The 94,191-nt window shown below is 71.5% G+C and carries 82 protein-coding genes; 33 read left to right on the forward strand and 49 right to left on the reverse strand.

What is annotated here, in order from left to right; genetic code table 11:
- From AB0B66_RS24835 to eccD, 6 genes are all read right to left on the reverse strand, one after another.
- A partial coding sequence (locus tag AB0B66_RS24835) for a hypothetical protein (protein WP_360534297.1) occupies positions 1–729 on the reverse strand: 729 nt, incomplete at its 3' end.
- 9 nt (positions 730–738) lie between these two features.
- Complete coding sequence (locus AB0B66_RS24840; protein ID WP_360534299.1) at positions 739–1,056, reverse strand: hypothetical protein; 318 nt, start codon at positions 1,054–1,056, stop codon at positions 739–741.
- A gap of 28 nt (positions 1,057–1,084) precedes the next feature.
- Positions 1,085–1,363, reverse strand: coding sequence for a WXG100 family type VII secretion target (locus tag AB0B66_RS24845; RefSeq protein ID WP_360534301.1), 279 nt, complete (start codon positions 1,361–1,363; stop codon positions 1,085–1,087).
- Between the two features lie 45 nt (positions 1,364–1,408).
- Positions 1,409–1,690, reverse strand: coding sequence for a WXG100 family type VII secretion target (locus AB0B66_RS24850; RefSeq protein ID WP_360534303.1), 282 nt, complete (start codon positions 1,688–1,690; stop codon positions 1,409–1,411).
- A gap of 126 nt (positions 1,691–1,816) precedes the next feature.
- Positions 1,817–3,223, reverse strand: a complete 1,407-nt coding sequence (gene eccB, locus AB0B66_RS24855; RefSeq protein ID WP_360534305.1) for a type VII secretion protein EccB — start codon at positions 3,221–3,223, stop codon at positions 1,817–1,819.
- A 2-nt stretch (positions 3,224–3,225) separates the two neighbouring features.
- On the reverse strand, positions 3,226–4,620 hold the full coding sequence (gene eccD, locus AB0B66_RS24860; RefSeq protein WP_360534307.1) for a type VII secretion integral membrane protein EccD: 1,395 nt from the start codon (positions 4,618–4,620) through the stop codon (positions 3,226–3,228).
- 144 nt (positions 4,621–4,764) lie between these two features.
- On the opposite strand from eccD, the gene eccCa reads away from it, so the two are divergent.
- Positions 4,765–8,817, forward strand: a complete 4,053-nt coding sequence (gene eccCa, locus AB0B66_RS24865) for a type VII secretion protein EccCa (protein WP_360534309.1) — start codon at positions 4,765–4,767, stop codon at positions 8,815–8,817.
- A 26-nt stretch (positions 8,818–8,843) separates the two neighbouring features.
- Here the strand turns inward: eccCa and AB0B66_RS24870 are convergent, their stop codons facing one another.
- Positions 8,844–9,998, reverse strand: a complete 1,155-nt coding sequence (locus AB0B66_RS24870) for a S8 family serine peptidase (protein ID WP_360534311.1) — start codon at positions 9,996–9,998, stop codon at positions 8,844–8,846.
- Positions 9,999–10,150: 152 nt separating this feature from the next.
- Between AB0B66_RS24870 and AB0B66_RS24875 the strand changes: the two genes are divergently transcribed.
- Positions 10,151–13,357, forward strand: coding sequence for a right-handed parallel beta-helix repeat-containing protein (locus tag AB0B66_RS24875; protein ID WP_360534313.1), 3,207 nt, complete (start codon positions 10,151–10,153; stop codon positions 13,355–13,357).
- Positions 13,358–13,956: 599 nt separating this feature from the next.
- Here AB0B66_RS24875 and AB0B66_RS24880 read toward each other — a convergent pair.
- Genes AB0B66_RS24880 through AB0B66_RS24900 form a run of 5 tightly spaced genes read right to left on the reverse strand, consistent with a single transcriptional unit; the run spans position 13,957 to position 16,346 of the window.
- Entirely contained in the window at positions 13,957–14,238 is a 282-nt protein-coding gene (locus tag AB0B66_RS24880) for a tetratricopeptide repeat protein (RefSeq protein WP_360534508.1), read from the reverse strand.
- Complete coding sequence (locus AB0B66_RS24885; RefSeq protein WP_360534510.1) at positions 14,181–14,438, reverse strand: tetratricopeptide repeat protein; 258 nt, start codon at positions 14,436–14,438, stop codon at positions 14,181–14,183. The genes AB0B66_RS24880 and AB0B66_RS24885 overlap by 58 nt, the downstream gene beginning before the upstream one ends.
- 31 nt (positions 14,439–14,469) lie before the next feature.
- Positions 14,470–15,297: a hypothetical protein gene (locus tag AB0B66_RS24890; RefSeq protein WP_360534520.1), complete on the reverse strand. Its 828-nt coding sequence runs from the start codon at positions 15,295–15,297 to the stop codon at positions 14,470–14,472.
- A gap of 42 nt (positions 15,298–15,339) precedes the next feature.
- Positions 15,340–15,957 (reverse strand): hypothetical protein, encoded by a 618-nt coding sequence (locus AB0B66_RS24895; RefSeq protein WP_360534315.1) that lies wholly within the window; start codon positions 15,955–15,957, stop codon positions 15,340–15,342.
- 14 nt (positions 15,958–15,971) lie between these two features.
- Positions 15,972–16,346, reverse strand: coding sequence for a hypothetical protein (locus AB0B66_RS24900; RefSeq protein ID WP_360534317.1), 375 nt, complete (start codon positions 16,344–16,346; stop codon positions 15,972–15,974).
- Between the two features lie 85 nt (positions 16,347–16,431).
- On the opposite strand from AB0B66_RS24900, the gene AB0B66_RS24905 reads away from it, so the two are divergent.
- From AB0B66_RS24905 to AB0B66_RS24920, 4 genes are all read left to right on the forward strand, one after another.
- Positions 16,432–18,843: a tetratricopeptide repeat protein gene (locus AB0B66_RS24905; protein WP_360534319.1), complete on the forward strand. Its 2,412-nt coding sequence runs from the start codon at positions 16,432–16,434 to the stop codon at positions 18,841–18,843.
- Positions 18,844–19,057: 214 nt separating this feature from the next.
- On the forward strand, positions 19,058–20,002 hold the full coding sequence (locus tag AB0B66_RS24910) for a hypothetical protein (RefSeq protein WP_360534321.1): 945 nt from the start codon (positions 19,058–19,060) through the stop codon (positions 20,000–20,002).
- A 2-nt stretch (positions 20,003–20,004) separates the two neighbouring features.
- Complete coding sequence (locus tag AB0B66_RS24915) at positions 20,005–21,696, forward strand: insulinase family protein (protein ID WP_360534323.1); 1,692 nt, start codon at positions 20,005–20,007, stop codon at positions 21,694–21,696.
- A gap of 120 nt (positions 21,697–21,816) precedes the next feature.
- Complete coding sequence (locus AB0B66_RS24920) at positions 21,817–22,332, forward strand: hypothetical protein (protein WP_360534325.1); 516 nt, start codon at positions 21,817–21,819, stop codon at positions 22,330–22,332.
- Positions 22,333–22,341: 9 nt separating this feature from the next.
- Here the strand turns inward: AB0B66_RS24920 and AB0B66_RS24925 are convergent, their stop codons facing one another.
- Positions 22,342–23,901, reverse strand: a complete 1,560-nt coding sequence (locus tag AB0B66_RS24925) for a hypothetical protein (protein WP_360534327.1) — start codon at positions 23,899–23,901, stop codon at positions 22,342–22,344.
- 300 nt (positions 23,902–24,201) lie between these two features.
- On the opposite strand from AB0B66_RS24925, the gene AB0B66_RS24930 reads away from it, so the two are divergent.
- Positions 24,202–24,510 carry a TraR/DksA C4-type zinc finger protein gene (locus AB0B66_RS24930; RefSeq protein WP_360534329.1) on the forward strand — a complete coding sequence of 103 codons (309 nt, stop codon included), beginning with the start codon at positions 24,202–24,204 and terminating at the stop codon, positions 24,508–24,510.
- Between the two features lie 91 nt (positions 24,511–24,601).
- Here AB0B66_RS24930 and AB0B66_RS24935 read toward each other — a convergent pair whose 3' ends face one another.
- Both AB0B66_RS24935 and AB0B66_RS24940 read right to left on the reverse strand, forming a co-directional pair.
- On the reverse strand, positions 24,602–25,480 hold the full coding sequence (locus AB0B66_RS24935) for an SDR family NAD(P)-dependent oxidoreductase (RefSeq protein ID WP_360534331.1): 879 nt from the start codon (positions 25,478–25,480) through the stop codon (positions 24,602–24,604).
- Positions 25,481–25,520: 40 nt separating this feature from the next.
- Entirely contained in the window at positions 25,521–25,889 is a 369-nt protein-coding gene (locus AB0B66_RS24940) for a nuclear transport factor 2 family protein (protein ID WP_360534333.1), read from the reverse strand.
- A gap of 78 nt (positions 25,890–25,967) precedes the next feature.
- On the opposite strand from AB0B66_RS24940, the gene AB0B66_RS24945 reads away from it, so the two are divergent.
- The gene (locus tag AB0B66_RS24945) at positions 25,968–26,834 is read left to right on the forward strand and encodes a MerR family transcriptional regulator (RefSeq protein WP_360534335.1); all 867 of its coding nucleotides are present in this window, start codon (positions 25,968–25,970) and stop codon (positions 26,832–26,834) included.
- Here AB0B66_RS24945 and AB0B66_RS24950 read toward each other — a convergent pair.
- The 6 genes from AB0B66_RS24950 to AB0B66_RS24975 form a co-directional block, all read right to left on the reverse strand.
- Positions 26,817–26,975: a hypothetical protein gene (locus AB0B66_RS24950; RefSeq protein WP_360534337.1), complete on the reverse strand. Its 159-nt coding sequence runs from the start codon at positions 26,973–26,975 to the stop codon at positions 26,817–26,819. The genes AB0B66_RS24945 and AB0B66_RS24950 overlap by 18 nt on opposite strands.
- Entirely contained in the window at positions 26,960–28,126 is a 1,167-nt protein-coding gene (locus tag AB0B66_RS24955) for a hypothetical protein (protein ID WP_360534339.1), read from the reverse strand. Before AB0B66_RS24955 ends, AB0B66_RS24950 begins: the two co-directional genes overlap by 16 nt.
- Positions 28,127–28,254: 128 nt before the next feature.
- Positions 28,255–29,286 (reverse strand): phosphogluconate dehydrogenase (NAD(+)-dependent, decarboxylating), encoded by a 1,032-nt coding sequence (gene gnd, locus AB0B66_RS24960; protein WP_360534341.1) that lies wholly within the window; start codon positions 29,284–29,286, stop codon positions 28,255–28,257.
- A 33-nt stretch (positions 29,287–29,319) separates the two neighbouring features.
- Entirely contained in the window at positions 29,320–30,948 is a 1,629-nt protein-coding gene (gene pgi / locus AB0B66_RS24965) for a glucose-6-phosphate isomerase (RefSeq protein WP_360534343.1), read from the reverse strand.
- A 223-nt stretch (positions 30,949–31,171) separates the two neighbouring features.
- On the reverse strand, positions 31,172–32,107 hold the full coding sequence (locus AB0B66_RS24970) for an NAD(P)-dependent oxidoreductase (RefSeq protein ID WP_360534512.1): 936 nt from the start codon (positions 32,105–32,107) through the stop codon (positions 31,172–31,174).
- 103 nt (positions 32,108–32,210) lie between these two features.
- The gene (locus tag AB0B66_RS24975; RefSeq protein ID WP_360534345.1) at positions 32,211–32,771 is read right to left on the reverse strand and encodes a hypothetical protein; all 561 of its coding nucleotides are present in this window, start codon (positions 32,769–32,771) and stop codon (positions 32,211–32,213) included.
- 179 nt (positions 32,772–32,950) lie between these two features.
- Here AB0B66_RS24975 and AB0B66_RS24980 point away from each other — a divergent pair, with 179 nt between their 5' ends.
- Positions 32,951–33,556, forward strand: coding sequence for a TetR/AcrR family transcriptional regulator (locus tag AB0B66_RS24980; RefSeq protein WP_360534347.1), 606 nt, complete (start codon positions 32,951–32,953; stop codon positions 33,554–33,556).
- 47 nt (positions 33,557–33,603) lie between these two features.
- Here AB0B66_RS24980 and AB0B66_RS24985 read toward each other — a convergent pair whose 3' ends face one another.
- On the reverse strand, positions 33,604–34,215 hold the full coding sequence (locus AB0B66_RS24985) for a GDSL-type esterase/lipase family protein (protein WP_360534349.1): 612 nt from the start codon (positions 34,213–34,215) through the stop codon (positions 33,604–33,606).
- A complete protein-coding gene (locus AB0B66_RS24990; protein ID WP_360534351.1) occupies positions 34,212–36,419 on the reverse strand; it encodes an alpha-galactosidase in 2,208 nt (735 codons plus the stop codon). Before AB0B66_RS24990 ends, AB0B66_RS24985 begins: the two co-directional genes overlap by 4 nt.
- Before the next feature lie 227 nt (positions 36,420–36,646).
- Between AB0B66_RS24990 and AB0B66_RS24995 the strand changes: the two genes are divergently transcribed.
- The 7 genes from AB0B66_RS24995 (at position 36,647) to AB0B66_RS25025 (ending at position 45,293) form a co-directional block, all read left to right on the forward strand.
- The gene (locus AB0B66_RS24995; protein WP_360534353.1) at positions 36,647–37,537 is read left to right on the forward strand and encodes a sugar ABC transporter permease; all 891 of its coding nucleotides are present in this window, start codon (positions 36,647–36,649) and stop codon (positions 37,535–37,537) included.
- Positions 37,534–38,436, forward strand: coding sequence for a carbohydrate ABC transporter permease (locus AB0B66_RS25000; protein WP_360534355.1), 903 nt, complete (start codon positions 37,534–37,536; stop codon positions 38,434–38,436). The genes AB0B66_RS24995 and AB0B66_RS25000 overlap by 4 nt, the downstream gene beginning before the upstream one ends.
- The gene (locus AB0B66_RS25005; protein WP_360534357.1) at positions 38,436–40,826 is read left to right on the forward strand and encodes a glycoside hydrolase N-terminal domain-containing protein; all 2,391 of its coding nucleotides are present in this window, start codon (positions 38,436–38,438) and stop codon (positions 40,824–40,826) included. Before AB0B66_RS25000 ends, AB0B66_RS25005 begins: the two co-directional genes overlap by 1 nt.
- 88 nt (positions 40,827–40,914) lie before the next feature.
- A complete protein-coding gene (locus tag AB0B66_RS25010; RefSeq protein WP_360534359.1) occupies positions 40,915–42,252 on the forward strand; it encodes a sugar ABC transporter substrate-binding protein in 1,338 nt (445 codons plus the stop codon).
- Positions 42,253–42,359: 107 nt separating this feature from the next.
- Positions 42,360–43,532 carry an ROK family transcriptional regulator gene (locus AB0B66_RS25015; RefSeq protein ID WP_360534361.1) on the forward strand — a complete coding sequence of 391 codons (1,173 nt, stop codon included), beginning with the start codon at positions 42,360–42,362 and terminating at the stop codon, positions 43,530–43,532.
- Between the two features lie 40 nt (positions 43,533–43,572).
- Positions 43,573–44,181, forward strand: coding sequence for a GDSL-type esterase/lipase family protein (locus AB0B66_RS25020; protein WP_360534363.1), 609 nt, complete (start codon positions 43,573–43,575; stop codon positions 44,179–44,181).
- 23 nt (positions 44,182–44,204) lie between these two features.
- The gene (locus tag AB0B66_RS25025) at positions 44,205–45,293 is read left to right on the forward strand and encodes a mandelate racemase/muconate lactonizing enzyme family protein (protein WP_360534365.1); all 1,089 of its coding nucleotides are present in this window, start codon (positions 44,205–44,207) and stop codon (positions 45,291–45,293) included.
- A gap of 83 nt (positions 45,294–45,376) precedes the next feature.
- Here the strand turns inward: AB0B66_RS25025 and AB0B66_RS25030 are convergent, their stop codons facing one another.
- Together AB0B66_RS25030 and AB0B66_RS25035 are read right to left on the reverse strand one after the other, a co-directional pair.
- On the reverse strand, positions 45,377–46,333 hold the full coding sequence (locus tag AB0B66_RS25030) for a cyclase family protein (RefSeq protein WP_360534367.1): 957 nt from the start codon (positions 46,331–46,333) through the stop codon (positions 45,377–45,379).
- 273 nt (positions 46,334–46,606) lie between these two features.
- Positions 46,607–47,707 carry a glycoside hydrolase family 11 protein gene (locus AB0B66_RS25035; protein ID WP_360534369.1) on the reverse strand — a complete coding sequence of 367 codons (1,101 nt, stop codon included), beginning with the start codon at positions 47,705–47,707 and terminating at the stop codon, positions 46,607–46,609.
- A 581-nt stretch (positions 47,708–48,288) separates the two neighbouring features.
- On the opposite strand from AB0B66_RS25035, the gene AB0B66_RS25040 reads away from it, so the two are divergent.
- The 4 genes from AB0B66_RS25040 (at position 48,289) to AB0B66_RS25055 (ending at position 51,315) form a co-directional block, all read left to right on the forward strand.
- Positions 48,289–48,555, forward strand: coding sequence for a hypothetical protein (locus tag AB0B66_RS25040; RefSeq protein WP_360534371.1), 267 nt, complete (start codon positions 48,289–48,291; stop codon positions 48,553–48,555).
- The gene (locus AB0B66_RS25045) at positions 48,552–49,247 is read left to right on the forward strand and encodes an ABC transporter ATP-binding protein (protein WP_360534373.1); all 696 of its coding nucleotides are present in this window, start codon (positions 48,552–48,554) and stop codon (positions 49,245–49,247) included. Before AB0B66_RS25040 ends, AB0B66_RS25045 begins: the two co-directional genes overlap by 4 nt.
- A complete protein-coding gene (locus tag AB0B66_RS25050; RefSeq protein WP_360534375.1) occupies positions 49,244–50,425 on the forward strand; it encodes an ABC transporter permease in 1,182 nt (393 codons plus the stop codon). Before AB0B66_RS25045 ends, AB0B66_RS25050 begins: the two co-directional genes overlap by 4 nt.
- Before the next feature lie 131 nt (positions 50,426–50,556).
- A complete protein-coding gene (locus AB0B66_RS25055) occupies positions 50,557–51,315 on the forward strand; it encodes a GNAT family N-acetyltransferase (RefSeq protein WP_360534377.1) in 759 nt (252 codons plus the stop codon).
- 173 nt (positions 51,316–51,488) lie between these two features.
- On the opposite strand, the gene AB0B66_RS25060 is transcribed toward AB0B66_RS25055, so the two are convergent.
- Together AB0B66_RS25060 and AB0B66_RS25065 are read right to left on the reverse strand one after the other, a co-directional pair.
- On the reverse strand, positions 51,489–52,580 hold the full coding sequence (locus AB0B66_RS25060) for an LPXTG cell wall anchor domain-containing protein (RefSeq protein ID WP_360534379.1): 1,092 nt from the start codon (positions 52,578–52,580) through the stop codon (positions 51,489–51,491).
- A gap of 218 nt (positions 52,581–52,798) precedes the next feature.
- Positions 52,799–53,293 carry a peptidoglycan-binding domain-containing protein gene (locus tag AB0B66_RS25065; protein ID WP_360534381.1) on the reverse strand — a complete coding sequence of 165 codons (495 nt, stop codon included), beginning with the start codon at positions 53,291–53,293 and terminating at the stop codon, positions 52,799–52,801.
- A gap of 296 nt (positions 53,294–53,589) precedes the next feature.
- Between AB0B66_RS25065 and AB0B66_RS25070 the strand changes: the two genes are divergently transcribed.
- The gene (locus AB0B66_RS25070) at positions 53,590–54,558 is read left to right on the forward strand and encodes a helix-turn-helix domain-containing protein (protein WP_360534383.1); all 969 of its coding nucleotides are present in this window, start codon (positions 53,590–53,592) and stop codon (positions 54,556–54,558) included.
- A 15-nt stretch (positions 54,559–54,573) separates the two neighbouring features.
- Here the strand turns inward: AB0B66_RS25070 and AB0B66_RS25075 are convergent, their stop codons facing one another.
- The gene (locus tag AB0B66_RS25075) at positions 54,574–55,233 is read right to left on the reverse strand and encodes a DNA alkylation repair protein (RefSeq protein WP_360534385.1); all 660 of its coding nucleotides are present in this window, start codon (positions 55,231–55,233) and stop codon (positions 54,574–54,576) included.
- Between the two features lie 121 nt (positions 55,234–55,354).
- Positions 55,355–55,969, reverse strand: a complete 615-nt coding sequence (locus tag AB0B66_RS25080; protein ID WP_360534387.1) for a hypothetical protein — start codon at positions 55,967–55,969, stop codon at positions 55,355–55,357.
- A 189-nt stretch (positions 55,970–56,158) separates the two neighbouring features.
- On the opposite strand from AB0B66_RS25080, the gene AB0B66_RS25085 reads away from it, so the two are divergent.
- A complete protein-coding gene (locus tag AB0B66_RS25085) occupies positions 56,159–56,569 on the forward strand; it encodes a hypothetical protein (RefSeq protein WP_360534389.1) in 411 nt (136 codons plus the stop codon).
- 121 nt (positions 56,570–56,690) lie between these two features.
- Here AB0B66_RS25085 and AB0B66_RS25090 read toward each other — a convergent pair whose 3' ends face one another.
- From AB0B66_RS25090 to AB0B66_RS25100, 3 genes are all read right to left on the reverse strand, one after another.
- Positions 56,691–57,719, reverse strand: coding sequence for an enediyne biosynthesis protein (locus tag AB0B66_RS25090; protein ID WP_360534391.1), 1,029 nt, complete (start codon positions 57,717–57,719; stop codon positions 56,691–56,693).
- Entirely contained in the window at positions 57,716–59,674 is a 1,959-nt protein-coding gene (locus AB0B66_RS25095; protein ID WP_360534393.1) for a CRTAC1 family protein, read from the reverse strand. The genes AB0B66_RS25090 and AB0B66_RS25095 overlap by 4 nt, the downstream gene beginning before the upstream one ends.
- Before the next feature lie 282 nt (positions 59,675–59,956).
- A complete protein-coding gene (locus tag AB0B66_RS25100; protein ID WP_360534395.1) occupies positions 59,957–60,619 on the reverse strand; it encodes a MerR family transcriptional regulator in 663 nt (220 codons plus the stop codon).
- A gap of 753 nt (positions 60,620–61,372) precedes the next feature.
- Here AB0B66_RS25100 and AB0B66_RS25105 point away from each other — a divergent pair.
- A complete protein-coding gene (locus AB0B66_RS25105) occupies positions 61,373–62,143 on the forward strand; it encodes an AraC family transcriptional regulator (protein ID WP_360534397.1) in 771 nt (256 codons plus the stop codon).
- A gap of 132 nt (positions 62,144–62,275) precedes the next feature.
- Here AB0B66_RS25105 and AB0B66_RS25110 read toward each other — a convergent pair whose 3' ends face one another.
- From AB0B66_RS25110 to AB0B66_RS25150, 9 genes are all read right to left on the reverse strand, one after another.
- The gene (locus tag AB0B66_RS25110; protein ID WP_360534399.1) at positions 62,276–63,637 is read right to left on the reverse strand and encodes a cytochrome P450; all 1,362 of its coding nucleotides are present in this window, start codon (positions 63,635–63,637) and stop codon (positions 62,276–62,278) included.
- Complete coding sequence (locus AB0B66_RS25115; RefSeq protein WP_360534514.1) at positions 63,634–64,155, reverse strand: flavin reductase family protein; 522 nt, start codon at positions 64,153–64,155, stop codon at positions 63,634–63,636. The genes AB0B66_RS25110 and AB0B66_RS25115 overlap by 4 nt, the downstream gene beginning before the upstream one ends.
- A 27-nt stretch (positions 64,156–64,182) precedes the next feature.
- Positions 64,183–64,623 carry an acyl-CoA thioesterase gene (locus AB0B66_RS25120; RefSeq protein WP_360534401.1) on the reverse strand — a complete coding sequence of 147 codons (441 nt, stop codon included), beginning with the start codon at positions 64,621–64,623 and terminating at the stop codon, positions 64,183–64,185.
- Entirely contained in the window at positions 64,623–70,400 is a 5,778-nt protein-coding gene (locus AB0B66_RS25125) for a type I polyketide synthase (RefSeq protein WP_360534403.1), read from the reverse strand. Before AB0B66_RS25125 ends, AB0B66_RS25120 begins: the two co-directional genes overlap by 1 nt.
- 43 nt (positions 70,401–70,443) lie before the next feature.
- Positions 70,444–71,415 carry a DUF1702 family protein gene (locus AB0B66_RS25130; protein ID WP_360534405.1) on the reverse strand — a complete coding sequence of 324 codons (972 nt, stop codon included), beginning with the start codon at positions 71,413–71,415 and terminating at the stop codon, positions 70,444–70,446.
- A 147-nt stretch (positions 71,416–71,562) separates the two neighbouring features.
- On the reverse strand, positions 71,563–72,558 hold the full coding sequence (locus AB0B66_RS25135; protein ID WP_360534407.1) for a DUF1702 family protein: 996 nt from the start codon (positions 72,556–72,558) through the stop codon (positions 71,563–71,565).
- 137 nt (positions 72,559–72,695) lie between these two features.
- Positions 72,696–73,280, reverse strand: a complete 585-nt coding sequence (locus tag AB0B66_RS25140; protein WP_360534409.1) for a copper resistance CopC family protein — start codon at positions 73,278–73,280, stop codon at positions 72,696–72,698.
- Complete coding sequence (locus AB0B66_RS25145; RefSeq protein WP_360534411.1) at positions 73,277–73,849, reverse strand: hypothetical protein; 573 nt, start codon at positions 73,847–73,849, stop codon at positions 73,277–73,279. Before AB0B66_RS25145 ends, AB0B66_RS25140 begins: the two co-directional genes overlap by 4 nt.
- A gap of 110 nt (positions 73,850–73,959) precedes the next feature.
- Positions 73,960–75,021, reverse strand: a complete 1,062-nt coding sequence (locus tag AB0B66_RS25150; protein ID WP_360534413.1) for a carboxymuconolactone decarboxylase family protein — start codon at positions 75,019–75,021, stop codon at positions 73,960–73,962.
- A 396-nt stretch (positions 75,022–75,417) separates the two neighbouring features.
- Between AB0B66_RS25150 and AB0B66_RS25155 the strand changes: the two genes are divergently transcribed.
- The 5 genes from AB0B66_RS25155 (at position 75,418) to AB0B66_RS25175 (ending at position 81,034) form a co-directional block, all read left to right on the forward strand.
- Positions 75,418–75,948, forward strand: coding sequence for a DUF5987 family protein (locus AB0B66_RS25155; protein ID WP_360534516.1), 531 nt, complete (start codon positions 75,418–75,420; stop codon positions 75,946–75,948).
- A complete protein-coding gene (locus AB0B66_RS25160; protein ID WP_360534415.1) occupies positions 75,945–77,579 on the forward strand; it encodes a GMC family oxidoreductase in 1,635 nt (544 codons plus the stop codon). Before AB0B66_RS25155 ends, AB0B66_RS25160 begins: the two co-directional genes overlap by 4 nt.
- A gap of 70 nt (positions 77,580–77,649) precedes the next feature.
- On the forward strand, positions 77,650–78,702 hold the full coding sequence (locus AB0B66_RS25165; RefSeq protein ID WP_360534417.1) for a carboxymuconolactone decarboxylase family protein: 1,053 nt from the start codon (positions 77,650–77,652) through the stop codon (positions 78,700–78,702).
- A complete protein-coding gene (locus tag AB0B66_RS25170; protein WP_360534419.1) occupies positions 78,699–80,156 on the forward strand; it encodes an MFS transporter in 1,458 nt (485 codons plus the stop codon). Before AB0B66_RS25165 ends, AB0B66_RS25170 begins: the two co-directional genes overlap by 4 nt.
- An 80-nt stretch (positions 80,157–80,236) precedes the next feature.
- Positions 80,237–81,034, forward strand: coding sequence for a TIGR03084 family metal-binding protein (locus AB0B66_RS25175; protein ID WP_360534518.1), 798 nt, complete (start codon positions 80,237–80,239; stop codon positions 81,032–81,034).
- Between the two features lie 58 nt (positions 81,035–81,092).
- Here the strand turns inward: AB0B66_RS25175 and AB0B66_RS25180 are convergent, their stop codons facing one another.
- A complete protein-coding gene (locus AB0B66_RS25180) occupies positions 81,093–81,515 on the reverse strand; it encodes an SgcJ/EcaC family oxidoreductase (protein WP_360534421.1) in 423 nt (140 codons plus the stop codon).
- Positions 81,516–81,715: 200 nt separating this feature from the next.
- On the opposite strand from AB0B66_RS25180, the gene AB0B66_RS25185 reads away from it, so the two are divergent.
- Positions 81,716–82,021, forward strand: a complete 306-nt coding sequence (locus tag AB0B66_RS25185) for a hypothetical protein (RefSeq protein ID WP_360534423.1) — start codon at positions 81,716–81,718, stop codon at positions 82,019–82,021.
- A gap of 5 nt (positions 82,022–82,026) precedes the next feature.
- Here the strand turns inward: AB0B66_RS25185 and AB0B66_RS25190 are convergent, their stop codons facing one another.
- On the reverse strand, positions 82,027–82,182 hold the full coding sequence (locus AB0B66_RS25190) for a hypothetical protein (RefSeq protein ID WP_360534425.1): 156 nt from the start codon (positions 82,180–82,182) through the stop codon (positions 82,027–82,029).
- A 229-nt stretch (positions 82,183–82,411) separates the two neighbouring features.
- Positions 82,412–83,572 carry an epoxide hydrolase family protein gene (locus AB0B66_RS25195; RefSeq protein ID WP_360534427.1) on the reverse strand — a complete coding sequence of 387 codons (1,161 nt, stop codon included), beginning with the start codon at positions 83,570–83,572 and terminating at the stop codon, positions 82,412–82,414.
- Between the two features lie 256 nt (positions 83,573–83,828).
- Here AB0B66_RS25195 and AB0B66_RS25200 point away from each other — a divergent pair, with 256 nt between their 5' ends.
- Positions 83,829–85,145: an FAD-binding protein gene (locus AB0B66_RS25200; protein ID WP_360534429.1), complete on the forward strand. Its 1,317-nt coding sequence runs from the start codon at positions 83,829–83,831 to the stop codon at positions 85,143–85,145.
- A gap of 6 nt (positions 85,146–85,151) precedes the next feature.
- Here AB0B66_RS25200 and AB0B66_RS25205 read toward each other — a convergent pair whose 3' ends face one another.
- Together AB0B66_RS25205 and AB0B66_RS25210 are read right to left on the reverse strand one after the other, a co-directional pair.
- Positions 85,152–86,372 carry a DUF6596 domain-containing protein gene (locus AB0B66_RS25205; RefSeq protein ID WP_360534431.1) on the reverse strand — a complete coding sequence of 407 codons (1,221 nt, stop codon included), beginning with the start codon at positions 86,370–86,372 and terminating at the stop codon, positions 85,152–85,154.
- Positions 86,372–86,752, reverse strand: a complete 381-nt coding sequence (locus tag AB0B66_RS25210; protein ID WP_360534433.1) for a YciI family protein — start codon at positions 86,750–86,752, stop codon at positions 86,372–86,374. The genes AB0B66_RS25205 and AB0B66_RS25210 overlap by 1 nt, the downstream gene beginning before the upstream one ends.
- Positions 86,753–87,034: 282 nt before the next feature.
- Here AB0B66_RS25210 and AB0B66_RS25215 point away from each other — a divergent pair, with 282 nt between their 5' ends.
- Both AB0B66_RS25215 and AB0B66_RS25220 read left to right on the forward strand, forming a co-directional pair.
- The gene (locus AB0B66_RS25215; RefSeq protein ID WP_360534435.1) at positions 87,035–87,499 is read left to right on the forward strand and encodes a DUF899 family protein; all 465 of its coding nucleotides are present in this window, start codon (positions 87,035–87,037) and stop codon (positions 87,497–87,499) included.
- An 83-nt stretch (positions 87,500–87,582) separates the two neighbouring features.
- Positions 87,583–88,827 (forward strand): glycosyltransferase, encoded by a 1,245-nt coding sequence (locus AB0B66_RS25220; RefSeq protein WP_360534437.1) that lies wholly within the window; start codon positions 87,583–87,585, stop codon positions 88,825–88,827.
- Between the two features lie 48 nt (positions 88,828–88,875).
- Here the strand turns inward: AB0B66_RS25220 and AB0B66_RS25225 are convergent, their stop codons facing one another.
- Genes AB0B66_RS25225 through AB0B66_RS25235 form a run of 3 tightly spaced genes read right to left on the reverse strand, consistent with a single transcriptional unit; the run spans position 88,876 to position 93,418 of the window.
- Positions 88,876–90,660, reverse strand: a complete 1,785-nt coding sequence (locus tag AB0B66_RS25225) for an ABC transporter ATP-binding protein (protein ID WP_360534439.1) — start codon at positions 90,658–90,660, stop codon at positions 88,876–88,878.
- Positions 90,657–92,507 carry an ABC transporter ATP-binding protein gene (locus tag AB0B66_RS25230; protein WP_360534441.1) on the reverse strand — a complete coding sequence of 617 codons (1,851 nt, stop codon included), beginning with the start codon at positions 92,505–92,507 and terminating at the stop codon, positions 90,657–90,659. Before AB0B66_RS25230 ends, AB0B66_RS25225 begins: the two co-directional genes overlap by 4 nt.
- The gene (locus tag AB0B66_RS25235) at positions 92,504–93,418 is read right to left on the reverse strand and encodes a glycosyltransferase (protein ID WP_360534443.1); all 915 of its coding nucleotides are present in this window, start codon (positions 93,416–93,418) and stop codon (positions 92,504–92,506) included. Before AB0B66_RS25235 ends, AB0B66_RS25230 begins: the two co-directional genes overlap by 4 nt.
- A 275-nt stretch (positions 93,419–93,693) precedes the next feature.
- Here AB0B66_RS25235 and AB0B66_RS25240 point away from each other — a divergent pair, with 275 nt between their 5' ends.
- Complete coding sequence (locus AB0B66_RS25240; RefSeq protein WP_360534445.1) at positions 93,694–94,080, forward strand: YciI family protein; 387 nt, start codon at positions 93,694–93,696, stop codon at positions 94,078–94,080.
- The last annotated feature ends 111 nt before the right edge of the window (positions 94,081–94,191 follow it).

Here is a 94,191-nt window from a genome sequence, read left to right on the forward strand (position 1 = left end):
CGGCCCGCCCCCACCGGGTGGCGGTGGCGGATCGTCGGTCGGCGGGATCGGCGCGGGCAGTGCCGTGATCGGCTTGAGCTGCCCCAGGCCGACCTCGACGTCGTGGTACACGTTGGCGAGGGTGTCCAGCAGCTCGCGGGCCTTGCGGCTGATGTCCTGGTCGATGTCGGGATAGGACGACGAGGTGTAGATCGTCTCGCCTTCGCTGGTGACGAACCAGGGCCGGTGCGGCTCCGGTATCGACCAGCGCCCGGTGTAGCTGGGCGGGGTGACGATCCAGACGGCCGTCTGCCGCCAGTGCTCGTACAGCTCGGTGTAGCGGTCGTGGGTGCGCTGGGCGCCCTCGTGGTTGAGCGCGATCATGTCGTTGATCGCCTTGTCCAGGCCGATGCCGGCCCGGTTCATCTCCTGGATCCAGTTCTCGCCGCCGTTGATCAGCCGCTGGTTCTGGGTGATCATGCGGCGGATGCTGCCCAGCACCGCGTCGAAGGCCCGCGACGCGTCGCCGGTCCAGGCGTCGTCGGTGATGAGCTTCTTGCGCTGCTGCATGACGGCGATGTACACGGAATTCAGGGCGAGCCCGGCGTTGACGACCTTCTGCCCCATGTCGAAGAGGTGCTGCGGATTGGTCGCGCCCTTGTCGTTGACGTGGGTGTAGCCGTCCCGGCTGACGTCACCGACCAGCAAGGCCTGGACCTTGCGCCAATCCCAGTCGCTCCACTCCGGCATGGCGTGCGCCTAACTCACGATCGAATTGATGTCGTCGAGGACGAACGGGTCGTTGCTCTCGTCGGAGTCCTTCAGCAGCGTGGCCGCGCTGACCAGCACACCGTCGCAGTCCACGAAGACGTTGCTCAGCGTGGCGAGCACCGTCTCCCAGTCCTTGGCGCCGGCCTCGATCACGGTCTTGAGGCTCTTGCCCGGTTCGAAGTCGCCGATGGACAGCACGACCGGGTAGAAGTCGCGCTGGGGGCCGTCCAAGGTCGCCGGCAGGCCACGGAACACCTGCGCGGCGCCGTTCATGGCGGCCGGGTCGACCTTCAGCTCCTTGCCCATGGCCTGCTCCCTCCTTCGCCGAACCGTGTCAGATCTTGGAGGCCCGGTTGTCGGCGTCCTGGTAGTTCTCGACCTTCTGCAGCAGGCGCTTGATGCTGGCCTCCATGTCGGTGTGCATGACGGTCGCCTGGCTCTTCCAGGTCGCCGCGACGCTGACGTAGGTGCCCTCGCTCAGTGCGCTCCAGTTGGCGAAGTTGTTGCGCGCGGTGGACTCCATGCGGTCCACGATGCCGTTGAGGCGGGTGTTCTCGGCGCGCAGCCGGTCGGCCGCGTGCAGCACGGCCTCGTAGGTGATTCCGAACGCCATGACTGTCTCCTTCGGATGTGGCGGGTGTCGGGTGGGACGGCGACGTCAGCTGTTCTGGGCCTCGACGTCCTCCATGATCACGATCATCTGCTGGAACCAGTTGGTCAGCTGCGTCATGGGCTGGGCGACCATGCGCTGGTAGTCGGCCAGCCAGTTGTCGATCTCGGCGTTGTACGCGGTACGGGCCTGGCCGTACCAGCTGTTGCCGATGCCCCGCACGCCGCCGTCGACGGCGCTGCGCACCTGCTCGGCTTCCCGCTCCAGGTCGCGGAACTGCTGCAGCGCGGCCCGCAGTTCCGCTACGGGGATGTCAAGGGTGTTGGCCATGTCCATTCACCTTCCAGGTTCGACAGCGACCGATCGCGCTGACCGTAACGGCGCGGTAACCGCTCTCCCAGGCCCAAACAGGAGGGTGGGTCCCCGGGCCCACTACCTGGCCCGACGTGTCGGGTGTCAGCCGGACGCGGCCGCCACCGGATCGAGCACCGGACCTGACGGCACGAGCGCCAGCAGGGTCGCGGGCAGGTCCACGGCCGTGACGCCTCCGTAGCCGAGCGCCGCGACCGCCGCGTCGGTCATCGGGTAGCGCACGCCGACGTCGGTGATCAGCCAGCGGGCGCTGCCGGGACGGCCGGGCGCGGTCTCCGGGCGCACCAGCACCCCCGCCCCGGCGGCCACTGCGACCAGGGTCGCCGAGCGCTGGTCCACCGCGCCCGGCGGCGGGGTGGCCGCGCGCAGGTGTCCGACCCGTGCGGTGACCAGCGCCAGGCTCGCGTCGGCGCCGAACGTGGCCCGCGCGCACAGCACCTGCTCGCCCAGGTCATTGGGGTCCAGCAGCTGCGGCGGCCGGGCCGGCAGGCCGCCGTCGCCGATCGGCCGGCCGGAGACCGGGGCCGACACCACGCCGGCGGAACTGACCGCCACCGCGCGCGGGCTGCCGTCGTACGCGGCCCGGCTGCGCGGGTCGGCGAGGATCAGCTCGGCCATCGTCGGGGTCAGCGAGGCCAGTCCGTCGGCGAGCACCAGCCGGAAGCCCGCGCTGTCGTCGTCGGCTCCGGACACCCGCAGCACCTGCCCGACCCGGGTGGGCCTGCCGTCGACGGCCGGTCCGGGCGCTCCGACGTCGGCGATGGGCGGCGGGGCCAGGTCGGGCCCGGCCGGCAGGCCGTTGAGCCAGGTGTCGGCGACCGGCACGGGCCGCACGCCGTCGAGGGCCAGGGCGACCGCGGCGGCCGGGTCGGCGACCCGCATGCGGCGGTTCCCCCAGATGAGGTAGCGGGTGCCGGCGGGGGTGGCGACCAGCGCCGCCCGGTCGACCGGGGTGGCGGCGAGGTCGGCGGCGCCGATGGCGAGCAGCACGGCCGGCCGGGACTGGCCGGTGACCTCGGGCGTGCTGGTGGCGCAGACCAGCCACGGGTCGCGGCTGAGCCGGGCGACCGCGGGCAGTGAGTCGGGTGCGCCGGTGATGCCCACGGGCAGCCCGTGCGGCACGCCGTCGAGCGACTTGACCGACACCGAGCGCACGGTGGAGTCGGGGCCGGTCAGCAGCAGCGCGGAGGCGCGGTTGCGGACCGGGCGCAGGACGCCGGCGGTGCTGTCGTAGACGTAGGCGGTGCCGGTCTCCTTCTCGACGATGATGGTGCCCGGTTCGCGCCAGGAGGTGTTGCCGCCGGGGAAGAAGAAGCCGTACGCCCCGCAGCCCGCGACGATGATCGCGCCGATGATCAGCCCGGCGAACGCGGCGACGCTGAACCGGCGGGTCGGGGTCTCCAGCGCGTCGGGCTCGCCGGTCAGCAGCGCCGAGCGCAGCCGCCCGACGACGAAGTTGTGGGCCTGGAGCTGGTCGCGTTTGGTCTGCACGGTCAGCCGGCCAGGCCGCGGACGTAGCCGTACACGCCGAGCACCGCCAGCAGCAGCGGGATCAGCGCGACCGCGAGGGTGGTCTCGAACAGCTCCGCGGCGCGGCCCCAGTAGGGTCGCGGCCGGCGGCTGTCGGGGGTGCGCACGACGGCCAGCAGGCCGAGTCCGGTCACGAGTGCGGCGGCGGGCAGGCCGATCAGCTGGAACGCCGGCCCGGTCAGCCGCAGGGCCAGCAGCAGCAGGCCCCATCCGGCGGCGGCGGTCAGCGCCCAGCGGGCCCAGGCCCCGGTGAGCAGCCGGGTGCGCAGCAGGAGCAGCACGCACACCGCCGCGGCCAGCGTCGGCGGGGCCCAGCCGGCCCGGTCGGCGAGCAGCCACAGCCCGCCGGCGGCGACCAGCGCGATCGCGAGATGCCCGGCGGTCAGGTAGCGGTCGACGACGATCGTGCGTTCCTGCAGCGCGGCGTCGGGCACGGGTTCCACGTCGCGGGTGATGTCCTCGGGGGTGGTGGGCAGGTCGGGCAGCCGCAGCCCGCCCAGCCGGAACGCCAGCGACGGCAGTTGCGGGCTGATCAGCAGCGCGAACACGGTGATCACGGCCGCGGCGGCGAGCGGTGTCAGCAGGCCGCCGGCGGCCAGCAGCGCTCCGGCGGTCACGGCGGCGCTGGTGGCCACGACGACGAAGGCCATGGGCCGCAGGTCGCCGACGGCCACGGCGACGGCGACGCTGACCGCGGCGGCCATGGCCACTGCGGCGGCCAGGCGTGCGGCGAGGTCGGGTGGCGCCTGCCCCGCGGCGGCTCCGCTCATCAGTACAGGCGTGAGCTGGCCTGCGGCCGCGGCGTAGAGGACCGCGCCGCCGCCCAGGACCAGACCGGCGATCCGGTCGGCCAGGGCACGGGCGGCAAGGGTCGCGGCCAGCAGCAGTACGGCGGACATGCCGGCGGCGGTCAGCGCGTGGGCCGAGCCGGCCTGCGGCGACAGCGGCGCGGCCAGGCCCGCGGCGAGGGCGACGGCCGCCGCCGCGCGCAGGGTGTGCCGGGCGCGGGTGGGGTTCCACCGGCCGGGACGCTGCCGGACGCCTGCGGCGACGCCTTCGATGAGGTCGTCATGGGCGAAGGTCGGCATGGGATTGTCACGGACGTTGAGGTAGACGACGTCTCCGTCGCGCAGGCCCAGGGCGGCCGCGGTCTGCTCCTCGTCGAGCGGCTTGCCGCCGAGTTTCTGCAGTACGGCGCCGCGGCCGGCGACTTCGCGGGCGGTCTCCTCGCCGAGCAGGTCGACGATGGCCGGAGTCACGTCCGCCAGGGTCAGCATGGCGGGGACGGCGAGGTCGATGCTGCCGTGGGGCCCGATGATCGTGAGCCGGCAACGCTCTGCGGAGGTGCTGACGTTCACAGTGACCCTCTCCCTGCCACGGCGTGGCGACCACAGCAGGCTAGCGGCGGTGACCGGGCCGAACATGGGCCCGCGGGCCCAAGCCGCCTGCCCCCGCGGCACGCAGAATGAACGGGTTCCGCCGCCCGCTCACTGGGAGAACCCATGACCACGGTGATCTTCCGCCGGCCCGTGCGACAGCCAGGGCCTCCGCTCCCCCGCGGCGAGATGATCCTGCAGGAGCCCCCGACCCTGCCCGAGCTGAGCGGTGTCGACATGTCGTCGATGCTGACGTATCTGCCGATGGCGTTGGGCACCGGCGCGATGGCGCTGATCTTCATCCAGCCGGGCTCGTCGTCGCTGACCTATGTGGCCGGCGGCATGATGGGCGTGTCCGGCCTGGGCATGCTGGTCAGCCAGCTGGGCCGCGGCGGCGGTGAGCGCAAGCAGCGGCTGCGCGGCGAGCGCCGCGACTACCTGCGCTACCTGGGCCAGATGCGCCGCCAGGTGCGGCAGCTGTCGGAGAAACAGGCGGCGGCGCTGTTCTGGAACCATCCGGATCCGGAGGTGCTGTGGTCGCTGGCGGGCAACCGGCGGATGTGGGAACGCCGTCCGTCCGGCGGCGACTTCGCCGAGATCCGGATCGGGCTGGGCAGCCAGCGGCTGACCGTGACCCTGACCCCGCCGCAGACCAAGCCGGTGGAGGACCTGGAGCCGCTGTCGGCGCGGGCGCTGCGCCGGTTCCTGCAGGCGCACTGGACCGTGCCCGGCACCCCGATCGCGGTGCAGCTGCGCGGATTCGCCCGGGTGCTGGTGCAGTCCACCGACGAGCCCGCCACGGCGAACGAGGACCGGGGCGCGGACCGGCCGGCGGGCGGCGAGCACGGTCTGGACCTGGTACGGGCGATGCTGGGGCAGCTGGTGACCTTCCACAGCCCCGACGACCTGCGCATCGTGGTCTGCGCGCCGGCCGAACGCCACGCGCGCTGGGACTGGGTGAAGTGGCTGCCGCACGCTCAGCATCCGGGGCACAGCGACGGCGCGGGCGCGGCCCGGCAGGTCGCGGAGACGTTCGCCGACCTGGAGCGGCTGCTCGGGCCGACGTTCAACGACCGGCCCCGGTTCGACGACCCGGCACTGCCGAGCCGGGAGGAGCCGTACACGGTGATCGTCGTCGACGGGGTGCCGATCCCTCCGACGTCACGGTTCGCGATGAGCAGCGTGCGCAACTGCACGATGGTGGACCTGTCGGACTCGCTGCGCTGGGCGGTCGACCCGGTCACGCTGCGGCTGCTGGTGCGGCCCGACGTGGTCGAGATGATCGGCGCGGACCCGCAGGGCCGCGACAGCGCGACCGCGCTGAGCACCCCGGACCGGCTGGGTCTGGACCACGCGCGGGTGCTGGGCCGGCGGCTGTCGCCGTACCGGCTGGGCTCGTCGGCGGAGACGGCCGACTCGCTGACCCTCGACCTGGACCTGACCGTGCTGCTGGGGCTCGGCGACGCCGAGACGTTCGACCCGGCCGCTGCGCGCACGGGGCGTTCGCGGTGGGACCACATGCGGGTGCCGATCGGGGTGTCGGCCAACGGCACCCCGGTGGAGCTGGACCTCAAGGAGGCCGCGCAGGGCGGCATGGGCCCGCACGGAATGATCATCGGTGCGACCGGTTCGGGCAAGAGCGAGCTGCTGCGCACGCTGGTCCTGGCGCTGGCGGTGACGCACAGCTCCGACGTGCTCAACGTGATCCTGGTGGACTTCAAGGGCGGCGCGACGTTCCTGGGGCTGGAGACCCTGCCGCACACCTCGGCGCTGATCACCAACCTGGCCGACGAGCTGCCGCTGGTCGACCGGATGCAGGAGGCGCTGCAGGGCGAGCTGGTCCGGCGTCAGGAGCTGCTGCGCCAGGCCGGGCACAGCTCGCTGCGCGACTACGAGAAGGCCCGGGTCGGCGGGGCCCCGCTCGCGCCGCTGCCGACGCTGCTGGTGGTGGTCGACGAGTTCAGCGAGCTGCTGGCGACCAAGCGCGAGTTCCTGGACACCTTCGTCATGATCGGGCGGCTGGGCCGCAGCCTCGGCGTGCACCTGCTGCTGGCCTCGCAGCGCCTCGACGAGGGCCGCATCCACCAACTGGAGTCGCACCTGTCGTACCGCATCGGTCTGCGGACGTTCTCAGCCGGGGAGAGCCGCAGCGTGATCGGGGTGCCGGACGCGTACACGCTGCCGACCGCGCCGGGCAACGGCTACCTGCGCATCGACACCAACACCCTGGTCCGGTTCCGGGCCGCGTACGTCTCGGCCCCGCTCAAACGCGCCGAGCGCCGCCAGCGCCAGGAACGGGCCCGGCTCGACCTGACCAGGTATGTCGTCGGGCACGTGCCGGTGCCCGACCACGCGGCCGCCCCGCCGGTGGCCGACGACGCCGTCGGTGACGACGCGCAGGCGGCCGGGCCGCGCCTGCTCGACGTGATCGCGGGCCGGCTGCTCGGACAGGGACCGCAGGCGCACCAGGTGTGGCTGCCGCCGCTGGAGGAGCCGCCGACGCTGGACCAGCTGCTGCCGCCGGTGCGGATCACCGCGGAGCGGGGCCTGGGTGTCGTGCCCACCCCTGGGCTCGACGAGGCGCAGCGCGGCGCGCTCGGGCGGCTGCGGGTGCCGGTCGGGGTCGTCGACCGCCCCTCGGAGCAGCGCCGGGACCTGCTCATCGCCGACCTCAACGGAGCGGGCGGCCACGTCGGGGTCGGCGGCGCTCCGCAGAGCGGCAAGAGCACCCTGGTCCGTACGCTGGTCACCGCGCTGGCACTCACGCACACCCCCGCCGAGGTGCAGTTCTACTGCCTCGACTTCGGCGGCGGCAGCCTGGCCGGGCTGGCGGGGCTGCCGCATGTGGGCGGGGTCGTCGGCCGGCTAGACCGTGAGAAGGTGAGCCGCACCGTCGCCGAGGTCACCGATCTGCTGCTGCGCCGCGAGCAGCGCTTCTCCGCGCTGGGCCTGGACAGCATCACCGAGTACCGGCAACGCCGCGAGCAGGGCACGCTGCCCGACGGGGCCGACGACGGCTACGGCGACGTGTTCCTGATCGTGGACGGCTGGTCCACCCTGCACCAGGACTTCGAGACCCTGGAAGCGTCGTTCTCCGATCTGGCCACACGGGGCCTCAACTACGGCATCCACCTGATCGTCACGGCCTCGCGCTGGTCGGAGATCCGCCCGTGGCTTCGCGACCTGCTCGGCAGCCGGTTCGAGCTGCACCTGGGCGACCCGGTCGACTCCGAGATCGGGATGCGCCAGGCGGCCAACGTGCCAGCCATCCCGGGCCGCGGCCTCACCCGCGACGCGCTGCACTTCCTGGCCGCGCTGCCGCGCATCGACGGGGTGTCGCGGACCGGGGACCTCAACGAGACCGCCCGCGAACTCGCCGAGCACAGCACCCGGGCGTGGACGGGTCCGCGGGCCCCGAAGGTCCGGCTGCTGCCGACGCTGCTCCCGGCCGCGGAACTGCCGGCGACCGACGCGCCGCGGCGGGTGGCGCTGGGCCTGGACGAGGCCCAGCTCGACACGGTGTGGCACGACTTCGACCAGCAGCCCCACCTGATGATCTTCGGGGAGTCCGAGTCCGGCAAGACGAACCTGCTGCGGCTGATCGCCCGCAGTATCGTGCGCAACAACTCCGCCGACCAGGCCCGCATCCTGCTGGCCGACACCCGCCGCCACCTGTACGACGCGGTGCCGCCCGACATCCAGGTCGGCTACGCGGTCTCCACCGCGGCCCTGACCGACCTGGTCAAGCAGGCCGCGGAGGCGGTCACGCCGCGACTGCCGGGACCCGACATCACCCCGGACCGGCTGGCTCGGCGCGACTGGTGGGCCGGGCCGCACCTGTTCGTCATCATCGACGACTACGACCTGCTCGCCGGCGGCTACACCAGCCCGCTGGAGCCGCTGCTGGACGCGCTGCCGCAGGGCTCCGAGGTGGGCCTGCACCTGGTGCTGGCCCGTACGACCTCGGGGGCGTCGCGGGCGATGATGTCCGACCCGGCGCTGCGGCGGCTGTGGGACCTCGGCACCAGCGCCCTGCTGTTCTCCTACGACAAGTCCGAGGGCGTCTTCCTCGGCGAGGCCAAGCCGATGCGGCTGCCGCCGGGCCGGGCGCAGCTGGTCAGCCGGCGGCTCGCGCCGACGCTGATCCACACCGCGCACCAGCCCGCCGGCTCGGACTGACCATGGCAGACGCCGGCGGGGTCACCTCAGCGCGCGCGGGCACGCCGACGGCGGATCCGCGGCGCGGCGAGCGTCACCGACACCATCACCAGGGTCAGCCCACCCGCCGCGGCGGCGACCACGGTCGCGACGCGGAACGCGCGGTCGTCGACGGGCTGCGGGCGCGCGACGACCGCGGGCGGCACCGGCACAGCGGCGGCGGCCGCGCCGCGCTCGGCGGGCAGTACCGCGGTGACGGCGGCGTACAGGTCGAGCGCCCCGTGGCCGAGTTGCGGGTCGGGCACCTCCCGCGGCACCCGGTCGCTGGTGGCCAGCAGCCGCTGCTTTACCTGCGCGGCGGTCAGCCGCGGGTGGTGCGCCCGCACGAGTGCGGCGGCTCCGGCGACGTACGCGGCCGCGTACCCGTTACCGTCGGCGACCACGTGACCGGAGCCGCGCGGGCCCAGACTGAGCACCGCCGCACCCGGCGCCATCAGGTCGACCGGTGCCGCGGTGCCCGACACCAGGCCGCCTTCACGGTCGAAGCCGCCAACCGACAAGACCCGCCCGGCCACCCACGGGTCCACGGGCACTTCCTGCTGCGTCGAACCCCACGACGCGACGACCACCAGGGCGTCTTTCGCCTCGGCCTCCTCCAGCGCGGGGCGCAGCTGCGCCCCGGCCCGCACCACCGGCGTGCCGACGACGATCACCCGCGCACCACGCTGGGCGGCCACCCGGATCGCCGCGGCCAGCGCCGCCTCCGACGGCGGGTGCTCGTTGTCGGCGGTGACCCGCAGCGGCAGCACCCGCGCCTGCGGGGCGAGGCCGGTGAAGCCCACCCCCGGCTGCTCCCCCGCGGCCACGATGCCCGCGACGAAGGTGCCGTGGCCCAGGCAGTCGGTGTCGGCGCGGCCGCCGGTGAGCGTGTCCAGCCCCGGTTCGACCCGTCCGCGCAGCTGGCGAACCTGCCCGTCCACACCGGAGTCCAAGACCGCGACGGTGACACCCTCGCCGCGGGTCAGCGGCCAGATCCGCTGCGGGCGCAACCACTGCTGGGCCCAGGGCAGATCCGGTACGACGGTCCGGGCGGCCGGGGCGCAGTCCGGCGCGGCCACCGCCGGTCCCGCCGGAGTCAGCAGGCCCGCGAAGGCCAGCACCGCCACCGGGCCCAGCCGGCCCCACCTTGTCACGTGTCCCATCCGCACTCCCCACCGCACCCGCTGCTCCGGAAGCCGACGGCAAGCGGCGGCTGGCGGCACTGTACGAACCGCGGGCCGTGCGGGCATGGGCCCGCAGACCCGGCCCGGGCCCGACTCGGGTGCCCGCCCTCCCCCCACGGAAAGGTCCTCCGGTGAACCATCGCGTCCTCACCGTCTCCGCCACCGCCCCGGACTCCTACCGCACCATCGGCGCGGCGCTTCAGGCGGTCCGCGCCGGCTGGATCATCAGCGTCCTGCCCGGCACCTACAGCGAGTCGCTGACCCTGCACGTGCCTTGCACCATCACCAGCGAGGAAGGACCCGGCACGGTCGTCATCGCCGCACCCGCGGGCAGCGCCGTCGTCATGGAGGCCGAGGAGGCGACCCTGAGCGGGCTGACCCTGGCCTGCTCCGACCTCGACCTGTCCGCGATCGACATCCCGGCCGGGCGGCTGCTGCTGGAGGAGTGCGAGATCCGGGCGCAGGCCGGCGCGGCGATCTACGCCAGGGCGTCAGGCGACCTCACGGTGTCGCGCTGCCACATCCGCAACACCGCCGGCGCCGGGATCATCGCCGTCGACCACGCCACGGTCGCTGTCCAGGAGAGCACCCTGAGCCAGGTACGCACCTCGGCGGTCGTGGTGCGGGCGTCGGCGGCGCTGGTGATGCGCGACAGCATCGTGGCCGACGTGGGCGGCAACGCCATCTGCGGCACCGAGCAGTCCCGCCTCACGGTCGAACGCTGCACCGTGTCCCGCGCCGCGGGTCCGGCGATCGCCGTCGAAGGCGAATGCGAGGCCGTCCTGCGCGCCAGCACGGTCACCGACACTCAAGAGGCAGGCCTGCTGGTGACCGGCCAGGCCCGGCCGCTGGTCGAGGACTGCCACTTCACCGCCACCGGCGGCGCGGGCATCGTCGTCGACGGCGGCGCAGACCCGCGGGTGACCGGCGCGACGGTCACCTCCGCCACGACCCACGGTCTGGTCGTCACCGGCGGCGCGACCGGCACCTACCTGGACCTGGCCATCGCCGACAGCGGCGCAGGGCTGGCCGTGGTCGGCGGCGCCGACCCGCTGCTGCAGCGGCTGTCGGTGACCGGCAGCCGCGGCCACGGCATCACCGTCTCCGGCGACGGGCGCGGACGCCTGGAGGACTGCACGGTGTCCGATTCGCTCGGCGCGGCCCTCTACACCGTCGACGGCGGCACACCCCTGCTGCGCGACAGCCGGCTGACCGGCTCCGGCGAGGCCGGCGTGCTCGTCGGTGAACGCGGCGCGGGCACGCTGCGCGAATGCCAGGTCGAGGAGTCCGCCGGGCACGGCGTGCAGATCACGGCCGGCGGCGAACTCGTGCTGGAGGAGTGCTCCATCACGGCCGCACGCGGCATGGGCCTGCTGGTCGACGACGACGGAGCCGTCTGGGCCACCCGCTGCGAGGTGTCTGCCAACACCGGCGACGGCATCCGGGTGGGCCGGGTCCGGACCTCGTCGGTCAAGGGCTGCACGCTGCACCACAACGGCGGCAGCGGCCTGCACCAGACCAGCGGCGACGTCGACCTGGCCGTGGCCGATCTGGACAGCCACGACAACCAGCAGCCCGACCTGCGGCGCGAGGCCGGCGACCCGGCCGACACCGCCGCCGGGCACGCCGACGACCGTCCGGTCCCGACGGGCGAGTCCCGCCGCGCCGCACCGCCGCCGGCACTGGAAGGCCTGCTGGCCGAACTCGACGGCCTGGTCGGGCTCGCCGGGGTAAAGCAGGAGGTGAACATGCTCGTCGACCTGCAACTGCTGGCCGGCCGGCGCACCGCGGTCGGGCTGCCACCGCCGCCGATGAGCCGCCACCTGGTCTTCGCCGGCCCGCCCGGCACCGGCAAGACCACCATCGCCCGGCTGTACGGGCAGATCCTGCAGGCGCTGGGCACCCTGCGCAAGGGGCACGTGGTCGAGGTGGCCCGCGCCGACCTCGTCGCCCAGATCATCGGCGGCACCGCCATCAAGACCACCGAGAAGTTCGAGTCGGCGCTCGGCGGCCTGCTGTTCATCGACGAGGCGTACGCGCTGACCGACGAGGGCGGCGGCACCGGGCCGTCGTTCGGGCAGGAGGCCATCGACACGCTGGTCAAACTGATGGAGGACCACCGCGAGGACATCGTGGTCGTCGCGGCGGGCTACTCCCCGCAGATGCGGGCGTTCCTGTCGTCCAACCCCGGCCTGGCCTCCCGGTTCACCAGGACCATCGAGTTCGAGAGCTACTCCGACGACGAGCTCGTCACCATCGTGGAGAACTTCTGCAAGCGCCACCGCTACACCCTCGACTACGGCACCGGGCAGGCGCTGAAGAACCTGTTCGCGCTGATCCCCCGCGACAGCGCCTTCGGCAACGGCCGTACCGCGCGCAAGGTGTTCGAGGACGCCATCGGGCGGCAGGCTCAGCGCCTGTCCCGGGCCGAGGTGGTCTCCGCCCCGGAGCTGACCCGGCTGCGCCCGGAGGACATCGGCCCGCCGCCGACCGGCGGCATCCGCCTGGGCGGCACCGCCGAACGGCCCGACCTGGCGCAGCTGCGCGCCAAACTCGCCGGGCTGGTCGGGCTGGAGGAGGTCAAACGCGAGGTCAACGACACCGTCAACCTGCTGGCGACCTCACGCAAGCGGGCCGAGGCGGGGCTGCCCGTGCCCGCCCTGGGCCGGCACCTGATCTTCTCGGGCGGGCCCGGCACCGGCAAGACCACCGTCGCCCGCCTGTACGGCCAGGTGCTGACCGCGCTGGGGTTGCTGGCCAGCGGGCAACTGGTCGAGGTCAGCCGGGCCGACCTGGTCGCCGAGTACGTCGGGCAGACCGCGCAGCGCACCAGGGAGGTGTTCGAGCGAGCCCGGGGCGGGGTGCTGTTCATCGACGAGGCGTACACCCTCGCTCCGACCGAGCGGGGCGGCGGTGCGGACTTCGGCCGGGAGGCCGTCGACATGCTGGTGAAGCTGATGGAGGATCACCGCGACGACGTGGTCGTGATCGCCGCCGGGTACGAGGCGGAGATGGCCGAGTTCCTGAAGGCCTATCCGGGGCTCGGGTCGCGGTTCGCGCACACCGTGCACTTCGCCGACTACACGCCGGCGCAGCTGGTCACCATCGTGGAGCAGCACGCGAGCGCGTTCGGGTACGAGCTGATGATGGAGACACGGGCGGCGTTGCTCAAGCACTTCACCGGGATGTTGCGGGGGCCGGGGTTCGGCAACGGGCGCATGGCCCGGCAGGTGCTCGACAAGATGATCGTGCGCCAGTCGGGGCGACTCAGCAAGATCGCCGAACCGGCCCGCGAGGACCTCGTCACGCTGTTGCCCCAGGACCTCGACCCACGGTGAGTTGGCGTCTGCCTCCCCGGACGCCGCCGCATGGGGAGGCAGACTGACCATGACCGGGCGAGCGGCGACTTCAAGCCGTTTGGCCGATGACGCACGTAGCATTATCATTTCGAACGCTCTGGCACCCATATAACCTGCGCGGGCCGACAAGCCGCATGGGCAGCGGTTGAGCGGACCAACGTCGCGGGTTTACCTGACTGCGGCAACGTAGATCGACTTTCGGATTCCTCCACCCATTTTCCGTAAAGGCCCGGCGCAGTACTGCCTCCGAAGCTTGCCCAGCCGCTCGCCAACACGCTTTCCAATGCTGCGAGCGGGGTGTCCGGGATTCGCCGCGCGACGCATCTCACCAGGTAGGCATGACGTGTCGAACCCTTGAACGACTACGAACGTTGCTGAATGAGCCCAGGACTGAGACCACGGCGATCGGCTAGGGGAGCGATCGGCGTATGCAACGCGGCAGCATGCCTCGACCGGCTGAAACAGTGAGCAGATTGACCTCGAAACCTCGCCGCGGTGTTTCAACCGTCAACCTCTCGCGTCCCCGCCGCCGTACCTGCAACGTTCAGGGGGTTGAGTCCCTGTGAAGCAGTTCGTCCTCAGATGCCGCCTGGGGCCTGCCCCCGCCAGTAGGCGATGTTGTTGCGGGTGGTCAGGGTGCTGGGGTGGTCGGGTCCGAGAACCCGCAGCCGGTCGGTCAGCAGCTGCTCGAACGCTTCGGCGGCCCCGGCCGGGTCACCTGCCGCCCCCTGCCAGTAGGCGATGTTGCTGCGGGTGACCAGGGTGTCGGGGTGGTCGGGTCCGAGAACCCGCAGCCGGTCGGTCAGCAGCTGCTCGTACGCGCCGGCCGCCCTGGCCGCGTCACCAGCCTGCCCCGCCAGCCGGCGAGGTTGTTGCGGGTGGCCAGGGTGTTGGGGTGGTCAGGTCCGAGAACCCGCAACTGGTCGTCCAGCAGCTGCTCATACGCGGCGACGGCCCCAGCCGCGTCACCAGCCTCCCCCCGCCAGTAGGCGAGGTTGCCGCGGGTGACCAGGGTGTCGGGGTCGTCGGGGCCGAGAACCCGCAGGAAGTCGACCAGCAACCCCTCGAACGCGGCGACGGCCCCAGCCGCGTCACCGGCCTGTCCCCGTCTGCGGGCGAGGTTGTTGCGGGCGGTCAGGGTGTCGTGGTGGTCGGGGCCGAGGCGCTGGTGTGCGGTGTGGTGCAGGCGCTGGTAGTAGTCGGCGGCTGCGGTGACCTGCCCGGTGTCGCCTAGGCGGGTGCCCGCCGTGAACAGTACGATGTGCCCGCCGTGCTCGGGTGTCCAGAGCGGGGTTGGTGTGGTGCAGGTGCTCGGTGTTGGCGCGCAGGGCCTGTCCGAGGTCGGGGTCGGTCTCGACGGGCGGCCACACGGCCTGGAGGGCGTCGGCGGCGGAGAGGGTGGCGTTGTCGCGGGCGCCGGTCGGGGTCTGGTCGCGGGTGGCGCGTTGGATGAGCGCGTGCACGCGCAGGCTGCGGGCCGGGTTGCCGGGGTCATGGGTGGCGAGGTTGAGCAGGTGCAGGTTACGCACCGCGTCGTAAACGTCGTCGGCCGTGACACGCGCACCGGCTGCGGCGGACAACCAGTCCAGCACCGGCGCGGCGGTCAGCACGGGGGCGGGGATGCCGTTCGGGTCGAGCAGACTCGCCAACCGCAACACAGGCCGCGCCAGACCAGCCGGACGCAGGGTATCGGCATGCTCTATCGACAAGGACCAGGTCGCGGCGACGGTCGCACGATGCTCGTCAGGCAGTGACTCAGGCTCGGGCAGAAAGTGTTCGAGGCTGCGGCGACGGTCGGCGAGACGAACGCGGTAGGTGCTGCATGTGATCTCCCGGTCGATCATGTATGCGGCTGCCTGGGCCAGAGCGAGAGGCAGGTACCCCAGATCGGCGGCCACGCCGCCGATGTCGTCGGCCACGCCGGAATGTGCCGTGAGTTTCGCGGTGAGGTATCCGCAGGCCTAGGCGGGGGTGAACAGGCCTACCTGGACCAGGACCCGGTTGCTGCGTAGCAGCGCGGAGTCGCTGCGGCGGGTGGCGACCACCACCGACCCGGTCTCGGTCGTTGGGGGCCACCACCCGGTCAGGTCCGCTGGGCGGGTCAGGTCGTCCAAGACCACGGCCCACCGCTTGCCGCTGTCGGCCAGCCAGCGCAGTAGCCACTGCGCGGCCTGCTCGCCATCCGTGCGCGGGTCGACGCCGACAGCCACGGCGGCCTGCGCGTAGGCCGCCACGATGGACTGCTGTGAGCCTGCGTCGGCCCAAAGCAGCAGGTCGACGCTTCCCTGCTGCCATTGGCCGATGGCCCAGTCCGCCGCCAGCTGGGTCTTGCCGACCCCGCCCATGCCCGACAGGACCTGTGTGAGCACCACCGTCCCGCCCCCACGCGCGGGTAGTAGAGCCTGCTGGTCGGGTCGGGGCTGCCAGCAGTCGGCCAGCGGCGGCACCCGCCCCACCGCGACTGGCCAGGCCGGTTCGGGCCGGTCACCGAAGAGGTTCACCTGCGTGCCTTCGCCGATGTGCAGGCCTCTGGCACGAGGTGCGGTGATGTCGTACCGCGGTGGGGTGTCGTCGGTCATGGGTCGGGCCGTGGTCAGTTGTAGGTGTTGGTCTGGGTGTTGTTGTCGCCGATCATCAAGCCCTTGGCGTCGGGCGCGTTGATGGAGTACTTCGTCCCGGCCGCGCGCAGCAGGTCCAGCAGCTTCTGGGCGGCCTGCTGTGTCGGATCGTCGACACCGGCTGCAGCCAGCTGCTCAGTGAGCGCGGTCTGGCGGTCTTCGGCGGTGCCGTCGACCTGCTCAACCAGGGCAATGCTCTGCTCGTCGTCGGTGCCGTTGCGGCGCAGCCGCTTTGCCACCAGGCCCTTGAGCGTGTCGTACGCGTCGGCGATCAGCTTCGTCGCCGTGCCAGCCAACCCGGCCTTCGCGCCCTCCTCCAGGGCTGTGACCACCAGCGTTACCGGATCCATGCCTACCCCCAGCGTTCGTCCATCCGTACCCGTGCCTTCACACTAGAACCCGGCCGATACAACAATGTCGATCAAGGGGGCATAGGTGGGAGCCGACCGACCCGACTTCTCCGTCGATGCCAGCGGTACGCAAGGCCAGCAGACCGGCGAGCACAACACCCAGCACAATCACTTCTACGGCGCATCCCCGCATGTGGCGCGGTCGGTGCGGGTGGGCGTGGTGCCGCCGCTGGCGGACTGTCTGCAAGACCGGCAGGCCGAGCAGGAGGCGCTGTCCGAAGGGTCGGGCACGACGACGGTGCTGGTGCAGACGCGGGTGCTGTCGGGGATGGGCGGAGTCGGCAAGACCCAGCTGGCCGCAGGGCACGCCGAACATCTGTGGGAACAGCGGCTGCTGGATGTGCTGGTGTGGGTGCCTGCCGCGTCGCGGGTATCGGTGGTCGACAGCTACACCGACGCTGCCCGCCAGCTCGGCGTGGACGGTGGCCTGGCTGGTGAGCAGGCCGCTGCCCGGCTGTTGGGCTGGCTGGCAGCAACCGATCGGCGGTGGCTGGTCGTCCTCGACGATCTGGCCGACCCCGACGACGTCAGGGATCTGTGGCCGCCGCGCAATCCGGCCGGGTCGGTGGTGGTCACGACCCGCAGCCGCGACGCCGCCCTGACCGGCAACGGCCGCCGCCTGGTCGACGTCGGCCTGTTCACCCCCCAGCAGTCCCACGACTACCTGACCACCCGCCTGGTCGCCCACCAGACGCTGGCTGACGACATCCCCGGGCTGGCCGCTGACCTCGGGCACCTGCCACTGGCCCTGGCGCAGGCGGCGGTGTACATGGCCAACCAGCAGCGCACCTGTAGCTGGTACCGGACCGCATACGCCGACCGCAGCCGACAGCTCACACAGCTGGCACCCCACAGGCTTCCCGACCAACACCGCGACACCGTCGCCGCGACCTGGTCCCTGTCCATCGAACAAGCCGACACCCTGCACCCAGCCGGATTGGCGCGGCACATCCTGCGACTGGCGTGCCTGCTTGACCCCAACGGCATCCCGGCACCGGTGCTGACCGCCCCACCCGTGCTGACCTGGCTCAGCAACTCAGCCGATATGCACGTCACCGCGGACGACGTGTACGACGCGGTGCGCAACCTGCACCTGCTCAACCTGGCCACCCACGACCCCGGCAACCCAGCCCGCAGCCTGCGCGTGCACGCCCTCATCCAACGCGCCGCCCATGACCAGACCGACCAGGCAGCACGCGACAGCGCCACCGTCGCCGCCGCCGACGCTCTCCAGGCCGTATGGCCCGAGATCGAGACCGACCCCGACCTCGGCCAGGCCCTGCGCACCAACACCGAGCACTTGCACCACACCAACCCCGACCCACTCTGGACACGCCAAAGCGGCGCACACTCCGTGCTGTTCGCCGCCGGCACACGCCTCGGCGAAACGGGCCAGGTCACCGCCGCCGCTGGCTACTACCAGCGCCTGCACCAGACCGCACACCAGCGCCTCGGCCCGGACCACCCCGACACCCTGGCCACCCGCAACAACCTCACCCGCTGGCGGGGGGAGGCCGGTGACCCGGCCGGGGCCGCCGCCGGGTTCGAGCAGCTGCTGGCCGACCGGCTGCGGGTCCTCGGCCCCGACCACCCCAACACCCTGACCACACGCCACTTCCTCGCCCGCTGGCGGGGGGAGGCCGGTGACCCGGCCGGGGCCGCCGCCGCGCTTGAGAAGCTGCTGGCCGACGAGCTGCGGGTCCTCGGCCCCGACCACCCAGAAACCCTGACAACCCGCGCCAACCTCGCTTACTGGCGGGGGGAGGCCGGTGACCCGGCCGGGGCCGCCGCCGGGTTCGAGCAGGTGCTGGCCGACCGGCTGCGGGTCCTCGGCCCCGACCACCCCGAAACCCTGGCCACCCGCAGCAACCTCGCCCGCTGGCGGGGGCATGCCGGTGACCCGGCCGGGGCCGCCGCCGGGTTCGAGCAGGTGCTGGCCGACCGGCTGCGGGTCCTCGGCCCCGACCACCCCAGCACCCTGACCACCCGCGCCAACCTTGCCTACTGGCGGGGGCGTGCCGGTGACCCGGCCGGGGCCGCCGCCGCGTTCGAGCAGGTGCTGGCCGACTTCCTGCGGGTCCTCGGCCCCGACCACCCCGACACCCTGACCACCCGCGCCAACCTCGCCCACTGGCGGGGGGAGGCCGGTGACCCGACCGGGGCCGCCGCCGGGTTCGAGCAGCTGCTGGCCGACCGGCTGCGGGTCCTCGGCCCCGACCACCCCAACACCCTGACCACACGCGCCAACCTCGCCCGCTGGCGGGGGGACGCCGGTGACCCGGCCGGGGCCGCCGCCGCGTACGAACAGCTGCTGGCCGACCGGCTGCGCGTCCTCGGCCCCGACCACCCCAACACCCTGACCACACGCCACAACCTCGCCTACTGGCGGAGGCAGGCTGTCGGCTCCTCCGCCTTGAAGAAGGGTCCGGGTGAGTAGGAATCGCTGTGCTACAGATTGGAGTCCCAGAAGGTCTCAAGACCGCGCGTGATGCGCATCTGGCTGCGAAGATGTAAGACAGGGATGCTCATATCAGCGGCGGGTGGCTCATTGCCGACTGACGTTGGTGGTGCCGAGATCACCCGTATGGCCGAGGGCAGGCAGGCGAAAACGGGGCAGCACACGGATCGCCGCGACCGTAGGATCCCGGTCCGTGATCAATCTCGGCGGGCTGCTCACCCGCGCCACCGACCCGGTCTTGCACGACCCGGGCCTCGCCCCGCTCCGCCAGGCGGTACGCGGCGGCGACTGGCCCGCCGTGGCCGCGTACTTCGCCGGGCTGCCGGCCCGCGCCGACCAAGGCCCCGCTGTCGCCTTCGTCGCCGCCCAGCGCGGCAGCGAGAACTTCCTCCAGCGCACCGTCGACACCGAACGCGACTCGTCACTGGCCCGCACCCTGCTGGGCGCCCGCCTGATCACCTTGGCCTGGCAGGCCCGCAGCAGCTACGGCGCCCAGCACGTCAGCCGCGCCCAGTGGCAGCTGTTCCATGAACGCCTGTGCGAGGCCGAGCGCGTGCTCGCCGATGCCACCGCCATCGACCGCGGCAACGCCGCGGCGTGGACGATGCGGTTGACCACCGCCCGCGGGCTGAACTTCGGGATCGACGAGGGCCGCCGCCGCTACGGGCTGGTCGCCGAGCACTGCGACGTGCCGTACCACGCGCAGGAACTGCTGCTGCAGCACCTGTGCCCGAAATGGGAAGGCACCCTGGAGGACCTGCACGCGTTCGCCCGCCAGTGTCTGGCCGACAACCCCGCCGGCTCGCTGTCCGGCGCGGCCGTGGCCATCGCGCACATCGAGCACGCCTTCCACACGGCGCAAGGCGGGCTGTACCCGTACCTGGCCCAGGATCGGGTGCGCCAGGAGTTGCGCGAGGCGGCACAGGCGTCCGTGCTTCACCCGGACTACCGCCCCGCCCCCGGCTGGGTCGCCGCACACACGGCGTTCGCGTTCGCGTTCTACCAGGGCGGCGGCCTGGCAGATGCCGCGCCGCACTTCGCGGCGCTGGGCCGGCGCACTACCGCATATCCATGGCAGATGTGGTCGGCCGACCCCGTGAAGGCGTTCCGGACCGCACGCCGTGCCGTGAAGGGCTGACGATGACCATCCACACCACGCAGGTCGGGCAGATCCCGGCGCTGTTCGCGCCACGCACCGGCCCCACCCGGGCCGGGCTGGTGTTCCGCGTCGGCCGCGCCGACGAGACCCTGGCCACCGCGGGCATCACTCACCTGGTCGAGCACCTGGCACTGCACCGGCAGGGCCTGGCCGACTATCACTTCAACGGCGGCACCGGCCTGACGGCCACCATGTTCTCCATGGAGGGCACGGCCGGCGACGTGGTCCGCTTCCTCAACGGCGTATGCGCGTCCCTGCGCGACCTGCCGCTGGACCGGCTCGACATCGAACGCAAGATCCTGGAGACCGAGGCGGCCGGCCGTGGCCAGAGCCTCAGCGAGCCCTTGCTGCTGTGGCGTCACGGCGCTCGCGGCGCGGGCCTGGCGGCGTACCCGGAATGGGGCGTGCCCGCGCTGACCCGCGACCAGCTCTCGGCGTGGGCCGCGACATGGTTCACGAGCGGCAACGCGGCCCTGTGGATCTCCGGCGACGGCATTCCCGACGGCCTGGAGCTGGACCTGCCCGACGGACCGCGGCAGCCGCTGCCCGACGAACCGAGCGCCCTGCCGGTGACCCCGGCGTACTTCACCGGCCCGACCCGGGTCGTGGCGATGGACGCACGGCTGCGCCGGTCGACCGCCGCGGGCCTGTACGCCCGAGCCCTGGACCGGGCGCTGTTCCGGGAACTGCGACAGGAGGGCGGCCTGTCGTACACGGCCGCGGCCACCTACGACACCGGAGGCGGTACGCAGGCCACCGTCACCGCCGTCGTCGACGGGCTGCCCGACCGGCAGCACGAGGTCATCGAAGGCTTCGTCCGGGTCGTCAAGGAACTCGCCGCACAACCGGTTGCCGACGCGGAGTTCGCCAGCCTGCGGACGATGACCGAAGAGGTGCTGCGGCACGCTGAGCTCGACGCCAAGCGCCTGCCGCAGAGCGCGATCGACCTGCTGACCGGCGCTCCGGTCGAGCCGGTCGAAGCCCTCGCCGAGCAGCTGGCGAAGGTCACCGCCGAGGACGTCCGGGACGAGGCCGCGGCAGCGCTGGACACCGCGCTGGTCATGGCCCCCGACGGGCACGCCTTGGAGCGGTACGGGTTCGAGCAGGCCCCGGGCCGGTCCCGGTTCGCGGTCACCGGCAAGCGCCACCGCTCCCACGACCTGCACCGCACCACCCTGATCATCGCCTCCGACGGGGTCAGCATCACCACCCCGCAGGGCCCGCTGACCGTGCTGCACGAGGCGACCAGTGCCGTGCTCGCCTGGCCCGACGGCGCCCGGCAGCTGATCGGCCACGACGCCATCAGCCTGCGCGTCGAACCGGCACTGTTCGCCGACTCCCGCCGCGCCCTGGCCGCGATCGACGCCGCCGTCGACCCGGCGCTCGTGGTGCACCTGCCCGCGCGCGACCCGGCGGACGTACCGAAACGCTCCTGGCTGCGCGGTGCCCGCACCCGGCTGCGCTGGGCGCGCCAACGCGTCCAGGCGGCGCTGCACCCCCTGGCGGCGCGCCGGGGCGGCTACACGTCGCTGCTGCTGACCGTGGTGTTCGTGACCGGCCTGGTGGCGGCGCTGGTCGCCGGTGTGGTGACCTCGAACGCCCGGGTCGGTTCGCTGGCCTTCTGGTGCGCGCTCGCCCTGGTGTGGCGTCGCCGCAACCTCGGCCACTGGTAGTACGAGCATCGCCGCGTCGGTCGCTGCCTCGACCGGCGCGGCCTGGGTTTCTCAGCGCGGTGGTGGAGTGCCGGGCATCGAGTCATCCGCTTTCACTGACAGACACGGACAGGTGACGACTTGGGACTGTTCAAACGGCGGCCGTTGCCGCCTGTGCTTCGACTCATGGCTGCCGCGGGACTGCCCACGGCGGGCGGCGAGATCAAGATGCCGGCCATCGCGATGGAGGTGGCGCGCCGAGACGGCAACCGGGCCGCCGCCTGCCTGCGGGTCGTGGAAGACCTGCTGGCAGAGCAGGGCGACGGCCCGCACACCGCGCTGAAGTTCCTGGAGGCGCTGCAGAATACGACCTCGCACGGCGTGCCGGAGCTGCTCACCGCTGAGGAACTGCTGCCTTTGCGCGGACCGCTGACCGTCGCGGGCTGGGCGCAGGTGGAGCGCTTCTGGAATGCCGTCATCGTCTGGTGCGAGCAGAACGATGTCGATCTTCACAAGAGCGCGCCGTTCCGCACCGTCGAGAATCAACGGCTGAGGTCGATCGTATGGCCGTCGGGCCGGACACTGGCTGACGGGCGAGTGGTCACCATCGCCCAGGTGGTGCTGTACGAGAAGGCGGTCGGCGCGACGATGATGTGACCCGCGGCCTCAGCCGCCGGCGGCCGGCCGGGCGTCCCGAAGAATGATCATGTGTGGTTCGGCGGTCGACCTGGCCGGCAGTCCCGGCGGCAGCACCGGCGCGAGCGCGTGGAAGACCCGGCAGGCGGCGGCCGTGTCGTACTCGTCGAAGTGCTCGGTCGCCAGCAGCCAGCATCCGCCGGTGTCCAGCCGCGCCACGTCGTGGAACGCCCCGGTGGCGGCCAGCTTCTCCACACCCCCGAGCGCGTCGGCCAGCTCGGGCGGCAGGACGGTCAGCCAGGCGTAGCCGCGCAGCATCGAGCGCGACGCGGCGATCGAGTCGGCCGGGTAGCGGTAGAGCAGCCGGTCGAGCATCGTCAGGTCATGCACCCCGGTCTCGGCGTGGAAAGGCCGCTGGCCGATCTCCGCATGGCTCACCGGGAGCCGGTCGCACAGCGTCCGGGCGACAGCCAGCAGACGCTGCCCGAAGACCCGGTCGTCCTGGCGGACGGCGTTGACGCTCGCGGTCAGCGCGAGCACGTCCCCTGACGTGCCGTGTGCGCGGTGTTCCAGAACCAGATACTGGCCGTCGTTGCCGGTCTGCGCCCAGCCGTGCTCGCTGACCGGCCCGAACCAGGCGATTCCCTCGGCGGGCGGCGTGGCCAGGTACGTCGCCCAGGACGCCTCGTCGAGTTGCCGCTCGCGCGGTTTGAAGACGTCGTCCGGTTCCATCTTCAAAACACCCGCTGGGGTGCCAGGTAGTCCGCGGTGAGGGTGGTGCCCGTCCGCGGGCGCGTGCAGGATCTCGGCGAGCAGGTCGGCGTCGAGCAGCGTCACCGCGATCTCGTACCAGGTGCGCAGGAGCGCGCCCGACGCTGCCGCCGCGACGTTGTCGAGGCTGAGCTGGAGGTGCACGTCGGAGTACGTGCTGGGGGTGCGTGGACGGTTCGGCGAGGGCAGGCTCACGGCCGAGCCGTCCGCGGAGAAATCGTAGATCTGCATGAACAGCAAATCCTCCTGCCGGGCATGGCGCAGGCGCGACTCGGCGTAACGCCAGGTGCCCTGCCGGTAGCACGGCTGGCAGTGAAAGACGTCGAAGACCTCGACACCGGGCTCGGTCGCGTGCGAGACGACTTCGACGATGTGGCCGGGGGCCGCCAGGCCGGCGCTCCACTCCGGCGCGAACGGCCGACCCGGTCGGGCGTCCACGCCTTGTGCCCGCAGGTGTTCGAGGATGTGGTCGCGATTGTCCACCGCTTGCGCGACCGACGCCGGATCGTCGGTGGTGAACTCCCAGATCCAGGTGACGCCGTCCACGGTGCAGCGCAGGTCGATGCCATGGGCGCCGAGGTTGACCTCGACGTCCAACCAGTAGCCGTGCTCAGCCACCAGTTGTGCCGCGCGCACTCGAAACGCCGACAGGCGCAGAATGTTGCCGACCGGGCAGCGGGCGTCGGCGCACAGGTCACAAGGTCGGGTGTCGCCGTCCATGTCCTTGACCGGCTGACCGAAACCGGACCACTCCGGGTCGTGCACGATCGACTCGTGGCGGCAGGAACCGTACAGCAACCGCTGGTGATCTGATCTCATGGTGACGCGGAGCCTACCGGGCGCTGACACAGCCCGCTCGCTGTGCGTGTTGTCGACGCTGTGGGCGCGGCCTATGGTTGCCGCATGATGCCGGCAGCGATCCAGGTGGGCGCGCGGCCGCGGCAGGACCGCGGTCGTGACACCTCGTGCTGCCCGCGCACCCGTGCCACGCTGCGGCGCTCCCCGCAGCCGACTCGTCCGGCTCCGCACTAGCCGTAGTCGACGCAGGCACGACTCATCGGGCGGAGCACACCAGCTCTCGGCCCGATTTTCTTTTATCCGCTCGACATGGAGGCATCCGTGAACACGCTCGACACCACCGACCACGACGACTGGCTCGCCGGCGTCCTCGACAGACTCCAGCGCACCTTCGAAACACAGTCCGCGCACCTGGCCGACCTCACAGCCACCATCCCCGACCCGTCCGACATCTCCGCGCACGCCTCGCTGCTGGCCGCGAGCCGCCAGAGTCTTGCCGACACCGTCGCGGCACTGCGCCGCATCGAGAACGGCTACTACGGCACCTGCGTCGTCTGCTCCACGCCCATCGCCCGCGACCGCCTGGAACTGCTGCCCCATGCCAGGACCTGCGTGTCCTGCCCGCGTTAGGCGCCCTAGCCGCAACGGGCGGGTGACGGATCGCTCCGTCAGCCCGCCCCGACCCGACTCGACCCGGCGATATGCCGCAGACCGAAGGCGATCACTCCTGAGGCGCGAGATCACCCCGCCCGACGTCATCCGGCTCAGCCGGGAAATCGGCCCCGCGGGAGAGCGGTTCGCTCGCGCGGAGGTCGTCCAGGGTCGCTTCCAGGGTGGCGATCACCGCGTCGAACCCGCTGCCGCCCAGGACCAGCCGGTGCGGAGGCGTGTCCTGGGCCATCGCGGCGATCACCGCGCGGGCCCCGCGCTCCGGGTCCCCCGGCTGCCGGCCGTCCTGCTCGATCATGGCGGCGCGGACCTCTTCCAGCATCGGCCGGTACGCCGCGACGGGCTCCGCGACGGGCTCGTCGGCGAACCCGGCGTAGGCCCGGGTGCGGAACGCCCCGGGTTCCACCGCCAGCACCGAGATGCCCAGCGGCGCGACCTCGGCTCGCAGCACCTCGGTGACGGCCTCGATCGCGTATTTGGTGGCGCTGTAGTACCCGAACCCGACGATCCCGCGCAGTCCGGCGACCGAGGACATGTTCACGATCCAGCCGCTGCCCCGGGCCCGCATCCCGGGCAGGACGGCCCGGACCACCGACAGCACCGCGAAGAAGTTCAGCTCGAACATGCGGCGCACGTCCGCGTCGGCCATACCCTCGATCGACCCGTACCAGCCCCGGCCCGCGTTGTTGACCAGCACGTCGATGCCACCGAAACGCTCCTCGGCCGCCCGCACCGCCTGCTGGACCTGCTCCGGGTCGGTGACGTCCAGCGGCAGCACGAGCACCCGGTCTCCGTGCGTCCGCGCCCAGTCGGCGAGCTCTTCGGGCCGCCGTGCGGTCAGCACGACGCGGTCGCCGTATTCGAGCGCGGCGTCCGCGTATGCCATGCCGAACCCGCCCGGTGTCCCGCCGGTGATGAACCACGTTCTCATCGCTTTATCCGATCCACGATTCTTATCCTAAAAGTGAGTTTCATACCTCGATCGCCAGTTCGGCGATCGCCGATCCGCGCAGCGTGAAGCGGTAGTGCAGGTCGACCACCGCGCCCGGGAAGTCGCCCTCCAGGTGCTGCAGCACGTCGTAGTGCTCGTCGTCGACTCGGGCGGCCCCGGTCAGCTCGGTGGTGTAGGTGTACTCGACAGCCGCGCTGCTCAGCCAAGCCCGAATCTCGTCCCGGCCCCGGTGGACACGGCCGTCGTCGGCGACCACCGCGTCGGCGGTGTACGACCCGATCTCGGTTTCGACGTCGCGGGCCTGGTGCGCGGCCAGGTAGGCGGTGATCGTCGCAGGCAGCTCGGCCGGCGCGATCGTGGTTGCTCGACTCCAGTCAACGGTGCTCATGAGCCCACTGTGCGGTCTCCCGCCGGGAGAGAGTCCAACATTCGACCCTCCCCCGGCGGGAGAGCTCAGACTGGCAGCATGCGCACGGGACTGACGATCGGCGAGTTCGCCACGCTCACCCACCTGAGCGTGCGTACGCTGCGCCGCTACCACGAGGCGGGGCTGCTGGAACCGGCCAGCGTCGACCCGTTCACCGGCTACCGCTACTACACCGCCGACCAGATCCCGCCCGCGCAGGTCATCCACCGGCTCCGGGAGCTGGACGTCCCGCTGGCCGAGGTCAAGTCGATCCTGGCCACCGACGATCCGCAGCGCCGCGCCGACCTGGTCGCGGGCCATCTGCGCCGGTTGGAGGCGGAGCTGGACCGGACCCGGGCCGCCGTGGTGTCACTGCGGCAGCTGCTGCGCCCCGACCCTGCCGAGCTGCAGGTCGAGCTGCGCTCGGCGCCCGCCCGCACGGTCGCCGCGATCACCGGGGAGGTCGCGCTGGCCGACACGATCGCGTGGTACGCCGACGCGATGGCCGAACTGGACGCCGCTTACCCGGCACCCGAGCGCACCGGGCCGCCCGGCGGCCGCTACGCCAACGAGCTGTTCACCGGCGGCGCCGGGACGATGACCGTGTTCCGGCCCGTGGCCCGGCCGCGCGGGGCGGGCCGGATCGAGCCGCTCACGCTGCCGCCGACCGACCTGGCCGTGGCCGTCCACCGCGGCCCGCACGACGACATCGACGTCACCTACGGCCGGCTGGGCGCCTGGGTGGTCGAGCACGCCCTGGCCGTGAACGGGCCGATCCACGAGACCTACCTCGTCGGCCCGCGTGACACCGGGGAACCCGCCGGGTGGCGTACCGAGATCGGCTGGCCGGTCTTCCGGCTGGCCCCGCCCGCGACGGCAGCCGGAGCAGGCACCGAGGGGAGCCGGACTTCAGGCGATGGCCGGTGACGTGCCGGTGCGCCGGTCGTCGAGCACCAGCGGGCTGGACCACTGGCCGCCGCTGTAGCGCGACCAGACCAGGTGGCTGTCCCCCGCTTCACGCCAGACCATGATCAGGGAGCTCTTGCGGCTGTTCAGCGCCGGCACCATGCCGGTGGAGGCACCGTGCGGGAACACTTCCTGCGTCGACCATGTCGAGCCGTCGAACACCGACCAGAACATGTTGTCCTCCACCGCCCCCTTCCAGACCATGACCAGCCTTGATCCGTCGCTGCCCAGGGCGGGGCCGGTGGTGGTCCAGCGGTCTGGCAGCTGACCCGGCGGCGACCACGACGAGCCGCTGAGCACCGACCAGTACTGCCGCCGTCGGCGGCTTCCAGCCAGGCCATGTAAAGCTTCCCGCCGGCGCTGCCCAGCGCGGGGCTGCCCGCGGTGGCTCGCCCGCCGACGCTCCGCTGGTCGCTCCAGCGGGAGCCGTCGAGCGTCGACCAATAGATGCCGGTGTCGCCGTCGACGCCGCGCCAGGTCATGACGAGCCGGCTGCCGGACACGCCGAGGGCCGGTGCGGTCTCGGTGCGGCGGTCGTCGAGCCGGCGCGGCGACGTCCAGGCGCTGCCGTTGTAGGACGACCAGAAGATGTGGCTGTCGTCGGGTTCACGCCACGCCATGTAGACCTTGCCACCGACGGAGGCCAGCGCCGGGCTGGTGCGGGTGCTGCGGTCGGAGAACGCCCGTTGCTCACTCCACCGGCCGCCGGACAGCGTCGACCACCACAGGGTCGTCTGGTCGTCGACGCCCTTCCACACCATCGTGGCCGGGGCGGTGCCGGAGGTGTCGCCCCTGGTGGTGGAGGCTGTCGGCCGGTTCGCGGTTGCCGAAGGCGGCACGGTCGCCGGGGCACTCGCCGTCGGCGGCGGAGTGGGCGCCGCCGACGTGTCGTCGTCAGGTTCCGCACCGCCTGCGGGCCGGAACTGCAGCAGCACGCTGGTCAGTGCGATGAGCAGGGCCAGCGCCGCGGTGAGCATCGGCGCGCCCAGTCGCCTTTTCGGTGCTGCCGGGGTCGGCGTCGGTGACGAGGCCGTCGGCGATGGCGGGGATGCGGGTGCGGGTGCCGGGGTGTTCAGCGCCGCGCCGGCGACCAGCTGCCAGGCGGCGACGACACCGGTCATCACGGCCCCGAGCAGTACGAACGGGCGAAGCTTCTCTTCGACGTTCGTCGTCACGAGCGCCTGGATCGCCGTCGAGACGGCGACCGTCACGCCCAGCCCGATGACGGTCACCGCTCTTGCCCGAGGAGTCACACCGAGCATTATGGATAGACCGCGTATCGCTCGGCATCGACGATCAGTCTGATCGCGGTGACTGTCGGTCATCTGTCAGCATCGGCGCCACGACCACCGAGTACGCGGGCAGAAAGGGTCGGGCAGTGCTATTTCTTCTTCTCGGCATGGCCGCCGAACTGGCTGCGCATGGCGGAGAGGATCTTGTCGGTGTACTCGCCCAACCGCCGGGACTCGAAGCGTTCCATCAGCGACGTCGTGATGATCGTGGCCGGAACGCCTTCGTCCACGGCGGCGAGCACGGTCCAGCGTCCTTCGCCGGAGTCGGAGACCCGGCCGGTGAACTCCTCCAGCTCGGGCGAGCGGGCGTAGGCGTCGGCGGTGAGGTCGACCAGCCAGGAGCTGACAACCGATCCGCGCCGCCAGACCTCGGCGACCTCCGCGACGTCGATGTCGTACTGGTATGCCTCGGGGTCGCGCAGCGGGGTGGTCTCGGCGTCGACGACCTGGGTCGCCTTGCCGACGTCGGCGTGTTTGATGATGCTGAGCCCTTCGGCGATCGCGGCCATCATGCCGTACTCGACGCCGTTGTGGACCATCTTCACGAAGTGCCCCGCGCCGTTCGGGCCGCAGTGCAGGTAGCCGTCCGGGGCGGTGCCGTCGGTTCGGGTCCTGCTCGGCGTGGGTTCGGCGGAGCCCGCGCCGGGGGCGATCGTCTTGAAGATCGGGTCGAGCCGCCGCACGACCTCGGTCTCCCCACCGATCATGAGGCAGTAGCCGCGTTCGAGGCCCCAGACTCCCCCGCTGGTCCCGCAGTCCAGGTAGTGGATCTGCTGGGCGGCGAGTCGCTTGGCCCGCACGATGTCGTCGCGGTAGTAGGAGTTGCCGCCGTCGATCACGGCGTCGCCGGGCTCCAGCAGTGGGACGAGCTGGTCGAGTGTGGCGTCCACGATGGCGGCGGGCAGCATGAGCCAGGCGGTGCGGGGCTTGTCCAGCTTCGCCGCGAAGTCCTCCAGCGAGGCGGCGCCGGTCGCGCCCTCCCCTTCGAGTTCCTTGACCACGTCGGGGTTGACGTCGTACACGACGCAGCGGTGCCCGTCGCGCATCAGCCGCCGGACGAGGTTGGCCCCCATCCGGCCCAGCCCGACCATGCCGAGCTGCATGGGCCTGTCAGCCGCCATGTCCTGCTCCTCGGTGACGAGACGGTGTTCGGTTCAGGCTTTCAGCGACCGGTAGCGGCGGATCAGCGCATTGGTCGACGAGTCGTGGCCGAGTTCGGGTTCGGCGGCACTCTCCAGCTCCGGGATGATCGCCGCGGCCAGGACCTTGCCCAGCTCGACGCCCCACTGGTCGAAGGAGTCGATGTCCCAGACGATGCCCTGGGTGAACACGCTGTGCTCGTAGAGGGCGACCAGCGCGCCGAGGACGTGCGGGGTCAGTCTCTTGGCCAGCAGCACGTTGGTGGGGCGGTTTCCCTCCATGACCCGGTGCGGGACCACCGCCTCGGGGGTTCCTTCGTCCCGGACCTCCTGCTCGGTCTTGCCGAACGCGAGCGCCAGGGCCTGGGCGAAGACGTTCGAGGAGAGGATGTCGTGGTGGTCGCGCAGCGGGTTGAGGCTCTGCGCGAAGCCGATGAGGTCGACCGGGATCAGCCTGGTGCCCTGGTGGATCAGCTGGTAGAAGCTGTGCTGGCCGTTCGTGCCGGGCTCGCCCCAGTACACCGGGCCGGTCTGGTAGTCCACGGGCCGGCCGTCGAGGGTGACGTGTTTGCCGTTGGACTCCATGGTCAGCTGCTGCAGGTAGGCGGGGAAGCGTTTGAGGTACTGCTCGTACGGCATCACGCCGATCGAGGCCGCGCCGAAGAAGTCGGTGTACCAGACGGCGAGCATGCCCATCAGCACCGGGAGGTTGCGCTCCAGTGGGGCGGTGCGGAAGTGCTCGTCCATGTCGTGGAAGCCGGCCAGCAGCTGCCCGAACTGCTCGGGGCCCAGCGCCACCATCGTGGACAGGCCGATGGCCGAGTCCATCGAGTAGCGTCCGCCGACCCAGTCCCAGAAGCCGAACATGTTGGCGGTGTCGATCCCGAACTCGGCGACCCGTTCGGCGTTGGTGGACACAGCCACGAAGTGCTTGGCGATCGCGGCGGGGTCGCCGAGCCGGCTCAGCAGCCAGTCGCGTGCCGAGGTGGCGTTGGTCAGTGTCTCCAGGGTCCCGAAGGTCTTCGACGACACGATGAACAGCGTCTCGTCGGCCGCCAGGTCCCTCGTCGCCTCGACCAGGTCGGTGGAGTCGACGTTCGAGACGAACCGGAAAGTGAGGTTGCGGTCGGTGTAGTGGCGCAGCGCCTCGTACGCCATCACGGGGCCCAGGTCGGAGCCGCCGATGCCGATGTTGACGATGTTGCGGATCGGCTTTCCTGTGTGCCCCAGCCAGGTGCCAGCGCGGACCCTGTTCGCGAAGTCGGCCATCCGGTCCAGGACGTCGTGCACCTGCGCGACGACGTCGGTCCCGTCGACCACGAGCGAGGCGCCCTTCGGCATCCGCAGGGCCGTGTGCAGCACCGACCGGTTCTCCGACACGTTGATCCGGTCCCCGGCGAACATCGCGTCGCGGCGCGCTTCGAGATCCGACTCCCGGGCCAGCTGTGCCAGCAGGTCGAGCGTCTTGTCGGTGACGCGGTTCTTGGAGTAGTCGAGGTACAGGCCGGCGGCCTCGGCGGCGTACCGCTCGCCGCGGGAGGGGTCCTCGGCGAACAGCTCGCGCAGGTGGCGGCCTTCGATCTCGGTGTGGTGCTCGGTCAGAGCCCGGTAGGCCGGACGGTTACGCAACGGCTGGTTCGCCATTCCTCGTGCTCCACGGTTCGGGTCGGAGGGTCCGTCCGGTCAGCGCTTCCAGGGCGTGCATCCAGGTCGGGATCGGAACCCGACCCGGACCGATCAGTCCTTGACCGCCCCTGATACAGGTTTGCATCCCGAATGTCGCATCCTGACGATACGCCCGCGCGGGCTGTCGCAGGCGGTCAACCGGCCAAACGCGCAGACCCGCCCGGTCGTCAACGGCGGGTGCTCAGTCGCGCGCGTGGCCGTCGGCGGAGGCTTCGGGCGCGGTGAAGGCCTCGACCACCGCGGCGATGTCGGCGTCGCCGTGGCCGGCCGCGGACGCCCGCGCGTACAGGTCCCTTGTCACCGCCAGCAGTTGCGGCGCGAGCCCGGTCCGGCCTGCCGACTCCACTATCAGGTCCAGGTCTTTGCGTATCCCGTCGACCGCGAACGACGGCGCGTAGTCGCCGGACACCATGGCCGAGCCCTTGATCTGCGCGTACGGCGCGCCGGTCGGGGTGCCGTCGATCGCCTCCAGGAACAGCCGCGGGTCCACGCCGAGCGCCCGCGCGAACTGCACCGACTGCGCGACACCGGCGGTGAGCAGCGCCACCCAGGCGTTGCACACCAGCTTCAACGCGCTGGCCGGTCCCGGCTGGTCGCCGACCACGACGGTCCGTGAGCCGACCGCCTCGAACACCGGTCGGCATCGGGCCAGCAGCGACGGATCGCCGGAGGCGAGGACCACCAGCGTGCCGTCCTCGGCAGGTTTCTTGGTGCCGAGGACCGGCGCGTCGACGAGACGGGGCACGCCGTGGGCGAGTTCCCGGATGCCGTCGACGCCGACCGTCGCCGACTGGATCCATACCGCGTCCGGCTCCATCGCGGCGGTCAGCTCATCCTTGACGGAGCGCGTCGCGGCCGCGTCGAACAGCATGGTGACCACGGCCTGTGCGCCGGTCACCGCCGCCGAGACCGTCGACGCCGGCACCGCGCCGGTCGGGGCCAGTCTCCGGGCCCGCGCCGGGTCCCGGTTCCATACCGTCACCTCGTGGCCGGCGCGACGCAGCGATCGCGCCATTCCGGCGCCCATCGCACCGGCCCCTATCACCGCTACTCGCATCAGGCGCCTTTCGGTGTCTTGTCGGGCCGGCCGTCGAGGTGTTCGACGCCGGCCGGGCAGACCAGTTCCGGGGGCAGAGCCAGTCTACGGCCGGCCGGTCCGGTCGGGGGTATGAGCGGCGGCGGGCCGCCTGCCGGGTGGTCCGCCGCCGGGCGCATTGTCTTCAGCTTCGCGTCGCGGTGCGGCCGAGTCGGATGGCCGCGATGAGGAAGAAGACCGCTCCGGGAACGGCGTAGCCGATCGCGTTGGCCAGCGCCGGCTCGGCCGCCGCGGCAGCCGCGACGAACGACCCGCCGGCGAGGATGGACAGGCCACCGCTGATGATCATCGGCCACTGCCCGCCCATCCTGCGGCGGCGGGTGATCCCCACGATCAGCTGCACCAGGCCGGCCACCACGGCCCAGGCCCCCCACACCCGCAGGACCGCCGGGATGCCGGACGTGCCGGCGACGGCCAGGCCGACGGCGGCGAGCAGGCTGACGGCGACGTTCACGTACAGCAGGGCAGGCGAACCGGTGGCGCGGGTCGAGCGGGCGTCGATGATCGCGGCGGCGACGTCGACCAGCGGATAGAGCACGAACAGCGCGACGGCCGACGGGTTGAGGCCGTCGGCGATCGCGAAAGTCACGGCGGCCCAGACGATGGCGAACACGAAGCGGGCGAAGTACAGCCGCCGCAGTGCGGCCGCCGTCGTCGAGATTCCGGAAGCAGTGAGGGTGGTCATGACGATCCTTCGCGTAGTGGAGAGGGGGCTGCGACCAGCGGATCCGCTGCCGGCGCCACGGGAGACCGAACGTTCTGTTCCGTCAACAGTGGCCCGGATCATGTCGACTGTCAAGACCGAACGTTCTATCTATGACGTATCAGCCAGCCTACAGCAAGACCGAACGTTCTTTCGCTAGGATGGGCCGCATGGTGCGTGCAGAGCTCGAAACCCGGCCGTCCGAGGCGCGACTTCGGCTCCTGACCACAGCGAGCACGATCTTCTACGCGGAGGGCATCCACTCTGTGGGTGTCGAACGGATCATCTCCGCGGCGAAGGTGACCCGGGCCACCTTCTATCGGCACTTCCCCGGCAAGGAGGACCTTGTCCTGGCCTATCTGCAGGGCGCCGACGAAAGCATCCGCAGTCAGGTGGCAGCGGCCGTCGCCACCAGCCCGTCGGCGAGCGACGCCGTCCGGGCCATCGCGGCCGGGATCGCCGCGGCCATCCAGTCACCCGGCTTTCGGGGATGCGCCTTCCTCAATGCCGTGGCCGAGTATCCCGATCCCGACCACCCGGTGCACCGCGCCGTCCTCGCGCACCGGCAGTGGTTCCTCGACACGATCAACGCCCTCATGACGAGCATCGAGCCGACCGACGCCGAGCCCGCCGCGCAGCACATCGTCATGCTGCGCGACGGCGCCATGGCGGCCGGATGCCTGTTCGACCCCGCTGCCATCCGCGAGACCTTCCTGCGCGGCGTCGACGGACTCGTCCGGATCCACAGCTCGCGTCGGCCTTCCTGACCGCCGCGCCGGCGGCGCTGAATCGTGCGGAGCCGCCGGGTCTGCGGCTAACGCACCAGCGGCAGTGCCGCGAGCAGCGGTGCCGCGTGGTCGAGCCACAGCTTGGCGAGCAGGTCGGTGCCGTCCGGGCTCAGGTGGACGCCGTCGGGTGCGAGCCCGGCCGGGTCCCCGACGGAGTTGAGCGCGGTGTCGGCGGGAACGAGCACGGCGCCGTAGTCGCGCGCGAGGTCGCGTACGATATCGATCTTGGGTTCGAGGTCTTCGCGCCACTCGACCTGCTCGGCCCGCACGGGCAGCAGGAACGGCTCGACGAGCACGAGCGCGGTGCCGGCGGCGGCCAGCGGGTCGAGCAGCGCCCGGTAGTTCACCTCGAAATCGGCCGTGGTCGTGTGCGTGCCGCTGTCGTAGCGCCGCCAGGTGTCGTTGACGCCGACGAGCACGCTGACCAGCGACGGGTGTTCGGCCAGTACGTCGTGCGCCCACCGGGCGCGCAGGTCGCGGGTGGTGTCGCCACTGATGCCCCGGTTGATCCAGCGGGCCCGGCCGGCCAGGGCGCGGGTGATGCGCAGGACGTAGCCGTCGCCGAGTCCGGCGGGGTCGGTGCGGCGGTCGCAATCGGTGATGCTGTCACCGGCGAACAGGACGGTCGGCGGGGTCATGGCTGGATCCTTTCGAGGTCGAAGAGCATGGCCTGCTGAGGGTTGAGGGTCGGCAGCGGCACGCCCGCGACGGCGAGCACTGCGCCGGACAGTTCGACCGGGCCGCGGCGGGCCTGGGTGATCCAGGCGGGGTCGTGGCCCTGGTGGCGGCTGGCGGTGCCGAGTTCCTCGCGGACGGCGACGCGATAGCGGGCGGCAGGGTCGAGGCCGGGGAAGCGGACGCGGCCGGACTGGCCTGCCGCCGAGGTGTGCAGCCGGGCCCAGGTGAACAGGGCGCGGGTGCCGTCGTGGGCGACGGTGCCGTACAGGGCGGTGGCGTCGTCGGCGAGGTCGGCGTTGACGACGCGGCCGGTGTGCAGCAGCGGGCGCAGCTCGCGGTAGAGCCGCGACCAGGCGGTGATGGCGGCGAGTTCGGTGTCGCTGACGGCGGTCAGGTCCTGTTCGATACCGGCGTGCGCGGTCAGGGAGGTGATGAGCCGGAACGACAGGTCGGTGGTGCGGGAGGTGGTGTGGGAGCGTGCCGCGCCCAGGTGCGAACCGATGAGTTCGGGGGGTACGAGGGCGCGGGTCCACCGTTCGATCTGGACGCGTTCGACGGGGTCGTTGCAGTCGGAGGCCCATACCCGGTCGGTGCGGTCGAGGATGGCCAGGTCGATGCGGCCGCCGCCGCCGGAGCAGGTCTCGATCTCCAGGCGGGGGTGGCGGGTGCGCAGTTCGTCGAGCAGCCGGTAGAGGGCGCGGGTCTGCCCGCGTACGGCGGGGCGGTCGCCGTCCGGTGCGCGGCTGACGGCTTCGAGCAGGTCGCGGTTGTGGTCCCACTTGAGGTAGTCGATGGCGTGGGCGGCGACCAGGTCGTCGATGCGGGCCAGCAGGTAGGCGTAGGCGTCGGGGCGGGCGATGTCGAGCACGTACTGCTGCCGGGCGCTGGGGCCGAGGCCGGCGCGGGGGCCGAGGATCCAGTCGGGGTGCTGCCGGGCGAGCCGGGAGTCGAGGTTGACCATCTCGGGTTCGAACCAGAGCCCGAACTGCATGCCGTGGGCGCGTACGACCTTGACGAACGGGTCGAGCCCGTCGGGCCAGACGTCGCGGTCGACGTGCCAGTCGCCCAGGCCCGCGGTGTCGTCGCGGCGGCCGTGGAACCAGCCGTCGTCGAGCACGATGCGTTCGACGCCGACGGCGGCGGCGCGTTCGGCCAGCCGGGTGAGCCGGTCGAGGTCGTGGTCGAAGTAAACGGCCTCCCAGGTGTTGAGCACGAGCGGCCGGGCGGTGGCGGGGTGGTGCGGGCGGGCGCGCAGCCGCCGGTGCAGGCGGTCGGTGACGCCGTCGGTGCCGGTGCCGGACCAGGTGAACAGGACCGTGGGCGCGTCGTAGCGGTCGCCGTCGGCGAGGATGACCTCGCCGGAGTGCAGGGCTTCGCCCGCGCCGAGCACGGCGGCGAACGCGCCGGGGGCTTCGGGCAGGCGTTCGGCCAGGTAGCGCTGCTCGCCGCTCCAGGCCAGGTGCATGGCCCAGACTTCGCCGTGGCCGAAGCCGAAGCCGTCGGTGCCGGCCAGCAACAGGTAGGGCGAGTCGTGTCCGGGCTTGCCGCGGTGGGTGGCGCGCAGATGGGTGCCGAAGGCGAACCGGGTGCGCTGGGGGGCGCGTTCGCGGCACCACTTGCCGGTGAAGTCGAGCAGTTCGGTGGCGCGTTCGGGCACGGGCAGCAGGGCGAGCAGCCCGTCGAGGGTGTACGGCACCGCGCCGCCGGCCGGGTCGAGGGCGGCGTCGCGCTGCACGCTCATCGACACGGCGAGCACGCCGTGCGGGTCGAGTTCGTAGGTGATCGCGCAGCGCAGGGCGGTGACCCGGTCGAGGAGGCGGAACTCGATCCGGCCGCCGACACCGTCGGGCGGCAGTTCGATGTGGTGGGTGTCGAGCACGGGCCGGGGTGTGGTGGCGCGGCCGAGGGCGTTGCCGGTCTGCGCGGTCGTGCCGGACCAGCCGTCGTGGGCGGTGGGCCAGACCGACAGCACGCGCGGTTGGTCCGGTGAGTTGTTGAGGATCGCGGGTTCGGCGGTGTGGCGCAGGTCGTCGTAGCGGCCGTCGGCCGGGTCGCCGAGGTCCGCACCCCAGTGCAGGACACGGGGGGTGGGATGGCGCACCTCGACGACGAGGGCCGCGCCTCCGGCACGCAGGGCGAGTACGGCTGGGGTGCCGGATTGCATGGCTGAGAGCCTCCGTGGACGTTACGACAAGGTTACTTGACGCCGTAAATTAATCATGTTTAGTCTGTCGCGGCAAGCGCAGGAGCAGATCGAAAACCCCCGCCGTGGCAACGGCGCGACAGATCGAACATGCGGGAGCAGGACCAATGACGCTCTTGGAAACACCGGCCGGCGAAACGCGGCCACCACAGCAGGCAAGGCGGCGGCGCGGCAGGGGCCGGGGCGCGATGAACGCGGACTCCCCCGCTCACCGCGGCGACGCCCGGCTGGCGTGGGTGCTGATCGCGCCGTCCCTGATCGGGTTCGCGGTGTTCGCGGTCTACCCGACGCTGCGCGGGCTCTACCTGAGCTTCACCGACTTCGCGGTGCTCACCCCGCCGACGTGGGTCGGCTTCGACAACTACGTCAAGCTCGCCGCCGACGACGTCTTCTGGTCCGCGCTGGGTGTCACCGTCTACTTCGTCGCGCTGTCGGTGACCATCAGCCTGGCCGTCTCGGTCGTGACCGCGGCGGTGCTGCACCGCCTCACGTCCTCGACCGTCATCCGCGGCCTGATCATCCTGCCGTTCCTCATCTCCGCGGTCGTCGCCGCGACCGTGTGGTCGTGGATGCTCGACGCGCAACTCGGCATCGTCAACATCGCCATCGAGGCGCTCGGCGGCGACAGCGTGCGCTTCCTGACCTCCCGCGAATGGGCGATCCCGTCGATCGCGCTGATCAACGTGTGGAAGCAGATGGGTTACACGTCGATCATCATCTTCGCCGGCCTGCAGACCATCCCGCCCACCGTCTACGAGGCCGGGCGCATCGACGGCGCGAGCGAGCTGCAGATGTTCCGCAAGCTCACGCTGCCCCTGCTGCGCCCGATCCTGGCCCTGGTGCTGGTCCTCAACGTCATCGGCGCGTTCCAGGTGTTCGACATCGTCCAGGTCACCACGAAGGGCGGGCCGGCCAACGCCTCCAACGTGCTGCAGATGCTGATCTACAGCAAGGCGTTCGGGCAGTTCGACTTCGGCTACGCCTCGGCGATGTCGTTCGCGCTGTTCGCGATCCTGCTCGTCATCACGTTCCTGCAGATGCGCCTGCTGCGCGCCAACGAATCGGAGGTCAGCGCATGACCGCCACCGCCACCGGCCGCCGGCGCGGCTGGACCGTCGGCAAGGCCTTCGCCTGGACGTACCTGCTCGGCGTGCTCTTCGTGACGATCTTCCCGTTCTACTGGATCCTGCGCACCGCGCTGTCGGACAACTACGCGCTCATGGCGCAACCCGACTCGATCCTGCCCGCGGGCTTCACCTGGGGACCGTTCCGGCGGGTGCTCGGGCTGGCCACGACCCAGGAGTCCATCGCCGAGGGCGGCTCGGGCGCGTCCGTCGAACTCGGCCACTTCCTGGTCAACTCCGTCATCTACGCGACGCTGTCCACCGCGCTCATCGTGTTCTTCTCCACCATCGCCGCGTACGCCTTCGCCCGCCTGCACTGGCGCGGCCGCGACCTGGTGTTCAACCTGTTCCTCACCGCGCTGATGGTGCCCGGCATCCTCACCCTGCTGCCGAACTTCGTGCTGGTGAAGGAACTCGGCCTGCTCAACACCTTCGCCGGGATGGTTCTGCCCGGGTCGCTGTTCTCCGCTTTCAACATCTTCTTCCTGCGGCAGTTCATGCTCGGCCTGTCCACCGAGATCGAGGAGGCGGCGCTGCTCGACGGCGCGGGCCGGCTTCGCGTGCTGTTCGGCATCACCCTGCCGATGACCAGCGGACCCGTCATCACCCTGTCGATCCTGGGCTTCATCGGCATGTGGAACGACTACTTCTGGCCGCTGCTGGTCACCAGCGACGAGTCCGTGCAGCCGCTGACCCTCGCGCTGGCGGTGTTCAAGCAGTCATCGCCGCAGGCACAGCCCGACTGGGCCGGCCTGATGGCGGCGACGCTGGTCGCGGCCCTGCCGATGCTCGCGCTGTTCATGGTGTTCGGCAAGCGCATCGTCAACTCCATCGGTTTCTCCGGGGTGAAGTGATGACGCCGACGCTGCGCCTTGCCTGGGCCCGACCCGCCCGGGAGTGGGTCGAGGCCACACCGCTGGGCAACGGGCGCATCGGCGCGATGGCCTTCGGCGGCGCCCAGGCCCGGTTCCAGGTCAACGACGCCACGGTCTGGTCCGGGCACCCCGATGGACCGGCCGACGCCCTGGACGACCTCATCGCGGGCGGAGCCGGTCCGGCCCGCCTGGCCGAGATCCGCGCCGCCATCGACGCCGAGGACCTGCGCCGGGCCGAAGCGCTGCTGATGAGTTTCCAGGGCCCGTACTCCCAGGAGTTCCTGCCGTTCGTCGACCTGGTGGTGGAAACCCGCGGCGCGGCCACCGCACCCGGCCGGGCCGCCCGCGTGCTCGACCTCGACGAAGCACACCTGAGCGAGGCGCTGCACGTCGACGGGATCGCCGTCACCCGACGCAGCTACGTCAGCGCGCCGGCCGGCTGCCTGCTCGTCGAATACCTCGCCGACTCCCCCGTGCTCGACGTCGACCTGCGCCTGTCGACCCCGCTGCGGCAAGCCGGACGCGGCACCACCGCGACCACGCTGATCCTCGACGTGGTCGCGCCGGTCGACGGCGCACCCGCCCACGAACCCTCGGTCGTACCCGCACACCGGTATCTCGACGGTGCCGGATTCGACCACTTCGCGACCGCGGCACTGGCGGTCCGAAGCGACGGAACCCACGGTTCCGCCGGTGACACCCTGCAGATCCGCGGGGCGAGCCGGCTGCTGATCGCACTGTCGACGTCGAGCAGGGCTGCACTGTGGTGGGCTGACCCTGACGGCGGCGGCTGGCGGACCTCCTCCCGCGAGGAGATCCGGGAGCACGCCCGCTCGACCGCGGAAGCCGCCCTGCGGCGCACCGCCGACGAGCTGTTCACCGAGCACCTCGCCGACGTGCGGGACCATGCCTCGGGGGCGCGCTTCGCGATCGGCGGCCGGCGCGGCGGCACCTGGGACACCGACACCGACGTGCTGCGCGGCGACGACGAAGGCCTGCGCGCCACCGTGCTCGCCGAGTACGGCCGCTACCTGCTCGCAGCCGCCTCACGCACCGGCGGACCCGCCGCGAACCTGCAGGGCATCTGGAACGACGAGCTGCGCCCGCCCTGGTCGTCCAACTACACCATCAACATCAACACGCAGATGAACTACTGGCCCGCGCCGGTGGCCGGGCTCGACCACTCGGTCGAGCCGCTGACCGCGCTCGTGCGGCGGATGGCCCGTACCGGATCCGAGGTCGCCGCCCGCCTCTACGGGGCCCGCGGCTGGGTCGCCCACCACAACAGCGACCTGTGGGGCTGGAGCCTGCCGGTCGGCATGGGACACGGCGGGCCGAGCTGGGCGATGTGGATGATGGGCGGCGTCTGGCTCACCCACAACCTGTGGGACCGCTACGAGTTCACCGGCGACCGCGACCTGCTCGCCCACACCGTCTGGCCGCTCATGCGCGGCGCGACCCTGTTCTGCCTCGACTGGCTCGTCGACGACCCGGCCACCGGCGGCCTGCGGACCGTCCCGTCGACCTCCCCCGAAAACCTGTACGTCGGCCCCGACGGCCGGCCCGAGGCGATCGGCGTGTCCACCACGACCGATCTGGCCCTGATCCGGGCCCTGTTCGAACGCTCCCGCACCGCCATCGCCGTGCTCGGCGCCGACGACCCGATCGACGCCGAACTGGCCGCCGCCCTCGACCGGTTCCCCCGGCTCGCCGCCGGACCCGACGGACGGCTGCGCGAATGGTCGACCGACGCCGTCGACGTCGACCCGCACCACCGGCACCTGTCTCCGCTGGTCGCCCTGTACCCCCTCGACCTGATCGACCCGGCCCGCACCCCCGAGCTCGCCGACGCCGCACGCCGTTTCCTCGACGGCCGCGGCCCCGGCGCGATGGGCTGGTCCTGGGCGTGGAAGGTCGCGCTGCGGGCCCGGCTCGGCGACGCCGACCACGCCCGCGAACTGCTGCTAGAAGCGTTCACGCCGTTCGACCGCGACCACCGCAGGCTCGCCCCGGTCGACGGGTCCGAGTGGGGCGGGCTGCTGCCGAACCTGTTCAGCACCCACCCGCCGTTCCAGATCGACGGCAACTACGGGTTCACGGCCGCCATCGCCGAGATGCTGGTCCAGAGCCACGGTGGCCGCTTGCGGCTGCTGCCGGCCCTGCCCGCGGCCTGGCCCGAGGGTCAGGTGACCGGCCTGCGCGCCCGCGGCGGCCGTGAAGTCGACCTTGCCTGGAGCGGCGGCGTGCTCGAACGTGCCGCCGTCCGCGACCGCACCGGGCTCGCGCAGCGGATCACCGTCGAGCACGACGGCCAGACATACGAACTGGACCTGCCGCCGCACGGCGAGGTCATCCTGCCCGGCGTGTGAACGCCCGGCCCACAGACCCACCACAACACATCACGCACACCCGATCGGGCGTCAGCGACGGCGCCCCGCCACCCACAGTGAGGAACTCGTGAAACCGCAGCGAATCGCATCGGCGTTAGCGTTCGTCGTCATCGCCGCCTCCGCGCTCACCGCCTGCTCGACCACCGACGAGACCAGCGCCGGCAGCGGCACGGTCAACTGGTGGACCTGGGACGAGCGGCAGGCCGCCTCGTACCAGAAGTGCCTGCCCGGCTTCCAGAAGGACAACCCCGGCATCACCGTCAAGATCTCCCAGTACGGTGTGGGCGACTACTTCACCAAGCTCACCGCCGGGTTCGTCTCCGGGGCCGCCCCGGACGCGTTCCAGAACAGCGTGCCGTTGCTGGGCGCCTACGCCGGCCAGAAGCAGATCATGCCGCTCGACGACCTGATCAAGAAGACCGGCTACGACCTGAAGGTCTTCAACATCGGCGTCGACTCGTGGAAGTACACCGACGGCAAGCAGTACGGCATCCCGCTGGACTGGGCCGGGGCCGCCATCTACTTCAACGAGGCCAAAGTGACCGAGGCGGGCCTGACCGCCGAGCAGGTCCAGAACATGACCTGGAACCCCGACGACGGCGGCACCTTCGACGACATCGTCGCGCACCTCACCGTCGACAAGAACGGCGTCCGCGGCGACCAGGCCGGATTCGACAAGACCAAGGTCGCCACCTACGGCATCGGCAGCCTCGCCTCCGGTGACTTCAACGGCCAGACCTCGTGGAACTCGTTCGTGTCCACCCTGGGCTGGCGCATGGGCGACAAGCCGGCGTGGCCGACCCGCTTCCAGTACGACAGCCCCGAGTTCGTCAAGACCCTCGAGTACGTGCGCGGTCTCGGCGACCGCGGCCTGATGCCCGCCTACGGCCAGCTGACGGTCTCCGGCAGCCAGCAGGTCGGCTCCGGAACCGTCGCGATGATCCAGGGCGGCACCTGGGACGCGACCTCGATCACGAAGATCCCGGGCGTCAAGGTCGGCATCGCGCCGACCGTCAAGGGCCCGAAGGGCCGCTCGATGATCTCCAACTCCAACGCCAACAACATCTACGTCGGCACCAAGAACCTCGACGCGACGTGGAAGTGGGTCACCTACATGGGATCGGAGGCGTGCCAGTCGGCCGCCGGCGTCGACGCCACGTTCCTGCCCTCCATCGCCAAGTCGCTGCAGGCCGCCGTCGACGCGCAGAAGGCCCAGGGGCTCGACCTGTCGGGCTTCGTCAACGCGCTGAACAACGGCGAGCTGTGGGCGGCCCCGCCGACGGCCAACGGCCAGGAACTCGCCGACACGATCAAGCCGCTGTTCGAGGCGTACTTCAGCGGTGAGCGCGACAAGAACGTGTTCGGTGAGATGGCGAAGAAGACCGAGGAGATCCTCGCCGAGTGACACCCGGTGCGGGGGTGGGAACGGCGTTCGCGCCCGCCCCCGCACCTCTACGGTATTGCTTGGATCACGCGCCACCGCACGCACATCCACACCACGAGGGATCCCCGATGAACGAACCAGGCGCCGCCGTCGCACTGCTGCAAGGAGCCTCCGCCGCAGCCGCCGAGGTGTTCAAGGCCATCCTCACCCGGGGTCCGATCAGCCGCATCGACATCGCCCGGCTGGCCGGCCTGTCCCAGGCCGCGGTCACCAAGGCGGTCGCGCCGCTCATCGACGTCGGCCTGGTCTCCGACCGCCTGCAGTCCCCACGCGACGGGCAGCCGGGACGCCCCGCGAACCCGCTGATGGTCGTGCCCGACGCGCTGGTCTGCCTCGGCATCAAAGTCAACGCCGACGAGGTCGTCGGCGTCGCCACCGACCTGACCACCCGCATCCTGGCCAGCGACCGCCGGCCGCTGGACGACACGAAGCTCGAGACCGTCGTCGATGCCATCGCGGCCACCACCGACCGGCTCGTCGGCCTGCTCGGCGAGCACGCCCGGCGGCTGTGCGCCGTCGCGGTCACGGTCTCCGGCGACGTCGACACGCAGGGCGGCACTGTCCGCGAGTCGGCGATCATGGGTTGGGCCGACGTGCCGCTCGCGGCGATCCTGACCGAGCGGCTCGGCCGCGACGTGCTCGTGGAGAACGACGTACGCGCCCTGACCATCGGCGAGCACTGGTTCGGCGTCGGTGTGGGCACCGCCTCGTTCGCGATCGTCACGATCGGCCGCGGCATCGGCAGCGGGCTGCACGTCAACGGCGAGGTCGTCGAAGGCGCCTACGGCGTGGCCGGCGAGATCGGGCACCTGCCGCTCACCTCACCGGACCGGACCTGCCCGTGCGGGCGACGCGGCTGCGTCGAGGCCGTCGCCGGGACCCCCGCGATCGTCGCCGAGGTGTCGCGCGGGCACGGCAGGCAACTGTCGATCGGCGAGGTCGTCGACCTGGCACACCACGGCGACCCGCTGGCGGTGCGCACGTTCGAGCAGGCGGCGACCGTGATCGGCACCGCGATCGCGACGCTGGTCAACCTCACCGGACCCGAACTGGTCATCATCGGCGGCGAGGCCGTCAGCGACTTCGACCTGTTCGAGGCGCACCTGCGGGCCGCGTTCGCCGAACACGCCTTCGGCGCGGCGGCCCGGTGCAGGATCGTCACCCGCCCGCACACCTTCGAGGACTGGGCCCGCGGCGCGTCCGCGTCGGCGATCCGGCGACTGGCCGAGAACCGCGACTGAGCCCGCAGCCGACCGACCCCGTCGACCCCGGAAGGACGCCATGACCGCGCCGACCGTCCTGTTCATCGGCGACAGCATCACCGACAGCGGCCGCCACGACGACCCGGACGGGCTCGGCGACGGCTACGTCCGCCGCGTCGCCGAGGCCGTCGGTCCGAAAGCACGCTGGCTCAACCGCGGGATCACCAGCAACAGCACCCGCGACCTGCTCGCCCGCTGGGACACCGACGTGCTCGCCGAACGCCCGGCGCTGGTCAGCGTGCTCGTCGGCATCAACGACACGTGGCGGCGATACCACCGCGCGGACCCGATGGCGACCGAGGAGTTCGACGCCAACTACCGGGCCCTGCTCGACCCGCTCGCCGCGAACGGGACACGGCTGGTGCTCGTCGAGCCGTTCCTGCTGCCCGTCGACGCCGAGCAGCGATCCTGGCGGTCCGATCTCGACCCGAAGATCGAGGTCGTACGCGCCCTCGCCCACGACTACGGCGCGGTCCTGGTCCCCGCCGACTCCGCGCTCAACGCCGCAGGCGACGCCGCGACCGTGGCACCCGACGGCTTCCACCCCGGCGAACACGGCACAGCGCTGCTGGCGGCGCTGTGGCTGCGGCACGCCGGACCCGCCGTCACCGCACTACAGCGGCCCTGACCCGGCCACCGAAGGAGCACCCCATGTCAGTGATCTCCCACGCCACTGCCTACCTGGTCGACCTTCCCGTGGAAGTGCCGCGCACGGATGCCGTCCAGGCGTTCCTCAAACAGGAGACGATCTTCGTCGAGATCGAGACCGCCGACGGCGGGCACGGGCGCGGCTACGCGTACACCATCGGCACCGGCGGCACCGCGGTGCTCGCCATGCTCACCGACTACCTGCTCCCCCGCCTGCTCGGACAGGACGCCGCCCGCCCCGAGGCGATCTGGCGCGACCTGCACGGCGCCACCCGGGCCACCACCGTCGGGGCCATCACCTCGCTGGCGCTGGCCGCCGTCGACACCGCCGTGTGGGACTGGCGCGCACGCGCGGCCGGGCTGCCGCTGTGGCGGCTGGCCGGCGGCGCCAAGGACCGGATCCCGCTCTACGACACCGAGATGGGCTGGCTGCACCTGAGCCCCGACGAGCTGGTCGAAGGCGCCCGGTCCGCGCAGCATTCGGGCATGACCGGCGTGAAAGTCAAGATCGGCAAGCCGTCGCTCGCCGACGACGTCGACCGGCTCACCGCCGTACGCTCCGCACTCGGGCCGAGCTTCGACATCATGGTCGACGCCAACCAGTCGATGACGCTGGCCGAAGCCGTCCGGCGGTCGCGGGCCCTGGCGCACCTCGACCTGTTCTGGCTGGAGGAGCCGCTACCCGCCGACGACATCGCCGGCCACGAGCGGCTCGCGCGGGCCACCGCCATCCCCATCGCCGTCGGCGAGTCGATGTACTCGGCAGGCCAGTTCGCCGAATACCTCACCCGGGGCGCGGCCACGATCGTGCAGGCCGACGTGGCGCGCGTCGGCGGCATCACACCCTGGCTGAAGATCGCCCACCTGGCCGAGGCGCACAACGTGGCCATCTGCCCGCACTTTCTGATGGAGCTGCACGTCAGCCTGTGCGCCGCCGTGCCGAACAGCCGCTACCTGGAGCACATCCCCCAGCTGCGCGCCATCACCAGGTCCGGCATCGAGGTCGCCGACGGGCACGCGCTCGCACCGGCACAGCCCGGCCTGGGCATCGACTGGGATCTCGACGCCATCGACAACCTGCGTACCACCTGACAGCACCGCCGACCTGGTAGGAACCGAGACCGACAGCCGCCGGACGCCTTCCGGGTCTGCTGCCGGTCGTCTCCTCCCCGCGGTCAGAACGTGGCGATCGGGTTGACCGGACTGCCCGACGTGCCAGCGAAACGGACCGGTGCGACCGCGAGCTGGAAGTCCCACTGGCCGAGCTCGGCTGCCGTCGACGCGCAGGCCTCCAGGTCGCAGTTGTCGAGCATCCACAGTCCCATGGCGACGAGGCTCACGGCGTGCACCGGCATCAGCACGTCCGGGTAACCCGAGGGCTGAACGTCCTGGGGGGTGTCGGCGCCGATCAGCGCGACCTGCCGTTCGTGCAGCCAGGGCAGGCAGGACGCGTGCCAGCCGGCCTGCGTGAAACCGCCGGCCGCACCGCGCTCGTGCCGGAAGCGGCCGTAGCCGGTCCGCAGCAGCACCGCGTCGCCGGGGCGCACCCGAACGCCCTGGCGGCGCTCGGCCTCCTCGAGGTCGTCGGGGGTCACGCCCTGCCCCGGCTCCAGCCACGGCACGTCGCGGACCCGTGCGATGTCCAGGAGGACACCACGGGTGATGATCCCGTCCGCCGCCGCGGTGACGGCCGCCCACGCCGATCCCGTCGCGCCGTCGATCAGCGCGTGCGGGCGCCCGTTGTACATCTTGCCGTCCCAGAGGATGTGGCACGGCGAGTCGAGGTGGGTGATGGTGTTGCCGTGGAAGGTGATGCCGAGCCGCTCGGAGGAGAAGCCCCAGCGCCGGTCGGCGTGGAAGGCGGCCACCGGCATGTTCTCGGCGCCCGGCATGTCAGCGGCGCACGGGCACGACGTCGTCGACCGCTCCATGTCGTCGGGCACGACGACCTCCCATGCGCACGACACGCTCCTGCCGTGGCGCACGGCGCGCGCCGCCGCCAGCCGGACGTCGTCGCCGATGTGGTTCAGGGTGCCGCGTTCGTCGTCGTCACCCCAGCGCCCCCAGTTCGACAGCGTGTCGAAGTACCCGAGCACGTCGTCCTGTGTGGGCATCGGTCGGCCTGCCGTCATCCCTCGACTCCTCCGGTCGCACCGCCCGGGGCCCCGCAGGTGGGGACGTTCCGCCCTCGCCTTCGGCATGACCGCCGCCCGTTCATGAGCGGGCCTGACACTACATCGACGGGCGGACAGTCGGCCGGTCGGCACGAGCAACACGCCCGCTGACAAACGCCCGGCCGGCGCGCGAACCGCGGCAGCCTCGACCAGTTCGCACACGGCCCCGGCCGGCGGTGGCTCCGCCGGCCGGGGCCGTGCATGGTGCGAGGGCTCTGCCGTCGGCGCGGTTCAGCTGCCGCAGGCGGTTCCGTTGAGGGAGAACCCGGTGGGCGCGGAACTGTTGCCGGTATGGGTCGCCTGGAAGCCGATGGTCGTCGACCCGCCCGGTGGGATCGAGCCGTTGTAGTTCACGTTGGTCGCGGTCACCTGCCCGCTGGTCGGTGAGTAGGTGGCGCTCCAGCCGGAGGTGATGTTCTGGCCGGAGGCGAGGGTGAAGCGCAGCGACCAGCCGTTGACGGCGGTCGAGCCGGTGTTGGTGATGGTGATGTTGTCGGTCAGCCCGTTGTTCCACGGATTGAGCGCGTTGGTCACGCGGCAGCCTCCGCTGCCGCCGCCAGGCGAACTCGACGCACTCGGCCGGGGACTCGCGCTGGCCGACGCGCTCGGGCTGGCCGGCGGGTTGCCGCCCTCGCTGACGGTGATGTTGGAGCTTCCGCTGCTCTGGTAGCCCTCGGTCGCCATGATCTGGTAGTTGTGGGTGCCCAGCGTGAGGCCCAGCCGCGACCACGCGTTGAAGTGGTTGGCGGTGGTGATGGTGCCGCTGGTCCGGTGCTGCTGGCGCACGCTCCAGTACTGGTAGAACGTCGCGGTGCCGATGATCGACGGCTGGTTGACCCGCTGGGTGCGGTAGATGTCGTACGTGGCGCCGTCGGTGGTGACCGAACCCAGCCGGGTCGTGCCCGTGCTCGGGTTGTAGCTGCCGAAGTCCTCCACGACGTAGTACTCGATGAGCGGGTTGGTGGTCCAGCCGTACAGCGCCAGGTAACCGTTGCCGTTGGGGCTGAAGCTGCCCGAGTAGTTCACCGTGTGGCTGGACCCGGGGTTCCAGCCCTTGCCGACGACGGTGTTGTTCATGTTGCTCCACTGGACGCTGTACTGGCCGCCCGCGCCCAGGTTCATGGTGACGTTGCCGTTGTCCTTCCAGTACGAGTAGAAGAAGCCGTTGTGGTAGCCGGTGGAGTTCGAGGTGATGGTCCGGTCGGCCTCGGCATGGGCCGTGCCGGCCACGACGATCGACGCTGCGGCCAGCACGACGGCGCACGCGCCGCCGATGAGCGCGTTGACCCGGCTGCGCCTGCGCGGCAGCGGGAGGGACGGTTGGTCGTTCACGCGAGTGTTTCCTTCACGAAAGGGCAGCCAGCGGGCAAGGCTGCGGGGAATCGACTCGATGCCGTCGGGGCCGTCCGGGCGGGCGGCCGTCAGGGAACGGCGGAGCGTGCCGGTGACGCGTGGGCGTGGTCCGGTCGACAGCCAGGTGCCAGGTCATGGCCATGGCCGAGGACCGCCGATCGTCGACAATCATCGATGCTCGCAGTATTGGACCGTCCCGCCGAACCTGTCAACAACTTCCGGAAATTATCGGCGAAACGCCGCCGCATCCACCCCACCCAACGTGAGGATGCTGCCATGTGACCAGAGCATCCGAGATTCCGGAAGTTTCAGCGCGAGCACATGCCCGACCGCAAGGACCGCCCGGCCGCCGGCAAGTCGACTTCCGCGACGGGCGGGTACGTCACCTACGAGACCGCGGCCTGGCATACGGCACGCGCCTGGCCGGGATCGCAGCCGGAATACAACGAAGCCGGCACGGCCCACAGGTGCCACCGCCGGGCGAGCAGCAGCACGGGCGCAAGCCTGTCCCTGTTCCCATATAGGCCTTGATGACCGTTTCATGGCTTATGCTGGCCGCCGTGATCCGTGCCCTGCCCGCCCGTCGCGCCGCCGTCGGCCTCACCGCCGCGGCGATGCCGTTAATCCTGGCCGCGGCCGCCGACGAAGAACCCCATCCGGAGATCACGGTCAAGGATGTGCTGCGCGCCGGCAAGGCCCTCAAGCAACTGGTCAAAGCCGGTGCCGGCGGCAGCGACCGGCAGGAGATCCTCGAAGGCCTGACCGACGGCGACCGCGTCGTCGTCAGCGGGCTGGCACAGATCGTCGACGGAATGACCGTCGAGTGACCGGCATCGTCGAAGCACGCCAGGCCACCCGCCACCACCGTATCGGCCAGACCGGCGTCACCGCGCTGCGCGCGGTCGACCTGACCCTGGCCCGCGGCGAGCACCTGGCCATCACCGGGCCGTCGGGCTCAGGCAAGTCGACGCTGCTGCAACTACTGGGCGGGCTCGACCGGCCCACCTCGGGACGGGTGCTCATCGACGGGCAGGACACGACCCGGCTGCCGCAGGCCGACCTGGCCCGCATCCGCAACCGCGTCATCGGCTTCGTGTTCCAGGCCTTCCACCTGCAACTGCGGATCAGCGCCCTGGACAACGTCGCACTGCCGCTGGTGTACGCCGGCGTACGCCGCGACGAGCGACGCCGCCGCGCGGCCGAGATGCTGGCCCGCGTGGGCCTGGCCGACCGGGCGCGGCACCAGCCGGGCCAGCTGTCCGGCGGCGAGCAGCAGCGGGTCGCCGTGGCCCGCGCCCTGGTCACGCAGCCGGCGGTCCTGCTGGCCGACGAGCCCACCGGCAACCTCGACTCCGCGACCGGCGAACAGCTGCTGGACCTGCTGACCGAACTCAACGCCGAGCGCGGCGTGGCCCTGGCGATCGTCACACACGACCGCGACATCGCCGCCCGCGCCGCCCGCCGCATCGTGATGCGCGACGGCCGCATCGTCGACGACACGCACCGGGAGACCCGTTGAGGATCACCGAAGCGGTACGCGTCGCCGCCGCCGCACTGCTCGCCGCACGCCTGCGGGCCGGCCTGACCATGCTCGGTGTCGTCATCGGGGTCAGCTCGGTGATGGTGCTGATCGCGATTGGCGACGGCACCCGCCGCGAGGTGGCCGGGCAGGTCGACCAGCTCGGCTCGAACCTGCTGCTGGTGCTGCCGGGCAAGGTGGAGTTCAACATGCCCACCCGGTCCCGGATGCAGCTGGCCGACGTCGACGCGGTCGCCCGGGTCGTCGGCGACCCCGCGCGGGTCGCCGCCTCGGTCGCCTCCGGCGAGATGGTCCAGGCCGGCACCGCCAAGACGTTCACCACGGTCGCGGGCGTGCTGGAGAACAACCGCAACGTGCTGGTACGCGACCTGGCGCGCGGCAGCTACCTCACGCGCTCCGACGTGGACGTCGCCCGCCGGGTCGCGGTGCTGGGCGCGGCGGTCGCCCGTGCCCTCTACGGCGACACCGACCCGGTCGGGCGGCAGATCACCGTCGCCGGGGTGCGGTTCCGGGTGGCCGGGGTGTTCGCGCCGCTCGGGCAGAGTCTCGGCGTGGACCGCGACGACGAGGTGCACATCCCGCTGACCACGGCACAGCGGCTGTTCGCCACGACCCGGGTGGACGGGTTGGCCGTACGTGCCGACGACCCGGCCACTATGACCGCGCTCGGTGACCGGATCGTCGCCGAGCTGGCCGAACGTCACCCCGACAGCGAGTTCACCGTCGTCACCCAGGACCAGATCCTGTCCGTGCTCGGCGACATCCTGGCGGTGCTCACCGGCGTACTCGGCGCCACCGCGGGCATTTCGCTGCTGGTCAGCGGCGTCGGCGTCGCCAACATCATGCTCGTGTCGATCCGCGAACGCACCCGCGAGATCGGCCTGCGCATGGCCGTCGGCGCCCGACCCGCCGACATCACCGCCCAGTTCCTGGCCGAGGCCGTACTGCTGACCAGTATCGGCGGGGTGCTAGGCATCGCCTTGGGCGCGGGGGCAACGGTCGCCGTCGAGCGCTTCACTCCCCTGCCGACACTGCTGACCGGGTGGGCGGTGCTGCTGTCGTTCTGCGTGGCGGCCGGCGTCGGACTGGTCTTCGGCGTCCTGCCCGCCCTGCGCGCCGCCCGGCTGGACCCCGTGCCCGCTCTGCGCGCTGAATAACGGGGCTCCGGTCGGCGTCCTGACGGTCGGGTGTGCCTTGTACCTGCCAGGACCCGATGGCGTGTGTCGCCGACCCGCCGTGTTCACTGGTCGGCAGCTGGTTCTAGATGACTTCCGGGAGCTCTTCTACCGTGACGCCCGTTGACAGTGATGTGCTCGCAGAAGCGTGGTCCGACGCGATTCGCGGCATCTGCGAGACCACCCCGCAGGGTTGGTACGCCGAGCAAGGCAATGTCCGGGCGGGCGTGACTCGGACCGCCATCCCGTCGCTGAACGTCGCGTTCAGCATCTCCCCCGACCCGGATCTGACATCGCTGGAAGACCTGGCTGCCGAGGTGGGCAGGCTGGGTGTCCCCTGGTCGGTCATCGTCCGCGGCGCGGGCGACGAGGTCGCCGACCTCGCGGCCCGGCACGGCCTGCTCAAGCGTGGCGGCCTACCGGTGATGGCCTGCGCCGCCGAGGACGCCGTGCTCGTCGGCGATGAGCGGCGATCGTGGGTGCACGCGATCGACGCGGCGGCCAGTGACATCTACACCGATACGCTCACCGCGGGTTTCGAAGTGCCCGACGGCACCTTCGGCACCCTGATGGGCGGCCGGGTCCTGGACTCGCCGGGGGTCACCGGTTATCTGGCTGACGAGTCCGGCGTGCCGGTCGGGACGGGGCTGGGGTATTGCGGCCGCGGCACGGTCGGGGTGTTCAACATCGCCGTGGTGCCGTCGTCCCGCGGCCGAGGCGTGGGCCGCGCGCTGACCGCGCGAGTGATGGCAGACGGCTTCGGGGCAGGCGCCCGGGTGGCGTACCTCAATCCCTCGGCGGACGGCTGGAAGCTGTACGAGTCGATGGGATTTCGCCTGGTGGAGACGTGGGCCATGTTCACCGCCGCCTGAACGGCGTCGGTGCTGCCGCCGGTTACTTCGCGAGCGTGGATGCGGTAGCGTCCCGCCGTTTCGAAGCCGATGCCCGCGTAGACCGGCTCACCTTCCTTGCTCGCCTGCAGGGTGGCGATGCGCCTGCGTGCGTTACCGGCACGGCGCGCTGGTGCGCGCCGTGCCGGTGGAGCTCAGGCTGCGAAGCGTCGTCGCGTGATCAACACCAGCAGCGTGCCGCCCAGCGCCGCGGCCAGGCCGATGCCGATGATGAGACCCGTGTTGGAGCCGGTGGTGGGCAACTGACCCTCGGTGTCGGGCGAAGGGCTGGCGGTGCCCGTCTCACCGGAGGCCAGCACCGATACCCGGATCGCGGCGGTGTTGTTGGCGGGGGTCGGGTCCTCGTAGTCGTTCTCGGGGTGCTGGCCGTTCGGGTTGGAAAGCGTCGCGTTGATGCTTCCCTCGCCGACGGTCGCTGACACGATCTTCAGCGGCCAGGTGACGCGACGCGCGTTCGCCGCCCCCGGGTGCACGACGTTGAACCAGCAGCTCATCGAGGTCTTGGACGCGGTACGGCTGATGCAACCGAAGTCTTCTGGCATGGTGATCTGCGCGAGCGGCAGGAATTCGGTGCCGGCGGGCGCGGTCAGCTTGATCATGCCCGGGGAGTCCCATACCGCGTCCAGCCCGACGTTGGTGAGGGTCCATTCAAAATTGACCGTGTCGCCGACGTGCCCCTGGGCCGGCGCGGCCGTGGTCACCACGAAGTCGGACTCCGGCTTGACCCGGTCCGCCCTGAGGGTCACGCCCATCGGCGAGCCTTCTCCGACAGTGACGGCCATCTTGACCTGGGGCTGGCCGGGCGGGCCGGGCGGAGAGATCCGGTGACGGAAGGAGAACTCCTCGGTCTTACCGGCGGTGATTTCCCTGGTGTATGTGCACTCCACGGTGGCGGCCGGCGCGACGCCGAGCGCCCGGCAGGCCGGATCGGCCTGGTCGGCCAGGAACCCGGCCGGTGCGCCCAGCTGGGTCGTGTCCAGGTCGAATCGGAAGGTGACCTGCTGCGTGCCGACGTGACCGATCGCCATGACGACCTTGTCCACGATCAGGGTGTCGCGGGTGGCGACGACATCGCCGACCGAGTTGATGCCACTCACCGGGACACTCGGGTTGGTCTGCTGCGCCGCGACCGGGGTCGCGAGGACGGCGGTTCCCATCAGTGCCGCGAGCAGGGCGCCCGGGAATGCGGCGGCGCGCAGAGGCAGCCGTCGGCGAATGCGTGCCACGTTTGTTCCCCCATGAAAGGCTTCAAGAGCAAAGGCAGGCAGACGATAACGGAGAGATCATCTTCGCGCAACGGGCGGTAGTCGCAGTTGTGGCCGTCTGGGGCATTGGTGTCGTTCGCCAGTCGGTCGTCGATCACGTGGCGACACCACGGCCCTGATGTCGAACGGCGCCGACGCCGGCCTCCGTGCGGAGGCCGGCGTCGGCATACGTTGCGAGACTAGAACGGCGGGTTATAGCAGTCGATGAAGGTGACCTCACCGTTTCGGGGATCACGCCAGTAGTCCGGCCACTCCATCGCCTGACGGGTCTCCGGCCCGAATACGCCGTCGGCGCTCACGCCGAGGCGGTTTGCCTGGAGCCACCGAACGGCATCCACCGTGCCGGTGCCGTAGGCGCCGTCTGCCCCTCCGGTGTCGCGGATGCGCTGGGCGGCAGGGGTGGTGCGGTAGCAGCGAAGGATGGCCCACTGCAGCGCCTCCACCGCGTTGGGGCTGCCCGTCTGCCACTGCATGTAACAGCTGAGACCGTTGCCGGTACGCGCGGGAACCACGTAGTAGTTGTTGACGGCCAGTCCATCGGTGCGATGCACCGTAGTGTTGCACGGACCGTAGGCGGCGTGGGCCGGCGCAGCCGCCATCGGGCTGGCTACCAGACCGGCGGAGATGAGGAGAGCCGAAGCTCCCAACAATCCGATCCGTCTGCGGAGCGTCATGGATACTCGTTGCACGGTGCAGTCCTTCTGTCGGTGATCTCGCCTCAGCGACGGCCTTGCCATGAACCATAGGGTTATCGTGGGTTTCGGACTTTGCCGTCCGTGCAGGGAACTTTGTCTACGATGCACCGCTTCAGTCGTGCCGCATCACGCGAGATCCTGCGCCTGCCGGGTCGAAGCCGTTGCCCTGCGGGCAGACTCATCAGGGATCCGTCGGGGACCGGACTTGTCGAGGGAGTACGTGTGGGGGAACCGTCAAACCGCCTGCATGAGCGACGCAGACGACGGGCTGCCTCATGAGTCCCGTCCTGGACACGGCGTTCATCCCGCCGCACGACCGGGAGGAGGCGATCCGGCATGCGGTGTGGGATTCCGTGGTCGCGGTCGACATCGACCACCGGCCTGCGGCTGAGGACATCTCCGTCCGCATGGGTCTCAGCGCCATCGGTCCCGTCAGGATCTGTTCGGCGCGGGCGACGGCGGTCACCGTCCACCGGACGCAGCGGCTGGCCCGGGTGGACGAGGAACCGGCCGTCTTCCTCGGCTTGCAGGTGACGGGCACCAGCCTCGTGGCGCAGAACGGTCGCGAGTGCACACTGGGGCCAGGGGAATTCACCGTGTACGAGTCGATCGCTCCCTACACACTCAGCTTCGCCGAGGGAGTCGACCACCACTTCGTGCGTTTCCCCCGCGCGGCGCTCGCGCTCCCCGACCGGCTGATACGAGACACCACCTCGATCACGTTGGGATCCGACAACCCCCTCGCGCGCCTCGCCTCCACCTACTTCCGTCAACTCGTCGTCGACGGCGAGCTGCACCAGGGCGGGCACGCCGATGCCGCCGTGGAACCCAGCGTCGAACTCCTCCGTGCCGTCCTGACGTCCCAGCACGGCAGCTCCAGCCTGGCCAAGGCACCGTTGGAGGCGACCCTCAGCCTGCGCATCACTCATTACGTCAGGCAGAATCTGGCTGATCCGGATCTGTCCGCGGCACGGATAGCCGCCGTGCACAACATCTCCGTACGTCACCTCTACGCTGTGCTGTCCCGGTCGGGCATCAGCCTCGGCGACTGGATCCGCACACGCCGCCTGGCCGAATGCAGGCGCGAGCTGGCCGGCCCGAACGGTCGGCTACGGGCCATCGCGGCGATCGCGCGAAGCTGGGGCTTCATCGACGCGACGCACTTCAGCAAGGTGTTCAAACAAGCCTACGGAATCTCGCCTCGGGCCTGGCGCAACCAGAACCACCCGCGCTCCGCCGCATGACAGCCGCCGCGCGGCTCAGCGGCCGATAGCCAGGTAGTGCCGCCGCTGCTCGGGCTCCAAGTGCTCGATCGCCGCGCGAAGCAGTACGCGGGGCGCGGTGGCGGCGTATCGGTCGAGGTAGCCCAGCAGCCGGGCTCGGTCGGTCTTGCCGGCCTCGCGGAGCATGCCCCCGGTGGTCGAGGCGAGCATCAGATGGTCGTCGTCGGCCAGGATCTCGGCGAGGGCGAAGGTGTCGTCAACCTGCCCTTGGCGCAGAAAGTGCAGCGTGCAGAAGATCGCGATCCGGCGTTCCTGCGGCAGCGGCGACCGGGCCAACCCGTAGAGCACGTCGCGGGGCTTGTCGAACAGGTGGCGGCCGACGACGTGGTGGGCGCTCACGTCCACCAGGTCCCAGGTCGCGATCCGGTCGGTGCGGCGCAGGTAGAGCTCGTACAGCTCGCGCAGGCGGTCTGGCGTGGTCTGCTTGCGCTGCGCCTGGTGGCCCATGACGCTGACCGCGCCGACCCGCTCCTCGTGGGTCGCCCCTTCGAGGAGTTTCTCGATCTCGGTCGGTGGCAGCTGGGCGTACTCCTTGGCGAGTTTGAAGATCTCGCGCATGGGCAGCGTGCCGTCCGCGGACCGCAACCCGCCGAGCCGCTCGCGAAATTCGGCCGCGGTGAGGTTCATATCGAGCATGAGACCACGTCCTGCGTGTCCCTGGCACGCTCCCGCGCATTGACCAACCCGTTTCGCCTACTGCCAGGCTCGGGAGACGAGTGTTGCTGCCCGCACACACCCCTCGGCCGGGCGGCCATGTTCAATCGAAGTGGACGACCAGGCGCACGCCGTCGTCGCCGAACTTGCCCGCCAGTGCGCTCATGACGGCGAACACGTGTTCCCATCCGCTACCGGATCCGATCACTTCGGCGCGGCTGCCGGGGTCGTACGTCAGCACTGCCCCGGGCACCTCGTGCCGGCCGTAGGTGTCGCCGGGCACGTCGCCCCACGGCAGTCGGCCGAACTGTTCGATGATCTCGGCTGGCCACAGATCGCCGACCCACCACCTGCGATGCGAGGCCTTCTCGTGAAGTCGGATGCATCCCCGGGACACGGGTGGTTGCACCGCCATGTCGAGATCCCTGAGTTCTCCCCAACCCACCCACGTCAGACCATGGATGTCGTTCGGATCGAACTTCGCGATCCTGTCGCGCAGCTCCGTGCTCGCATCGGCCGGCAGCCCCCGGGCTTCGGCCAGTGGTATCCATCCCTGGTAGTTGCGTACACCGAACAGGCAGCCGAACGCCGCGTAGTCCTGATCGGTGAGCAACGGGAACAGGTCCATGGCCACGGTCCACGGTTCTTCGTCCGACCAGTACTCATGATCTGCGAACGGATAGCGGACTTCGATGCAGCCGTAGATGTCCGTGGTCACGGGCGCATCCTGCCAGCTCAGGAGGTGATGCGCCAAACACGATGCGGCGGGACCATCCGGTCCGCTTCGACCTGCTGTCACCTGGTAGCCGACGCTGTGGATGGTGCTGACGGTCCGTTTACCTCCCGGCCACCCTCGAGGGCCGAAAGCTGATGGACCGAAGATCCGCGTCGTGGGAGCCTCATCGCCATGGAGCCACACGGTGAGCAAGCCGCCAGCGAGGTGCTGCATCAACGCGGCTGGCGCAAGGCATTCACTGTGTCGGAAATGGTCGACAAGTGGGCATCGCTCGTGAGTGAGGTAGAAGGCGGTTACGGCGACATGGTCGAGGAGTACGCCAACGATCTCTATAGCCGGAATTGGCTCCACAAAGCATGGCCGTTGGTCACTGATCGCGTGATAACGGTCTGGACTCCGCGGATCAGATCGCTCGATGATCGGTTCAAAGAGGCAACCATCTTCGATGACGGTCAGGCGCTGTCACACTTCCATCGGATCAGCGACTTCGATCCCACCGACATGTGGTGGTGGCGTCGGCATCCTCGACGGCTCGTCGGCGAGTTGGGTGATTCGCTCCGCGCCGTTGGCGCGTCCGACTGATCGCCAAGGCTGGGCGAGTGGGGATCTCCCTGCGGCGGCAGCTTCAGACCACATCAGGGATTCTCACGAAGGAGCCCGGCGGCGGGCCGTGCGCGACCAGCCACCGGGCTCAGGGGCGGGGTCAGCCGGTGGCAGCCAACCTCGGCGTGCCCGCCGCGCTCGCCTGCCGCCGTTCCAGCAGGGTCTTGCCCCACCAGAACATGCCGCGGGCCAGACACACGATCGTGACCGCGAAGAACAGCGTGTAGACGATGTTGAACTGCATGAGCGCGCCGTAGACGAAGGCCACGCTCGATCCGAACATGAACTGCCACTTGAACGGCGTCGGTGTCGTGCCCGGGTCGGTGATCATGTAGTTGGTGAACAGGACGAACGCGACGCCGGTCATCACGGCCAGGGACGCCCACAGGGCGACGTCCCAGATCCAGTGCCGCAGGAGCGCCTGGATGACGAACGCGCCCAGCCAGCCGACGATGAGGCCGACCTTCTTGGTGAGCACCGCGTTGAGCACCGTGCCGGCGGTGAGGATGATCAGCGGAACGGCGATACGGATCATGTCCGGCACGTTCTCGGTGAAGTGGTACGGCGGGGCGACGTTGACCCACGAGAACGCCAGCAGGGTGATGGTGATGCCGAAGTTCGACGGGTTCATGAAGTGCCGCATGCGGCCCTTGATCGGCGCCTGGAGCACCGCCTTCTGGCCGATCGCGACGACCACGGCGAAGGCGATGGGCCAGAAGATGTCATTGGCGTAGAGCAGCATGTTCGCCGCCAGCGCCGTGATGTGGGTCGGCAGCAGGAACGTGTATACGCCCCAGACGCCGTGTCCGCGGAAACCCACGGGCCGTCGCTGCGCCCAGGCCGAGACGAGCTCGACCACGATCTCGGTGGTGTAGCCGACGGCCAGGGCGAACAGCGGCCAGGTCCAGGGCTGCTCGAAGCCGAGCACCGTGTACCCGAGGATGTTGAAGACGCTCATGGAGATGGCGAAGTTGCGCAGCGCCTTGTAGCGGGGGTCGGCGTTGTCGACCCGCTCCGGCTTCGTCGCCGGCGTGACGCTGGTGGCGGGTGCCGCGTCGGTGCGGGCCTGCTGCCCGGGTGTTCTGCGGACCGTGATGGATGGCGTGGCCACCTGTTCGACGTGGGTCATCGCGACGGCACCTCCTGGGCCTTGTCGGTGAGCATGATGTCGTGCCAGCCCGCGGCCAGGTCCAGCCGCTGGCGGTGGGCGGCGCCGTCCAGCGAGCGCCAGCACAGTTCGACCGCGACCGGCTTGCCGCCGGTCTGGCCGAGGCCGAAGAACACGTCGAAGCTGCGCTTGCCGGAGTGGCCGCCGCCGCCGTCGAGCTGGGCGACGCGGGTGCTGCCGTCGGCCATGGTCACCTTGGCGACGGCGCCGTAGGCGGGGGTGCCGATCGGGCCGCCGGGCGTGCCGTTCGCGACGGGGCGGTGCAGCCGCAGGCCCAGGAAGTCACCCTGCGTGGGGGCGGTGTTGCGGTAGTAGACGGGGGGTCCCCACTGGCGGGCCACCGCGAAGTCCTGGTGTCCGTCGCCGTTGGTGTCGGCGACGGCGATCCCGCGGCTCGGGGTGGTGTCGGTCATGCCGAGGTCGGCGGCGATGTCGACGAACTTCTCGCCGTCCTCGCGGACCCAGAACGCGAACGGCTGTGAGCCGGAGATGTCGTCGCCGGGCTCGGCCTTGGGCCACATGTCGGGTTCGCGCAGCAGCAGGTCGTTGGTCATCGCCAGTTCCTGCAGCCAGTTGAATCGGTTGATCTTGCCCTTGACGAAGCCGACCGCCTGCACGAGCGCGACCTGGCCGCTGTTGTCGAAGTCGGCCATCTTCGCGTCCCAGCCCCAGCCGATCCAGGCCATGTTCATCTTGGCGGCCTGGTTGCGGAAGGGTGCGTCGCCGTCGGCCATGCGGCGCCGGGCGTCTTCGGGGTCGGCGGCGTCGTTGCGCCAGACCATGTTGCTCTCCTCCAGGCCCCAGCTGGAGGTGATGTTGCTGACGAACATGTCGAACTTTCCGGTGCCGGCGAGGTCGCCGAACTCGATCGACATGCCTTTGAACGAGTCGTGCCCGACCACGAGCGACTTCGGGTCCAGCGGGCCGCGGCTGCCTTCTGCCAGTTCGAACTTGATCCGGCCGGGTGTGGAGGCGTTGTGGAAGAAGCGGTCGTTGCCGAAGTCGTTGGCCAGGTAGAGCTCCGGCAGCAGGTCGCCGTCGAGGTCGGCCGAGGAGGCGCCCAGCGTCCAGCCGGTGGCGAAGGCAGGATCGATGGCCACCTGCTCCTCGAACTTGACGGAGGTCGCGTCGGCGCCTGTCCAGCGCAGCACGTGGGCGCCGCCCGCGTTCTGCGCCCGCGACATCGAGTGGTTCATCTGCACAATGGGCTGGCCCTGCGGGTCGAGCACCGCCGTGTCCGGGAAGTAGTTGAACACGCCGATGTCGGGTCCGCCGTCGCCGTCGAAGTCCGCGACCGCGACCGCGTTGGTGTTCCACAGTTTGCCGTGGTAGCCCCCGCTGGGCGAGGTGGGGCCGGGGATGAGCTCGGTCGGCAGGAAGCTGCGCATGCTCAGCGGCGCGGCCTGGGCGCGGTTGAGGAACAGCACCGGGGTGCGTCCCCAGTAGTAGACGAGCAGGTCGTGCCAGCCGTCGCGGTTGAAGTCGCCGGGCACGCAGCCCATCGGCGAGATGGTGGCGCCCGTGGGTAACGGGGCCGGGTCGAGCACGAACGGCGGATAGCTGTCGCCGCTGTCGGGGGCGGGGGTGACGATGGCGGCGTCGGAGCGGGTGTCGACCAGGCACAGGTCGTTGGGTCGCCCGCCGCCGTCGAGGTCGTTGACGGCGATGGCGGCGCCGACGGACGAGATCCACGCCCGGATGTGCTGGTACTTGGGGTTGACCTCGCGCACGGTGCGCTGCGGCAGCCCGGGTGGCAGGGCGATGGGCAGTTCCCGGAAGGCGAACCGGGACACCAGCGACGCCCGGTCGGCGGCCGAGACCTCGGGTAGTTGTGCTACGACGAACAGCGTGCCGACCATGGCCAGCACGAGAGCCGCCGGACTCAGCCGACGGAGCAGGCCGGGTGTTGGGTGCATGGAATCCCCTCGGTGGCAGGGCTCACCGCCCGAGGCACGACGACGCCGGGCGAGGAGACGGACTGGTTGTTTCGTGCCGTTGGCTACCGAGGCCGACAGGATTCTCGACGCCGTCCTCGACCTCGATATCGTGGCGGGATCCGGCGGGGCGTGTCTTCTCGGGGAATGCTCATACGGCGTTTGCGGAAGCAGCCGAGCACGATTGAAGAGGTCGCCGGGAATGCGGTCACCAGCGGGATGCCCAAGGCACCGGGGATGCCACCCGACTGAGCGAAAGTTTCGCTATCGCTTGGGTGCGAAAATAGGTGCAGAGGTGCTCTGCGGAGCACTTTCCGCGCGGGGTGCCAAATGGTGGCTGAAGGCCATCCTGCGCACTATGGCGAAGGCGACTTCGAACAGGACGATCCTGGCCACGATCGTCGCGGCGTCGTCGATGGACTGCTGGCGGTCCAGTTCGGCCGCGGTTATCCGGTCGGCCGCCTCGACATACGGCTCGAGTTCTTCGAGCAGGCCGGGCAGGCCCAGGCCCTCGAGCGCGGCGAGCACCCGAACCAGGCTCTCGCGCTCGGGTGAGCCGGTCGACAGCTGCCAGCCCATGCCGGCCAGGAAGCCGTCGACGCGGCGTCCGACTTCGGCGTACGCGGCCGGGCTGCCAGGCGGCACCGGGTATTCGTCCCGGAGCGCCTGGTTCACCACCTGCGCCAGGCCGGCCGGTGAGACGTCGTCGCCGTCGACGGCGGCCAGCACCTCGCGGACCGCGGCCAGGCTCATGTCGCCGACGCCGGTCAGCAGCCGGATGAGGCGCAGCCGGGCGAGATGGGCCTCGTCGTACTCGGCCTGGTTTCGCGCCGTCGGCACGCCGGGTGGTAACAGCTGTTCCCGTAGGTAGAACTTGATGGTTGGCACTGAAACACCGCTCAGCCTGCTGAGATGCGAAATCTTCATCGAACTCCGTCAGGTCGGAAACTGGTTCATGGTTCCACATTGATCGAGACTGGGCAACCTTCGGGCCACCAGGCGCGGAGGCTTGAAAGCACCACCCACCTGGGGTTTTTCACTCAGCGACGGGCACCCGACAGGACGCCGGTGGGCCCGCCCCCGAGCGCTCGCCGCGGCGGCGAGCGAGCACTGCCATACCCAGAATTTCGTTGCGTACGCATCTGACTACGCAGCGTCGCTCTCGGAGAGCGCGTTCCCGACCAGTTCAGCGGGCGTCCCGGTGCCCGCGACCGGGCGGCGCGGCCGTTTCGGCGATCGCAATCAGTGACCGGAATGGATAGTGAATAGTGCCAACCGCACCTCTCCAAATAGTTGCTTACTTAGGCGGGAAGCTACTGCCCAGTCACATCGAACACGCTGGTAGGAGCCGTTTTGCAGCGCTCCCGGGCGGGCGCTGGACGATCTCCGGCGCACACTTTACGAGACGGGTGTTGTCCCGTGGATCACTTCTCCCTAGCATCGACTTCGGTAACCCGACCGAATGACCGAAGTGGAATCGACCACACGGACGGCACCCCCGGCCATGTGGACGCGTTCCCCGGAGACGCACTCCAGAAACCGTTCGGCACTACGACAAATGCCTGACGCGCCATCGCCGGTCGCGCCTTTCACCGGCGTGCCCGAAAGCATTCGTCGACCCGCGCCGAGCGGTTTCTTGATGGCGCTTCGCGCTTCGACCCGAGGAGGCAGTGAGGTCCCATGAACACCGACGCGGAAAGAGCTGTCGAGCGTGTCATCACCGTGATGCGCGACAACCTGGAAGAGCAATTGACGATAGACGACATGGCCCGTGTGGCGATGTTCAGCAAGTTCCACTTCTCCCGGATGTTCCAGCGGGTCACCGGCCTGTCACCCGGGAGGTTCCTGTCGGCCCTGCGTCTACAGCAGGCAAAGCAGCTGCTGGTCACGACGTCGTTCAACGTCTCCGACATCAGCCTGCGGGTCGGCTACACCAGCGTCGGCACGTTCAGCACCCGCTTCACCCGCAGTGTCGGGCTCTCGCCCACGATCTACCGCCGCCAGCACGGCGTCACCCCCGAGATCCAGACCGGTGGGGTGTTCGTGCCCACCGGCAAGCTGGCCACCGTGCGGGGGATCGTCCGCCCGCACGACCCGGACCGGCGGGAGAGCATCTTCCTCGGCCTGTTCCGCGACCGGCTGCCCGAGGGCAAACCGATCGCCTGCGCGGTGATGCAGGAGCCGGGGCCCTATCTGCTGGAGAACGTGCCGCCGGGGATGTGGCATCTGCTGGCCCATTCGGTGCCCTTCGACACGACCAGACCCGACAGCGCCGACCGGCAGGTGTGTGTGGCCTCCGTCGGCCCGGTCACGGTCAGCCGCGACATGACCGTCGAAGGCGCTGACGTACAGCTCAAACCGGCCCGCTCCCTGGACCCGCCGGTCCTGATGGCCCTGCTCGACGTCCGCACCGCCGCGCTCGCGCGCGTCGCCGCCTTCGGCGCCGCCTGAACCTCCCCTTCCCCTCCCGTCGCAGCCCCCGCCCCCCAGCGGGGGTTCCGTTCTGCCACGCGCAGGACGCGGCCCGGACACGCCGACGGGCTCGTGCCCGACGTGGACACGAGCCCGCAGCCCTCGGCCGGTTCAGCCGGCCGGGTCGACGGTCATCGGCAGCCCGCCCCGGATCCGCAGCGACAGCATCGGCTCCGCCACCACCTGGCGGCCCGGGGCCAGCGTGAGACGCAGGTCGCGGGCCAGCATCGCGACCACGAACGTCGCCTCCATCATGCCCAGGTGGTTGCCGACGCAGAAGCGCGGACCTGCGCCGAACGGGATGTAGGCGTATCTCGGCCGGTCCGACGGCAGCGTCGGGTCGAACCGTGACGGGTCGAACCGATCCGGCTCGTCCCAGAACCCCGGGTGCCGGTGCAGCGTGTACGGGCTGATCAGCACATCGGCGCCGGCCGGCACACGGTAGCCGCCGATCACGTCCTCGGCCAGCGACTTGCGCGGCAGCAGCCACACCGGCGGATACAGCCGCATGACCTCCTCCACCACCATCGCCGTGTACCGCAGCCCGGCCAGGTCCTCATACCGCGGCAGCCGGTCCCCGAGCACCGACAACGCCTCCTCGCGCAGCCGCTCCCGCACCTGCGGATGCCGGTCGATGAGGTACAGCGTCCAGCTCAGGGTGCTGGCCGTGGTCTCGTGCCCGGCCAGCAGCAGGGTCACCAGCTCGTCGCGCAGCCGGATGCGCCCCACCGCCGGATCGGCCTCCTGGTCCGTGGAGACGATCAGGCGCGACAGGACATCGTCCCGGTCGGCGACGCGGCTGCGCCGGCGGCGCACCAGCTCGTCGACCACCAGCTCCAGGTCCCGGCGGGCCCGCCGGAAACGCAGCTGATGCGGCAGCGGCAACCAGGTCGGCACCGCGCTGAGCGTCTCCAGCTCGAACATCGCCTGGTCCTGCACCACCCCGAACATGGCGCCGATGTTGTCGAACTCGCCCAGATCGGCGTCGAGCAGCGTACGGCCCAGCACCCCCAGCGTCAGGCCGGTCATCTCCTGCACCACGTCGACCGGACCGCGGCCCTGGTAGGCCCGCAGCCGCTCGACGAGCGCGGCCCCCTCCTGCGCGAGCGCGCCGGCCTGGGCCGCGATCCGCTTGCTCTGGAACGCCGGCTGGATGACCCGGCGCTGCTTGCGCCACAGTTCGCCCTCGCTGGTCAGCAGTCCGTCGCCCAGCGCGCGCCGGGCGTGGACCAGTCCGATGCCCTTGTGGTAGTTGGCCGCGTTGTCGGCCAGCACGTGCTTGGCGTGGTCGGGGTGGTTGAAGAAGTACAGCGTCTTCGGGCCGACCGGCAGCTTGGCGGCGTCGCCGTACTCCTGCGCGGCGATCGTCAGCATCGCCAGCCGGTCCCGGTTCATGATCGCCAGCTGGCGCAGCGCATCCGTACGCGGGGGGCCGGGCGGCGCCGGCAGGCGCCGCCCCACGGACGTGGTCATGTGTTGGCCTCGCTTCGTTCGGATTCGACCTGCCGGAACCTGCCGTTGAGAAACAGCAGCGCCTGGTCGTCGGCGCGGCGGTGCAGCGAGACCGGCTCGGCCAGGAATATCGTGTGGTCACCGCCGTCGTAGGTGCGCCGCACCACGCACTCGAAGTGGGCCAGTGCCCCTTCGAGCAGAGGCGCCCCGGTGAGCTGGCCGGTCTGGCAGGCCACCCGCGCGAACTGCTCCGCCCCCAAAGGCCGGTTGCGGTCGGCGAAGTAGCTGGCCAGATGCCCCTGGTCCGCCGCGAGCACGGAGACGCCGAAGCTGCCCTGGTCGCACAGGACGGCGTGCATGACCGCCTCACGGCCGACGCAGATGAGCACCAGCGGCGGGTCCAGCGAGACGGTGGTGAACGAGTTGGCGGTCATGCCGTGCGGGGTGTCGCCACCGGCGGTCACGACCGTGACGCCGGTGGCGAACGTCCCGAAGGCACGTCGCAGCACTTTGGTGTCCCTCGGTTCCCCGCGGGTCATCAATGGGGTGTCCACGTGCGTCTCCGATCACACTCGTGCGGCCGCGAGCTGGTATGGCTCCAGCGCGCGGACCAGCGCCTGCGGGACCCGGGCCGGCACCGTGCGCGTGTTGGGCCCGCGCATGCAGGCCACGCGCTGACCGCCCCGGGCGATGAGCGTCTCGCCGTGCGGGTCGAGGCGCACGTAGTCGAATCCGAACTGGATCTGCGTCTGCGCCAGTTCGATCAGCCGCATCCGGATCGACAGCGAGTCGAAGGCGGTGATCTCGGCGAAGAACTCGCAGTCGACCTTGAGAGTGAACAGCTTCAGGTCGTCCTGCAGGTCGGCCAGCACCTCAGGGGCGCGGTCCTTGAGGAACATCTCCCGGCAGCGGCCCTGCCAGCGCAGGTAGTTCACGTAGTACACGTTGCCGACGATGTTGGTCTCCTCGAACCCGACCGTGTGCAGGTATTCGAAGTAGTTGTCCATCAGTTGCGCCCTTCAGTCAGGACGGCGAGCACGACCGGGTCCGCCCATCCGCGCAGCGTGCAGACGAAGGTCGCGATCCGCAGCTCGCCGTAGGAGAACAGGGTCCATCCGGCACGTGGCGAGGGCAGCAGGGTCAGCGGACCCTGTGCCGGCTGCCCGGCCTTCTGCAGGCATTCCATGGCCGCCCACACCCGGGTCGAGGCCGTGTCGGCGTCCTCGTCGAGGGCTTGGCCGGCCAGCCGGGCCAGGGTCGTGTGCGCGCCGAGCAGCCCCTGCCAGTCCGCTTCGGCGCGGGCCCGCACCGGCTCGACGTCGCAGCCCAGCGGGCCGGAGCCGGTCACCGCGAGGGTGATCCCGGCGCCGTGGGCGCTGGACACGGCGTCGCTCTCGACGATCTCCGGGCGGCCGTCGGGCCGGTACGCGACGGCGACCGGAGCGGCGTGCGCCCGGCTCAGTGCCAGCGCGGTCGCCGCCCGCCGCCGGGCGAGGTGGTCGTCGCCGACGATCGGCCCGTCCGGCTCGGCCACCACGGCGATCTCGGCGCCGACCAGGTCCTGCAGTGAGCGCTCCAGGAACGGCCCGACCAGCGGTTCGCTCCAGGGGCCGCGCCCGTCGTTCTTGCGCACGGCGCGCAGCCGCAGGCCTTCCCAGCGCTCCAGCACCCGCCCGGACTCGTCGCGCAGGGCGAGGTCGTAGACGTAGGTGTCGCCGTCGCGCAGGCGTTCGACGGCCGTGTACCGCAGCACGGCGGCGGTGAACATGGCGTCACCGGCCGGGATCACCCGGTCGATGCTCTGGGGCAGCAGCGTCGCGTCGGGTACGCACACCTGGTTGCCGTGCATCATCGCGTCGCGTACGCCGGGATCGCCGAGCAGCAGGGTGGCGGGCAGGTAGTCGGCGAACCAGCCCGTGGCGGCATCGGCCGCCAAACCGGCGTCGACCCGCCGGGCCGCCGCGTGGTGGTAATGGCGCAGCCGCTGGAAGCGCCGCCCCTGGAACAGCACCGGCCCGTAGAGGTCGGACTGCGGGTTGAGCACCACCTGGGGCAGCCCGTCGACCTGCTCCGGGGAGCCGTCGCCCGGCTCGGAAGCGGTCAGCCGCAACCTGGCGCGGAAGTGGTCGGCGGCGAAGCCGGTCTCCTCGCTGTGGATCGCGACCTCGACGGTGTCGGTGCCGGTCACCACGGCGGCGATCCGGATCCGGGTGCTGCCGCCGGGCGGCACCACGATCGGGCGCAGGAACTGAGCCTGCTCCACCACCGGCGCGGTGGGCCGGCCGGTGACCGCCGCCGCGGCCTGCGCCATGGCCTCCATGCCGAAGACCGCGGGGAACAGCAGGTTCCCGTCGAGGCGGTGGTCGGCCAGGTACAGGTCGGTGCCTTCGCTCAGCTCCACCTCCGACACCAGCTCCACGCCGTGGTAGCGCACCAGTGGCCGCTCCACGAACCGCAGCAGCGGCAGCTCCGGCAGGTCGTAGCGGACCGTGTCGATGCCTTCGGTCCGCCCGCTGATCACGGTGACGGCCGGGGCGTCGGGGTCGGCCAGCAGCCGCCGCAGGATCGCGATGCCCTGCTCGGGGGTGACCGGGGTGATGCCGTCGCGGGTCAGCGACTCCACCACCGACAGACGCTCGCCCATGCCGACGCCCGACCAGACCGACCACTCCAGGCACAGGCTGCGGCAGTTCGGGAACTGCCGTCCCACCTCGACGGTCAGGTCGGCGAGCCACTCGTTGGCGGTCGCGTAGTGCGCCTCGCCGCGCAGGCCCGCCCGCCCGATGATGCTGCCGAGCGTCACCAGCAGCTTCAGGCGCTGCGGCTCGACCGCGGCGAGGACCGTGCGCAGCCCGGACACCTTGGGCGCGAACGTCGACCGGACGGCGGCCAAGTCGAGGCCGGTCAGCGCGGCGGGTTCGTTGCGTCCCGCCCCGTGCAGCACGGCCGTGACCGGGCCGAGGTCCTCGGCGATCCGGTGCACCGCCTGGGCGACCGCGGCGGTGTCGGTCACGTCGGCGCGGGCGTACGCGACCCGGACGCCCAGCGCCCGCATACGGTCGAGGTTCGCGGCGAGCTCGGTGTCGTGGGCCGGGTCGGAGCGGCCCAGCAGACCCAGCGCCGCGCCGCTGTCGACGGCCATGGCCAGCGCGCACTCGGCGGTGATGCCCTTGCCGCCGCCGGTGACCAGCAGCACGTCGGACTCGTCGAGCGCGGCGGCGGTGCGCTGTGCCTCGATCGGCAGCGCCCGCAGCGTCGGCACCCGCCGCACACCCTGCTCGTCGTAGTACGCCTCGGCGAAGCGGGCCGTGGCGGCCACCTCGGCGACCACCCAGTCGACGGCGTCCGGCGAAGCCGGCACGTGCACGATGGTGGTGCGCAGGTGCGGAGCCTCCAGTTGCAGCGTCTTGGCCAGTCCGGCCGCGCCGCGGTCATGCTGGACCAGGACGAACCGGGTGCCGGCGCCGCCGGCCAGGGCCGCCTTCGCGCCCTGCAGCGCCAGTTCGATGTGCTGCTCGGCGCACTGCTCGGGCAGGCAGACCAGCACACCCGCGCCGAGCCCGGAGCGCTCCAGCTCCCGGCGCAGCGACGCGGCGAACGGGCTGCGCTCCTCCGCGACTACCTGCCACTGCCCGCCTTCCTCGCGGGCGGCGCGCGCCGGGCGCGGCAGCTCGTCCAGGTCCAGCGCCCATGCCCTGGCCCAGGGTGCCGCGCCGGCGACGAGCCGCTGCGGCGCGGCGTCGCCGGGCCTGGCGGTCTGGGCCAGTTCGTCCAGGGCGACGGCCAGTTCCGACACCGTGGCGGTGGCGAAGTTGGTCGGCGCCTGGGCCGCGGGGACACCGAGCCGCCCGGCGACCTCGTTGACGATCTGCCCGACGGTGATCGAGCTCAGGTGCAGGTCGTCGAGCAGCCTGCTGTCCTGGCGGACCAGGTCCAGCGGCAGCTCGGCCCGCGCGGCGGCGAGCCGGCGCAGCAGGTCCAGCCCGGACTCGCCGTCGACGGCCTGTGCCGCGTCGGCCGTCCCGGGCGCGGCCACGGCCGTACGAGGGCCGGCCGAGGTGACGGAGATGTCCGGGGCCGACTCGCAGGGGCTGGCGAAGAACTTGAACTCCGCCCCGACCTGCAGCGGGCGCACCACCCGGCCCTGGAACAGCGCCGCGTCGACACCGGCGGCGCCGAGCACGTAGGCGGCCGCAACCACGCGCAGCACACCGGCCAGCGACTCGTCGTCGGTGTCCAGCGCGACGGCGGGCACGTCGGTGGCGGCGGCGGCCAGCCCGCTGAGCACCCGGCCCGGCCCGACCTCGACGAACAGGTCGACGTCCTTGGCCGCGCGGGTCACCGCCTGGTTGAACAGGACCGGGTCGGTGATCTGCCGGTGCAGCAGGGCCCGCACGTCGGTGTCGGCGGCGAGGATGTCGCCGGTGACGGTGGAGACCACGCGCCGGCCGACGGAGGTGAACCGCCGTGCCGCCAGCTCCTGGCCGAACGCGTCGGCGGCGGGGGCGACCAGCGGCGAGTGGAACGCGTGCGACACGGACAGCCGGGTGGCCGACAGGCCGTGCTCACGGGCCCGGGTGCACACCTCCTCGACGCCTTCGACGGTGCCCGTCACCACGGTCTGGTGCGGGCCGTTGTAGCCGCCGACCACCACGGGCAGCCCGGTGACCAGCTGGTCCACCAGTTCAGGGCCCGCGCCGATGCTGGCCATCGTGCCCGACGAGCTGTGCCGGCTCATCGTCGCGCCGCGCACGGCCGCCACGTCGAGCAGGGTCTGCTCGTCCATCGCCCCGGCCCACTGCAGCGCGGTGATCTCGCCGAGGCTGTGGCCGACGGCGACGCTCGCCTCCAGGCCGAGCGCGGACAGCACCCGCAGCCCGGCCAGCGAACCCGTCACGATGCGCGGCTGGGCCACCTCGGTGGCCACGGCGTCGGCGCCGACGGGCAGCGCCGCCCGCAGGTAGGTCTCGTCCGCCTCGGCGAAGCGCCGGCGCATCGCACCGCCGCTGACGCCGCGCCCGGAACCCTGGCCGGGCAGCAGGAAACCGATCCGGCCGGGCCCGCTGACGTGGCCGAGGAAGCTGCGCCCATCGGCGGCGATCATCGTCGTCTCGCCGGAGTCGAGCTTGGCGATCAGCCCTTCCAGCCGCGCGGTCGCGTCCTCGGGCGAGGTGACGACCACCGCGGCGCGGTAGGGCAGTTCCCGCAACTCCTGGTGCAGCGTCGCGGCCAGGTCGGCGAGCTGCGCGTACGCGATGGCGGGCACGAACCCGGCCAGCTGCGTCAACCTGTCGCGCAGCTCGGCCGTCGAGGCGGCGTCGACCACGAGCAGTTCGGCGTCCTGCAGCGAGGCGGCCAGCGCCCGGGTGCGGGTGTCCAGGGTGGCCCGGCGGCGCGCGCCGGTGCTCTCCAGCACGATGTGGGTGTTGATGCCGCCGAAGCCCATCGCGGTGATCCCGGCGCGGGTGGGCGCGTTGGCGGGGAACGGCTCGGCCTTGCGCAGCACACGCAGCTGGGCGCCGTCGGTGCCAAGCAGTTCGTGCGGGTCCACGCAGCCGATCGCGGGCGGGAGCACGTGCTGGTGCACGGCCATGGCGGCCTTGATGAGCCCGGCCACGCCGGCCGCGGCCTTGGTGTGGCCGATCATGCCCTTGATGGAGCCGATCGCCGCGGGGGCGGTCGCTCCGGCCGCCTCCCGGGCCAGCGACAGCGCCTTGAGTTCGGTGGCGTCGCCGACGGCGGTGCCGGTGCCGTGGCCTTCGAACAGGTTCACGGTGTCGATGCCGAACCCGGCCCGCTCGTAGGCGCGCCGCAGCGCGAGCTGGTAGCCGCTGACCTCGGGCCGGGTGATGCCGCCCTTGCCGTCGGAGGAGATGCCCCAGCCGGCGATGGTGGCGTAGACGCGATGCCCGGCCGCGCGGGCCTCGTCCTCGCGCATCAGGACCACCATGCCGCAGCCCTCGCCGGGCCAGAACCCGTTGGAGCCCTTGTCGTAGACCTTCATCTCGCCGGTGGCCAGCGCGCCGGTCTTGGCGAATCCGATGATCTCGAAGGGGTCGATGGACAGGTCCACGCCGCCGGCCACCACGACGTCCAGTTCGCCGTCGATCAGGCCCTTGCAGGCGGTGGCGACCGACAGCAGCGACGACGAGCATGCGCCGTCGACGGTGTAGCCGCCGCCCTTGAGGTCGAAGTGGTTGCAGATCCGCCCGGCGATGGTGTTGGACAGGCCGCCGGCCAGGGTGTCCTCGTCGATCTCGGGGAACGGGCTCTTGAAGGTGGCCTCGAAGTCGTCCAGGAACGTGCCGAGCTGGTCGTCGTCCCAGTCCTGCTCCTTCAGCGCGGCGGCGACCATCCGGCGTACGAACGGCCAGCGCAGCCGCAGCTGGTTGGCGCGGGAGAACTCGCCGGTCAGGCTGTTGCCGACGATGACGCCGGTGCGTTCGCGGGGCAGGCCCTCGGCCATCGGGAAGCCGGCGTCGGCCAGGGCCATGGCGGCCACGTCCAGGGCCAGCCAGTGGGTCAGGTCGGTGGAGCGGTACGTGCTGCCGGCGACCTTGTAGGCGATCCGGTCGAACTCGTACCCCTCGATGACGGCGGCGTTGCGGGCGTAGAAGCGGTCCGGCACGGACGGGTCGGCGTCGTAGTAGTCCGCCAGCCGCATCCGCACATCGGGCAGCCGGCGGAAGGCACGGCGGCCGGAGACGGCGTTCTCCCACAGCTGCCGGGGGGAGGCCGCGTCCGGATACCGGCAGGCCATGCCTACTATGGCGATTCTGGTCATCTTGAGCCTCTCTCCTGCCTGGCCGCGACGCGGCCGGGGTGGTTCAGAACTGCCGCTGCGTGGCGAGGGTGTCGGCGATGCGCCGACGCCAGACCTCCCACGACGGCGTGCTGCCGTCGTCGGCCAGGTCCGTCAGTGCGTCGTCGGTGACCTGCTTGGCCTGCACGGGGTTCAGCCCGCAGAACAGCTGGGTCGCCGTCTCGGTGTGCGGCACGTCCAGGCCCGCCCGCACCCGCGCGCCCGCGGCGAACGCCGAGCCCTGCGCGATCTGCGGCCGGTACGCGCGCCCCAGGTCCCAGAAGCAGGCGAGCTCGTCGCGGTCCGCGCCGCCGGCGTACGTGGCCGCGAGCGCGGCGCCGGCGTACAGGTCCGCGCGGCGCTGCTCCGGGAACCGGTTGATCATCCGGGCGACGAGTTCGGCGTCGGTGCCGCCCACGAACCACATGCCGCGGCCGATGCCCTGGTCGATGGCGTGCTGGGCGTACCAGCGGAACGGATCCGCCGGCCACGGGAAGCCGGTCTCCTGATGCTGCTGGTAGACGTAGCGGTCGGTGTGGAAGTACGCCTGGTGGAAGCCGTAGCCGTCGAGCACGAGCCAGCGCAGCAGCGGGTCGGGCGCGTACAGCGTCGACCAGCGCCACCGGGGCAGCCGAGCCATGGCCCAGCCGACCCCGACGTACACCATGTACACGTGGTCGGCCGCCCGCCCGGCCAGGAAGTCGCGGACCAGTCCGCGCCCGCCGACGGGAAGCCCCTCGCGTACCGCGAAGCCCATTGCGGCGCCCTCGTAGGCGAATCCGCGAAAGCGAGTCGGGAGGGCTTCGAGTCCGTGTTCGGCGTCGGTCGCACGCCGCGCCTCGGCGGCAAGGCCATAGCCTTCGAGGAAGCTGCGACCGATCGTTTCCAGCAGGTCGCGTGTTTCGGCGTTCTTTACGTGAAAGCCTCTGACATCGACCTTCGTCTCGGCGATGTTGGGTGTGAGAATGCGCCTGCGTAGGCGTCGATAGGGTCCCATGAACAGCTCCCGGCCGTCGTCGTGTCGTGATTCGATGACGTTCCAGGAAATCGTTGCAGTGAAATTCGGCTATTTCTTCTTCTGCGTTGCCGAAAGCTCCAGTGCGCAATTTCGCGCCGGACCCGCGCGGGCCCGGCGCGACCCGGCTCAGCCCGGCAGCGGTGCGGCCCGGCGGGACAGCGCCGCGCGCAGGCGGGCGCGCCACGTCTCGTACCGGGGCAGGCCTTGCTCATCGGGGCCGTCGGAGGTCACCTCGTCGGCCAGCGCCGACGCCGCCGCCACCGGCAGCCCGGCCAGGATTCCCGCCGCCTGCTCGGTGTGCACCGGAACGAAGCCCGAGAAGTCGCGGGCCTTCGCCGCGAACACCGCACCCTGGCCCAGGTCGGCGACGTGCGAACCGGCGAACCGGCGCAGCGCCACCAGCTCCTCGCAGTCGCACCCGCCGGCGAAGGTGGCCGCCAGGCCCACCCCGCTCCACAGGTCACCGTGCCGGTCCGGCTCGAACCGCTCGACGGCGTCGGCGACCTGCCCTGGGCGTCCGCCGTTGATGAACCACAGCGCCCGCCCGATGCCCTGGTCGAAGGCCCTCGGGAAGTAGCCCGCGTGGCCCTGCCACGGATAGGGCCGCGGCCGCTGCCTGCGCGCCACCCAGCGGTCGGTGTCGAAGTAGGCCCGGTCGAACCCCAGCCCGTCCACGGCCAGCCAGCTCATCGTCGGGTAGTACGGCGTGCCGGTCAGGTCGGGCAGCACCTTCGCCCACAGCGGCCGCGGCAGCCGGGCCATGGCGAACCCGATGCCGATGTAGGTGAGGAAGACGTGCGGCTGCGCCGGGCCGCGCAGCAGGTCGCGCGCCCGGGTGCCGCGCCCGCCCGCCATCGCGTCGCGGATGGTGTACGCCATGGTGGCGCCCTCGTAGGCGAAGCCCCGCATCTCGGGCTCCACCAGGTCCAGCCGGCGTTCGACCTCCCACAGCGTGCGGGCGTCGATCGCCCATTCGAACCCGCACACCACCGCCTGCGGGATGGCCTCCAGCCGGCGGGTCGCCGCGGTCTCCTCGACCGGGAAGCCTCTGGCGGCAAACCCGACGGAGGCCAGCGACGGGGTCATCGCGAGGCTGCGCAGCGCACCGAGTGTCGTAGGCATCGTCCCTCCGTACCGTGCTCGAACCCGCCGACGGTCGGCGGGCGCACCTCATCGTGGGCGACAGGGCGGTGCTACGGCCCCTTCGAAGATGCGCAATCGGTCGCGAGCACAGTCCGGCCGCAGCCGGTCGGCGCGGCTCAGTCGCGCAGCTTGGGCCGGCTGAACAGCAGTGCCAGCAGCGCCAGGATGAGCACGGCGGCCAGGGCGGTCAGCGCGAGGTTCAGCGGATCCGGGGGCGGCACGTGGGCGTGCTCGGCCTCGGCGAGGGGTGCCGCGACCTCGGCGGTGTTCGGGGCGGCCGACGGCGCGGCCGGGTCGACGGCGAAGCGGCTGGTGCCGGAGATCGACCGGCCGTCGTCGAGCAGCAGGTGGTAGACGACGAGGTAGGCGCCCGGCGCGCCCGCGCGCAGCGCGGTGGTGACGGTGCTGCCCGACAGGGCGGGCGGCCCGGCCGACACGGTGACGCCGTTGGCGTCCGCGACGGTCACGTGGACCTCGCGGGCGGCGACGTCGCCGGTGAATCGCAGCGCCACCGACTCGGGTGTCGCGGCCAGCACCACGTCGGCCGCCGGGTCCACCGCCGCCAGCCGCACCGGGGCGGGCTCGGCGGTGAGCAGCGCGGGCGCGCCGACCGCCGCCAGTGCGACGAAGAATGCGAGCAGGGCCAGCCGGGAAGCCGTGACGCGCCTCCCGGTGGCCCGCTGCCCGTCGGTGTCGGTCACGCCGGCACCGGCACCGCGGCCCTGTTGGCGCAGCCGCACACCGCCTGCGTCAGCTCGGCCCTGTTGGGTCGCAGGTGGAAGTAGACGGCCACCACCATCGGCAGGAACACCACGGTGTTGTAGAACAGGTGCAGCTCGACGCGGGGGAAGATCAGCTGCGCAACGCTGGTCGGGACAGCCTTGCCGAAGAACGGTGTGGCGGTCTGGGCCTGGATGAACAGCAGCAGGTGCTCGATGTGGTGCCAGAACTGGATCGCGAAGGCCACCATCCACCAGGTGCGGGCCCGGCCCACGAAACCCTTGCGCAGCACGAACAGGCCGACCACCATGACCAGCGCGTAACCGTAGTGCAGCCACTCCGATGTGACCAGCCACGGGAAGAACTGGCCCAGCACCCCGCGTGACTGCGGCGGCGTCCGGCCCAGCACGTAGATCTGGTAGGCCTGGGTCAGGTGCTCGGCCCAGTGCGCCAGCACGACGAACATGAACACGTTCAGGGCCGTGCGGTGTCCTGCACCGTTGAGCCAGCCGACGCTCGTGGGCGGGCTCGTGGTGCGGTCGATCGTCACGTTGCCTCCTCAGGGTTGCGGACCGGGTCCGGCCGGACGCGCCGGCCCCCAACAGGTTGCCGGTCGCGAGCGGCAGGCCGAATCTTCGAAATTGCGCTGTCTGCCTCTGGTCACGACCGCACCGGATCAGGTATTGGCAGATGTCGACTGCCGACTCGGCGCGCTGCCGTGTAGGACGCCCACGACGCCGCCCGCACCAGTGCCGCATCCCCCGGATGATGACGCCGGAACTCACCCACGACATCGGCGTCCACCTGGTACGACGCGAACGCCGTGAGCAGTGCCAGCCGTGCCGCGGCCTGCTCCGGCTCGGGCAGCGGCTGCACCAGCCGCTCGCACCAGGCGCGGCTCAGGCCCGTCTCCTCACCGTGCCAGCTCTCCAGGCGGCCCAGTACGACCTCGCGCACCGCGGGTGTCAGCGCCTGCCGCCCCGCCGCTTCGAACGCGGCGAACGAGCGGGCTGTGGCCGCCGCCACCGACGGACTGGCTTGCGCCCAGGCCGCGTCGGCCGGCAGTTCGGCCGGTGGCAGCAGCTCCACCGCGCGGCCGGGTGCGCGGGGATCGCGCAGCGTGGGGCGCAGCACGCGGCTGGCGCCCTGCTTGAACCGGCGGCGGCCGGCTGGGCCCAGCCGGGGTGGCAGCAGGAAGCTGGACAGGAAGACGTTCACCATCCGGGTCAGGTAGTGCATGCCGACCACCACGCCGACCAGCTCCGCGCGCGACTGCTCGTCGAACGGCCCCGGACCGGCGTGGCCCGGCTGGCGGGCCCACGCGGCCAGCGTCCGCAGCCGCGGGTCGGCCAGATCGTCTATGCGGTCGCCGGCCAGCGCCTCCGCGTCGCGTTCGGTGGCCAGGTCGTACATGCCGACGCTGTGCATCTCGACGCAGTAGGGGCAGATGTTGGCCACGGCCACCGCGGTGGCGACGGCCTCCTTGGCCGACCGGTCCACGTGCACCGTGGGCAGCATGGGTTCGCGCATCAGCATCCAGTAGGCCGCCGCGAGGTCCGGCACCGGCGAATGCAGCTGCACGGGCGGCACGACCAGGCCCATCTCGTCCAGGACCTGCGCGTACACCTGCCCCAGGACACCGTCCACGGCCGCCAGCGGGGTCGGGGTGACGTACTTGACCTGGCGCTGGATGACTGACGACGCGATCCGCCCGACGACCATGGCTACCTCCGTGACCCGGCGCCGCGTCGGCGGTGTCCGGGCGGCGTTTCCCCAGTATTCGCGCGCCGGATAAGGCGACAACGCCTCGCGGACAACCGAGCACGATCGGAGAAACCCGCCCCGGCAATGGCTCACCGGCCATGCCGGAAAGGACCCGCACTATCGAAGAAGGCGCACCGTGACGACGCCTCATTCAGCCGGGAACTGCCAGCTCATCGCGTTTGGATCGCGCTCGGGACGCGGCACGGGAGATGCCCGGACAGCAGGCAAAGGCCCAGGGCACTGTGGAAGGTGAACCGGCCGTGAATGCCACTGCACGATGACTCGGGTTCCCCCACCACGCAGGGAGGCGACATCGTGCAACCCGACTTTCCCGCGGCGACCGACCCCACGTCCATGACGCTGGAGGCCTTCGCCGACACCATCATCCCGGGCGAGAAACGCCATCCGCACGACCACGCCGTCGCGGGTGTGAGCACCGGCGGCGGCGCCGTCGCTTCCGGTGCGCTCGAACTGCTGCGGCACCCGGCCGGCGGGCTCGCCGACTCGCTGGACGGCTTGGCCATGATGCTCAACGGCCACACCCAGCAGTACGCCGGCGAGCACGGCCTGGCCCTTTCCGAGGACCTGCCGCCGTTCGTGGCGCTGCCGTTCGCGGACCGGACCGCGCTGGTCGCGCAGCTCACCGCCGTCGACCATCCGGAGAAGGCGCTCTGGGTCGGCATGGCGCTGTTCAGCAACATGGCGTTCGACTCCGCCGCGCACCTGAGCACCCCCGACGCGCTGCGCGACGGGCACCCCGGCCTGCTGGCCATCGGCTACTCCGCGCCCGACGCCGACGGCGCCTGGCGGTTCCCCCGCTTCTCCTACGGCCGCGCGCTGGCCGACATCCACCCGAACACGACACCCACCGGGAGCCCGGCATGAGCGCCGTCGAGAGCACCGACGTCCTGGTCATCGGCAGCGGATTCGGCGGAGCGATCGCCGCCTACCACCTGGCCGCCGGCGGCGCGCGGGTGGTGGTGCTGGAGCGCGGGCCGTGGCTGAACGCCGACGAGTTCGACCACGACTTCAAACTGGGCTCCTCCTACACCCGGATCTTCGACTTCACCATCGGTGACGGGATGAGCGTGCTCAGCGGCAACTGCGTCGGCGGCGGCAGCGTGGTCTACTTCGCCACGATGCCGCGCGCGCCGCGGTTCGTGTTCGAGCGCCAGGGCAGCATCGGCCGGCGCATGTGGCCGGAGGCGATCAACCGCGACACCCTGGACCCCTGGTACGACCGGGTCAGCGAGGCCCTGCCGGTGACGCAGCAGAGCTGGGACGCGATCCCCTACGGCGGCGGCCTGTGGGCGGCGGCCTGCCACCATGCCGGGCGCACCGCCAACCCGGCCCCGTCGGCGGTGGACGTCGCGGAGTGCGTCAACTGCAACTGGATGGCCGCGGGCTGCAAGTTCGACGCCAAGAAGTCGCTGCTGCTGAACTACCTGCCCGGCGCGCTGGAGCACGGCGCGGAGATCCGTCCGCTGCACGAGGTCCAGCACCTGTCGCGCAACGATGACGGCAGCTACCGCGTCCACTACCGGATCGTGGACGGCGAGGACTACCGGATCCTGCACGACGAGGGCGCGATCGACGCCCAGATCGTCGTGCTGGCCGCCGGCACCGCCGCGACGCCGGTGATCCTGCAGCGTTCCGAGTCGACTCTGGGCACCATGCCGCACGCCGTGGGCCGGTACTTCTCCGGCAACGGCGAGCGGCTCAACACGGCCGTGTTCGACGAGGAGAAGGTGCGCGACGTGCTCGGGCTGGACCGCGGGGACGGGGTCGCGTACGAGGCGTACCAGATCGGCCGCGGCCCCACCGTGGCCAGCTGGGACCGGCTCGACGGCAGCCTGCCGGAGTACGAGCGCTACTCGCTGGAGCAGCTGTACTTCCCGCCGGGCCTGGGCACGATCCTGGCGCAGGCCGCCGACGCGGCCGGGCCGACGTGGTTCGGCCCGGAGAAGAAGGAGATGCTGCGCCGCTGGCGGTCCTGGCTGACCATCTTCACGATGTCCGAGGACGACAACGAGGGCGTGTTCGGATCGCCGCCGGAGACCGGCGCGGCGACCCGGTTCTCCCAGCAGATGCTGGGCCACAACTCGCTGACGTACCGGCCCACGGCCAACACGCGGCGAGGGTGGGAGCTGTCGGACGCCGACGTCAAGGACATCCTGGAGCGTGACGGCCTGGCCACGGTCACGCCGTGGACCAACGACGTGGTCGGCGCGTACACGGTGCACCCGCTGGCCTCGTGCCGCATCGGTGACGACCCGGCGACCTCTGCCCTCGACGACCGGCATGAGCTGCGCGGGCATCCGGGCATCTTCGTCACCGACGGCTCGGCCGTGCCGGGCGCGCTGACGGTGAACCCGGCGCTGACCATCTCGGCGCTGGCCGAGCGGGCGATGCCGGGCATCGTGCAGGCGGCGCAGCGGCGCGGCGTGGCCGTGACCTATGTGGGCGACCTGCCCAAGCCGGTGGCGTCGAGCCGGGTTCCGGCGCGCCACCGCTGACCGTCCGTGGCCGCGCCGGCTCGCCGGCGCGGCCACGGCTCGTACCTGAAGCGTCGCTTAGGAGACGATCATGGGCGCATTGCTGGTCTGGGCCACACGCGGCGCGGCGCAGCGCCACGTCCGACATGTCACGCCGGTGCCCCCGGCAGCCGCGACAGGGCTGGTCGGCGAGGTGTACGGCCAGGTCGAGGCGGAGTTCGGGATGCTGGCCCCGCCGGTCGCCCTGCACTCCCCCGACCCGCACCGCCTCGCCGCCGCCTGGACCGTGCTGCGGGAGACGCTGCTGGCCGACGGCCTGACCACGCGCCTGGACCGGGAAGCCGTGGCTTCCGCGGTCTCGGCCGCCAACAGCTGCCCGTACTGCGTGGACGTGCACGCCGGTACGCTGGCCGGGCTGGGCGGCCGCCACGCGCTGGACGCGGCCGGGCCGGGCGGCACGCGGCTGCGTGAGTTCACCGCGTGGGCCGGGCAGCCGGGCGCGCCCGCGCCGTTCCCGCCGGAGCAGGCACCCGAGCTGATCGGCACGGCGGTCACGTTCCACTACCTGAACCGCATGGTCAACGTCTTCCTCCCCGATTCGCCGCTGCCCCCGGCGGTGCGCGGCACGGCGCGGCAGGCCATGGGCCGGGTGGCGGCTCGGCTGCTCGGTGCGCTCGCCCGGGGCCGGGTGGCGCCCGGCGGATCCGCGGGGCTGCTGCCCGCCGCCGAGCTACCCGCCGATCTCGCCTGGGCGCGTGGGCGCCCATCCGTGGCGGCGGCGTTCGGCGCGGCGGCCGCCGCCTTCGACGAGGCCGGGCGGAGCCTGCCCGATGAGGTGCGAGAGCTGGTGTCGGCGCAGGCGGCCCGGCTGCCCGACGGCGGGCCCGGCCTGCACGCGCAGGACTGGCTGGACGGGGCGGTGTCCGCGCTGACACCCGAGCATCGCGGCATGGCCCGGCTGGCGCTGCTGACGGTCTTCGCCTCCTACCGGGTGACGCCCGCGGTCGTCGCGGAGGCCGGGCTGGCCGATGACGGCGCTCTGGTCGGGCTGACCGCCTGGTCCAGCATGGCCGCGGCGCGCGTGCTCGGGGCGAGGATGCACGCCGCAGGCCGCCTCGGCGGCGCGGTCGGCGGCCCGCGGTGACCGGTGGCGGCCCGGCGGCCCGGCCGTGGGCCGCGCTGGCCGTGCTGTGCCTGGGCAACTACCTGATCCTGCTGGACACCAGCATCGTGAACACGGCCGCGCCGGCGCTGATGGAGTCGCTGGGCATCGGCGTCGACGGGCTGCTGTGGGTGCTGAACGGCTACCTGCTGGCCCTGGCGTCACTGCTGATCGTGTTCAGCCGGCTGGGTGACCTGTGGGGCGCGCGCAGAGTGTTCGTGGCGGGGCTGGCCGTCTTCGCGCTGGCCTCGCTGCTGTGCGCGCTGGCGCAGGACACCGCGCAGCTCGTCGCGGCGCGGGTGCTGCAGGGGGTAGGGGCCGCCGCCATGCTGCCGCAGGCCCTGGTGCTGATCGCGGCTGTCTTCCCCGAGCAGCGGCGTGGTGCCGCGTTCGGCGTCTTCACGGCGGTCGGCGGGGTGGCCGCGGTGACCGGCCCGACTGTCGGCGGTGTGCTGGTCACGCACGTCGGCTGGCAGTCGGTGTTCGTGCTGAACGTGCCGCTGGCGGTGTGGGGCTTGGCCGCGGCCCGCCGGTTCGTGCCCGACGTGCGGACACCGCGCCCGCCCGGGTTCGACGTGGTCGGGGTGGGGCTGGTGACCTTCGGCCTGGTGTTGCTCGTGTACGGGCTCATCGAGGGTGAACGGCACGACTGGGGGGCGCTGGCCGGGCCGGTCACGGTCCCGGCGGTCCTGGCGACCGGGGTGCTGGTGCTGTTCCTGTGGTGGGAGCACCGCCATCCGGCACCGCTGGTGCCCACGGCGCTGCTGCGCGAGCGGTCGTTCGCGGTCGCCGCCGTGATCACGTTGGTGACGTCGTTCGCGCTGCACGGTTTCCTGCTGGTCTTCGTGATCACGACGCAGCGCGCGCTGGGCATGAGCCCGCAGTTGTCCGGGATGACGGCGCTGCCGTGGACGTTGACGTTGAGTGCCGTGGCACCGCTGGCGGGGCGGTTGTCGGACCGGGTCGACGTGCGCAGGTTGCTGGCGGCCGGTCTGCTCTGTCACGCCGCCGCGGTCGCGGCGGTGGCGCTGCTGGCCGAGCCGGACTGGACGAGCCGGTCGTACCTGTGGGTGCTGATGGCGCTGGGGGCCGGGATGGGGCTGACCATCGCGCCCACCACCAGCGCGGGGATGCGAGCGGTGGCTGCGCCGCTGGCCGGGGCCGCCTCCGGCGTCCTCAACACGGCCCGTCAGATCGGCGCGGCGCTGGGCGCGGCGGTCACCGGGGCGGTGCTGCAGCACCAGCTCGACGCGGCCGCGCCGGCCGGATCGCCGGGCGGCAGGCTGTCAGGGTCCGTGCCGGACGCGCTGCTGGCCGCGGCCCGGCCGGCGCTGGGCGTGTCGGCGCTGCTGCTGGTGCTGGCCGCCGTGGCGACCGCGCTGATGACACCGGTGCGGACAACGGCACGCAGCGAGAAGACAGCCGGGAACCGCTGAGCGGAGAATTTATACCTATATATGCGATGAGTCCGGCGTGATCGCGTCGCCCGGCTCGCCGCAGCCCGACGAGAGGAGCCCTGGTGACCAGCAACGACGTGCTCAGTGACCTCGCCGCCGAAGGCGAGGCGATCGACGGCCTGGTAGCGGCGATCACGCCCGAGCAGTGGCAGACGCCCACCCCCGCCGAGGGGTGGACGGTGGCCCATCAGATCGCGCACCTGACCGCCACCTTCCGGATGGCGGCGCTGGCGGCCGGTGATCCGGCCGCGTTCACCGCGATGACATCGCGCCTGAGCCCCGATTTCGACGCCAACGTGGTGAGCGCGATGGCACCGTTCCTGGCGCTGCCGCCCGACGGGCTGCTGGCGCAGTTCCGGCAGGCCCGCGCGGCGGCGCAGGGGGCGCTGGCCGCCGTGCCCGAGGGGCAGGCGGTGCCGTGGCTGGTCCGCCCGCTGCCGGCGCCGGTGCTCGCGGCCGCCGGGATGATGGAGCTGTTCGGGCACGGCCAGGACGTGGCCGATGCGCTGGGCGTGCGCCGCGAGTACACCGACCGGATCGGCCATCTCGCGTTCTTCGCCGTACGCACCTGGGACTTCGGTTACCTGGCCCGGCAGTTGCCGGTCCCGGACGTGGCGTTCCGATTCGAGCTGACCGCCCCGTCGGGGACGGTGTGGCGGTTCGGGCCCGACGACGCCGAGCAGTCCGTCACCGGACCGGCGGTCGACTTCTGCCTGCTGGTGACCCGCCGCCGCAACCGCGCCGACCTCGCGCTGAAGGCCGTGGGCGAGGACGCGGAGCAGTGGCTCGACCTCGCGCAGGCCTATCGGGGACCGGCCGGCCCCGGCCGCCGGCCGGGTCAGTTCGCGGCGGCGTGAGAAAAGACGAGGTTCCGGCGGCCCTGGGCCGCCGGAGCCTCGTCATGTCAGGCCCGGATCAGTGCTCGTCGCGCGGGCAGTTCTGGTAGACCGCGATGCGCCACCCGCCGCCCTGGCGCACCAGGATCCACGACGCCCGGATGGTGTCCGCGGCGGCGAGCTCCGTTGCCCCCTTGGCGATGACACCGCCCTGGGTCAGCAACGCGACCGCGCCCGGAGCCAGCGGCTTGATGTCGATCGGCTGACCGGTGACCGTGGTGCCCTGGTAGCGGCCCTGGTACTCGGCGGCCATGTAGGCGCGGATCGCGTCGCGGCCCTTCTGGTACAGGCCGGGCAGGATCATCGTGCCGTCCTCGGCGAACAGGTCGGCGAAAGCGTCGGCGTCGTTGGCGGCCCAGGCGGCCACCATCTTGGCCGGGACAGCGGCGATCGCGGCCTGCTCGGCCGGGCTGGCGACCGGCGCGGGGGTCGTCGTGGTCATGGCGCACTCCCTTTCCATCATGGACAATCGTCCATTAATCGTCCGGTGTGGCCGATCAACCGCGCACCTTCGAGACTGCCCCGCCGTACGACGCCATAACCGCAGGTCATCCGGGCTGCGGCACATCGCGCAACACCGAAGATGCGCCGTGTGCCGCCCGCGCGGGACCGTAGACAGTGACCGCCCAGGAAAGGGAGCACATGCGCACCGCCATGGTCATCCGTTACAGCACGCGGCCCGAGGTCGCCGACGAGAACGCGCGCCTTGCCGAGGAGGTCTTCGCCGAGCTGGCCGAGAGCAAGCCGGAGGGGCTGCGTTATGCGACGTTCCGGCTCGGTGACGGTGCCGACTTCATGCACGTGCTCGTCGCGCCGGAAGGCTCCAACGCCCTCGCCGAGACGGCGGCGTTCCAGCGTTTCCAGCAGGGCATCGCGTCGCGCTGCGTCGCTCCACCGCAGTTCACCCGGTCGACGGTGGTCGGGGCGTACGGCTTCGGCGACCTCTGATCCGGTCAGCACATCTGCAACCACGCCGCGAGCGCGGTGCGCACGTCGCCGGCTGCGATCATCGTGATCAGCACCGGTATGGAGTAGGTGCACGGCAGCAGCGGGCCGCGCCGCAGACCGGCGAGGACGGACGACGGCAGGGCCCGCGTCCGACGGGTCAACTGACTGCGGCCCGGCCGGCCGGTGAGCCGGCGGCACCCCCTTTTCGTCTGCCGTCGACGCTGGCGGGCGAGCGCTGCGCGGCGAGCCCCACTGTTCCTCCCGAGGTGAGCGGCCCGATGGTGGGCCGGGGCACCCGACTTTGTCAGAGCCGGCCTGCGCCCGCATCTTCGAGATTGCGGCGTCCCCAGGTCGGGGCGGGCCGGGGACCGACCCCCGGCCCGCCCGGACTCACCCGCGCAGTTTGGCCGCGAACGACCGCAGGTCGCCGACGAACAGGTCCGGCACCTCGAACGCCGGGAAGTGCCCGCCTCGGTCGAACTCGCTCCACTGCACGATGTTGGTCAGTCCCCGCTCGGCGAAGCGCCGGATCGGCTGCGCCGGGTCCTGCGGGAACACCGCGATGCCGAACGGCACCGGCAGCGGCGGGGGCGGCGGCGGGGGCGGTGACGCGATCGGCAGCAGGGGCGCGTTGTCGTAGTAGAAGTGGGCGGAGGACGCGCCGGTGGACGTGAGCCAGTAGAGCATGACGTTGGTGAGCAACCGGTCCCGGTCGACGGCGTCCTCCGGCGCCTTGGCCGAGTCGGTCCAGTCCTTGAACTTCTCCACGATCCAGGCGAGCTGCCCGACCGGTGAGTCGTTCAGGCCGTAGGCCAGGGTCTGCGGCCTGGTGGCCTGGATGTGCATGTAGCCGGCCAGTTCGGTGGCGAAGCGCCCGAGCCGTCCCAGCCGGCCCAGCTCCACCTCGGTCAGCGCGGCCATGTCGGCGGGGTCGCCGCTGGGCGGGGTCGGCAGGAAGTTCAGGTGCCCGCCCAGCACGTGCTGGTGGTCCATGCCGGCCAGCATCATCGTGATCCAGGCCCCGAAGTCGCCGCCCTGGGCGAGGTAGCGGTCGTAGCCCAGCCGCGCCATCAGCTGCGCCCACGCTCCGGCCACCCGCGGCATGCTCCAGCCCGGCTCGCGCAGCGGCCCGGACAGGCCGAACCCGGGCAGGGTCGGGATGACGAGGTGGAAGGCGTCGGCCGGGTCGCCGCCGTGGGCGCGCGGGTCGGTCAGCGGCCCGATCACGTCCAGGTACTCCACGAACGAGCCGGGCCAGCCGTGCGTGATGATCATCGGAACGGCGTCCGGCTCGGGCGAGCGCACGTGGACGAAGTGCACGTTCGCCCCGTCGATCTCGGTGGTGAACTGCGGGAACCGGTTGAGCTCGGCCTCGGCGGCGCGCCAGTCGTAGCGGGTGCGCCAGTACTCGGCCAGCTCGCGCAGGTAGTCGGCGGGCACGCCGCGTTCCCAGCCGGCTCCGGGCATCTCGCCGGGCCAGCGGGTGGCGGCCAGCCGCCGGTTCAGGTCGTCGAGGGCTTCCTGCGGGATGTCGATGCGGTACGGGACCATTCAGCACTCCTTGCGACAGAGATCGGCACCGGTCGTCGCGCTCCGGAGCGCGCGGAGGCCGCGTGATGCGGTCGACGGCGGTGCCGGGCCCGGGGGTCAACAGCGCTCGGCGGCCTCACCGTAACCCCCGACGCGACGCTCGGGCATCTTCCTGACCTGCATATATACAGCATTATGAAAGAAATCTTGGCCGCCTGCACCACTAGCATTTTTGTCCATATGCGACCTCCGAACCCTCACCAAGGGAGTCATGGACATGGATGGCCTTAGGCGCGGTCACGCGGTGGTGCTCGGCGGCAGCATCGCCGGAACCCTGGCAGCGCGCGTGCTCGCCGACACCTATTCCACCGTCACCGTCGTCGACCGCGACGTGCTGGTCGACGACGCCGACCCGCGGCACGCCGTGCCGCAGGGTCACCACATCCACGCGCTGCTGGCCCGCGGGCAGCAGATCCTGGAGGAGCTGTTCCCCGGGCTCACCGGCGCGCTGGTCGCCGAGGGCGTCCCGGTCGGCGACTTCGGCACCAGCCTCAGCTGGTACTTCAACGGCCAGATGATCGAGAAAGCCGAGACCGGGCTGGTGTGCGTCGCCGCCGGCCGTCCGCTGCTGGAGGCCCGCCTGCGCGCCCGGGTCCGCGCCCTGCCCAACGTCACCTATCGCGAACGCACCGACATCGTCGGGCTCGTCTCCGCGACCGGGCGGATCACCGGGGTGCGGGTGCAGGGCCACGACGCCGAGCAGCCCGAGACCCTGGCCGCGGACCTGGTCGTGGACGCCACCGGCCGCGGTTCACGCACCGCGCGCTGGCTGCAGGAACTGGGCTACGCCGCGGTGCCCGAGGAACGCGTCAAGATGGACCTGACCTACACGACCTGCGACTTCCACGGCCCGCTGAGCTACGACCCGATCGGCGACGACATCGCGCTGCTGCCGGTGGCGACCCCGGCCATGCCCCGCGGGGCGATCTTCGCGCGGCTGCCCGACCGGTACGCCGTCTCGCTGACCGGCATCCTCGGCGACCGGCCGCCCACCGACATCGACGGGTTCATGGAGTACGTGAAGTCGCTGCCGGTGCCCGACGTCTACAAGGCCGTACGCGACGCCGAGCCGATGGGCAGCCCGCAGACGTTCCGCTTCCCGGCCAGCGTCCGGCGCCACTACGAGGCGATGCCGCAGCTGCCCGACGGGCTGCTCGTCATCGGTGACGCCGCCTGCGTGTTCAACCCCGTGTACGGGCAGGGGATGACCGTCGCCGCGATCGAGACCACGGTGCTGGCCGCACACGTGCGCGACGGGGAGCCGCAGCCGCGCGCGTACTTCCGCGACCTGGCCAAGGTGATCGACGCCCCGTGGACGATGTCGGCCGGCGCCGACCTCGGCTTCCCGGGTGTGGAGGGCCACCGCACCCTGCAGACCCGGCTGGGCAACCTCTACATCCCGCGGCTGCAGGCAGCGGCCGTGCACGACGGGCGGCTGTCGGCGGCGTTCCTGCGCTCGGCCGGGCTGGTCGACCCGCCGACCGCGCTGATGCACCCCCGCATCATCGCGCGGGTGCTGCGCGGCGGCCGCTGAGCAGGCTCAGCCCGCCAGCCGCCCCGCCCGGGCCTCCAGGTACCGCCGCTCCGGCAGGCTGGTGGCCCGGCGGGCGGCGGCCTCGTACTCGGCGAGCGCGGCGGCGGCGTCACCGGCCATCTCCAGCAGGTGCGCCCGCACCGCCAGCAGCCGGTGCCCGCCGGCGAGCCGGTCGTCGCCGTCGAGTGCGGCGAGCAGGTCCAGCCCTGCCCCCGGCCCGTGCACCATGCCGACGGCGACGGCCCGGTTCAGGCGCACCATCGGGTTCGGCCACACCTGCTCGAGCATCCCGTACAGCACGAGGATCTGCGGCCAGTCGGTGTCGGCCGCCTTGTCGGCCTCGTCGTGCAGGGCGGCGATCGCGGCTTGCAGCTGGTAGGGCCCGACCGGGTTGCGGGCCAGGCTGCGGGTCACCAGTTCGGTGCCCTCGGTGATGAGATCCCTGCGCCACCGGGTGCGGTCCTGCTCGGCCAGCGGGACCAGCACGCCCCCGGGCCCGGTGCGGGCCGGCTGGCGGGCCTCGATCAGCAGCATCAGTGCCAGCAGCCCCGCCACCTCGCCGTCGCGGCTCAGCAGCCGGTGCAGCTGCCGGGTGAGCCGGACGGCCTCCCCGGTCAGCTCGGCGCGCTGCAGTTCGGCGCCGGACGTCGCGGTGTACCCCTCATTGAAGATCAGATAGAGGACGTGCAGGACCACCTGCATCCGGTCGTGCAGGTCGCGTCCCGTGGGCATCCGGAACTCTCCCCCGGCGGCCTTGATCCGCTGCTTGGCGCGGCTGATCCGCTGGCCCATGGTCGCCTCGGGCACCAGGAACGCGCTGGCGATCTGCCCGGTGGTCAGGCCGCCGACGGCCCGCAGCGTCAGGGCCATCTGCGAGTCCGGCGTCAGCGCGGGGTGGCAGCACAGCAGCAGTAGCGCCAGCGTGTCGTCGCCGCCGTCCGCGTCGCCCGGGCCGGGCACCACCAGCTCGTCGGCGGACAGGAAGCCCGCCGCGGTGAGTTCTCGCTGCTGGCGGGCCGCCTCGCTGCGGCGCAGGTCCATCAGGCGGCGCGAGGCGACGGTGATCAGCCAGGCCATGGGGTGGTCGGGCAGGCCCTGCTGCGGCCACTGCACCACGGCCGCCAGCAGCGCCTCCTGCACCGCGTCCTCGCAGGCGTCGAAGGAGCCATAGCGGCGCACGAGCACGCCGAGCACCCGCGGAACCAGCCCTCGCAGCAGGTCCTCCATCACATCTCCATGCCGGACAAACCCATCACGGGTCGGATCTCGACCGGGCTGTCGGCTGCGGAAAGCCGGGAGGCGACCTCCAGGGCGCGCTGTGCGCTGTCGACGTCGACGACCAGGAAGCCCGCAAGGTGGCTGAGGGCGACAGCTGCGGGACCGTCGACGGCCAGCGCCACCTCGCCGTGCCGGCGCACGGTCTTGCTGGTCACCGGGTCGGCCAGAGCCGCGGCGGCGACGAGCTCTCCAGACTCCGTGATCTCCCGTAGCAGCAGGTCGAACGCCGCGGTGCGGGCGTCGCACCGGTCCGCGTCCGGACTGCACGGCAGGAACATCGGGTGCACCCAGCTCTCGAGATCACTGTGGATCAGCAGGACATACCTCACACAACCCCTCCGCCCGGGCGCCGGCGCGGCGCCCCTCTGCAAGTGAGTCGGAGCAGCCGGGCTCGGGTTCGACATCGCTGCCGGACCTCGACGTCCAGGGCACCGCCAGGTTATCGCGCCGTGCGGATCGCACGGCCGCGCCGGCGGCGAAACCGGCACGCCGCCGATGTCGTAGCGGCGGTCTTCTGCTGCGACTCACCTATGGGCGGCGCATGCCGTCCACGGGTGGAACGAGCCGGAACGTCCGGCTCCCGCAGACGCCATCGCCACGGGAGGTCGACTGTGCGGCAGTATCCCGACGACGCGGACGGCACCGGGCCGCAGATGGTCCGGGTCGACCGGGTATACGAACTGGCCGGACCGTGCGGCCTGGTGCGCCTTGCCGACCTGTTCGGGGGCCGGTCGTGGCTGGTCGTGTACCACGTCGTGCTGGGTCCGGACCGCGGCCGCGACGTCCGGGCCGGACTGCTCGTCCTGGACTGCCTCAGCCGGCTGCGTCCGCCGCGGCACACGGCCTTCGCCGTCGTCGTCGCCGGGCCGCTGCCACAGCCGGAACCGGCCGCGTGGTACTCGTGCCGCGGCGACTTCACCGCGGACTTCCACACCGGGCCGGATGCAGGACTGTCCGCCACCGCGATCAGCCTGTTCCGCCGTGGCGACGACGGCTGCGTCTACCACGCCCGCGCGCACCACCGCCCGGACGGCCACCTGCTGCACCGCATCACCGGTTTCGGCCAGCCCGCCTGAACCTGCGCACTCCCGAACACGTACGCCGCCGCCGCCGCTCAACGATGACGGCGGTCGGGCGGCCGGACGAGGAAGGCAATGACATGGCCGACAGTGCGCCGACGCCGAGGGCGTCGGTCATCATCCCCACCTACAATCGCGCGGACCTGCTGCGCCTGATGCTGGAACAGCTCACCCGGCAGACCCTGCCGGTGGCGGAGTTCGAGGTGATCGTCTCCGACGACGGGTCCGCCGACGACACGGCCGAGGTCGCCGCCGCGTTCACCGAGCGGCTGCGCCTGAAGTACTGGTTCCAGGAGGACCTCGGCGACCGGGTCAGCCTCGCCCGCAACAACGCCGCCAAGCTCGCCGAGGCCGACCTGCTGATCTTCCTCGACGGCGGTGGGATGATCGCGCCTGACCTGGTGGAGCGCCACCTGATCGCGCACGACGTCCCGCAGCGGCGCACCGTCTGCGGTTACGCCTGGGGCTACGACCCGCGGTATCCGGCGCTGGAGGGATTGGACCGGGATCTGGCCGCGATGCACCCGGAGCAGGTCCTGGCCAAGTACCGGGACCTGCCCGCCTTCCGCGACATCCGACACGAGCCGCTGGCCGCGTGGGATTTCGCCTTCGACGCGATGCCGCTGCCCTGGCAGCTGTTCTTCGCCCTCAACTGCTCGATGCGGGCCGAGGACTTCCATGCGGTAGGCGGCTTCGACGAGGACATGACCGGCTGGGGCTGCGAGGACCTGGAGATGGGGTTCAAGCTCCAGCGTGCCGGGATCTCCATGCACTTCGCGACCGACGCCTGGATCATCGAGTGGCCGCACGAGCGCGACATGTCCAAGCGGTGGCCGGAGATGGTCGCGAACACGTTCAAGTTCCTGCGCAAGTATCCCGAGCCCGTGATCGAGATCGGCTACGTCCTGTGCGCCGACGACGAGTACTGGCGGTGGGAGCCGACCTGGCTGGAGCTGCAGAGCTGGTCGGAGCAGGTCGCCGACGTCGACGTCGCCGACGAGCTCGCGCAGGCGGTGGCGCGGATCGGGGCCGGTGAGCGGATCGCGGTGTTCGGCGCGGGCGCGGTGCTGCCGCCGCAACTGCCGCCATCGGTCGTGGCCGACTTCGACGCCGCGCTGGTGCGGCGGGCCACCGCGGGCACCGCCCACACGGCACTGCACGCGGTGGGCGTGCGCACCCTGCTGGACGACCAGTCGGTCGACACGGTGCTGGTCACGTCCCGGCTGTCCGGGCTGTGGGACACCTGGGGTGAGCACGTCATGACCGAGGCGCACCGTATCGGCCGCAAGGTCGAGCTGCTCGGCCCCGGCATGACAGCAGGCTGACCACCGGCGAGGGGCCGCCGCCGGCTGCGGCGGCCCCTGGTCTGCCGGTCAGCTGTAGGCGCGGGCCTGCAGCGCGAACAGTTCCGCGTAAAGTCCCCCGGCCGTCACCAGCGCCGCGTGGTCGCCGATCTCGGCCACCTCGCCGTCGTGCAGCACGATGATCAGATCGGCCATCCGCACCGTCGAGAACCGGTGCGACACGAACAGGGTGATGGCTCCCGATGCGCGCGACACCCGACCGGCCTGTTCGGCGAAGCGTTCGAACAGTGCGTGTTCGGCGGCCGGGTCCAGCGCCGACGCGGGTTCGTCCAGCACCAGCAGCAGCGGCTCGCCGCGCATCATCGCCCGGCCCAGGGCCAGCCGCTGCCACTGGCCGCCCGACAGCTCCTGCCCGTCGGTCCAGCTGCGGCCGAGCTGGGTGTCCAGGCCGTCGGGCAGCTCGTCGGCCACAGCGGTGGCCTGTGCGCGGTCCAGGGCGTCGCGTACGTGCGGTTCGGAGTCGGCGTGCGGCAGGTCGCCGAGGCCGACGTTGCGCCGCAGGGCCAGCTCGTAGCGTGCGAAGTCCTGGAACCCGGCCGAGATCCGCTCGCGCCACCGCTGCGGCGACACGTGCGCGAGGTCGACACCGTCGACCAGCACCTGCCCGCTGGTCGGCTGGTAGAACCCGCACAGGAGCTTGACCAGAGTCGACTTGCCCGCGCCGTTCTCCCCCACGACGGCCACTCGCGCACCCGCCGGGATGGTGAGGTCGACACCGTGCAGCACCTGCCGTGCCGTGCCGTGGTACGCGAACGACACGTCGCGCAGGGTGATGCCGGTGTGCAGTCGCTCGGGCAGGTCGGGCGTGTCAGCGCCGAGGTCCGGCACGGCGACCTCGTCCCGCAGCCGCCGCAGCCGGGTGAACGCGCCGGACATCCGCTGCAGGGTCTGCAGCAGGGTGACCGCCGTGGTCACCTGCTGGTTCACCTGGACGGCCAGCACGATCACGAGGACGACGTCGCCGACGCCGCCGCGGCCGCTCATCGCGTCGCGGACGACCAGCAGCACCGCGGCGACGTAGGCCAGCGCGAACACGACCTGCCCCACCGAATGGACCACGGTGGCGACGAAGTGGCCCCGGGCCAGGCCCTTGGTGGCCTGTGCCCATTGCCGCTCGTGGCGGGCGACCAGGTCGCGGCTGAGCTGGAACACCCGCAGCTCGCCGGCGACCGTCGCCGACGTGGACAGGTGGAACAGGTTCAGCGCGACGCGGGTCGGCTCGGCGGTCGCCGTGCGGGCCCGGTCCCGGATCCGTTCGGCGGCCCGGCCCGCGACCAGCGGGGGCAGCGCCGCCAGCGGCAGGAGCAGCAGCAGCGGGTTGACCCGGGCCAGCAGCACACCGGTGACGGCCATCGCCAGGACCAGGCCGAGCCCGTTCATCAGGGCGTCCATGGCGCCTTCGAGCTGCCGCCCCTCCTGGCGCAGCACCGTGATCTCGTCGGCGAGTTCGGGCCGCTCGTGGTGCTCGATGCCCGGTGAGCCGTTCGACACGGCCATCAGCTGCTCGTCGAAGTCCTGCTCGGCCATCTCCGCCAGTTCGAAGTACGCGATGTGGGCGAAGTGGGAGAAGGTCAGCATCGCGATGGCCAGCACCGCCACGAGCACACCGCTGCGGATCGCGCCGGCCGCGTCGCCGCCGAGCACCTGCCCGGTCATCCGGCCCAGCACGTAGGCCATCAGCGGTGCGGCCAGCGCGCCGGCGAGCATGAGCACGACGGAGACCACGGCGCGGCGGCGGTCCATCCGCCAGGCCGTCGCCAGCAGGTGCCCGGAACCGCGGATCGCCTCGATCATGCGTCCACCTCCGCGTCGACGAACCGGTCGGCCTGCAGGGTGAACAGCTCCTGGTAGCGGCCGCCGAGCGCCATCAGCTGCTCGTGTGAGCCCTGTTCCAGCACGCCGCCGTCGGACAGCACCACGATGTTGTCGGCGCGGCGCACGCTGGAGAACCGGTGTGAGATCAGCAAGGTGGTCGCCCCCTGGGTGAGTCCGGCGAACTCGTCGAAGAACTGTGCCTCGGCGCGCACGTCGAGGCTGGCGGTCGGCTCGTCCAGCACGACCACGGGCGCGCCGTGGCGCAGCGCGAACAGCGCCCGTGCCAGCGCGACGCGCTGCCACTGCCCGCCGGACAAATCCACCCCGCCGGTGAGGTGCCGGGCCAGCGGCGTGTCCAGCCCGTGCGGCAGCTGGGCGAGCAGGTCGCCGAGCCCGACCGCCTCGGCGGCGCTGCGTGCCCCGGCGTGGTCGGACTGCGCCGCCACGGCCCCGAAGGTGATGTTGTCGGCGATCGACGCCTCGAACCGGGCGAAGTCCTGGAAGATGATGCCGAGCCGGGCCCGCCACTGGTCGACGCTGTAGGCGCGGATGTCGACGCCGTCGGCCAGGATCGCGCCGGTGTCCGGTTCGTACAGGCGGGCCAGCAGTTTCACGATGGTGGTCTTGCCTGCGCCGTTGACGCCGACCAGGGCCGTGCACTTGCCGACGGGGATGGTGAGGTTCAGCCCGGACAGGATCGGCCGGTCCTGACCCGGGTAGCGGAAGCTGACGTCGGCGAACCGGATCTCGGAGACCGGTTCCGGGGCCGGAGAGGTGTCGCCGGTGGCGTCCGTGTCCGGCACCGTGGCGTCGATACGGGCCACGAACTGCTGGAACGCCCGGTAGCCGTACATGCCCACGCAGGTCTGGGTGTCGGCTTCGGCGTAATGCTCCGACAGCCGCAGCGCGCCCAGTACGGCCTGCACCACCAGCACGAACGCGGTGAGCGTGACGCCGTCGGCGGCGGTCGCGCCGAGCCCCGCGAAGACCGCGACGGCCACGACGACACCCCACAGGGTGAACCACACGAACGGCCACAGGTACGCCTTGCGCCGCGCCGCCCGCACCGGCGCCAGCAGGCCCGAGTACGCGTCGGCGAGCTGCTCGCGCAGCCATCCGACCAGCCCGAACACCCGGATCTCCTTGCCGGCCGCGCTGTCGACGGCCAGGCCGCGGACGTAGTCGAGCCTGCGCGACGCGCCCGCCGAGGCGAACCGCACCTTGACGTACTTGCGCAGGCCGCCGCGCTGGCCGTAGCGGAACAGCAGCACCGCTGTGACCAGCCCGGCGGCGGCGAGCCAGGAGAAGGCGTAGCCGACCACGGCCGCGTAGCCGGCCAGTGAGACGTACCTGGCCACCAGGGACAGCAGGCCGGGCACGGCCTGGCCGGGGCTGCGGAACCCGAACTCCAGTTCGCGTGCGGCGTTGCGCAGGTCGTCGAGGGTGGCCTGGTCCTCCAGCGGGCTGATGCCGGGGCTGCGCAGCGACGCGTGCATCAGTGCGCGGAACAGCACGCCGTCGACGCGGCGGGCGGCCAGTTCGCGCAGCAGCGTGACCACGGGGGCGAGCAGTTGCTGGCCGACGAAGGCCGCCGCACCGATCAGGAACGCCTGGACCAGCGACGTCCATTCGGGTGAGTCGAGGCCGGCGTCGACGGCTTGGGGCACCTTGCCGAGCATCACGCTGGTGGCGATGACGAACACCACGGGCAGCACGCCGAGCACCAGGTTGACCGCGGTCAGCACGCAGATCAGGCCGAAGCCGGCGTGCCGGGCCAGCTTGACGATCTCCCACCGCTCCGCGGTCCGTCGGGCGAGCCACCTCATCGGGCTGTCACCTGCCGCTCGTACTCGGCGCAGCTGGGCAGGTTCTCGGCCTTGATGACGTCGTTGATGTTGAAGGGGTGCACCTCCATGCTGGTGAACCTGCGCATCAGCTCCATGATCGGGGTGCGGTACTTGTCGGCCATGTAATCGTAGTTGTCGCCTTCACCGCTCTTGCTGGCTGCGGGGTGCGGCAGGTGCACCGCGGCGGCGTCGCGGCTGAGGGCGAAGTAGGCACCTGCGCGGTGCAGCCGGTAGCCCAGGTCGCAGTCCTCGCCGCCCCAGGCGCGGAACGACTCGTCGAACCCGCCGACCTCGCGGATGAGCGTGGTGGGGGCGGACACGTTGCAGGTCCAGAAGATCGACCACGGTGCGGGCTCGTCGCCGAAGTCGTCGCCGTACTTGGCGTAGTACTCCTCGCGCAGGTCGGGCAGCCTGCCCTCGGCGCGCAGCCAGCCGATGAGCGCGTCGTCGTCGGCCTCGTCGAGGATCTGCTGCATGTGTGCGCTGTCCTCGGCGCTGACGTCATGGCGCGGGGTGTAGGCCCACACGTAGCCGATCAGCGCAAGCGGGCCGTCGGCCGCCTCGTGTACGGCGACGTGTGCACGCAGGCAGCCGGATCCGGCCACGACGCCGTCGTCGATGAACACGCACAACTCGGCGCGGGCGGCGGCGATCCCCATGTTGCGCGCGGCGGCGACCCGCGATCCCAGGTCCTGCTGGTAGAAGTGGCGGACGTCGATCCGGTCCGCATAGCCGGCGACCAGCTCGGCGGTGCCGTCGTCGGAGCCGTCGTCGCAGACGAGCACTTCGTACTCGGTACGGGGCAGGTCCTGCCGGGTGAGCGAATCGAGGGTACGGCGCAGCAGGTGCCTGCGGTTGTATGTGGGGATGATGACGCTGCACTTCAGCACGGCGGACTCTCCTGGGTGCGACGGGCCGGCCTGCGGCCGGCCTGCGGGCTCAGCTGTTGCTCGTTGCGCGGCGGCGCCCGATCGCGCCGCCATAGATGAGTCGTCGCCGCGGTGACGGATTTCGACATGCGGGCCGCGCACGGCCTGCAGTGACGGTATTCGATATCAGTGGACCGACACGCCGTCCTGGAAGACGCACTGGCGCGGTGGGCCGGGCTAGGCTCGGGTGGGCGGCTCCCCGTGCCGGCTCATCGACGTGACCGGAGATCCAGCACATGAAGTACGTGGTGCTCATCTACAACAACCCGACCGCGTGGCAGCATCCGATGTTTCTCCAGAGCGGGCCGCTGTCCGAGCAGGAGCGCGCCGAGCGGACCAGCGAGTTCCAGACGCTGCTCAAGGAGCTGACCGAGACCGGCGAACTGGTGGACTCGGCGGCGCTGGGCGACCCGGCGCACAGCATCGCGCTGCGTATGCGCGAAGGGGTACTGGCCGCGACCGACGGGCCGTTCGCCGACGTCAAGGAGCATCTGGCCGGCTATTTCGTGCTCGACTGCGCGACGCCGGAGCGGGCACTGGAGCTGGCGCGGCGTTTCCCGGACGTGCGGGCCGGCGGCGTCGAGCTGCGCCCGGTGCTGGACCCGTCCGAGCTGCGCATGTGAGATCCACAGCCGCCAGCGGCGGGGGGGGGGGGGCGGCGGCGGGGGGGGGTTAGAGGTCGGGCGGGGGGGGCCGGCGGGGGGGCCCCCCGGGGGGGGGGGGGGCGGGGGCGC

Origin of the sequence: Catellatospora sp. NPDC049111, assembly GCF_040648615.1 — a bacterium.
GTDB lineage: Bacteria > Actinomycetota > Actinomycetes > Mycobacteriales > Micromonosporaceae > Catellatospora > Catellatospora aurea.

Bases quoted from the DNA above. Each gene is read 5' to 3' on its own strand.
- AB0B66_RS25155 (WP_360534516.1), top strand. From the start codon at position 75,418: ATGACGCTGGAGGCCTTCGCCGACACCATCATCCCGGGCGAGAAACGC.
- AB0B66_RS25070 (WP_360534383.1), top strand. From the start codon at position 53,590: ATGAGTCCCGTCCTGGACACGGCGTTCATCCCGCCGCACGACCGGGAG.
- AB0B66_RS25115 (WP_360534514.1), bottom strand. From the start codon at position 64,155: ATGACCCGCGGGGAACCGAGGGACACCAAAGTGCTGCGACGTGCCTTC.
- AB0B66_RS25090 (WP_360534391.1), bottom strand. From the start codon at position 57,719: ATGACCCACGTCGAACAGGTGGCCACGCCATCCATCACGGTCCGCAGA.
- AB0B66_RS25230 (WP_360534441.1), bottom strand. From the start codon at position 92,507: ATGAGGTGGCTCGCCCGACGGACCGCGGAGCGGTGGGAGATCGTCAAG.
- AB0B66_RS24925 (WP_360534327.1), bottom strand. From the start codon at position 23,901: ATGAGATCAGATCACCAGCGGTTGCTGTACGGTTCCTGCCGCCACGAG.
- AB0B66_RS24895 (WP_360534315.1), bottom strand. From the start codon at position 15,957: ATGACCGACGACACCCCACCGCGGTACGACATCACCGCACCTCGTGCC.
- AB0B66_RS24945 (WP_360534335.1), top strand. From the start codon at position 25,968: ATGCGCACGGGACTGACGATCGGCGAGTTCGCCACGCTCACCCACCTG.
- AB0B66_RS25180 (WP_360534421.1), bottom strand. From the start codon at position 81,515: ATGACCACGACGACCCCCGCGCCGGTCGCCAGCCCGGCCGAGCAGGCC.
- AB0B66_RS24940 (WP_360534333.1), bottom strand. From the start codon at position 25,889: ATGAGCACCGTTGACTGGAGTCGAGCAACCACGATCGCGCCGGCCGAG.
- AB0B66_RS24990 (WP_360534351.1), bottom strand. From the start codon at position 36,419: ATGCAATCCGGCACCCCAGCCGTACTCGCCCTGCGTGCCGGAGGCGCG.
- AB0B66_RS24980 (WP_360534347.1), top strand. From the start codon at position 32,951: ATGGGCCGCATGGTGCGTGCAGAGCTCGAAACCCGGCCGTCCGAGGCG.
- AB0B66_RS25205 (WP_360534431.1), bottom strand. From the start codon at position 86,372: ATGGAGGACCTGCTGCGAGGGCTGGTTCCGCGGGTGCTCGGCGTGCTC.
- AB0B66_RS25025 (WP_360534365.1), top strand. From the start codon at position 44,205: ATGTCAGTGATCTCCCACGCCACTGCCTACCTGGTCGACCTTCCCGTG.
- AB0B66_RS24995 (WP_360534353.1), top strand. From the start codon at position 36,647: ATGAACGCGGACTCCCCCGCTCACCGCGGCGACGCCCGGCTGGCGTGG.
- AB0B66_RS24900 (WP_360534317.1), bottom strand. From the start codon at position 16,346: ATGGATCCGGTAACGCTGGTGGTCACAGCCCTGGAGGAGGGCGCGAAG.
- AB0B66_RS25220 (WP_360534437.1), top strand. From the start codon at position 87,583: ATGGCCGACAGTGCGCCGACGCCGAGGGCGTCGGTCATCATCCCCACC.
- AB0B66_RS25065 (WP_360534381.1), bottom strand. From the start codon at position 53,293: ATGACGCTCCGCAGACGGATCGGATTGTTGGGAGCTTCGGCTCTCCTC.
- AB0B66_RS24850 (WP_360534303.1), bottom strand. From the start codon at position 1,690: ATGGCCAACACCCTTGACATCCCCGTAGCGGAACTGCGGGCCGCGCTG.
- AB0B66_RS25015 (WP_360534361.1), top strand. From the start codon at position 42,360: ATGAACGAACCAGGCGCCGCCGTCGCACTGCTGCAAGGAGCCTCCGCC.
- AB0B66_RS24840 (WP_360534299.1), bottom strand. From the start codon at position 1,056: ATGGGCAAGGAGCTGAAGGTCGACCCGGCCGCCATGAACGGCGCCGCG.
- AB0B66_RS25130 (WP_360534405.1), bottom strand. From the start codon at position 71,415: ATGGGACCCTATCGACGCCTACGCAGGCGCATTCTCACACCCAACATC.
- AB0B66_RS25160 (WP_360534415.1), top strand. From the start codon at position 75,945: ATGAGCGCCGTCGAGAGCACCGACGTCCTGGTCATCGGCAGCGGATTC.
- AB0B66_RS25195 (WP_360534427.1), bottom strand. From the start codon at position 83,572: ATGGTCCCGTACCGCATCGACATCCCGCAGGAAGCCCTCGACGACCTG.
- AB0B66_RS25005 (WP_360534357.1), top strand. From the start codon at position 38,436: ATGACGCCGACGCTGCGCCTTGCCTGGGCCCGACCCGCCCGGGAGTGG.
- AB0B66_RS25240 (WP_360534445.1), top strand. From the start codon at position 93,694: ATGAAGTACGTGGTGCTCATCTACAACAACCCGACCGCGTGGCAGCAT.
- AB0B66_RS24975 (WP_360534345.1), bottom strand. From the start codon at position 32,771: ATGACCACCCTCACTGCTTCCGGAATCTCGACGACGGCGGCCGCACTG.
- AB0B66_RS24950 (WP_360534337.1), bottom strand. From the start codon at position 26,975: ATGGTGCCGGCGCTGAACAGCCGCAAGAGCTCCCTGATCATGGTCTGG.
- AB0B66_RS25030 (WP_360534367.1), bottom strand. From the start codon at position 46,333: ATGACGGCAGGCCGACCGATGCCCACACAGGACGACGTGCTCGGGTAC.
- AB0B66_RS25225 (WP_360534439.1), bottom strand. From the start codon at position 90,660: ATGATCGAGGCGATCCGCGGTTCCGGGCACCTGCTGGCGACGGCCTGG.
- AB0B66_RS25125 (WP_360534403.1), bottom strand. From the start codon at position 70,400: ATGACCAGAATCGCCATAGTAGGCATGGCCTGCCGGTATCCGGACGCG.
- AB0B66_RS24915 (WP_360534323.1), top strand. From the start codon at position 20,005: ATGACCATCCACACCACGCAGGTCGGGCAGATCCCGGCGCTGTTCGCG.
- eccCa (WP_360534309.1), top strand. From the start codon at position 4,765: ATGACCACGGTGATCTTCCGCCGGCCCGTGCGACAGCCAGGGCCTCCG.
- AB0B66_RS25165 (WP_360534417.1), top strand. From the start codon at position 77,650: ATGGGCGCATTGCTGGTCTGGGCCACACGCGGCGCGGCGCAGCGCCAC.
- AB0B66_RS25075 (WP_360534385.1), bottom strand. From the start codon at position 55,233: ATGCTCGATATGAACCTCACCGCGGCCGAATTTCGCGAGCGGCTCGGC.
- AB0B66_RS25020 (WP_360534363.1), top strand. From the start codon at position 43,573: ATGACCGCGCCGACCGTCCTGTTCATCGGCGACAGCATCACCGACAGC.
- gnd (WP_360534341.1), bottom strand. From the start codon at position 29,286: ATGGCGGCTGACAGGCCCATGCAGCTCGGCATGGTCGGGCTGGGCCGG.
- AB0B66_RS25100 (WP_360534395.1), bottom strand. From the start codon at position 60,619: ATGAAGATTTCGCATCTCAGCAGGCTGAGCGGTGTTTCAGTGCCAACC.
- AB0B66_RS25085 (WP_360534389.1), top strand. From the start codon at position 56,159: ATGGAGCCACACGGTGAGCAAGCCGCCAGCGAGGTGCTGCATCAACGC.
- AB0B66_RS25105 (WP_360534397.1), top strand. From the start codon at position 61,373: ATGAACACCGACGCGGAAAGAGCTGTCGAGCGTGTCATCACCGTGATG.
- AB0B66_RS24985 (WP_360534349.1), bottom strand. From the start codon at position 34,215: ATGACCCCGCCGACCGTCCTGTTCGCCGGTGACAGCATCACCGATTGC.
- AB0B66_RS25185 (WP_360534423.1), top strand. From the start codon at position 81,716: ATGCGCACCGCCATGGTCATCCGTTACAGCACGCGGCCCGAGGTCGCC.
- AB0B66_RS25200 (WP_360534429.1), top strand. From the start codon at position 83,829: ATGGATGGCCTTAGGCGCGGTCACGCGGTGGTGCTCGGCGGCAGCATC.
- AB0B66_RS24935 (WP_360534331.1), bottom strand. From the start codon at position 25,480: ATGAGAACGTGGTTCATCACCGGCGGGACACCGGGCGGGTTCGGCATG.
- AB0B66_RS24845 (WP_360534301.1), bottom strand. From the start codon at position 1,363: ATGGCGTTCGGAATCACCTACGAGGCCGTGCTGCACGCGGCCGACCGG.
- AB0B66_RS25110 (WP_360534399.1), bottom strand. From the start codon at position 63,637: ATGACCACGTCCGTGGGGCGGCGCCTGCCGGCGCCGCCCGGCCCCCCG.
- pgi (WP_360534343.1), bottom strand. From the start codon at position 30,948: ATGGCGAACCAGCCGTTGCGTAACCGTCCGGCCTACCGGGCTCTGACC.
- AB0B66_RS24870 (WP_360534311.1), bottom strand. From the start codon at position 9,998: ATGGGACACGTGACAAGGTGGGGCCGGCTGGGCCCGGTGGCGGTGCTG.
- AB0B66_RS25095 (WP_360534393.1), bottom strand. From the start codon at position 59,674: ATGCACCCAACACCCGGCCTGCTCCGTCGGCTGAGTCCGGCGGCTCTC.
- AB0B66_RS25150 (WP_360534413.1), bottom strand. From the start codon at position 75,021: ATGGTCGTCGGGCGGATCGCGTCGTCAGTCATCCAGCGCCAGGTCAAG.
- AB0B66_RS25120 (WP_360534401.1), bottom strand. From the start codon at position 64,623: ATGGACAACTACTTCGAATACCTGCACACGGTCGGGTTCGAGGAGACC.
- AB0B66_RS25000 (WP_360534355.1), top strand. From the start codon at position 37,534: ATGACCGCCACCGCCACCGGCCGCCGGCGCGGCTGGACCGTCGGCAAG.
- AB0B66_RS25135 (WP_360534407.1), bottom strand. From the start codon at position 72,558: ATGCCTACGACACTCGGTGCGCTGCGCAGCCTCGCGATGACCCCGTCG.